85 protein-coding genes, 2 tRNA genes and 1 riboswitch (1 of these 88 only partly in view) are annotated in these 94,887 nt (G+C 51.6%); of the genes, 46 read left to right on the top strand and 41 right to left on the bottom strand.

Going from position 1 to position 94,887, the window contains the following annotated elements; genetic code table 11:
- Nucleotides 1–1,169: 1,169 nt before the first annotated feature.
- From ATL17_RS16085 to ATL17_RS16075, 3 genes are all read left to right on the top strand, one after another.
- Complete coding sequence (locus ATL17_RS16085) at nt 1,170–2,144, top strand: tripartite tricarboxylate transporter substrate binding protein (RefSeq protein ID WP_133573828.1); 975 nt, start codon at nt 1,170–1,172, stop codon at nt 2,142–2,144.
- A 129-nt stretch (nt 2,145–2,273) separates the two neighbouring features.
- Nucleotides 2,274–2,732, top strand: coding sequence for a tripartite tricarboxylate transporter TctB family protein (locus tag ATL17_RS16080; RefSeq protein WP_133573827.1), 459 nt, complete (start codon nt 2,274–2,276; stop codon nt 2,730–2,732).
- A 4-nt stretch (nt 2,733–2,736) separates the two neighbouring features.
- The gene (locus ATL17_RS16075; RefSeq protein WP_133573826.1) at nt 2,737–4,275 is read left to right on the top strand and encodes a tripartite tricarboxylate transporter permease; all 1,539 of its coding nucleotides are present in this window, start codon (nt 2,737–2,739) and stop codon (nt 4,273–4,275) included.
- Nucleotides 4,276–4,374: 99 nt separating this feature from the next.
- Here ATL17_RS16075 and ATL17_RS16070 read toward each other — a convergent pair whose 3' ends face one another.
- The 6 genes from ATL17_RS16070 to eutB all read right to left on the bottom strand — a co-directional run bounded on the left by ATL17_RS16070 (nt 4,375) and on the right by eutB (nt 10,445).
- A complete protein-coding gene (locus ATL17_RS16070) occupies nt 4,375–5,748 on the bottom strand; it encodes an aspartate aminotransferase family protein (RefSeq protein WP_133573825.1) in 1,374 nt (457 codons plus the stop codon).
- An 11-nt stretch (nt 5,749–5,759) separates the two neighbouring features.
- On the bottom strand, nt 5,760–7,256 hold the full coding sequence (locus tag ATL17_RS16065) for an NAD-dependent succinate-semialdehyde dehydrogenase (protein ID WP_133573824.1): 1,497 nt from the start codon (nt 7,254–7,256) through the stop codon (nt 5,760–5,762).
- A 126-nt stretch (nt 7,257–7,382) separates the two neighbouring features.
- A complete protein-coding gene (locus ATL17_RS16060; protein ID WP_208111229.1) occupies nt 7,383–7,859 on the bottom strand; it encodes an Lrp/AsnC family transcriptional regulator in 477 nt (158 codons plus the stop codon).
- 22 nt (nt 7,860–7,881) lie between these two features.
- A complete protein-coding gene (locus tag ATL17_RS16055) occupies nt 7,882–8,880 on the bottom strand; it encodes a cyclodeaminase (RefSeq protein WP_133573823.1) in 999 nt (332 codons plus the stop codon).
- 10 nt (nt 8,881–8,890) lie between these two features.
- Nucleotides 8,891–9,454: a flavodoxin family protein gene (locus ATL17_RS16050; RefSeq protein WP_133573822.1), complete on the bottom strand. Its 564-nt coding sequence runs from the start codon at nt 9,452–9,454 to the stop codon at nt 8,891–8,893.
- Nucleotides 9,441–10,445 (bottom strand): hydroxyectoine utilization dehydratase EutB, encoded by a 1,005-nt coding sequence (eutB, locus tag ATL17_RS16045; protein WP_133573821.1) that lies wholly within the window; start codon nt 10,443–10,445, stop codon nt 9,441–9,443. Before eutB ends, ATL17_RS16050 begins: the two co-directional genes overlap by 14 nt.
- Before the next feature lie 175 nt (nt 10,446–10,620).
- On the opposite strand from eutB, the gene ATL17_RS16040 reads away from it, so the two are divergent.
- From ATL17_RS16040 to ATL17_RS16025, 4 genes are all read left to right on the top strand, one after another.
- Nucleotides 10,621–11,805, top strand: coding sequence for a M24 family metallopeptidase (locus ATL17_RS16040; protein WP_133573820.1), 1,185 nt, complete (start codon nt 10,621–10,623; stop codon nt 11,803–11,805).
- Nucleotides 11,805–12,962: an acetylornithine deacetylase gene (argE, locus tag ATL17_RS16035; RefSeq protein WP_133573819.1), complete on the top strand. Its 1,158-nt coding sequence runs from the start codon at nt 11,805–11,807 to the stop codon at nt 12,960–12,962. The genes ATL17_RS16040 and argE overlap by 1 nt, the downstream gene beginning before the upstream one ends.
- Before the next feature lie 7 nt (nt 12,963–12,969).
- On the top strand, nt 12,970–13,668 hold the full coding sequence (locus ATL17_RS16030) for a GntR family transcriptional regulator (RefSeq protein WP_133573818.1): 699 nt from the start codon (nt 12,970–12,972) through the stop codon (nt 13,666–13,668).
- A 175-nt stretch (nt 13,669–13,843) separates the two neighbouring features.
- Nucleotides 13,844–14,881 (top strand): Leu/Phe/Val dehydrogenase, encoded by a 1,038-nt coding sequence (locus ATL17_RS16025; protein WP_133573817.1) that lies wholly within the window; start codon nt 13,844–13,846, stop codon nt 14,879–14,881.
- Between the two features lie 47 nt (nt 14,882–14,928).
- Here ATL17_RS16025 and mscL read toward each other — a convergent pair whose 3' ends face one another.
- Nucleotides 14,929–15,354, bottom strand: coding sequence for a large conductance mechanosensitive channel protein MscL (gene mscL, locus ATL17_RS16020; protein WP_133573816.1), 426 nt, complete (start codon nt 15,352–15,354; stop codon nt 14,929–14,931).
- A 235-nt stretch (nt 15,355–15,589) separates the two neighbouring features.
- On the opposite strand from mscL, the gene ATL17_RS16015 reads away from it, so the two are divergent.
- The 5 genes from ATL17_RS16015 (at nt 15,590) to rpoN (ending at nt 19,955) form a co-directional block, all read left to right on the top strand.
- Entirely contained in the window at nt 15,590–16,204 is a 615-nt protein-coding gene (locus ATL17_RS16015) for a ribonuclease D (RefSeq protein WP_133573815.1), read from the top strand.
- A gap of 10 nt (nt 16,205–16,214) precedes the next feature.
- Nucleotides 16,215–16,862, top strand: a complete 648-nt coding sequence (locus tag ATL17_RS16965) for a hypothetical protein (protein WP_166639073.1) — start codon at nt 16,215–16,217, stop codon at nt 16,860–16,862.
- A complete protein-coding gene (locus ATL17_RS16010) occupies nt 16,852–17,340 on the top strand; it encodes an LptA/OstA family protein (RefSeq protein WP_166639072.1) in 489 nt (162 codons plus the stop codon). The genes ATL17_RS16965 and ATL17_RS16010 overlap by 11 nt, the downstream gene beginning before the upstream one ends.
- Nucleotides 17,330–18,094, top strand: coding sequence for an LPS export ABC transporter ATP-binding protein (gene lptB, locus ATL17_RS16005; RefSeq protein WP_133573813.1), 765 nt, complete (start codon nt 17,330–17,332; stop codon nt 18,092–18,094). The genes ATL17_RS16010 and lptB overlap by 11 nt, the downstream gene beginning before the upstream one ends.
- Before the next feature lie 349 nt (nt 18,095–18,443).
- Nucleotides 18,444–19,955 carry an RNA polymerase factor sigma-54 gene (gene rpoN / locus ATL17_RS16000; RefSeq protein ID WP_133573812.1) on the top strand — a complete coding sequence of 504 codons (1,512 nt, stop codon included), beginning with the start codon at nt 18,444–18,446 and terminating at the stop codon, nt 19,953–19,955.
- A gap of 10 nt (nt 19,956–19,965) precedes the next feature.
- Here the strand turns inward: rpoN and ATL17_RS15995 are convergent, their stop codons facing one another.
- Nucleotides 19,966–20,904, bottom strand: a complete 939-nt coding sequence (locus ATL17_RS15995) for a glutaminase (protein WP_133573811.1) — start codon at nt 20,902–20,904, stop codon at nt 19,966–19,968.
- A 397-nt stretch (nt 20,905–21,301) separates the two neighbouring features.
- Here ATL17_RS15995 and hpf point away from each other — a divergent pair, with 397 nt between their 5' ends.
- Together hpf and ATL17_RS15985 are read left to right on the top strand one after the other, a co-directional pair.
- Nucleotides 21,302–21,871 carry a ribosome hibernation-promoting factor, HPF/YfiA family gene (gene hpf / locus ATL17_RS15990; protein ID WP_133573810.1) on the top strand — a complete coding sequence of 190 codons (570 nt, stop codon included), beginning with the start codon at nt 21,302–21,304 and terminating at the stop codon, nt 21,869–21,871.
- A 40-nt stretch (nt 21,872–21,911) separates the two neighbouring features.
- Nucleotides 21,912–22,379, top strand: a complete 468-nt coding sequence (locus tag ATL17_RS15985; RefSeq protein ID WP_133573809.1) for a PTS sugar transporter subunit IIA — start codon at nt 21,912–21,914, stop codon at nt 22,377–22,379.
- A gap of 85 nt (nt 22,380–22,464) precedes the next feature.
- Here ATL17_RS15985 and ATL17_RS15980 read toward each other — a convergent pair whose 3' ends face one another.
- The gene (locus ATL17_RS15980) at nt 22,465–22,731 is read right to left on the bottom strand and encodes a DUF1150 family protein (RefSeq protein WP_133573808.1); all 267 of its coding nucleotides are present in this window, start codon (nt 22,729–22,731) and stop codon (nt 22,465–22,467) included.
- Between the two features lie 44 nt (nt 22,732–22,775).
- A complete protein-coding gene (locus ATL17_RS15975) occupies nt 22,776–23,198 on the bottom strand; it encodes an Hsp20 family protein (RefSeq protein WP_133573807.1) in 423 nt (140 codons plus the stop codon).
- A gap of 219 nt (nt 23,199–23,417) precedes the next feature.
- Between ATL17_RS15975 and ATL17_RS15970 the strand changes: the two genes are divergently transcribed.
- The 6 genes from ATL17_RS15970 (at nt 23,418) to ATL17_RS15945 (ending at nt 29,713) form a co-directional block, all read left to right on the top strand.
- Nucleotides 23,418–24,263 (top strand): glycosyltransferase family 2 protein, encoded by an 846-nt coding sequence (locus ATL17_RS15970; protein WP_133573806.1) that lies wholly within the window; start codon nt 23,418–23,420, stop codon nt 24,261–24,263.
- 160 nt (nt 24,264–24,423) lie between these two features.
- A complete protein-coding gene (locus ATL17_RS15965; protein ID WP_133573805.1) occupies nt 24,424–26,019 on the top strand; it encodes an ABC transporter substrate-binding protein in 1,596 nt (531 codons plus the stop codon).
- A 64-nt stretch (nt 26,020–26,083) separates the two neighbouring features.
- The gene (locus ATL17_RS15960; protein ID WP_133573804.1) at nt 26,084–27,091 is read left to right on the top strand and encodes an ABC transporter permease subunit; all 1,008 of its coding nucleotides are present in this window, start codon (nt 26,084–26,086) and stop codon (nt 27,089–27,091) included.
- 11 nt (nt 27,092–27,102) lie between these two features.
- A complete protein-coding gene (locus ATL17_RS15955) occupies nt 27,103–28,029 on the top strand; it encodes an ABC transporter permease subunit (RefSeq protein WP_133573803.1) in 927 nt (308 codons plus the stop codon).
- A 5-nt stretch (nt 28,030–28,034) separates the two neighbouring features.
- Nucleotides 28,035–28,889 (top strand): ABC transporter ATP-binding protein, encoded by an 855-nt coding sequence (locus ATL17_RS15950; protein ID WP_133573802.1) that lies wholly within the window; start codon nt 28,035–28,037, stop codon nt 28,887–28,889.
- The gene (locus ATL17_RS15945; protein WP_133573801.1) at nt 28,886–29,713 is read left to right on the top strand and encodes a dipeptide ABC transporter ATP-binding protein; all 828 of its coding nucleotides are present in this window, start codon (nt 28,886–28,888) and stop codon (nt 29,711–29,713) included. The genes ATL17_RS15950 and ATL17_RS15945 overlap by 4 nt, the downstream gene beginning before the upstream one ends.
- A gap of 54 nt (nt 29,714–29,767) precedes the next feature.
- Here the strand turns inward: ATL17_RS15945 and ATL17_RS15940 are convergent, their stop codons facing one another.
- Complete coding sequence (locus ATL17_RS15940) at nt 29,768–31,012, bottom strand: NAD(P)/FAD-dependent oxidoreductase (RefSeq protein ID WP_166639071.1); 1,245 nt, start codon at nt 31,010–31,012, stop codon at nt 29,768–29,770.
- Nucleotides 31,013–31,101: 89 nt separating this feature from the next.
- On the opposite strand from ATL17_RS15940, the gene ATL17_RS15935 reads away from it, so the two are divergent.
- A complete protein-coding gene (locus tag ATL17_RS15935) occupies nt 31,102–32,568 on the top strand; it encodes a protein adenylyltransferase SelO (RefSeq protein ID WP_133573799.1) in 1,467 nt (488 codons plus the stop codon).
- Between the two features lie 62 nt (nt 32,569–32,630).
- Nucleotides 32,631–33,854 carry an APC family permease gene (locus ATL17_RS15930; protein WP_133573798.1) on the top strand — a complete coding sequence of 408 codons (1,224 nt, stop codon included), beginning with the start codon at nt 32,631–32,633 and terminating at the stop codon, nt 33,852–33,854.
- A gap of 39 nt (nt 33,855–33,893) precedes the next feature.
- On the opposite strand, the gene ATL17_RS15925 is transcribed toward ATL17_RS15930, so the two are convergent.
- From ATL17_RS15925 to ATL17_RS15900, 6 genes are all read right to left on the bottom strand, one after another.
- Nucleotides 33,894–35,513 carry a TRAP transporter large permease gene (locus ATL17_RS15925; RefSeq protein WP_133573797.1) on the bottom strand — a complete coding sequence of 540 codons (1,620 nt, stop codon included), beginning with the start codon at nt 35,511–35,513 and terminating at the stop codon, nt 33,894–33,896.
- Complete coding sequence (locus ATL17_RS15920; protein WP_133573796.1) at nt 35,513–36,199, bottom strand: TRAP transporter small permease; 687 nt, start codon at nt 36,197–36,199, stop codon at nt 35,513–35,515. The genes ATL17_RS15925 and ATL17_RS15920 overlap by 1 nt, the downstream gene beginning before the upstream one ends.
- A gap of 69 nt (nt 36,200–36,268) precedes the next feature.
- Nucleotides 36,269–37,264, bottom strand: coding sequence for a DctP family TRAP transporter solute-binding subunit (locus tag ATL17_RS15915; RefSeq protein ID WP_133573795.1), 996 nt, complete (start codon nt 37,262–37,264; stop codon nt 36,269–36,271).
- Nucleotides 37,265–37,452: 188 nt separating this feature from the next.
- Nucleotides 37,453–38,820, bottom strand: coding sequence for a sigma-54-dependent transcriptional regulator (locus ATL17_RS15910; protein ID WP_133573794.1), 1,368 nt, complete (start codon nt 38,818–38,820; stop codon nt 37,453–37,455).
- A gap of 2 nt (nt 38,821–38,822) precedes the next feature.
- Nucleotides 38,823–40,574, bottom strand: a complete 1,752-nt coding sequence (locus ATL17_RS15905; RefSeq protein WP_133573793.1) for a sensor histidine kinase — start codon at nt 40,572–40,574, stop codon at nt 38,823–38,825.
- Nucleotides 40,575–40,748: 174 nt separating this feature from the next.
- Nucleotides 40,749–41,237 carry an MgtC/SapB family protein gene (locus ATL17_RS15900; protein WP_166639070.1) on the bottom strand — a complete coding sequence of 163 codons (489 nt, stop codon included), beginning with the start codon at nt 41,235–41,237 and terminating at the stop codon, nt 40,749–40,751.
- Between the two features lie 172 nt (nt 41,238–41,409).
- Here ATL17_RS15900 and ATL17_RS15895 point away from each other — a divergent pair, with 172 nt between their 5' ends.
- The 4 genes from ATL17_RS15895 to ATL17_RS15880 all read left to right on the top strand — a co-directional run bounded on the left by ATL17_RS15895 (nt 41,410) and on the right by ATL17_RS15880 (nt 45,628).
- Nucleotides 41,410–42,069 (top strand): YqiJ family protein, encoded by a 660-nt coding sequence (locus ATL17_RS15895; protein WP_133573791.1) that lies wholly within the window; start codon nt 41,410–41,412, stop codon nt 42,067–42,069.
- 22 nt (nt 42,070–42,091) lie between these two features.
- Entirely contained in the window at nt 42,092–43,984 is a 1,893-nt protein-coding gene (locus tag ATL17_RS15890) for a flotillin domain-containing protein (RefSeq protein ID WP_133573790.1), read from the top strand.
- 111 nt (nt 43,985–44,095) lie between these two features.
- A complete protein-coding gene (locus ATL17_RS15885; RefSeq protein WP_133573789.1) occupies nt 44,096–44,845 on the top strand; it encodes a MauE/DoxX family redox-associated membrane protein in 750 nt (249 codons plus the stop codon).
- A 68-nt stretch (nt 44,846–44,913) separates the two neighbouring features.
- A riboswitch (yybP-ykoY riboswitch) is annotated at nt 44,914–45,002 on the top strand.
- A gap of 146 nt (nt 45,003–45,148) precedes the next feature.
- Entirely contained in the window at nt 45,149–45,628 is a 480-nt protein-coding gene (locus tag ATL17_RS15880) for a manganese efflux pump MntP (protein WP_281275903.1), read from the top strand.
- On the opposite strand, the gene ATL17_RS15875 is transcribed toward ATL17_RS15880, so the two are convergent.
- From ATL17_RS15875 to ATL17_RS15865, 3 genes are all read right to left on the bottom strand, one after another.
- Entirely contained in the window at nt 45,621–46,097 is a 477-nt protein-coding gene (locus tag ATL17_RS15875) for a GNAT family N-acetyltransferase (protein ID WP_133573787.1), read from the bottom strand. The genes ATL17_RS15880 and ATL17_RS15875 overlap by 8 nt on opposite strands.
- Before the next feature lie 80 nt (nt 46,098–46,177).
- A tRNA-Ala gene (locus ATL17_RS15870) sits at nt 46,178–46,253 on the bottom strand.
- A 102-nt stretch (nt 46,254–46,355) separates the two neighbouring features.
- On the bottom strand, nt 46,356–46,754 hold the full coding sequence (locus ATL17_RS15865) for a TIGR02300 family protein (RefSeq protein ID WP_133573786.1): 399 nt from the start codon (nt 46,752–46,754) through the stop codon (nt 46,356–46,358).
- A 178-nt stretch (nt 46,755–46,932) separates the two neighbouring features.
- Here ATL17_RS15865 and aroA point away from each other — a divergent pair, with 178 nt between their 5' ends.
- From aroA to ATL17_RS15810, 11 genes are all read left to right on the top strand, one after another.
- Nucleotides 46,933–48,285: a 3-phosphoshikimate 1-carboxyvinyltransferase gene (gene aroA / locus ATL17_RS15860; RefSeq protein WP_133573785.1), complete on the top strand. Its 1,353-nt coding sequence runs from the start codon at nt 46,933–46,935 to the stop codon at nt 48,283–48,285.
- 8 nt (nt 48,286–48,293) lie between these two features.
- A complete protein-coding gene (gene cmk, locus ATL17_RS15855) occupies nt 48,294–48,935 on the top strand; it encodes a (d)CMP kinase (RefSeq protein ID WP_133573784.1) in 642 nt (213 codons plus the stop codon).
- Between the two features lie 198 nt (nt 48,936–49,133).
- Entirely contained in the window at nt 49,134–50,831 is a 1,698-nt protein-coding gene (rpsA, locus tag ATL17_RS15850; RefSeq protein WP_133573783.1) for a 30S ribosomal protein S1, read from the top strand.
- Nucleotides 50,832–50,987: 156 nt separating this feature from the next.
- Entirely contained in the window at nt 50,988–51,941 is a 954-nt protein-coding gene (gene sppA, locus ATL17_RS15845) for a signal peptide peptidase SppA (RefSeq protein WP_166639069.1), read from the top strand.
- A gap of 69 nt (nt 51,942–52,010) precedes the next feature.
- Entirely contained in the window at nt 52,011–52,289 is a 279-nt protein-coding gene (locus tag ATL17_RS15840; protein WP_133573781.1) for an integration host factor subunit beta, read from the top strand.
- Between the two features lie 56 nt (nt 52,290–52,345).
- A complete protein-coding gene (locus ATL17_RS15835) occupies nt 52,346–52,690 on the top strand; it encodes a LapA family protein (RefSeq protein WP_133573780.1) in 345 nt (114 codons plus the stop codon).
- 39 nt (nt 52,691–52,729) lie between these two features.
- Nucleotides 52,730–53,362 carry a phosphoribosylanthranilate isomerase gene (locus tag ATL17_RS15830; protein WP_133573779.1) on the top strand — a complete coding sequence of 211 codons (633 nt, stop codon included), beginning with the start codon at nt 52,730–52,732 and terminating at the stop codon, nt 53,360–53,362.
- Nucleotides 53,363–53,394: 32 nt separating this feature from the next.
- Nucleotides 53,395–54,615, top strand: a complete 1,221-nt coding sequence (trpB, locus tag ATL17_RS15825; protein ID WP_133573778.1) for a tryptophan synthase subunit beta — start codon at nt 53,395–53,397, stop codon at nt 54,613–54,615.
- 18 nt (nt 54,616–54,633) lie between these two features.
- A complete protein-coding gene (gene trpA / locus ATL17_RS15820; protein ID WP_133573777.1) occupies nt 54,634–55,455 on the top strand; it encodes a tryptophan synthase subunit alpha in 822 nt (273 codons plus the stop codon).
- A 134-nt stretch (nt 55,456–55,589) separates the two neighbouring features.
- The gene (gene accD / locus ATL17_RS15815; protein WP_133573776.1) at nt 55,590–56,585 is read left to right on the top strand and encodes an acetyl-CoA carboxylase, carboxyltransferase subunit beta; all 996 of its coding nucleotides are present in this window, start codon (nt 55,590–55,592) and stop codon (nt 56,583–56,585) included.
- Between the two features lie 8 nt (nt 56,586–56,593).
- Complete coding sequence (locus ATL17_RS15810) at nt 56,594–57,898, top strand: bifunctional folylpolyglutamate synthase/dihydrofolate synthase (protein WP_208111228.1); 1,305 nt, start codon at nt 56,594–56,596, stop codon at nt 57,896–57,898.
- A 37-nt stretch (nt 57,899–57,935) separates the two neighbouring features.
- Here ATL17_RS15810 and trxA (ATL17_RS15805) read toward each other — a convergent pair whose 3' ends face one another.
- The 13 genes from trxA (ATL17_RS15805) to ATL17_RS15745 form a co-directional block, all read right to left on the bottom strand.
- Nucleotides 57,936–58,262 carry a thioredoxin gene (gene trxA, locus ATL17_RS15805; RefSeq protein ID WP_425462434.1) on the bottom strand — a complete coding sequence of 109 codons (327 nt, stop codon included), beginning with the start codon at nt 58,260–58,262 and terminating at the stop codon, nt 57,936–57,938.
- A 9-nt stretch (nt 58,263–58,271) separates the two neighbouring features.
- Nucleotides 58,272–58,595: a thioredoxin gene (gene trxA, locus ATL17_RS15800; RefSeq protein WP_133573775.1), complete on the bottom strand. Its 324-nt coding sequence runs from the start codon at nt 58,593–58,595 to the stop codon at nt 58,272–58,274.
- A 111-nt stretch (nt 58,596–58,706) separates the two neighbouring features.
- Entirely contained in the window at nt 58,707–62,075 is a 3,369-nt protein-coding gene (gene addA / locus ATL17_RS15795) for a double-strand break repair helicase AddA (RefSeq protein ID WP_166639068.1), read from the bottom strand.
- The gene (gene addB, locus ATL17_RS15790) at nt 62,075–65,101 is read right to left on the bottom strand and encodes a double-strand break repair protein AddB (RefSeq protein WP_133573773.1); all 3,027 of its coding nucleotides are present in this window, start codon (nt 65,099–65,101) and stop codon (nt 62,075–62,077) included. Before addB ends, addA begins: the two co-directional genes overlap by 1 nt.
- Before the next feature lie 8 nt (nt 65,102–65,109).
- On the bottom strand, nt 65,110–65,616 hold the full coding sequence (gene tsaE, locus ATL17_RS15785; RefSeq protein ID WP_133573772.1) for a tRNA (adenosine(37)-N6)-threonylcarbamoyltransferase complex ATPase subunit type 1 TsaE: 507 nt from the start codon (nt 65,614–65,616) through the stop codon (nt 65,110–65,112).
- Nucleotides 65,616–68,018 (bottom strand): sensor histidine kinase, encoded by a 2,403-nt coding sequence (locus ATL17_RS15780; protein ID WP_166639067.1) that lies wholly within the window; start codon nt 68,016–68,018, stop codon nt 65,616–65,618. Before ATL17_RS15780 ends, tsaE begins: the two co-directional genes overlap by 1 nt.
- Nucleotides 68,019–68,237: 219 nt before the next feature.
- Complete coding sequence (gene ahcY / locus ATL17_RS15775) at nt 68,238–69,641, bottom strand: adenosylhomocysteinase (RefSeq protein ID WP_133573770.1); 1,404 nt, start codon at nt 69,639–69,641, stop codon at nt 68,238–68,240.
- Nucleotides 69,642–69,732: 91 nt separating this feature from the next.
- Complete coding sequence (locus ATL17_RS15770; protein WP_133573769.1) at nt 69,733–70,242, bottom strand: DUF2937 family protein; 510 nt, start codon at nt 70,240–70,242, stop codon at nt 69,733–69,735.
- Between the two features lie 66 nt (nt 70,243–70,308).
- On the bottom strand, nt 70,309–70,629 hold the full coding sequence (locus tag ATL17_RS15765; protein ID WP_133573768.1) for an HPr family phosphocarrier protein: 321 nt from the start codon (nt 70,627–70,629) through the stop codon (nt 70,309–70,311).
- 9 nt (nt 70,630–70,638) lie between these two features.
- The gene (locus ATL17_RS15760) at nt 70,639–71,040 is read right to left on the bottom strand and encodes a PTS sugar transporter subunit IIA (RefSeq protein ID WP_133573767.1); all 402 of its coding nucleotides are present in this window, start codon (nt 71,038–71,040) and stop codon (nt 70,639–70,641) included.
- A gap of 93 nt (nt 71,041–71,133) precedes the next feature.
- Complete coding sequence (locus ATL17_RS15755; protein ID WP_133573766.1) at nt 71,134–71,601, bottom strand: HPr kinase/phosphorylase; 468 nt, start codon at nt 71,599–71,601, stop codon at nt 71,134–71,136.
- Between the two features lie 11 nt (nt 71,602–71,612).
- Nucleotides 71,613–73,421, bottom strand: coding sequence for a stimulus-sensing domain-containing protein (locus tag ATL17_RS15750; RefSeq protein ID WP_246028736.1), 1,809 nt, complete (start codon nt 73,419–73,421; stop codon nt 71,613–71,615).
- 5 nt (nt 73,422–73,426) lie between these two features.
- Nucleotides 73,427–74,143, bottom strand: a complete 717-nt coding sequence (locus ATL17_RS15745) for a response regulator transcription factor (RefSeq protein ID WP_133573765.1) — start codon at nt 74,141–74,143, stop codon at nt 73,427–73,429.
- Between the two features lie 372 nt (nt 74,144–74,515).
- On the opposite strand from ATL17_RS15745, the gene ATL17_RS15740 reads away from it, so the two are divergent.
- Nucleotides 74,516–76,108 (top strand): phosphoenolpyruvate carboxykinase, encoded by a 1,593-nt coding sequence (locus ATL17_RS15740; protein WP_133573764.1) that lies wholly within the window; start codon nt 74,516–74,518, stop codon nt 76,106–76,108.
- 126 nt (nt 76,109–76,234) lie between these two features.
- Entirely contained in the window at nt 76,235–77,026 is a 792-nt protein-coding gene (locus ATL17_RS15735) for a MerR family transcriptional regulator (RefSeq protein ID WP_133573763.1), read from the top strand.
- Between the two features lie 21 nt (nt 77,027–77,047).
- Here ATL17_RS15735 and ATL17_RS15730 read toward each other — a convergent pair whose 3' ends face one another.
- Together ATL17_RS15730 and ATL17_RS16960 are read right to left on the bottom strand one after the other, a co-directional pair.
- Nucleotides 77,048–77,797, bottom strand: a complete 750-nt coding sequence (locus ATL17_RS15730; RefSeq protein WP_133573762.1) for a GNAT family N-acetyltransferase — start codon at nt 77,795–77,797, stop codon at nt 77,048–77,050.
- Nucleotides 77,798–77,806: 9 nt separating this feature from the next.
- Complete coding sequence (locus tag ATL17_RS16960; RefSeq protein ID WP_166639066.1) at nt 77,807–78,355, bottom strand: cell wall hydrolase; 549 nt, start codon at nt 78,353–78,355, stop codon at nt 77,807–77,809.
- A gap of 264 nt (nt 78,356–78,619) precedes the next feature.
- Between ATL17_RS16960 and ATL17_RS15720 the strand changes: the two genes are divergently transcribed.
- Nucleotides 78,620–79,894, top strand: a complete 1,275-nt coding sequence (locus ATL17_RS15720) for an MFS transporter (RefSeq protein WP_133573760.1) — start codon at nt 78,620–78,622, stop codon at nt 79,892–79,894.
- Here the strand turns inward: ATL17_RS15720 and ATL17_RS15715 are convergent.
- Complete coding sequence (locus ATL17_RS15715) at nt 79,891–80,694, bottom strand: hypothetical protein (protein WP_133573759.1); 804 nt, start codon at nt 80,692–80,694, stop codon at nt 79,891–79,893. The two genes, ATL17_RS15720 and ATL17_RS15715, sit on opposite strands and share 4 nt — an antisense overlap.
- Nucleotides 80,695–80,791: 97 nt before the next feature.
- Here ATL17_RS15715 and ATL17_RS15710 point away from each other — a divergent pair, with 97 nt between their 5' ends.
- Nucleotides 80,792–81,220, top strand: coding sequence for a GNAT family N-acetyltransferase (locus ATL17_RS15710; protein WP_133573758.1), 429 nt, complete (start codon nt 80,792–80,794; stop codon nt 81,218–81,220).
- Nucleotides 81,221–81,341: 121 nt separating this feature from the next.
- Nucleotides 81,342–82,508 (top strand): serine hydrolase domain-containing protein, encoded by a 1,167-nt coding sequence (locus ATL17_RS15705; RefSeq protein ID WP_133573757.1) that lies wholly within the window; start codon nt 81,342–81,344, stop codon nt 82,506–82,508.
- A gap of 32 nt (nt 82,509–82,540) precedes the next feature.
- On the opposite strand, the gene ATL17_RS15700 is transcribed toward ATL17_RS15705, so the two are convergent.
- Together ATL17_RS15700 and polA are read right to left on the bottom strand one after the other, a co-directional pair.
- A complete protein-coding gene (locus ATL17_RS15700) occupies nt 82,541–82,747 on the bottom strand; it encodes a DUF3955 domain-containing protein (RefSeq protein ID WP_133573756.1) in 207 nt (68 codons plus the stop codon).
- Between the two features lie 74 nt (nt 82,748–82,821).
- Nucleotides 82,822–85,674, bottom strand: a complete 2,853-nt coding sequence (gene polA, locus ATL17_RS15695; RefSeq protein WP_133573755.1) for a DNA polymerase I — start codon at nt 85,672–85,674, stop codon at nt 82,822–82,824.
- Between the two features lie 223 nt (nt 85,675–85,897).
- Between polA and ATL17_RS15690 the strand changes: the two genes are divergently transcribed.
- The 4 genes from ATL17_RS15690 (at nt 85,898) to ATL17_RS15675 (ending at nt 91,373) form a co-directional block, all read left to right on the top strand.
- A tRNA-Arg gene (locus ATL17_RS15690) sits at nt 85,898–85,974 on the top strand.
- A 149-nt stretch (nt 85,975–86,123) separates the two neighbouring features.
- Nucleotides 86,124–86,618, top strand: coding sequence for an ImuA family protein (locus ATL17_RS15685; protein ID WP_208111227.1), 495 nt, complete (start codon nt 86,124–86,126; stop codon nt 86,616–86,618).
- Nucleotides 86,545–88,017 carry a Y-family DNA polymerase gene (locus ATL17_RS15680; protein WP_133573753.1) on the top strand — a complete coding sequence of 491 codons (1,473 nt, stop codon included), beginning with the start codon at nt 86,545–86,547 and terminating at the stop codon, nt 88,015–88,017. Before ATL17_RS15685 ends, ATL17_RS15680 begins: the two co-directional genes overlap by 74 nt.
- Nucleotides 88,014–91,373: an error-prone DNA polymerase gene (locus ATL17_RS15675; RefSeq protein WP_133573752.1), complete on the top strand. Its 3,360-nt coding sequence runs from the start codon at nt 88,014–88,016 to the stop codon at nt 91,371–91,373. The genes ATL17_RS15680 and ATL17_RS15675 overlap by 4 nt, the downstream gene beginning before the upstream one ends.
- A 62-nt stretch (nt 91,374–91,435) precedes the next feature.
- On the opposite strand, the gene ATL17_RS15670 is transcribed toward ATL17_RS15675, so the two are convergent.
- The 3 genes in view from ATL17_RS15670 to ATL17_RS15660 are tightly spaced (at most 15 nt apart) and all read right to left on the bottom strand, a layout consistent with a single transcriptional unit that may run on beyond the window.
- Nucleotides 91,436–93,454, bottom strand: a complete 2,019-nt coding sequence (locus tag ATL17_RS15670; protein WP_133573751.1) for an alpha-amylase family protein — start codon at nt 93,452–93,454, stop codon at nt 91,436–91,438.
- Between the two features lie 15 nt (nt 93,455–93,469).
- Nucleotides 93,470–94,576 (bottom strand): ABC transporter ATP-binding protein, encoded by a 1,107-nt coding sequence (locus ATL17_RS15665; RefSeq protein ID WP_133573750.1) that lies wholly within the window; start codon nt 94,574–94,576, stop codon nt 93,470–93,472.
- 1 nt (nt 94,577) lies between these two features.
- On the bottom strand, nt 94,578–94,887 hold the end of the coding sequence (locus tag ATL17_RS15660) for a carbohydrate ABC transporter permease (RefSeq protein ID WP_208111226.1). The gene runs 524 nt beyond the window's last position; 310 of the gene's 834 nt are visible here — the last part of the coding sequence; the start codon falls outside the window, past its right edge; its stop codon occupies nt 94,578–94,580.

Below are 94,887 nucleotides of genomic sequence, written 5' to 3'. Positions count from 1 at the left end.
CCGCACTTATCATTTGAGGATCCCTGAGGAATTCCCTGAGGTTACTTAAAGCTCCCCTTGCCGACACACTTTGAGACACCCAGCGTTTCGTTGTTTGAAGACAACAGCCAAGACTAGACGCTGGGTGTATCCCTGGGTTAATCGCTGAGATAGCTGTGCGTGTCCCCAGTGAAGACAACAAGTGTTGATGGGGATCGCTGCAGGGGAGCCTGAGATTGTTCTTTTTGCTGCTGCAATATTGGTCTTTTAAATGAGCTTTGTCTGGGGAACTCCTTATAGAGAATATACAAAGACAACTTTCCCACGAAAGAATCTGAGACCCACCTGAGACCTATCCTGCGCTTGCAACTCATGTGGTCTTGTTATTGGTCAATTGTTGGTGGCTGCAGCCACAACAACACCTAGTGCCATTCTTTGTGTCTCCCTCTTGGGTCTCTCATTGAGACATCTCAAAAGGGAATGTTGTTCATCACAACAACAATTGTCTCCAATCATTCGTCTTATTTTTCTGTCTCAAGCATAAGTGCTTATACGTATCCTTCTGGGTAGCTTCTTCTGTCTCCCCTCCGGCATCCCAGCAAGCCAAATAAATGCCCATAGAGAGTCGCTAATCGTCCCATGTGGGTATGTCTAGCTGTTGCCTTAAAGGCCTCTCAGAGAGTCCCTGAGGGGGCTTTGTGTGTCTTTTAAATGCGCTCTTGGCAGGTCCTAAAAATGTGGGATGACACAAAAGCAAAAACTGAAAAAATCTGAAGCGGTATTCGTATTAGTTAGCTTTTGTCATTTCCCCCCGGTGGGGGTGGGGTGCCCTGAGAAATCCATCCTAAACCGCGCGACAATCTCGAGGGCACCCAGCGATCTATCAAGGGGCCTTTAGGGTAGACCAAATGGTAGACCAAAAATGCCCCTTTACATCGAACTGCGTCTTGGCTAACTTATTGAAATCGTTGGATATCAGTTGTTTTGAGATGCCTGTGATGGGAAACTAACATTCTCCAGGGCACCATTTTATCTCACGACAATCTTTGTTGCCGCTGCCACCGCCGATCTGGCGGGATATGTCTGTCAAAAAAATCCACAGCTCTTAGCCGCAAGTCAGGTTCGTGTCAGTGCGCTTTGCTATGGCTCTTCTCGTATCAGTTCGTTTTGAACTTTTCGGGAGGAAAAGAATGTTCAAACATTTTAAGGCTGCGTTGGCAGCAACTGCTTTGACTTTTGGTGTAGCTGGCGCTGCGATGGCAGATGGCCACCAGAAAGTTGATGACATCCACTTTTTGATTCCTGGTGGCGCTGGTGGCGGCTGGGATGGCACGGCTCGCGGCACTGGTGAAGCTTTGACCAAGGCTGGCATTGTTGGCCAAGCCACATATGAAAATATGTCTGGCGGCGGTGGCGGTAAAGCCATTGCGCATTTGATCGAAACAAGCGATCCGGGCACTTTGATGGTCAACTCAACACCAATCGTGATCCGGTCATTGCAAGGTGTGTTCCCACAGTCCTTCCGTGACTTGACCCCAATTGCCGGCACGGTTGGTGACTTTGGCGCAATCGTTGTGCACAAAGATTCCAAATATAATGAAATGGGCGAATTGTTGGCCGATTATGCCAGCGATCCATCAGCCATTGCCATTGGCGGCGGTTCCGTTGCCGGGTCTATGGACCATTTGATTGCTGCATTGGTGATGAAAAATGCTGGCGCCAACCCAATGGATGTAAAATATATTCCATATGATGCGGGCGGCAAAGCCATGGCAGGCTTGCTTTCAGGCGAAATTGCAGCCCTCACCACAGGTTTTGGCGAAGCCATTGAACTGGCCCGTCAGGATGAAGTGCGCATTTTGTGCGTCACCTCAACTGCCCGTTTGGACAGCGCACCAGACACACCAACATGTGACGAAGCAGGCTCAACAGGCACTGAGTTCGTAAACTGGCGCGGTTTCTTTGCGGCACCTGGTTTGGATGATGAAACCAAAGCAAAATATATCGCAGCGCTTGAAGCCATGTACGACACTGAAGAGTGGGTAACTGTACGTGATCGCAATGGCTGGGTTGATATTTTCAACTCAGATGCAGACTTCGTAGCCTTCTTGGAAAAGCAGGAAGAAGAAGTAGCAGATCTTATGCGTGAGCTTGGCTTCCTATAAGCTCAATTGAAGATTGGTCGCGGCCCACGGGTCACGATTGGTCTGCGGCGAATTTCGTCTTAAATGCGCCCGCAGTTCGGGCGCATTTTTTTCACCAAAATCCTTTGGATAAGGATTGGGAGGGGTTAAATGTTTTTCACCAAACGCAGAATTGGCGGCATGTTGTTGCTGGCCTTTTGCATTGCCTACGCCATTTTGTCGCAGCGCATTCCGCTGCTGCCCTTTCAGGCAAAATCGGCATTCCACGCCCGCACCATGCCAGAAATTTTGGCTGTGATGGGCACCGCGCTTTCCATCGCCATTATTGTTCTGCCCTCACCGGCTGAATATGTGAGCACAAAGGGGCAAAACTGGCTCACCGCCTTAGCTTTCTTGGTGCTGATGTCCATTTATGGCCTCACCATTCGTCCATTCGGCTTTGTTCTGGCGTCGTCCATGTTGTTGGGCGTTGGTTATTGGCTTTTGGGTGAGCGCAAAATTTGGCTTTTGCTGGTGACTTCGGTTCCCGTTGCCATTGCATTTTGGGCGCTCATGTCCATTGGCCTTGGGGTGTTTATTGAACCATTGCCTTGGTTCTTGAGAGGGTAAAATCATGCTTGATGGTATTATGATCGGGCTATCGACAGCCCTTAATCCTTACAATTTGGTCTTTGTGGTGTGCGGCTGTTTGGTGGGCACGTTTATCGGCATGCTGCCTGGCTTGGGGCCAATGTCAGCGATCGCCTTGATGATCCCTATTGCCGCCAGTCTAGACCCATCTGCGGGCATTATCTTGATGGCAGCGGTTTATTATGGCGCCATTTTTGGCGGCTCCACCTCCTCCATTTTGATCAATGCGCCGGGCGTGGCCAGCACCGTTGCCACCTCCTTTGATGGCTACCCGATGGCAAAGCAAGGTAAAGCTGGCAAAGCCTTGGCCGTTGCAGCTTACTCATCATTTTCTGGCGGCGTGATCGGCGCGATTCTGTTGCTAATTGCTGCACCTTTCTTGGCCAAAGTGTCTTTGTCGTTCCATTCGACCGACTATTTTGCCTTGATGGTGTTGGGTCTTACTGCAGTGGCTGCCTTTGCCGGCCAAGGCAATATGCTCAAAGCCATGTTGATGACGGTTGTTGGCTTGATGCTCTCCACCGTGGGCACAGACCAAACTCAAGGCATCCAGCGGTTTACGCTTGGCATGATCGATTTGCTCGACGGTATTTCCTTCCTGCTGTTGGTAATGGCCACCTTTGCCTTGTCAGAAGCGCTGATGGCAATTTTGCGCCCCAAAGCCAGCGATGAAGACCGGAAAAAAGAGCAAGAAGCGCACAATAATCTTGGCTCCATGAAAGTGAGCAAAGAAGAAGTGAAAGAAATTGCGCCTGTTATTGGTCGCTCTTCTATTCTTGGTTTTTTGGTCGGCGTGTTGCCCGGTGCGGGTGCCACCATTGCCAGCTTCTTGGCGTATGGTACCGAACAGCGCTTGGCTGGCCCGACCAAGGGTAAGTTGTTCGGCAAGGGCTCTATTCGCGGCCTTTCCGCGCCAGAAACTGCCAACAATGCGGCGGCAACTGGTTCATTTGTGCCGTTGCTGACTTTGGGCATTCCCGGTTCAGGCACAACTGCCATCATGTTGGGCGCATTGATTGGTTATGGCATTCAGCCGGGTCCTCGGCTTTACATCGATCAACCTGCCGTTTTCTGGTCTGTGATCGTTTCAATGTGGATCGGCAACATCATCTTGTTGGTGCTGAACCTGCCTTTGATCCCATATATCGCGAAAATCTTGGCGATCCCGGCCCGCTTCTTGCTGCCGCTGATCCTGTTTTTCTCACTGATCGGGGTTTATTTCGTCAGCTTCAACACATTCGACATTCAGTTGATGATCGTGTTTGCCGTTGCGGCGGTCACTTTGCGGTTGTTGGACTTCCCGCTCGCTCCAATGATCCTTGGGTTCATTTTGGGTGGCATGATGGAAGAGAATCTGCGGCGCGCCCTTTTGATCAATAATGACAGTTGGTCATTCCTTTGGGAGCGTGAGTTGACCCTCGCCATTCTCACCATTGCTGCACTTACCTTGGTGGTGCCCATGTTGTTGCCGCTATACCAGAAATGGCGGCGCACAGCCGACCGCGCGGGCGAAGGCGGCTAAGTTCTCCCTAACTCCTCAAACTGAAAAGGGCGCCATTTCGGCGCCCTCTTTTTTGCTCACCTGTGGGTAAAAGGCGAGCGTGGGTTCGGTTTCTGGTGGTTAGGAAAAGTCCATCGCCTTCACCACATCTGCGGTTTTGGACACCACTTCGTCTGCCTCTTGCTTGGTGAGGCAGAATGGTGGTGCAAAGCCCAAAATGTCGCCTTGTGGCATGGCCCGGCCAATTACTTTTTTCTGGCCCAAAGCGCCCGCAATTTGCGGCCCAATTTTCTGGCTTGGGTCGAAGAAGGTGCGGCTGTCTTTGTCTTTCACAAATTCCACAGCACACATCATGCCTTCACCGCGGATATTGCCGACATTTGGGTGATCATCCAAAGCCGCGTGCATTTGCGCATTCAGATAATTGCCGACTTCGCCTGCATTTTGCACCAGGTTCAACTCGTCAATCAGCTTCAAGTTCGCAATGCCTGCGGCTGCGCCAATCGGGTGTGCTGAGTAAGTCCAGCCATGGCCGATGGGGCCATATTCGTCGGTGCCTTGTTCAAACACTTTCCACATTTTGTCGCCCACGATTGAGCCAGACAATGGCGCATAGGCTGACGTGAGGCCCTTCGCAATGGTGATCAGGTCAGGTTCCATTTCATAATGGTCCGACCCCATCATGGTGCCCAAGCGACCAAAGCCTGTCACCACTTCATCGGCCACCAACAAAATGTCGTGTTTCTTCAGCACTTTTTGGATCGCTGCCCAATAGCCTTTTGGGGGAGGCACAATGCCGCCTGTGCCCAAAATCGGCTCGCCGATAAAGGCCGCGATGGTGTCTGCACCTTCGCGTTCGATCAGCTCTTCCAATTTGGCGACACAATGCTCAACAAACTGCTCTTCAGTTTGGTCGAGATTGTCACGACGATAATAATAAGGTGCTTCGGTGTGCAGCACTTGGGTCAGCGGCAAGTCAAACTTTTTGTGGAATAGTTCAAGTCCTGTCAGAGAACCTGTCATCAAGCCAGAGCCGTGATAACCGCGCCAGCGTGAGATGATCTTTTTCTTTTCCGGACGCCCCAGAATATTGTTGTAGTACCAGATCAGCTTGACGTTGGTTTCGTTCGCGTCAGACCCGCCCAAGCCAAAATAGACTTTGGACATGTTTTTCGGCGCGCGGTCCAAAATCATTTTAGACAGGGTGATGGAGGCTTCTGTGCCGTGGCCAACATAGGCGTGATAATAGGCCAGCTCTTTAGCTTGGGCCGCAATAGCGTCCGCAATTTCAGGGCGGCCATAGCCTACGTTTACGCAATAAAGGCCAGCAAAGGCATCGAGCAATTTGTTGCCATCGCGATCTTCAATATGCGCACCTGAGCCGCCTGTGACGATCCGGTTGGGGCTTTCGCCCCGCGCATGCTGCGCCAAGTGGGTTGAAGGGTGGAAAAAGTTTTCCCGGTCCCATTGGTCGAGTTGATCATTTTTAAGCATATTCTCTCTCCTTACGCCCAGTCACGGCACACATATTTAATTTCTGTAAATGCCTCTAATCCTTGGCGCGCGCCTTCTCGCGCCAAGCCTGATTGTTTGTAGCCACCAAATGGAATTGGCGCGCCGGTTACCTTAGTGCGATTCACCGCCACCATGCCAAATTGCAGTGCCCGACTCATGCGGTAAATCCGTTTTGGATCTGCGGTGTGCAGATATGCGATCAAGCCATATTCAGTGTCGTTCGCCTTTTTGGTCACCGCGTGTTCATCGCTGAATTTTTGGATTGCGGCGACCGGCCCAAAGGTTTCTTCAAACATGATTTTGGCATCGTCTGGCACATCCACCAAAACGGTTGGCTCATAAAAGAGTTCCCCCATTTCATGGCCTTTGCCCCCGGTGAGCACCTTGGCGCCTTTTTCAACCGCGTCGGTGACATGTTCGATCTGTTTGTCAATCGCCTTTTGGTTCATCAATGGCCCGATCACCGGATCATCCATGCCAAAGCCAACGCTCAATTTTGCTGCAGCGGCGGCGAACTTTTTGCAAAACTCGTCATAGATGTTTTCATGTACATAGAAGCGGTTTGCGCCTAGGCAATCTTGGCCAGAGGTCGCAAATTTTGCCTTCACAGCTTCGGCCACCACATAGTCCAAATCGCAATCATCAAAGGCGATGAAGGGGGCATGCCCGCCCAGTTCCAACACCAGCTTTTTCACTGTGTCGGCGCTTTGGCGATAGAGCAAGCGGCCAATTTCGGTGGACCCGGTGAAGGACAATGCCCGCACGCGGCTATCTTTGGTCCATGGTTCCACCACTGTCGCCGCGCGACCTGTGACGATGTTCAACACGCCCGGCTCCAAGCCCGCACGCTCCGCCAGTTCTGCCAAGGCAAGAGCGGAGTATGGTGTTTCATGGGAGGGATGTGCCACCACAGTGCAGCCAGCAGCAATGGCCGCAGCGGCTTTACGGGTCAACATGGCCGATGGGAAGTTCCACGGGGTGATCATTGCCGCCACACCAATTGGCTCACGCCACAATTCCACTTCTGCATCATGCAGGTGCGAGGTGACCCCTTCGATGTTAGGGCGCTTGGTTTCTTCGGCGTAAAACTCTACGAATGATGCGGCATAATCGATTTCGCCCAGCGCTTCGGACAGTGGCTTGCCCTGCTCCAACACCATAATGCGGGCCAGATCTTCTTTATGTTCAATGATCAAATCGAACCAGCGGCGCAAGCAAGCTGCCCGGTGCTGCGGCAAGCTCATGGACCAGCTTTCGAAGGCTTTATCAGCGATCGCCACCGCTTCTGCGCTTTGCGCTGCGCTCAGGCTGGCCACTTCGCCCAACCACTCGCCATTGGCTGGGTTGGTGACAGGGATGGTGTCGCCATTGTCGGCGCCGACCCACTTGCCACCAATATAGGAAAATTGGCGCAGCAATCGACTGTCTTTGAGATAAGGCGTGATGCCTTTTAGGTCGTCATGGGTTTTCAAAAGATTTGACGGCATAGCTCAATCCTCCTTTTCATCTGACTTAGACAGTGGAGGATTAAGCGGAGAATTTGTGACTGAATTCGCTGAAATTTAGAGAGAAGTTCGCTATAATTATGCTGAAATAAAGTGAAATTTTCTGCGCTATTCTAAAAGTTGTGCAATGGGTGGTACGCCCGCCTGTTTCACAGGTTTGGTGACAAAATAAGTGAAATAACGTGCCAAGCCGATTTTGGCCTCCAGCAGCTCATCAATCAGGCGTTGATAGGAATCAATGTCCTTGGTGATCACTTGCATAAAATAATCCAAACCGCCACCAATGGCCCAACAGGCCACGATTTCATCGTAATTTTTCATGGATTGCTCAAACAGCTGAAAACTGGATGCCCGATGGTTTTCCAACTCAACCGCCACAAAGATGGTGACGCAGGGCGCAATTTTTTGCAGCGAGATTTCTGCGCGGTAGGATTGGATGACGCCCGACTTTTCCAACCGTTTCAACCGCTCCCAGCAGGGGGTGGGAGAGAGGTTGATCCGCACCGCCAGTTCTGATTTTGAGATGCGCCCCTCTTGCGACAATAGCCGCAAAATCTCAATGTCGCGCTCATCAAGCTTTATCATAATGGGTCCTGTTGGTCGGCGATTAGTCGGTTTTGATCATAGTGCCAAAATCAAGATTATGCGCCAGTTCAAATGCATGGTTGGCAATAGCCGTATCTTGCGCGCCAGTGCCGGTCAAATCGCAAATTGTGATGGAGGCATCAGTGGTGCGATTGGGTTTGGTGCCGGCGATGATTTCGCCCAGTTCAGCCGGCGTTTTATCTGTCGGCCAATTGCCTGTTTCCAGCGCGGTGCGCAATTCGCCCAATTTTTCACACTGGCTCACCCGGTCACACACATAGATGTCCGCCTGCGCCACGATCTCCGGGTCCAACTCATTTTTACCTTCTTGATCCGACCCCATGGCGGTGATGTGCAGATCGGGATGCATCCAATCGGCATCGATCAATGGTTCGCGCGATGGCGTTGTGGTGATCAGCAACTGGCTCTCCTTCACCACCTGTTCGGCACTATCCACTGCGTGCGCTTCGACATCAATTTCGTATGCAATGTCCTTGGCACAGGCTTCGGCATGATCTTTATTCCGGCCCCACACCAGTACTTTTTTGAACGGCCGCTCAAAATGTGCAGCGATGATTTGCAGACGCGCCTGCACCCCGGTGCCGATCACGCCAGCCGTTTCAACATTTTTTGGCGCCATATGACGTGCGACCACGCCGCCTGCCGCTGCGGTGCGTAAATCTGTTAGATAGCCATTGTCTAAAAACACAGCGCTGGCCATGCCGGTTTTGGCGCTCAACAACATCATAAGGCCATTCAAGCTGGGCAAGCCCAATTTGGGGTTATCAAAAAAACCGGGTGAGACCTTGATGGCAAAATGATCAAAGCCCGGAATGAAGGCGGCTTTCACATCCACTTCTGCATTTACCGCCGGCAAATCCATAGACATGATGGGCGGCATAATCACATTGCCAGAGGCGAGCGCCGCGAACGCTTTTTCCACAAGGTTATTCATCCCACGCCCTAAATGCAGGGTGGACTTCAACTCACGTTCAGTGACAATCAATATCTCGTGGGACATGAGCTTCCTCCTAAGCCGTTAGGCGCTTTGCCAATTGTTCCACCTGTTGCAAAGCAGTGGGATGGGCTAGAATGTCGTCTAGCTCCCGCACGCCACAAGCCCGCACCAAATGACGTTCATTCAAACCCAATTTATCAAGCCCGGGCCCGTATTGTTCAAGCAACGCACCATAGCGTTCCTCCCCTTCCCCTTGAGTTTGCAGCAGTACCAGATGTTTACCGCTGGGCAATTTTGATGGTTCGGGGTTGGTGAGATAATCGCTCTTCAAAAATCCGAAAAACCGATCGATTGCGCCTTTAAGCAGGCCGGACATGTTGCAAAAATAGATTGGAGTGGTGAGCACGATAATATCGGCTTGATAAATATCATCCAGCGCGGGCGAAAGCTGATCCTGATGGTCATCGACCACTTCGCCAAAAGGCAAAAACTCAAGGTCGCGCAAGGCATAATCATGCAGCACGGATTGTGCGCCAATTGCCACTTCGCAAAAGCGGTCGGCCAGTTTGTCACTATTGCCATTGGCGCGCGGGCTGCCGCGCAGCACCACAATGCTCTTTTGCTTAGGGTCGGACATATTTGGCTCCCTCAATCACATAATCGCCCAGTTGCACATTTTGGCCCGTGATGATTTGGGTGAACAAATCCATATCGAGATTGCGGCCCGTGATGATGGTGGCCAATGGGCCGTTGGGCTTAAACTTGCCCGCTAACATTGCAGCAATGCCAACCACGCATGCGCCTTCTGCCACGATGCGATCTTCATAATAAAGGCACTGCATGGCGCGATAAATTTCTTCTTCGGTGACCAAAATGGTTTGATCCAACAGATCGCGACATAGGGCAAATGAGAATTTATTGTCCATGCCGATGCCACCACCCAAACTATCCGCCAAGCTGGGCACTTCAACCACATCGACAGGATGCCCTGCTTCAATTGAGGCGGCCATGGCAGCACCGCGATCCATTGAAATGCCAATCAGCTGAATGTCGGGTTTGATCGCTTTGGCCGCCAAGGCAATGCCTGCGGCCAACCCACCACCTGATAGGGGCACCAACAATGTTTCAAGGTCTGGTCGGGCAGATAAGATTTCCAGACCGATGGTACCCTGCCCGGCAATGACGAAAGGGTCGTCAAATGGTGAGATTTCAACCAAACCTTCTTCTGCACATAAGCGACGGCTTTCGGCCATCGCCTCATCTTGGCTTTGCCCTTTAACCCACACTTCGCCACCGAGTTGTTGAATGCCTTCCACTTTGGCTTTTGGCACCAATTCAGACATGCAGATAACGGCACGCAACCCGCGCAACTTTGCAGCAAAGGCCACCCCACGCCCATGATTGCCCGTGGAACAGCAAGTTACGCCCTTTGTGCCTTCGGGCAAATTCATCACAGCATTGATGGCGCCGCGCAGCTTAAATGCGCCGATTGGCTGCATATTTTCCAGCTTCAGCAAAATGTCAGTGCCGAACTTATCGCTGAGGAAAGGCGACGGGACCAACGGAGTGTGGTCAGCTTGCCCTTTTATGGTGTTTTGCGCAGCCAAAACATCCGCTAAATCAAGCATATTCCCTCCTTTAAATTCCGTCCCAATCATCTTACTGCAGCTTATGTTGTACACATCATGCGCAACAATGGCAGAGTGTCAACGCACACAAGCCTATAAATCTTTGATTTTTTTGTTGACGGGAAAAACAAATTGAACTGATGTATACATCTTCGTGATTTGAGGGACATTGCTTATGGCGAATAAAAATCTACCCTTTTCTCAACAGGAGTATGAACGTCGACTGGAGAAGGTTCGGCGCTCCATGGAGAATTTTGAGATTGATGTGCTGTTTATCGAAGACCCATCCAATATGGGTTGGTTGACCGGCTATGATGGCTGGTCATTCTATGTGCATCAGGGTGTTTTGGTTTTTATGGATGAGGACCCCATTTGGTGGGGGCGCTTTCAAGATACCAATGGTGCGCTGCGCACTATTTGGATGGATGATAGCCGGATCACCTATTATCCGGATCATTATGTGCAATCCACGCTTTGCCACCCCATGGAAATGCTGGCGGCCATGATCCGCGATCGCGGCTTGGGCAATAAGCGCATCGGTGTAGAGTTGGAGAATTATTATTTCTCCGCCAAAGCGTATTTGACGCTTACCCATGAACTGCCCGACGCCGTTTTTGTTGATGCGACCAGCCTTGTGAACTGGCAACGGCTGGTGAAAAGCGATGACGAAATTGCCTATATGCGCAAGGCCGCCCGCATTTCAGAGAAAATCATCGATGGCATTGTGGAGCGTGTGGAACCCGGCGTGCGCAAGAGTGATATTGTAGGCCAAATCTATGCCGATGCCATTTCTGGTATTGACGATGATTGGGGGGACTATCCGGCTATCGTGCCTATGTTGCCCAGTGGCTCAGATGCTGCCGCACCCCACCTCACTTGGGATGGGCGCATTTTCGATGCGGATACGCCGACCTTCTTTGAAATTTCCGGCTGTTTCCGGCGTTACCACGCCCCGCTTTGCCGCACTGTGCATTTGGGCAAGCCACCGCAATATTTGCTGGATGCTGAAAAAGCATTGGTGGAAGGCTTGGAAGCTGGGCTGGAAGCAGCGGTGCCGGGGGCACGCGCCAAAGACATTGCCCGCGCCTTGGCCATTCCGCTTGAGCGGGCGGGCATTTACCGCGCCTCGCGCGCCGGTTATCCGATTGGCATTTCTTATCCGCCAGATTGGGGCGAGCGCACCGTTTCCATTCGGCTGGAGGATCGCACCATTTTGCAGCCGGGCATGACATTCCACTTTATGCCGGGCATTTGGGAAGATGATTGGGGCCTTGAGATCACCGAGAGCATTTTGATTAAAGATAAGGGGCCAGCGGAAACGCTGTGCAACCGCCCCCGCAAACTTTATGTGAAGGACTAATGCGCGAACGCACCGAAGAAATTTTGCGCCAACTTATCGCCTATCCGACCATCTCGGCGGATAGCAATTTGGATATGATCCATTATGCAGCAAATTTGCTGGAGGATGTTGGCGCAAAAATTGAACTGCACCATGATACCACGCACAAAAAGGCCAATTTGGTTGGGACCATTGGCCCAGACATTAGCGGTGGCATCGTTCTATCTGGCCATAGCGATGTGGTACCCGTGGCGGACCAGACATGGCAAACCGACCCTTTTGAACTGAGCAAAAGAGAGGGTCGCTATTATGGCCGTGGCACGTGCGATATGAAGGGCTTTATCGCTGCCGCGTTGGCCATGGCGCCTCAATTTGCAGCGCATGAGTTGAAACGACCGATCCATTTTGTCTTCACCTATGATGAAGAGGTGGGCTGTTTGGGGGCGCGCGATCTGGTTGAGATTTTGAAGCATCGTCCACACTTGCCCGCCGCTGCCATTGTGGGCGAACCCACCGAAATGAAAATCGTTGAGGGACACAAAGGGTGCTGCGAATATAGCGTTTATTTTGAGGGACGGGCCGGACATGGCTCCATGCCCGATGCAGGGGTGAATGCCGCGGAATATGCCACCCGCTATGTCAGCAAATTGCTGGACTTGCGCGAAGCATTAAAGGGCCGCGCACCAAAAGACAGTCCTTTTAATCCGCCTTGGACCACCATCAATGTGGGGCGGATTGAAGGGGGCACAGCCCACAATGTGATATGCAATCACGCCGAGATTGACTGGGAAATGCGCCCCATTGCGCAAGAAGATGCGGATTGGGTGAATTCGGTTTTGGCGGCGTTCTGCACGGAGGAGTTGCTGCCCGATATGCGCAAAGTCTGGCCCGATTCCAACATCACCACACGCACCATTGGCGAGGTGGTTGGCTTGACGCCCTTGCGCACCAATGAAGCCCGCGAAATTGTGATTGCACTTACAGGGGCCAATGAAAGCCATTTTGTGCCCTTTGGCACGGAAGCTGGCCTGTTTCAAGAATTGGGCATTGCTACAATTGTGTGCGGCCCCGGCTCCATTGAACAGGCGCATAAGGCCGATGAATTTTTGGCGATAGAACAGCTTGACCAATGCTTGGGCATGTTAGACAAACTTGCCCATTCAATGCGAGCAGCATAGGCCAATAATGGATCAAGAAATTCTTCTTCAGCACATCAGCAAGGAAGACAGCAATGAAAGCCCCGCCGGGCGGCGCTTTCGGCAATTGCATGAGGAGATCCGGTCGCGCATTTCTCTGCTTGATTATCCGCCCGGCATGCGCCTGAGCGAAGAGGCTTTGGCCGAAGAATTTGGCGTGAGCCGCACGCCCCTGCGTCGCGTCTTGTGGCAATTGCAGGCAGAAGGCTTGCTAAAATCAGTGCAAGGTGTGGGCACGCTTGTGACCGACATTGATATGGCGGCGCTTTATCATGTGTATCAATTGCGCATGGAGCTGTCGCCGCTTTTGGCCCGCCTGTCGCCGCGCAAAGTGACGCCAGACGACATTGCGCGGTTCGATATGCTTTATGCGAATTGCCTTGCACTGGTGGACGACCCCAGCGCGCGCGGCTATTCGATCATCAATATTGCCACCTTCCATGCGCTTGCAGATATGACCACCAATGAGCCCCTGCGCGACACCATGGAACGGCTATTTTACCAAACAGCGCGCATTTGGCTGAAGTCTTTAACCGACCAAGATGTGCGGCGAGAATGCAAAAGCCTTAGCCGCGAAATTCGAGATTATCGCGACGCAGTGCGCTTGGGCGATTTGGATGCGTTGGGGCATATTTGGCGCGCCCATACTTCTTCCAGCATGACACGCCTGCAGCAAAAGGCGACTTAGACAGCGCGCAAGCGCCATGGTCAGCTGTGCATTTTTGCCCATCAAAACACCATATGCTCGTGTATTTTTGGGCGCTTGTGTTGGAGAAAAACAGTGCGGCCCATTGACCTTTTGCGTAAAGAGGGGCCAAAACAGCTAAAAAAACCAAAAAACAAAACATCTCTGGGATAGATCAATGAAACTCACCAGCCTTGACGCGCCGGGTTATGAAAAGGTCGTTTATGCGGAGGACGAGGCCAGCGGCCTGAAATCCATTATTGCGGTGCACAGCACCAAATTGGGCCCAGCGGCAGGCGGGTGCCGCATGTTTGCCTACCCCGACATTGAAGCGGCGAAAACCGACGCGCTACGCCTCGCGCGGGGCATGACCTATAAAAATGCGGCCGCTTCGCTGCCGCTTGGTGGTGGCAAATCTGTAATCATTGCTGATCCGCACAAAGATAAAACGCCCGAATTGATGCAAGCCTTTGGCCGCTTTGTGGAAAGCTTTGACGGGATGTACACCACCGCCGAAGATGTGGGCATCAGCGTTGAGGACATTGAAGAAGCCGCCAAGTTCACCAGCTATGCAGCGGGACTAACCAAGGGTGAATATGCTTCTGGCGATCCTTCCCCCGTGACTGCACGTGGTGTGTATCTTTCTTGCATGGCCGCACTGAAACATGCATTTGGGCATGACCGTATTGAAGGCAAAACCGTTGCGTTGCAGGGTTTGGGCCATGTGGGCATGTATCTCGCCGGGCATTTGCACGAAGCAGGCGCGAGCCTTGTTGTGACCGACATTGATGCCCATGCAGTGGCGCAAGCGCGGCAAAAGTTTAGTGCCCGTTCCGTAGCACCAGATGATATTCATGATGTCGACGCCGACATTTTTGCCCCATGTGCCATGGGTGCAATTTTAAATGCCAACACCATCCCCCGCTTGAAGGCCAAGCTGGTTTGCGGCGCGGCCAACAACCAATTGGCGGATGATGCGGCGGGCGAAGCATTGTTGGAAAAAGGCATTGTTTATGCGCCGGACTATGTGGTCAATGGCGGTGGCATCATCAATGTTTCAGCCGAGATATTGAAAATCACCGATCAAAAATGGGTTGATCAAAAGGTGGAACAATTGGCGGTCACCACGGACAAGATTTTGACCAAGGCCAAGGCGCTAAACGCGTCGCCACATAAAGTGGCCGATCAATTTGTGGATGAGATTTTGGCGCAATAGCCAAATAAAAAGGGAGCCAACTGGCTCCCTTTCTTTTGAGATGCGGCTTATTTTTTAGCCAGCAAATCGCGAATTTCGGTCAACAAAGTTTCTTCCTTTGTTGGTGATGGTGGCGCAGAAGGCTTTTCTTCTTCCTTCCGGCGCAATGAGTTGATGCCCTTCACCACAAAGAACAGCACCCAAGCCACGATCAAAAACTTCACTACTGCATTGACGAACAAGCCAATATTCAATGTCGCCACGCCAAGCTCTTTCGCTTGCGCAACAGAAGCGATGGTTTCGCCGCCTGTATCAGACAACACGATAAACCAGTTTGAAAAGTCCAGGCCGCCCAGCACCAGACCGATCACCGGCATAAACACATCATCCACCAATGATGAAACGATAGCGCCAAAAGCTGCGCCAATGATCACACCGATTGCCAATTCAACCATATTACCTTTGATCGCAAAGGCCTTGAACTCTTTGAGCATTGTTTTCCCCTTATCAGCCCACAAATAAGTGCCGCATAGTGGTGATCTCTCGTCCCACCGACGACGGCCACAACTTTACTTTAAGAAACAATTAACCAAAGGCAAGTGAATTGTTTTGGGATGCCACGCATTTGAAGGCCACGGAAAAGTCGCAAAGAATTGTTCAAACAGCCTTTGCCTAAACGTGCTGGTGTGGCACAAGGGAATGAATTTTCAATAGACCAAGGCACTTTGCATGACCATTCGTTTGCATAAAGGGGATTTGCCCCACCTCAATGATTACGGAAAATCTGTTGCGATTGACACCGAAACCATGGGGCTGAACCCTATGCGTGATCGGCTGTGTGTGGTGCAGCTTTCCCCCGGCGATGGTACGGCAGATGTGGTGCAAATTGAGCAAGGCCAGACCGAAGCGCCAAATTTGCAAAAGCTTTTGGCAGACGAAAATGTGACCAAATTGTTCCATTTCGCCCGCTTCGATATTGCGGCCTTGCAAAACGCCTTTGGCACAGTGACCAAGCCCGTTTATTGCAGCAAAATCGCGTCAAAATTGGTGCGGACCTATACGGACCGCCATGGGCTGAAAGATTTGTGCCGCGAATTGATTGGCGTGGACCTTTCAAAGCAGCAACAAAGCTCTGACTGGGGATCAGATGATTTGACCAATGCACAGCTTGAATATGCGGCGAGCGATGTTTTGTATTTGCACGATTTGAAGCGGCATTTGGACCGGATGCTGAAGCGCGAAGGCCGCATGGAAATGGCACAAGCCTGTTTCGACTTTTTGCCGCACCGGGCCGAGCTGGACCTTAAAGGTTGGGCTGAAACCGACATTTTTGCGCATAGCTAAGGACTGAACGATGGCTGAGCTGACCGCCCCTTCCCACTTTGAGCAACTTTTTGCTCGTGTTGAGCGGCGGCGGCGCTTGGTCAAATTGCTGCGTTGGATTATTCCTGCTGTCGGCAGCGTCATTTTTCTTGCCCTCACGGTGCCGCTGCTGATCGACAGTTTGCTGCCCACCGCGCAATTTGAAGGCATTCGGCTGGAGCAGGACGAGCTGGTGGTCGACGCACCTCGTGCCACTGGTGTTTTGAGCGATGGCGGCACATATGAAATGACCGCCAAAAGCGCGACCACGAAGATCATCAATCAAGACATGATTGATTTGATCGACATGAAGGCAACGATGAATTTCGTTGATGGCGAAAATATTGTCGGCACGTCCGCAACGGGCACGTTTTCATTGAAAAGCAATATTTTGGCGCTCAACAGCCAAATCGATATTTTGTCGAGTCAAAATGACCAAGGTGAAATTGGCACCGGCATCGCTGATCTCGATGCCCAAATTTTTAATGGCTATGATGGTGTGGCCTTTAACTTTGCCAATGGCAGCACCTTACGCGCCGAAAATATGCATTATGATGGCGAAGGCCAATATTGGAAATTTGAGCGGGCCAGCCTTACCATTCCGCCCCAAACTGAACAGGCAAATGACGATGAGAACTAACGCGTTGTTCCGCGCCTTGGCGCTTGCATTATCCCTTTCGACATTGGGGGCAGCTAGCCAAGCCTTGGCTCAATCCAATGGCCCTGTGAACATTACGGGCGATGTGTTTGAGATTTTTGAAGCCAAGAAACAGGCTGTGTTTACAGGCAGTGTGGTGGTGACGCAGACAGACTTCACCCTTTATTCGCCCAAGGTCACCGCCTTTTACGGTGAAGGCGGCGCATCTGATTTAAAAAAGATTGATGCCGCCGGGCGGTTGACCCTGCATTTTGGCCCTAAAACCGCCAAAGCAGATTATGGCACATATGATCCCAAAACCGAGATTTTGCACCTGACGGGCAATGTGGAAGTGACCGAGGATGGTACGGTGGTAACGGGTGGTCAGTTGTTTGTAAACGTGACCGATAACAGCTCTCGCTTTGTGTCCGACCCCAATTCCAACAAGCGGGTGACGGGGACTTTTTCAAGTGGCAACTAACGCGTCCGCACAAAGCCAATCGCTTGACCCAACCGGATGGCTTGTGGCCCATTCGCTGGCCAAAAGCTATGGCAAGAAAGTTGTCATCCGCAATGTTTCTGTTGCGGTGAACCGGGGCGAGGCTGTGGGCCTTTTGGGGCCGAACGGCGCGGGCAAAACCACTGTATTTTCCATGATTATGGGCATCACGCCGCCCGATAGTGGCGAAGTGCTGTTGCATGGCAAACCGATCACCAAATTTCCACTTTTCCAGCGCGGACGGCTAGGGATGGGATATTTGCCGCAAGAGCCATCCATTTTTCGTGGTATGAGCGTGAAAAGCAATATTCTTGCCATTTTGGAAGGCCATGTGCGTGGGCGCAAAGCACAAGAAGAACGCCTTGATGAATTGCTGGAAGAGTTTTCCATCACTCATATTCGCGATTCCGATGCCTTAGCCCTTTCTGGCGGTGAACGCCGCCGCGTCGAGATTGCGCGCGCCCTGGCTGCCGATCCGCAATTTATGCTGTTGGATGAACCCTTTGCGGGCGTCGACCCCATTGCGGTGGGTGAAATTCGCCAATTGGTTGGCCAGCTCACGTCGCGTGGCATTGGTGTTTTGATCACCGACCATAATGTGCGCGAAACTTTAGGCTTGGTTGACCGCGCCTATATCATCCATGGCGGCCAAGTGATGATCCAAGGTCGCCCCGAAACCATCACCAATGACGAGCAAGCCCGTCGGGTTTATCTGGGCCAGGATTTTTCTTTGTAGTGAGTTTTTCTCACCGCCACCGGACGTACTTTTGTAGCGCTCATGCCGCGCTGGCTGGCCCCCGTCCCCGGCACCCCCGCCATTTTTTCCTGCCGCCACCGGACGCGTTGCGTCCGTCCCCGGCACCCCCGCCATTTTTTCCTGCCGCCACCGGACGCGTTGCGTCCGTCCCCGGTACCTTGGCAGTTTGGGCGTCGCACGTTAATCATACGATGGATATATTTTGGGAAATTACGACAATTGTTAAGATTGGCACGGATTTTGTATAGTGCGACTTGAATGTCTGGGCTCACCTATGGCATTTTGGCAAATGTAACTGGTTGATTTGCCCAAAGGAGCACTGATCGGCATGGCCATTGGCCCAAGATTGGACATTAGACAATCGCAGACACTTGCGCTGACCCCGCAATTGATGCAGTCGATCAAGCTGTTGCAGCTCTCGCACACTGAACTTTCGCAATTTGTTGAAGATGAATTGTTGCGCAATCCGCTGTTGGAGCGGGATGATAGTGGTGATGGCGACCCCGATGAGGGCGCGCGCGATGGCGATGCCACGCCCCGGCGGGAAGAATATGATATCGAAGTGTCCAGTCGCGCTGACAATTTAGGCAGCGCTGTTTCGGTGGCGGAGGATATGGACACAGATGTGGCCAATCTCTACCCCGAGCAGGTGGGGCAGGACAGTCTTTCCCAATCGCTCGCCTGGCCAGAAGGAAAGCACACAAGCGGCAGCCAAGATGGGGCCGATTTTGAGCAATTTGCTGCGGGCAGCAAAACCCTCAATGACCATTTGATTGAACAGATTTCGCTAATCCTCAAACATCCCGGCGACATGCTGATCGCCAGTGCGTTGATCGAAAATTTGAATGAAATGGGCTATGTGGATGCGCCTTTGGATCAGATTGCGGACCAGTTGGGCACCGAGCTTGGTCATGTCGAAGCTGTTCTTGAAGCCATTCAGGGCTGCGATCCGCTGGGCATTTTTGCGCGAGACTTGTCTGAATGTTTATCTATCCAATTGCGCGAGCGTGATCGGTTAGACCCAATGATGCAGGCCTTGCTGGCGAATTTGGATTTACTGGCAGCACACAAAATCACCGAACTGCAAAAGCTTATTGGTGCGGATGCGGAAGATTTGGGCGATATGCTTGCCGAAATTCGCCGTTTGGACCCACGCCCCGGCCGCGCATTTGAAGGCGGCAATGTGCAGGCGATTGTGCCCGACGTGTTTATCCGCCAAGGCAACAATAAAGAATGGGTGATTGAGCTGAACCAAGAGGTCCTGCCCAAAGTGTTGGTCAACCGCACCTATTTGGCCAGCGTGAGCGCCAGCGCCAAAAAGGGTGAAGACAAAACCTATTTGTCAGAATGTCTGCAAACCGCGAACTGGCTGACCAAAAGCCTTGATCAACGAGCGCAAACCATTTTGAAGGTGACCAAAGAAATTGCCCGACAACAGGACGGCTTTTTGCATCATGGCGTGTCGCACCTCAAGCCGATGACGTTGAAAATGGTCGCCGAAGAAATTGAGATGCATGAGAGCACCATTTCGCGAGTGACCAGCAATAAATATGTCAGCACGCCGCGGGGGCTTTTTGAACTGAAATATTTCTTCACCTCGGCCATCCACTCCGCCAGCGGCGCAGCAGACCATTCGGCAGAAGCGGTGAAATATCGGATCAAACAATTAATCGATGCGGAAGACCCGAAGAAAATTCTGTCTGACGACAAGATTGCCGCGATTTTAAACAAAGAGCAAAGCATGGATGTGGCGCGGCGCACCGTGGCCAAATATCGTGAAGCGATGGGCATTGCTTCTTCAGTGATGCGGCGGCGGCAAAAGCGGGAATTGGTGCGTTAAACAACGGGTTTTAAGAAAAGACCGTCCAATCCATCTGATTGGTCACATATTCCAGCATTTTTGTGCCGATATAGGAATTGCCATTGCGATCTAAGCCGGGTGACCACACGGCGATAGAAGCAATACCCGGCACAGCAGCCAAAATCATGCCGCTCACGCCCGATTTGGCGGGCAAGCCCACCCGATAGGCGAAATCGCCCGAACCATCATAATGGCCGCAGGTCAGCATGATCGCCGCAATCCGCCGCGCCCGTTTCATGGACACCATTTGCTGCCGGTTTGGCCCCAATGTGCCCGCGAACGCCAGAAAGCGGCCAGCGCGGGAGAGCTGAGCACAATCCATGGTGAGGGCACATTGATTGTAATAAACGCCCAGCGTGTGTTCGACCGGATTATGAAGATTGCCGCAGGAAGCCAGATAATGGGCGAGCGCGCGGTTGCGGTGACCTGTTTCTTCCTCTGAACGCGCCACTTTGCCATCAATAAAAATCTGATCGTCACCTGCAAGGCCTTGCACAAAGCGCACAATTTCACCCAAAGCTTCTTTGGGCTGATAGGTAGCCAAAATGGCGTCAGTCACTACAATCGCGCCCGCATTTACGAATGGATTGCGCGGAATGCCATTTTCATGTTCGAGCTGCAAGATCGAGTCAAAGGCAGAGCCCGATGGTTCTCGCCCCACCCGCGCCCATAAATTGTCGCCTAACGTGCCCAAACATAAAGCCAGGGTAAACACTTTTGAAATGGATTGAATGGTGTTGGGTTGCTGCCAATCGCCAGCGCCAATGGTTTCGCCATTGTCCAAGGTGATGGCGATGCCAGCCTTTTGTGGATCGGCCTTTGCCAGTTCGGGAATATATTGCGCAACTTTGCCCCGCTCTTCAGATTGATGCGCCAAGTGTATGGCGTCGTCCAACACGGTTTGCAGCTTTTTCAGATTTTGCGTCATATGGCTCCCTTTATTGTGCAACTTCAACAAATTAATGCTGGAACCACAACCCAGAAAGATGAGTTTTATCCCCTTGCAAGCACGATTTTTGAACACCACATAATCTAATGGATACGCAAGAAAGCCTTTGCCGGAAGGGCATGAAGATGTCAGAAATTTTGAAAGGAAATTTGGCGAACCAATCGGCCACAATTAACGGCATTTGCACGCAACGCACCAAATCAATATGGAGCGAATGTTAGTGCCTTTTTTCATCATTTGGAAGGGCTTGAGAGGCGATAATCCGTATTAGAGGTGATTGCATCGCACCGCGAAGCGGCGTTAAAATAATTGACAGAGGTCAATTCACCTCGGCGAAAACGCCCTTAATATAAGCAATAGAGAAAGGGGTATATATATGAGCCTACGTGTTTCTGGAAAAAATATGGATGTTGGCGATTCACTTCGCACAAAAGCGCATGACCATTTGGAGTCTGCGATCACCAAATATTTTGATGGTGGTTATGATGGTCATCTCACCCTTGAACATGAAGGTACCCGCTTCAATGCGGACGTGGTCGTTCACCTAGACACCGGCGTTGTTTTGCAAGCCGGGGCCGACGCTGGCGATGCCGTTTCTGCCTTTGAAGATGCTGCAGGGCATATTGAAAAGCGGTTGCGCCGCTATAAGCGCAAACTAAAGAATCACCGTCGTAATGCACAGACGGACAAGTTCAAAGCACAATCCTATATTCTTGCCTCACCTGAAAAAGAAGAGGAAGTTGAAGAAGACTTCAATCCGGCCATTATTGCGGAAACAACTGATAATCTTCACACAATGAGCGTTGGTGAAGCCGTTATGGAGCTGGATTTGGCGCAAAGCGACGTAATTGTTTTTAGACATGCTGGACATGGCGGCGTTAATGTGGTTTACCGTCGCGCTGATGGGAATGTTGGCTGGGTGGACCCAGCCCTTGAGAACAAGTAAGCGCTTGTCCCCTTCGTTGATCACAATGAAAGGCGCATAAATGGAAATCGCACAGATTCTGGCGAGCAAGGCCATCTTGCCTTGCGCGAAAGTCACGTGCAAACGCCAGCTTTTGCAGCTTGCTGCGGAGCAGGCCAGTGAGTTGGTGGGCATTGATGCCCACCAGATTTTTGAAACGCTGCAAGAACGTGAACAATTAGGCTCCACCGGTTTGGGCGAAGGCATTGCCATTCCACATGGCAAGCTGAAGGGCCTCGACGGTGTGCACTGCATTCTTATTCGGCTCGAGCATGGTATCGAGTTTGATGCGGTAGACGATAAGCCTGTTGATTTGGCTTTTGTGCTGTTGGCCCCACAAGGGTCAGGCGCGGACCATTTGAAAGCACTGTCGCGCATTGCTCGTTTGACCCGTACACCGGGCCTGATGGAGCGCTTGCGCCAGTTGAGCAGCACCAGTGATATTCATGAGTTTTTGACCCGCGAAGCGGAAGAAACAAACGCCGCATAAATATCTGCAGCGAACTGAACATTAAAAAAGCACATTCACAGGGAGGGACGTGAATGTGCTTTTTCTTTTCGGGGATTGGAAAATTCTAGTGGCGCAACGCCATATCCATGCCCGCTTCGTCTAGCCAATTGGCCAGTGACCGTTTGTCATCTGTGACCAAAAGCGGCGTGCCGTCGGCGCCAAAAAGGGCCTCAAACACTTGCGCCTCAGGCGCATTTTTCGCTTCTGGCAAAAATGCTTTCAATTCTTTGCCGGTCAAACGACGACGATAGACAATGTCCTCTCCGCCAAGTGCCAAGAATTCTTCAACGCTAAAGGGTGCGTTGGTCGGTGTTTTTTCGATATGTGCCATAAGACACCTCCTCAAAACGCATTACTATTTAGATACGCAGCCCGCTACTCAGCGGTTTTAATTTCGATGCGCCGTGCCACTTTTTCGACATTTGGGCGCACCAAAGCGATGTTCAAAAGACCATCTTTCAGCGCTGCACCTTCAACGCGCATGCCGTCTGCCAGCAAGAAGCTGCGTTGGAATTGGCGTGCGGCAATGCCACGGTGCAGAAATTCGCGGTTGGGGTCATCCTGCTGGCGGCCCCGAATGAGGAGTTGATTATCTTCCAGCGTGATTTCCAGCTCGTCTTGGGTGAAACCCGCAACGGCGACAGAGATGTGGAACTGTTCAGCCCCATCCTCATCGGAAATACGCTCAATATTATATGGGGGATATCCATCAGCCGCCTTTGCCAAGCGATCTAGGCGTTGCTCAATTTCATCAAAACCGAGCAGGAAGGGCGACGAGAAAAAAGACATTCTGGACATATTCATCCTTTCGCTTGCAGGCCGAACTTCGCGCCCGCATCTGTTCTTTTAAAGCAACATAGTTGGCCAAACCCAAAATGGCATTTGGCACCAGCTTGGTTTAAATATGGGCGTGACAATGTTTGAATTCAAGAGCGGCAAATAGAATTGACCCGAACAGCGTCGTTTCGCGTATAATCCATCTCATCATTGATTTGCCGTGCTTCAGCGAGTTGCTTTATGTCTCCCCTCATCTCCATTGTTATGCCCGCTTATCGCTGCGCCAACACACTGGCAGAAAGCGTGCAAAGCGCTATGGCGCAAACCTATGACAATTGGGAGCTGGTGATCAGCATTGATGATGGCGAGGATTATGCTGCGCTTTTGGCGGAGCATGATCTTACTGATAACCGTATCCGCTTTGTAAATACCGGGGGCATTGGTACTGGATCTTCCAATGCGCGCAATGTGGGCGTTGCTGCTGCGCGATCTAATTATATCGCAGTGTTAGATGCGGACGATCTTTTCACCGCAGATAAGCTGGAAATCGTCGTTCCTTATCTGAAGGAACATCCCCTTATCTCTACGGGACTACAAGTGACCGACAGCAAATTGGCACCATTGCGGCAAATCGGCGTGACCCAGGATCATCGTATTTTGCCTGCCGGGCGCTATAAATGGACGAATTTGTCCATGGACAGCATGATCCTTTATGACCGCGAACGTTTGCCCATTGAGTATGACAAAGACCAGCCTTGTTTGGTGGATTTGGATTTAATCCTCAAAGCCTTTTGCCACACCGATTATTGCTATCATATCGGCCAGCCGTTACACCTTTATCGCAAGCAAGCGATCTCCATCAGCAACGGCCCGGAAGCAACGGATAAGTTTGCCAAAATAAAGCGCATGCTGATCAAGCGTATCGAATCAAAATACTATGAATTTGCTGATTTTGAGAAAAGTGCGGCTGGATTTCTGCAATTTTTACAAACCTCTCTCGCCACTGAATTGCAGTTTACGCAACAATCTCATGACAATCCCGGCTTATTGTTTGAAGACTTGTTGGAATCAAGGTTAAGTCCTTGATCATTCAGACAAGATTCAGAGAAGAATTTACAAAAAGTAAGTCCCGTCAGACAATTTCAGCAAAATTTTTTTGATTTGCTGTTGCAACTCAAAGAAAAACCGTCTTTTCTCTCCTCTGCATGCACTAACTGCGTGCAATGATATTGGAGGGAACATTATCATGAAAAAATTCGGAAAGTTGCTGGCAGCAACAGCCCTTATGGGGTTGATGGCTGGTAGCGCTTACGCAAAAACACTAGTATACTGCTCTGAGGGTTCACCAGAAGGTTTTGACGTTGCACCATATACTGCTGGTACAACATTTGACGCGTCTTCTAAGCCGCTTTACAACCGCTTGGTTGAATTTAAGCGCGGTACTTCACAAGTACAGCCTGGTTTGGCTGAAAGCTGGGAAGTGTCTGAAGATGGTCTTGAGTACACTTTCAACTTGCGTAAAGGCGTGAAGTTCCACACAACGAGCTTCTTTACACCTACACGTGACTTTAACGCTGATGACGTGTTGTTCTCATTCAACCGTCAGCGTTTGGCTGACCACGCATGGTATGAATATGTACCAGGCATCTCATGGGAATACTTTAACGGTATGTCCATGCCAGACTTGATCAAGGACATTGAGAAAGTTGACGACTACACAGTTAAGTTTGTGTTGAACCGTCCTGAAGCACCAATGATTGCAAACCTTGCAATGGACTTTGCTTCAATTCTTTCTGCTGAATATGCTCAGCAACTTGAAGAAGCTGGTACAAAAGAATTGTTGAACCAAGAGCCTGTTGGCACTGGTCCATTCCAATTCGTTGCTTACCAAAAAGACGCTGTGATCCGCTATGCTGCACACGCAGACTACTGGAACGGCAAACAGCCTATCGATGACCTTGTGTTCGCGATTACAACAGACGCTGCTGTTCGCGCACAAAAGTTGAAGGCTGGTGAGTGTCACGTGGCACCATATCCAAACCCTGCTGACATTGAGAGCCTTGCCGCTGACGAAAATCTCGTCATGATGGAACAAGAAGGCCTGAACGTTGGCTACTTGGCCTACAACACTCAGATTGCACCATTTGACAATGCAAAAGTTCGTAAAGCATTGAACATGGCAATCAACAAGCAAGCTATCTTGGACGCCGTGTTCCAAGGTGCTGGCCAAGCTGCTAAGAATCCAATTCCACCTACCATGTGGTCTTACAACAACGCGATCGAAGACGATCCATATGATCCAGAAGCTGCTAAAGCTATGCTTGAAGCAGAAGGCGTTTCAGATCTTTCTATGGAAATCTGGGCGATGCCTGTTCAGCGTCCTTACAACCCGAACGCACGTCGGATGGCTGAAGTTATTCAGGCTGACTTTGCGAAAATCGGTGTAGACGTTCAGATCGTTTCTTATGAGTGGGGCGAATATTTGGCTCGCTCATCTGAGTTGGACCGTAAAGGTGCTGTGTTGCTTGGTTGGACAGGCGACAATGGTGACCCTGACAACTTCCTAGCGGTTCTTTTGGGCTGTGACGGCGTTGGTGGTTCAAACCGTGCTCAGTGGTGTAACGACGAGTTCCAAGCTTTGATTGAAGAAGCGAAGGTAACTTCAGACCAAGCAGAACGCACAAAGCTTTATGAAGAAGCGCAAGTTGTGTTCAAGCGTGAAGCACCATGGGCAACGATCGCACACTCAGTTGTATTCATGCCAATGTCTAAGAAAGTCCAAGGCTATGTCATGGACCCATTGGGCGGCCACTGGTTCGACGGTGTTGATCTTGCCGAGTAAGGCATAAAGGAAAAGGTTGATTGCAGGCGCCCCTTTGTGGCGCCTGCTTTCTTTTTATACGAACATGCTGAAATTTCTGCTCAACAAATTGGTACTTATTGTACCGACCTTTATCGGCATCACGATCGTAGCTTTTGGCTTTGTACGCGTGCTGCCGGGGGATCCGATTCTTTCCCTTGCGGGGGAACGAGGCGTCGATCCAGAACGCTATCAACAATTGCTGGTTCAGTTTGGTTTTGACCGCCCCATTTGGGAACAATATTTCACCTATGTGGTGGGCTTGTTCCAAGGTGATTTTGGCACGTCAATTGCGACCAAGCGTCCAGTGTTGAACGAGTTCATGGCGCTTTTTCCTGCAACGGTTGAACTGGCCACTTGTGCCATTATCTTTGCCACTTTGATTGGCATTCCAGCTGGCATCATCTCCGCCGTTAAACGCGGATCATGGTTCGACCAACTGACCATGGGCACTGCCCTTGCTGGTTATTCCATGCCGATCTTTTGGTGGGGCCTTTTGCTCATCATTCTGTTTTCCGGCACATTGGGGTGGACGCCTGTTTCAGGCCGCATCTCGCTTCTTTACTTCTTCCCGCAGGTCACCGGCTTTATGCTGATTGACAGTTTGCTTTCAGGTCAGGCGGGTGCTTTCCGGTCGGCGGTGTTGCATTTGATTTTGCCCACCATCGTTTTGGGTACCATTCCATTGGCGGTGATCGCACGGCAAACACGCTCTGCCATGTTGGAAGTTTTGGGTGAAGACTATGTGCGGACTGCGCGGGCTAAAGGCTTGGAGCAAGTTCAAGTGGTTGGCGTGCATGCATTGCGCAACGCACTTATTCCGGTGATCACCACCATCGGCTTGCAAGTTGGCGTGCTGCTTGGCGGTGCTATTTTGACCGAAACCATCTTCTCTTGGCCGGGTATTGGCAAGTGGATGCTGGATAGTATTTCACGGCGTGACTACCCATCCGTTCAAGGTGGGCTGGTTTTGATCGCGTTGATCGTCATGATGGTCAATCTTACGGTTGACGTGCTTTATGGCCTGATCAACCCACGCATTCGGCATCAGTAAGGAGAAGCGAAATGACTGATCCTACGTTGAAAAATATCGACCAAGATGTCGTTAAAGAAGAAGCCCGCAAAGCGCGTTGGTCTGTGCTCAATGAATTTTGGCACTATTTTAGCGCCAACAAAGGGGCCGTGATTGGCCTTTGCATTGTCGGCTTTATGATCTTGATGGCGGTTTTGGCGCCAGTGATCGCACCACATGATCCAAACTTGCAAAATCGGGATGCGTTTTTGACGCCACCTGTTTGGCAGGACGGTGGCAGCTGGACCTTTATTTTGGGCACCGATGCGGTGGGTCGTGATATTCTTTCACGCCTGATGCATGGTGCGCGGTTCTCGCTGTTTATTGGTGTGGTTGTTGTGACCATCTCTCTGATTGGTGGCATTATGATCGGCCTGATTGCGGGTTATTTCCGCGGCTGGGTTGATACACTGATCATGCGGGTGATGGACATCATCCTTGCCTTCCCTTCATTGCTGTTGGCCTTGGTGCTTGTAGCGATTTTGGGACCAGGCTTGGTGAATGCCATGATTGCGATTGCCATTGTGTTGCAGCCACACTTCGCGCGGTTGACCCGTGCGGCTGTGATGTCTGAATCCAACCGGGAATATGTGACCAGCGCTAAAGTGGCTGGTGCCGGGCATTTGCGCTTGATGTTTAAAACCATCTTGCCAAACTGTTTGGCCCCGCTGATCGTTCAAGCCACCTTGTCCTTCTCTACCGCTATTTTGGATGCGGCGGCGTTGGGCTTTTTGGGCATGGGCGCTCAACCCCCTACCCCTGAATGGGGCACCATGTTGGCGGAAGCACGTGAATTTGTGTTGCGCGCATGGTGGGTTGTCACCTTCCCAGGTCTTGCCATTCTGGTCACCGTTTTGGCGATCAATCTGGTGGGCGATGGATTGCGCGATGCGCTTGACCCGAAACTCAAGCGGAGCTGATCATTATGACCAATGTACTTCATATTGAAAATTTGACAGTGACGTTTGACACCGCTGACGGCCCGTTTAAGGCCGTTGATGGGGTGAACTTTAAGGTCGATCAAAATGACATTCTCGCCATTGTGGGCGAGAGTGGCTCTGGCAAATCTGTGTCAATGTTGGCTGTGATGGGTCTTTTGCCCAAAACCGCAACCATCACCGCAGATAAGATTGAATTTGAAGGGCGTGACATTAGCAATCTGAGTGATCGGGACCGTCGCCATATTATTGGCAAAGACATTTCCATGATCTTTCAGGAGCCAATTGCCAGCCTCAACCCCTGTTTCACAGTGGGCTTTCAAATTCATGAAATGTTGCGCACGCACACCAAGCTGAACAAAAAAGAGCGGGCAGCACGCGCGCTTGAATTGTTCAATCTGGTGGGCATTCCAGACCCGGAAAAGAAGCTGAAAAGTTTCCCACACCAATTGTCTGGGGGCCAGTGCCAACGGGTGATGATTGCTATGGCCATTTCATGTGATCCAAAGCTTTTGATCGCTGACGAGCCAACAACAGCGCTTGATGTGACCATTCAAAAACAGATCCTTGATTTGCTTTTGGATATTCAGGCCAAAACCAATATGGCGCTCATCATGATCACTCATGATATGGGCGTTGTGGCGGAAACGGCACATCGGGTTGTGGTGCAATATAAGGGCCAGCAAATGGAAGAAGCCAATGTGCTTGATCTGTTTGAGAACCCGCAAAATGCCTACACCAAAGCGTTGCTTTCAGCCTTGCCAGAACGTGCGGAAGGCGATCGCCTGCCTACCGTTTCTGACTTTGCTGAAACATTTGCAAAAGAGGAGGCAAGTCAATGAGCGAAGCTGTGATTAAAGCCACTGACATTTGCCGCGATTATGTCACCAAAGGCACCATGTTCAAAAAAGGCGATGTGGTGCGTGCCCTTAAAGGCGTCAGCTTTGAGCTGAAAAAAGGGGAAACCCTTGCGCTGGTGGGTGAAAGTGGCTGTGGCAAATCAACATTGGCCCGCATTTTAACGCTGATTGATGCGCAAACATCTGGTGATTTGGAAATTGATGGTCAAAAGATCGACATCAGCAAAAACTCACCAACCAGCGCGATGCGCCAGCATGTGCAAATCGTATTTCAAAACCCTTATGGCTCGCTAAACCCGCGCCAGAAGGTTGGCGAAATTCTTGAGGAGCCCTTGGTCATCAACACCGATATGCCCGCCAAAGAGCGGCGCGAATTGGCGATGGCTATGCTGCTCAAAGTGGGGCTGGATGCCGTGCATTATGGCCGCTATCCGCACATGTTCTCTGGCGGTCAACGCCAGCGGATTGCGATTGCGCGTGCCTTGATGTTGCGGCCAGATATTTTGGTTCTTGATGAGCCAGTATCTGCCCTCGATTTGTCCGTTCAAGCGCAAATCTTGAACCTGTTGGCGGATTTGCAGGACGAGTTCAATCTCTCCTACATCTTTATTTCCCACGATTTGTCTGTGGTGAAATATATCGCTGACCGGGTGATGGTGATGTATTTTGGTGAAATTGTTGAGCAAAATACGCGGGATGAAATCTTCAATAACCCGCAGCACGACTATACCAAAACTTTGTTGGCCGCCACGCCGCGCGCCAGCATCGACTCCATCAAAAAACGCTTGGGTGTGGACGCCGCATAGGTGGCCATTACATCATTAAGTTTGAAAGGGCGCTGCATTCGTACAGCGCCCTTTTTATTTGACTTCGCTTAAAATTTGCCGCGCCACGCGATCAGCGCTGCCTGCGCTGAGCACCCAGCCATACATGCCATGACCAGTGTTGATGTACGCATTTTTCTGCGTCAAACGGCCTATAACTGGCAGGCTGTTTGGTGTGAGTGGCCTGAAGCCCATCCAAGGGGATAGGTCACCTTCATCCAGCGCCACCAATGGAAAGCGCTCAAACAATTTTGCTTTAAACGTATTGAGGCGTCTTGCAGAGATGCCGCGTTGGTGGGGCACAAAATCAGCATAACCCGCATAGCGGATGCGATCGCCCAAACGTGTGACCACTGCCTTGTTTTCACTGTCCGTGATGGCCAAATCTGGCACGGCCTTGCCCATGGGGAGCGACAAGCTATAGCCAGCCATGGGGGCCAAGGGTAAGCTTTTACCCAGACGCGCACAAAGATCGACCGATTGCAGCCCGGCGCAAATGACAAAGGCATCCGCTTCGACGCGACCTTGGTCTGTGATGAGGTAGCGCATTTCTTGTTGGTCCATCACTACATCAAGCACTTTATGGTTGGGCAAAAACTCGCCGCTATTGGTTTCAATCAGATGGCGAAGCGCGGCGCGGGCGAATTTGCGTGCATCACCAACTGCATCGCCGGGGCTATATATGCCGCCTTTACAGCGGCCTTGAAACTGAATGAAGGTTGGCTCTTTGCGCACTACGCCTTCATGATCCAACACTTCAATCTCAGCACCCAGCTTCTTTTTCTGATCCGCCCACAATTGTGCGGCGGTGAAATTGGCGTTGGGTCCCAACAGGGTCACTTTGCCTGAAGTGCGATAGTCGAAATCGAAATCATAAGTGTCGAGCCACTCTTGAAACACGGCTTTTGAGGCAAGGCTTAATCGCAGATTGGCGAGGCTGTTTTTTTCAAACTGGCTGGTGCGAGCCTCGTTTAAAAAACGCAGTGCCCATGTAAAGTAGTCCTTCACCCATAGAGGGCTCAATTTGCCGCTGGGAGATTGTCCAGTGAGGATTTTGGGCATTAGCCCCATCAAGGCGGGTGAAGCCACTGCATCAACCGAGGTGAAGCTCAATTGCGCGGCATTTTGTGCGCTGGTCGCTGTGGCAGCATCGGGTGCCGCATCGATGATGATGGGATATGCACCCAGCTCTTTGAGCCGCAATGCGGTGGTGACCCCAACAATGCCCGCGCCAATGATAGCGACCTTTGGACCTGTTTGCGCAAATTGCTCCTGAGCCACGATTGGCCATCCTTTGGTAAAACTGCTAATAATCGCCACAAAAGTGCGCGATATTGCACGAAAATTCAAATCATTGTTGAACGGTTTTTATGGATATCCCCACCGCCCCTTTAGGCCAAAGCTTTGCCGCCCTGCCCAATCTGTTTTATGCGCCTGTTGCGCCCACCCCCGTGGCTGCACCAGCTTGGATTGGCTTTAACAGTAAATTGGCAAACGCGCTGAACTTGCACGAGGCATTTTGGCGTAGCGAAGAGGGCATGGCCATTTTATCCGGCAACAAAACCTCCCCGCACAGCCAACCAGTTGCCATGGCTTATGCCGGGCACCAGTTTGGCAATTGGGTGCCACAATTGGGAGATGGCCGGGCTCACATTTTGGGCGATGTGACCGGGCCAGACGGCCAAATTTATGATGTGCAGCTGAAAGGATCAGGGCCGACGCCCTTCTCCCGCAACGGCGATGGCCGGGCAGCGCTTGGGCCAGTTTTACGCGAATATGTGATGAGCGAAGCCATGCACTCTTTGGGCGCGCCCACCACTAGGGCACTGGCCGCCATCTCAACCGGCGAGCGAGTGCAACGGGAAACGGGGTTGCCCGGCGCGATTTTGACCCGCCTTGGCGCCAGCTTTGTGCGTGTTGGCACCTTCCAATATTTCATGGCGCGCGGCCAGCATGAGGCGCTTGCTCAATTGGCTGACTTTGTGATTGAGCGACACTACCCTGAATTGCGCGATGCTGAGCATAAATATGTCAAATTGCTGGAAGCGATTATTGCGCGGCAGGCTAAATTGATCGCCAAATGGCAATTGATCGGCTTTATCCATGGGGTGATGAATACGGACAATATGGCCGTTTCAGGCGAGACCATTGATTATGGTCCCTGCGCCTTTATGGATCATTATCATCCTGAAACTGTTTTTAGCTCGATTGATGAATTTGGCCGCTATGCCTATCACAATCAACCACGGATCGCCCGTTGGAATTTGGGTGTGCTTGCCCAGTGCTTTTTGCCGATTTTGCATGACAATGAAGATGCCGCTGTGCAGCTGGCACAAGATGCAATCAATGAATTTGCGCCGCAATATGACGATGCTTTTCAACGTGGCCTATGCGCCAAGATTGGATTGCCTTTCTCCGATGAGAATATGGCGATTGCTGTTGCGTTTTTGGATCTATTGCAAAAACACAATCTCGATTTCACCAATAGTTTCCGCGCTTTGGTTGATCTTGACCCAGCCGAGATTGAAACAAATGCCGAAAAGTTCGAAGGCGCTGGCTGGCGTGATTGGATGAGCAAATGGACCGCAGCGCATGCGGATGAAACCACTTTGCTTGCGGACCGACAGGAAATGATGCGACGCTCAAATCCACGCTTTATCCCCCGCAATCATTTGATGGAACGGATGATTGAAGAGGCGATGGAAGGAGATTTGAGCCTGTTCAACACGCTCAACAAAGTCTACCAGCACCCGTTTGACGATCAGCCAGAGTTTGAACAGTTTACTGCGCCGCCAAAAGATGAAGAGCGGGTGCTTCGCACTTTTTGCGGCACCTAATCTAGATCAATTGCATTGCCGTCGCTTTAGGATAGGCTTTGCCGCATGAATGGAGGGCGTTCATGCGGAAACCAGAAAATAGCCAAGTTAAATTAAAGCGAACCCTGTCTCTGCCCATGCTGGTTTTTTACGGCGTCGGCGTGACCATTGGGGCAGGTATCTTCGCCCTTATTGGCGAAATCGTTGGCCTTGCGGGCCAGCAGGCGCCGCTTGCCTTTTTACTGGCGGGCATAATTGCAGCAGCCACGGGCCTAAGCTATGCGAAGCTCTCCTCGGTTTATCCCCGTGCAGGGGGCGAGGCCGTTTTTGTGAATATTGGCATTGGTCCTTTTTGGGGACGCGTGGTTGGCTTGGGTGTAACCGCTACAGCGATTATTTCAAGTGCAGTTGTTGCGCTTGCTTTTGCCGGATATTTCCAACAATTGCTGGCGCTGCCCACCCCGCTGATCACCAGCGTCATCATCCTCGCCTTGGCAGGCATTGCCTGGTTTGGCGTACGCGAGAGTGTCATTTTCGCGGCCATCATCACGCTGCTGGAGATCGGCACATTGGTGGTGATCGGCTTTTTGGGTGTGCCCAATTTAAATGATGTTTCTTTTCTGGCGGAAAGCCTGAACCCCCTTGCCGAGCACGCGGATATGATGGCCGTGAGCACCGCGGCTATGATCGCGTTTTTTGCCTTTGTCGGCTTTGAAGATATCGAAAACATGGCCGAGGAAACCAAAGACCCGCACAAGACTGTGCCGCGGGCCATCCTGATCACGCTGGGTCTTACTGTGATCGTTTATATGTTGGTGGCGCTGGTGGCAGTGAGCAGCATGGACCAAGCTGCATTGGCGTCAAGCAAAGCCCCGTTGGCAGATTTGTTCTCCGCCCTTACAGGCCAGAGCGGGGCCCCCATCGCGGTGATTGCCACCATTGCCATGGTGAACGGCATTTTGGTGCAAATCATCATGGCCTCTCGTGTGCTTTATGGCATGGCCAACGAAGGGCTGGTGCCGAGTATTTTTGGCAAATTGGATGTACAGCGGCAAACGCCACTCTTTTCCACCTGGTTTGTGGCGGGCCTTACCATTGTGCTGGCAGTTAGTTTTCCGCTGGTGCATTTGGCACAGGCCACGAGTGCCATCATCTTGTTCGTCTTTAGCTTGGTGAACTTTTCGCTGTGGCAGATCGCCCGTCGCAAAGATGCACCTGCAGCATTGCGCAATTGGCAATGGCTTGGCCTGTTTGGGGCGCTGATTTCGGCAGGATTATTGCTGAGTGAAGCAGTGAAATTTCTATAGGTGATCCGCCGAGCCCCCAAAGGCCCGGCGGATTAAGATTTATCGCGTGATGATTTCCGGCCCCATCATCGCATAGGGGAGCAGCGTTGATAGTTGGGGGGTGTAGGTGACGATCACCAAGAAGATCAACAACACAGCTACAAAAGGTGCGGCCGCTTTCACCACTTGGATAAGGCTCATGCCCGTTATGCCCGAGGTCACAAACAGGTTGAGGCCAATGGGCGGTGTGATCATGCCGATTTCCATATTCACCACCATGATGATGCCCAAATGGATGGGGTCAACGCCCAATTCCATAGCGATGGGGAACACCACAGGTGCAACGATCAGCAATAGGCCTGATGGCTCCATAAACTGGCCACCGATCAACAGCAAAATATTGACGGCAATCAGGAAGGTGAACCAGTTAAAGCCCGCATCCAGCATCACATTGGTGATGGATTGTGGAATGCGCTCAGAGGTCAACACATGGGCAAAGAGCAGCGCGTTGACGATGATGAACATCAACATCAAAGTAGTGCGCGATGCTTCAACCATCACCCGGCGCGTATCATTATGCACCAAGGCGGGGAAGAAACGGGTGAGCACCAACACAAGGTTTTTGCCCCAAATCGGCAAGCCCCGCACAATTAGCATTGGCACGCGGGCAATGCTGGTTTTTGGGTCGCGCCACATGCTGTAGGCGATCATGACCGCTACAGACAAGGCGATGCCTGCCCAGAACCGTGCTTCTAGGCTGATCTCACTATCACGTCCCACCACGAAGTAAGACAGGGCCATCCACACAAAGAACACGCCCAAGGCATATACGGTGGCGGAAAACCCGACGCGCGCTTCAATCGGCGCATCTGCGGGCACCCATGTGATGCCAGCCAATGGGCCCATATCGCGATAAACAAAAATTGCAATGAGGAACGCATAAACGGCCGCAACAGCCGCAGCTTCAGTTGGGGTGAACACCCCACCATAAATACCGCCAATAATGATCACGATCAGGAACAAGCCCCAACCTGCTTCTTTACCGCCTTGCAAAATCTCGCCAAAGCCGCGCCAAGGTTCCGCTGGCAGCTTTTTGATGCGCGCGACCACATAGATGGCCAACATCAACATGCCACCCGCCAGAAGACCCGGCAAAACGCCTGCCAAGAACATGCGCCCCACGGACACTTGTGTGGCGGCTGAATAGACCACCATCACGATGGAGGGTGGGATCAGGATGCCCAATGTGCCCGCATTGGCAATGATGCCTGCTGCGAATTCTTTCGAATAACCCACCTGCATCATGCCCGCGATGGCAATGGTACCGATGGCCACAACAGTCGCTGGAGACGAGCCGGACAGAGCTGCGAACATCATACAGGCCAGCACAGAAGCCATGGCGAGGCCGCCACGGAAATGGCCAACAGAGGCGATTGCGAAGCGAATGATCCGCTTGGCCACGCCGCCAGTGGACATAAAGCTTGCAGCCAAGATGAAGAACGGAATGGCCAAAAGCGTATAGTTTTGCGACGCGGTGAACAATTGCAGCGCCACGGAGGAAATAGAGTCGGTGGAGAAGAACGCGATCACCAACACCGACGCAAGGCCTAGGGAGACGGCCACGGGCACGCCAAGCAACAGCAGGACGAGCACCATAGTGAACAAAATTGCAGAGACCATTAGTTTGCCTCCTTCAATGCATCTTTATTTTCAGCCACCAAATCTTCAGCTTCATGGCCCGCAATCATCAGATCGCGCTCGCCTTTGAAAATTTGCACAAATGCTTCAATGGACCGGAAGGCCAAAAGGGCAAGTGAGATTGGCAAGATGAGATAAGCCACCCAGCGCTGCACGCGCTCTGGCCAACCAAACTGATCAACCATGAAGGTTGGATATTTCAAATCTTCCAACCCCAATTGCAGCTGGAACATTTTCGACCAATAGGTCATGGCCCCGCCTTTGCCATTGGCACCGAAAATGCCAAGCCAATCTGCATTGAGCAGAATGATGGCATAAAGTGCCGTGCAGGCTGCGCCAAACAAGGCGGCGATGCGCAGGCCGCGTTTTGGCAACATGCGCACAAAAGCGTCGACCCCGAGGTGGCTACCCATTTTGACGCCATAGCTCATGCCGATCAAAATCATCCACGCAAACAGGATACGGGTGAGTTGAAGCGCGCCGCCAAAGCCGGAGTTAAATCCATAGCGCAGCACCACCTGCACGAAAGACACCAAAGTGATTGCCGCCAATAAGAGCGCCAAAATATTTTCTTCTAAATTGCTGATTACTTCTGGGTATTTGCGTTCCGCCAAAAATATGGCGGCGATAAGCACAGCAATAATGCCATATAGCCAATATGCGGCCATAGCCCCCTCCTTTGCCCCGTCAAAGCAAAAACCGCGCCCCATAGTTGGGACGCGGCCTAGATTTATGGATTATTGACCAGCAGCTACGGCTGCATCGATCACGTCTTGACCGATATCGTCTTTAAATTGATCCCAAACAGGCTTCATTACATCCACCCATTCTTGACGTTGCTCAGGTGTCAGCGTGCGCACAACACCGCCAGCCGCAATCATTTTTTGCTTGGCATCTTCGTTCACCGCTGTCGCTTGCGCATTGGCTGCCACAACTTCTTCATTGAAGATGGTGAGGAATTGCTCGCGCACTTCTGGATCAAGGCTGTCCAACCATTCTTTTGAGGTTACTGCCAAATAGGTCAGCAATTGGTGGTTGGTTTCGGTCACGCCATCTTGCACTTCGAAGAATTTCTCAGCGTAGATGTTTGACCAAGTGTTTTCTTGGCCGTCCACAACACCCGTTTGCAGCGCACCATACACTTCTTTAAAGGCCAATTTCTGTGCAGATGCACCCATCGCTTCGATCATGGCCACAGCCACGTCAGATGTTTGCACGCGGAACTTCATGCCTTCCGCATCGCTTGGCACCATCAATGGTTTCTTGGCAGAGAAGTGCTTCAAACCATTATAGATATAGCCAAGGCCCACATAGCCTTTGTCGTCGATGGCGTTGAGCAAATCTTTGCCCACTTCACCTTGGGTGAAATTGTTCACTGCATCCATGTCTGGAAACAGGAATGGCAAATCGAACACACGATATTTTTTGGTGAAGCTTTCAAACTTTGACAAAGATGGCGCTGCAATTTGCACATCGCCCAACAACAAAGCTTCCATCACTTTATCGTCGTCAAACAATGTCGAGCTTGGGAACACTTCCATACAGGCAGTGCCGTTCATTTCTTCATTGATGCGCTTGGCGATGGCTTCAGCAGCCTCACCTTTTGGGTGGCCAGTAGCGGCTGTCACGTGGCTGAATTTGATGACAATTTCGCCAGGGTCACAAGCAGCGAAAGCAGGTGTGGCGAACAAAGCTGCGCTGATGACCGCGCCAGCTGCGAATTTCTTAAGCATATAATCCTCCCAAGGATATTCTAGATGCGGCCCCTCTGACCGCTCACCCCTACATTGCAAGAGCCGTGCCAAAACTCGAGGAAGCTATTTTATAATTATATTTCAATTACTTGCTCAAAATTCAATATGCGTATTCGCCTATATATGTGTGAAGTTCCACACACAAAAATCAGCCGATGTGTAGATTTCTACACATCGCTTTCCAAGTGATCTGTCTCCAACCCATATTTTTTCATTTTGTCGTAGAGGGTTTTGCGGGAGATGCCCAATGCCTCATATGTTGGCTTTAATGCGCCCTTGTTGCGGGTGATTTCCGTGGCAATGACTGACTTTTCAAACCGCGCGACCTGATCACTAAGGTGATAGGCAGGTGTTTCATTTTCTGACGAGGGCAAATCTTCGCCCACGCCCAGCCCCATGCCGAGCACAAACCGATCGGCACAATTGCGCAATTCGCGCACATTACCAGGCCAGTTATGGGCATGAAGGGCAGCGACCACGTCTGGCGTGACTTCGGGAATTTCTTTGCGGAAACGCGCCCGTGCCTGCCGCGCCAAGCGATAGAACAGCATTAAAATATCTTCTTGCCGTTCTCGCAGCGGCAGCAAGTTGATGCTGGCAACATTGAGCCTGAAATAGAGATCCTGCCGGAACTTGCCCTTTGTGCTTGCCTCCGCCAAATCTGCTTTGGAGGCCGCTACGATGCGAATATCCAAGGGGATGGTTTTGTTGGACCCAAGGCGCTCTACCCCCCTAGTTTCAACCACCCGCAACAATTTGACTTGAAGATCAAGGGGCATGCTTTCGATTTCATCCAAGAACAATGTGCCGCCATTGGCATATTCAATTTTGCCGATCCGCTTTTGCGTCGCTCCGGTGAAGGCACCTGCCTCATGGCCAAACAATTCGCTTTCGATAATCTCGCTGGGCAACGCCCCGCAGTTCACGGCCACATAAGGATTATCTTTGCGGTTGGAATGTTCGTGAAGCGCGCGGGCGACCATATCTTTGCCGGCGCCGGTTTCGCCATTGACCATCACATCAATATCGGCGGCACCGAGCATTTTGACCTGCTGTCGGATTTGCACCATATGGTCGGAACGGCCAATCAGTGTTTCATCGAGTAAATCCTCGCTTTCGATCTCTTCCCGCAACACCCGGTTTTCCAAAACCAGACGGCGCTTTTCCACCGCGCGATTGATCACAAGTGTGAGTTGGCTGGTGGGGAATGGCTTTTCGATAAAGTCATAAGCCCCATCGCGCATCGCGGCCACAGCCATGGCCACATCGCCATGCCCAGTGATGTAGATTAGGGGTAAGGCAGGATCGATTTCGATCAGCTTTTTCAAAAATTCAGGCCCAGACATTTCAGGCATGCGCACATCGCACACCACCACGCCAAACATTTGGGAATGAAGCTGCGGCACTGCATCTGCCGCGCGGGCATAGCTTTTGACATCAAACCCATCCAACTCCAACGCTTGTTCCAGCGCGTGGCGCAAATCCTCATCATCATCGATCAGCAAAATTTGCGGGGTTTGCGAAATGTTTTGCATGTTCAGCCCTGTTCTTTTTCGTCATGATGGCGCGGCAATTTCACATAAAAAGCGGCTCCGCCCAGCGCGCTGGCGCCAACATCAATTTCACCACCAAAATCGTGCACAATGTTATAGGCAATGGAAAGCCCTAAGCCGAGCCCTTCGCTCACCTCTTTTTGTGAAACGAAGGGATCAAAGATACTGTTCTTTTCCTCTTCGCTGACACCATGGCCGCTGTCTTCCACCCGCAACACCACCTGCTTTTCATCATAATCAACGCCAAGGGTGACCGCATTTTTAGCACTGCCTGCAGCTGCGTCGATGGCATTGGACAATAGGTTCACCACCACTTGGGAAAGGCGCAAACTGCCACCTTTCACCAACACTTTTTCGATGGGCAATGTGAAATCCAAGTCGACTTTTTTTGCTTTTGCGTGCGGATCGACCAGAATGATGGCCTCCTGCATCAAGGGGCCAATTTCAACTGCTCGCAATTGCGTTCCGGGCTTACGGGCAAAACTCTTCAATGTTTTTGAAAGCTTGGCCATGCGGTCGGTCATTTTGGTGATGCGTTCTAAATTCTCGTCCACCCGCTTGCCATGGCCACGATCTAAGAAAGCTCGTGCGTTGTCAGCATAGGCCCGAATGGCGGCAATGGGCTGATTATATTCATGGGATAAAGCGGCAGACATTTGCCCGATTGAGGCCAGCTTGGCGGACTGGGTCAATTCTTGCTGGGCTTGGCGCAGCGCTTCTTCGGTTTGAATACGCTCATCATATTCGCGCTTTAGCTCTGCTGTGCGCTCGCTGACGCGCTTTTCCAGCTCCAGAGCCACCGCATGTTCTTGCGCAAACCGAAGCCGCGCAATATGCCATCGTTGCAACAGCAAGAACAACATGCCAGCGACAATGATGGCTGCGAGAATGGTGATGAGCTGGAACTGGTTGCGCGCATTCGCAACAGGGGCAAAACGTTCCATCACATTGAGGTGCCAATCATAAAGTGGGAGATATACAGATCGGGCCAGATAGGGAACTGGCTGGCCGCTGCCCCGATCCAGCATAAATTCCGTGAGTTGATTGGGATAAGTTTTCACCATATCCGTTTGCAAGGCCGTCGCCAATTGGTTGCCCACCACAAAGCTTCCGTCTGGCCGGGTCACGAAAACAGGTTCGTCGATCAGCGCCCAAGCGGTGCCCAAAGTTTGCAAATCCACATAAATGGTGACCGTGCCGATTGTTTCGCCCAAGCGGTGCACGCGAGACGAAAAAGCATAGGCAATTTGATCATCGCCAGAGGTGAGAGTTTTTCTGCCCAAGCGCCCTTCCAGCGCAGCGCTTTGCAACTCCTCTGGGATTGTTTCTGGCGCAAATTGTTCAGATTGAAATTGTGCAAAAACCTTACCTTGCCGATCTGCCAATTGGATGTTGGCTGCACCGGAAAGGCCCGCCAATTTGTTCAACAGCGCCCGCGCCTGTTGGTCTTGCACTCCCGCTTCGCGCGCCACAAACAGCAAAGCAATATCGGGCTCCCGCGCCACGATGCCGGTGAGCAGGCGAAATTTGTCGAAAAGTCCGTTGATGGCTTCCTGCTGAAGCGCGAAAACTTGCTCCACTTCTCTGCCCACTTCTGTGCGGGCGCGATTTTCAACAATCGGCAACCCCACCGCCAGAATGGTGAGCGCCGTCAAGGCAACGGCCACAAACAGGGTGGCAAGCTGGGCAGGAAAAGATTGTGACAATGAAGCCAAAACGCGACGAAAAAACTGCATGATGCAGTTTTGCGTTCAATGGCTTAAAGCGTCAAGCGCAATGGCATGTGTTTGGCACACACCATTGCGCACAAGGCAAGCTAAAGCGCCTTCGACTTGATGTTAATGCGTTTCAAGATATGGGCCAGTGACGCATTTGATGGCCGAACGATGAAGGGTTTCATTTCATCTACCTCAATATTTGTCGCTTTGATTGAAAAGGGGTTTACGCAAAATGCCAAACACAACCAGAATGATCACCAAAACAGCAAAGGCCAGAAGCGCCAAGCCATAAAGGCCAAAGCCAAGCATGAGGCCGATGGCACCGGAGCTCCAAATGCTGGCGCCGGTTGCTGTGCCGATAATCCGGTGTTCGCTCCCGTTTGAGCTTTTCAAAATTGCACCAGCCCCCAAGAAGCCGATGCCGGTGAGCACACCTTCAACAATACGCAATAGGTCCATTTTCGTATCGGGGTAGGCTTCTTTGTAATAATGGACAAATTCCTGCCCCATAATGGCGAGTAGACATGTGGTGGCGGCCACAATCATATAGACGCGAAAATCAACAGGCTTGTTTTTGATGTCACGGTCCAAGCCGAGACAAAAGCCAAATGCCATTGCAAGTGCTACGCGTGCCATCGCATCTGGCCAACCAACAGTTTGAAAATCTAATAGCGGTCCCATAAATCCCATCATTTGTTGCGGTTTATCGCGCTCGGCGATGCAAAATGAACGCTCAAATTTTGAAAAAGTTCCCAAACCGTTAATTTCATGCGCGATTTGGCGCTGGATGTCTGGACTCTCAGCGGAAAAGCTGCTCAATAAACAGCACGTTTAATTTATTTATTTGATTATTATGTTTGAATTTATTTTCTCGGCGGCCAATGTGCCGTTTGGTGTCGCGTTGGCGATTGTGTTTTTCATTGCATTGCTGGAAGGCGTGGGCGCTCTGTTTGGGGCGGGCCTTAGTCAATTTGTCGACAGCATGTTGCCCGACATGGATTTGAACGTTGATATTGAAGGGCCTGACGTAAGCAGCCCCGGAATATTCGCGGAATTTTTAAGTTGGCTCCGCTTTGGCCAAGTCCCCTTCATCATCTTGCTGATTGTGATTTTGACGCTGTTTGGCCTGACTGGTTTTGCCCTGCAGGGCCTTGCCGCAGATTTTGTGGGCGCCCCCCTGCCCGCATGGCTGGCTGCTCCGATTGCGGGGCTGGCCAGCCTCCCCCTTATTCGCGGGTGCACCGGTATTTTGCAGCGCATTTTGCCGCGTGAAGAAACCGATGCTGTGGCCCGGTCTGAACTGGTGGGTCAACATGGGGTGATCACCTTGGGGCGGGCAGAAGCTGGCTCGCCTGCTCAAGCGCGCATTCGCGACGCACTGGGCAACAGCCATTATGTGATGGTGGAGCCTCATGAGGGGGAGACCGCCCTTGAGCAGGGCGACCAAATTACACTTTTGCGGCAAAACGAAACCCGTTTTGTGGCGATGAAAAATCAAACTGACATTTCATAATTAAATATATTGGGGAGGAACCATGAGTTCATCTGTGCTGCAAATATTGGTCTTTGCAGGGATCATTTTGGTGGGCCTATTGACCATAGGCATCATCGTGTCGCGGCTTTATCAGCGCGCGTCTAAAGAAATCTCATTTGTCCGTACCGGTTTTGGCGGGCAGAAAATCATCTTAAATGGCGGCGCATTGGTGCTGCCAGTGCTACACGAAATCATTGCGGTCAACATGAACACGTTGCGCCTGCTTGTGCGTCGGGCGGACGATCAGGCTTTGATCACCAAAGACCGGATGCGGGTAGATGTGGTCGCCGAGTTCTATGTGCGGGTGCAACCTTCAGCCGATTCAATTGCCAATGCGGCGCAAACATTGGGGTCGCGCACCATGCGCCCTGATGAATTGAAAGACTTGGTCGAGGGTAAATTCGTGGATGCGTTGCGGTCTGTTGCCTCAGAAATGAGCATGGAAGAATTACATGAGCAACGGGTGAACTTTGTGCAGAAGGTGCAGCAAGTTGTGTCCGAAGATTTGCTGAAAAACGGCTTGGAGTTGGAAAGTGTTTCCCTCACCGGACTTGACCAAACCAGCATGGAATATTTCAACCCCAACAATGCGTTTGACGCTGAGGGCCTGACCCGGCTTACGCAGGAAATTGAATCCCGCAAGAAAATCCGCAACGACATTGAACAGGATACGGCAGTTCAAATTCAGAATAAGAATTTGGAAGCGGCGAAGTTGAAGTTCGATTTGTCGAAAGAAGAAGAATATGCCCGCCTGCACCAAGAGCGGGAAGTTGAAGTGCGTCGCGCCCAGCAAGCTGCAGAAATTGCGGTAGAGCAATCAGAAAAGCGCAAAGATGCGGAACGCGCACGGATTGAAGCAGAGCAGCAAATTCGCCAGTCTGAAATCACCTCAGAACGGGCCGTAGAAGAAGAGCGCATTGCCAAAGAGCGGGTAATTGAAACGCAGGATATTGAGAAGCAAAAGACCGTGCGCATTGCCTCTCAGGATCGTGAAATTGCCATTGCTGAAAAATCGAAGGAAGAGAGCCTTTCGCGAGCCACTGCTGATGAAGCGCGGGCCAAAGCGGTTGAGGCGGAAGAAAAAGTTATCTCCGCGCGTGAACGTGAGATTGCTGAGCGGAAGAAGCAAATTGAGTTGATTGAAGCCGCGAAAGAAGCTGAACGCGATGCGATTAGCCTGAAGGTTGTGGCCGAAGCGCAAAAAGTAGCGGCTGCGGACAATGCAGAAGCGGTGCGCGAGCAAGCGCGCGGTGAAGCGGACCGCGTGACCATCAGCGCGGATGCGGATGCGCAGGCTGAAAAGACACGTGCAGCAGCAGCGGAAATCCGTTATGCGGTTGAGGCATCTGGTAACAAGGCTTTGAATGAAGCGGCGAACCTGCTGTCCAACGACCAAGTGGCGATGAAAATTAAGCTCTCGCTCATTGAAAATCTCGAAAAGATTATTCGTGAGAGTGCCAAGCCCATGGAGAACATTGAGGGCATCAAGATCATCCAAGTTGATGGTTTGAGCAGCGCCCCGGCAAGTGCCGCCGCAAATGGCCACGCCAATGGCGCCAGCAATGGCAATTTGGCCGACCAAGTGGTGAACAGTGCCTTGCGCTATCGCGCCCAAGCGCCATTGCTGGACAGCTTGTTGAAAGAAGTTGGCCTGAACGGGCACGACATTAACGGGCTGACCAATGCAGTTGATGAACTGATGAACAAGCCAGCAGCAACATCGACGCCAGGGGATGAAGAGGACGAGGTGACGGCTGACGACATCGCACAGGCGGTGATTGCAGATTCTCGCCGCGAGGCACCTGCGAACGGACAAGCCAAAGCTTCCTCGCCGCCTAAAGCGACAAAGCAGCCCTCCGGAGAGCCGAGTGGCGATGCAACACCCGGTGCTTAAAACCGGATAAGCAAATTAAACTTTGGGGCGCTTCGGCGCCCCTTTCTTTTGGAACTCCACCGCAAGGCATTCGTTAAGCTTTTAGACTTCACGCGCTTAGGAGGTTTTGCCATGGATGCTCAAACACATCAAAAGGCCATACTTTATCGCATGGTAACAGATGACCATATCTGCCCGTTCGGCATTAAATCCAAGCATTTGCTGGAAAAGCACGGCTATGAGGTGGAGGATCATCATTTAAAAAATCGCGAGGAAACTGACGCGTTTAAAGATGAGCATCAGGTGGAGACCACGCCGCAAACATTTATTGCTGGTGAACGCATTGGGGGGCTTGATGATCTGCATGATTATTTGGATGCTCCTACCATGAAGCAGGAAGGCACCACCTACCAACCGGTCATTGCCGTGTTTGCCACCAGTTTTTTGATGGCGCTGGCGATTGCTTTTACGGCACAGAGCTTTTCATTTATCCGGATATTTGAACTGTTTATCGCCACCAGCATGGTGGTGTTGGCGATCTTGAAACTGCGCGACCTGTTCAGCTTCACCAACCAGTTTGTGACCTACGATCTGGCAGCACGTCGATTTGTGCCCTATGGCTATTTCTATCCGTTCGCAGAGGCGGGCGCGGGCCTTTTGATGGTCGCCGGAGCTCTTATTTGGCTGGCCGCACCAATGGCCTTGCTGATTGGTACGATTGGTGCCATTTCAGTGTTCAAGGCTGTTTATATCGATAAGCGCGAATTGAAATGTGCTTGCGTGGGTGGCGACAGCAATGTGCCGCTGGGCGCGGTTTCACTCACAGAAAATCTGATGATGGTGGGCATGGCCATTTGGATGGTGTTCAGCCGCTTGCTTTAGTGTTTGGCAAAAATCTATTTGGAGAAAATCAGGCCGATAGCTTGTGTTTTGAGCCGAACTCGCCTATGTCCCCTGTCATTGGGGAGTAGCCTCCTTTTATGGGATTCAGTCAACATGCTTGCGCTCATCGCATGGCTGGATCGACGCTTCGGCGTTTGGCGAGACCAATATTGTCTATGTGCAGTTGCCTTAGGCTAATATTGTGTAGATCGCGAAAGGCCCTTTTCCATGTTGTCCAACAGTTTGATCGCTTTCAGCATGTCTGCTGACGCATTTGCTGCGTCCTTAAGCAAAGGGGCTGCCATGGGTCGCCCTCGTCTGTTAGAAGCGCTGCGCATTGGCTTGATTTTCGGCCTTGTGGAAATGATCACCCCCATTATCGGCTGGTCGTTGGGCAATTTGGCCCATAGCATGATCACATCAATTGATCATTGGGTGGCGTTTGGCTTGCTCGGCCTTATTGGCGCGAAAATGATCTATGAAGCGCTGCATGAAAAGCCGGCACCGCAGCAGGATTATCATCGCGTTGGTGTGTTGTTGCTCACAGCCATTGGCACCAGCATTGACGCGATGGCGGTTGGTGCAACATTGGCGTTTCTTGAGGTCAATATCGTCCTGATGGCGCTATTGATTGGCGGCGCAACTTTTGTGATGGCCACCATCGGCACCATGACCGGGCAATTGGTTGGCGCGAAGGCAGGGCGGATCGCCGAGATTATCGGTGGCTTGATCCTTATACTGATCGGCACCCACATTCTGATCGACCATTTGGGCGTTATTTAAGCGCCAAGCGCATAAATACGCTTTCCGGGTCCTCGCGATAATCTCCAAACGGGCCGCAATAGGCAAAGCCAAATTTTTCATACATGGCCCTAGCCGCGGCAGAAGCCTCTCTGCTGCCTGTCTCCAAATAGATCTCATCTATCTTTTGAGCGCGCGCCAATTCTAAAATGTGATTGATCAGTTTTGTGCCGATGCCGTGGCCACGCCCGCTGGCCAACACATGCATGGATTTCACCTCGGCTGCCTCTGTGCCGAACGGCTTGAACCCCGCCATGCCCACACATTCATCGTCCAGCCATGCGGTCACAAGTTGCATATTGTCGGCAGCCAATTCGTCAATGCCCAGCTCGTGATTGCTTTCCGCCGGATAATGCGCCGCGCCATAAGCATGATGTGCCTCGACCAGTTGGCGAAGCTGAGGATCGTTAAAATCGGCAGGGCGAAGTTCAATTTGGGCAGGTTTAGACATGGCGCGAATCCGGGCGAATAAACAATAGGCGTAAGCCTAGCGCAGGATGCATCATCAACCAATAATTTATGAAGAAAAATTGGTGGAGCCTAGCGGGATCGAACCGCTGACCTCTTCGCTGCCAGCGAAGCGCTCTCCCAGCTGAGCTAAGGCCCCAATCCAGAGCCGCAACATGATTTGCGGCTCGATTTGTTGGCGCAAATTAGTCAACTCGTGCGCGAGTTGCAAGACCGAAAATTGCGCCAACACAAAAAAATTTTAATCGTCGTCTTTTTCAATTGGAACGTCGATGCCGATATTGTCGTCATCATCGTCATCTTCCAAGAAAACGTCGTTGTCGTCATTGTTGATGTCGTCATCATCATCTTCCAAATCTACGTCTGGGAGATTTTTGATGTCCTCATCATCACCATCATCGTCAGCATCTTCAAGCGAAACAATTTCAGCACCTGCTGCTGCAGCGGCGCTATCTGTTTCAACTTCTTCTACGCTATCGAAATCTTCTTCAACTTCAGCCTCAGCCGCTTTGGCACGGGCCATTTCAGTTACAAATTGCGCACCACATTTAGGGCACAAAATAGGATCGCGATTAAGATCGTAAAATTTGGTGGCGCAGCTTAGGCACTGGCGCTTGGTTCCGCGGTCGGTCTTGGCCACTTCAATCACCTCTTTTAAGTTTAATACAATATTGGCTGGTTGGGTTAGAAGCTAGAACACAATCTGTCAAATGAAAATGGCACTTTTTTGCGTCATTTGCTGTGATCACATTGTCAAATTCATAAAAGCCGTGCTAGGTGTGGCCTTGCGTACCGTTAACTCCAGATAGAATTTATACATGTCACATTCTCGATCTGCCCCGATCCCATTGGCCTCAATGCGATCTCAAGGGCTTACGGGCGCTATCGCCATGCCTGGCGATAAGTCCATTTCTCACCGCGCACTGATGTTTGGCGCAATGGCCTCTGGCGAAACCATCATTTCTGGCCTTTTGGAAGGCGAAGATGTGTTAGCAACGGGCCGCGCCATGGCACAATTGGGCGCAAAAATTGAAAAAAAAGGCGACCATTGGCACGTTGAAGGCGTGGGCGTTGGCAATTTTAAAGAGCCAAGCGAACCCTTAGACTTTGGCAACGCCGGCACCGGCGTGCGCTTGGCCATGGGCCTTGTGGGCACTTATCTGTTCGTGTCACGCTATGAAGGCGATGCCTCCCTTTCCGCTCGTCCGATGAACCGGGTGCTCAACCCTTTGCGCGAAATTGGCGTTGAAGTGGTTGAGGAACAGCCGGGCGGGAAATTGCCGATTGCGCTTAAAGGCCCGGCAAACCCTGCGCCCATTCATTACAAAACGCCAATGGCGTCCGCGCAAGTTAAGTCTGCCATTATGTTGGCTGGCCTGATCATCCCGGGCACCACCACGGTGATTGAAGAGGTGCATACCCGCGATCACACGGAAAAAATGCTCAAAGGCTTTGGCGCAAAGGTTGATGTGTCCACCGATGCAAACGGTGTACGCACCATTCAGGTGGAAGGTTTGCCAGATTTGCAGGGCCAAGAAGTTTTGGTACCGGGCGATCCAAGCTCAGCTGCCTTCCCGATGGTGGCAGCATTGTTGGTGCCGGGGTCAGACATCATCATTGAAAATGTGCTGATGAACCCCACCCGGACAGGTTTGATTACCACCTTATTGGAAATGGGTGCCGACATTGAATTGACCAATGAGCGTCAATCTGGCGGTGAGGACATTGCTGATATTCGGGTGAAATATTCACAATTGAAAGGCGTGACCGTTCCGGCAGACCGCGCTGCATCCATGATTGATGAATATCCAATCTTGGCCGTGGCCGCCTCGTTTGCGCAAGGGGCAACCCATATGCCGGGCATTGATGAATTGCGGGTAAAGGAAAGCGATCGCCTTTCAGCAGTGGCCAATGGGCTGAAAGCCAATGGCGTTGACTGCATTGAAGGCGAAGACTTTTTGACCGTTCAGGGCATGGGCGACAAGGTGCCGGGTGGCGGCACCGTTGAGACCCATCTGGACCATCGCATCGCGATGTGCTTTTTGGTGATGGGCTTTGCCGCGCAAAACCCGGTTAAAATTGACGATAGCGCCATGATCGCCACAAGCTTTCCAAGCTTTGTGCCGGATATGACCCGGCTTGGCGCTCAATTTGATCGGCCTAACCAGTAGGAACGAAGATGATCATCGCGATTGACGGCCCCGCAGCTTCAGGCAAAGGCACCATATCTAAAAAGCTGGCGCAGCATTTTGCCCTGCCGCATATGGATACCGGCCTTTTATATCGAGCTGTGGGCTACGCCATGCGCGATGATCTTGACCGGCCTGATTGGGAAAAGTTGGCCATTGAAAAAGCCCAATCTTTGGAGCTGAGCCATTATCATGAGGACGACCTGACCACAGCGGAAGCCGGGGTGGCTGCATCCAAGGTGGCGCGTGTGCCGGAAGTGCGCACCGCTCTAAGGGAGGTGCAAATTGCCTTTGCGCAGCAAGAAGACGGCGCCATTTTGGACGGGCGCGATATTGGCACCCGCATTTGCCCGGATGCAGATGTGAAACTCTACATCACGGCAGACGCGGAGACACGCGCGGAGCGCCGCACCAAACAGCTGAATGCTCGCGGCGTTGATGTAACTTTTGATGAAATTTTGGCGCAAATTGAAAAACGCGATGCGGATGACAAAGATAATCCGGCAGGCGCCTTTTATGTTGCGCCCGATGCCCACTTGCTAGATACGACAAAATTGTCTATAGAAGCCGCATTCCAAGCGGCTTTAGAGCTTGTGAATGATGTTTTGGCTCAAGAGAAAAGCACCTCATAATCAAGGGCTTTAAATCCAACTTTTGATCCGGGCATTTTTTGCACAGCTTGCTTTTGGACATTGGCCAATAAACATCGCTTAGAATAATCGCATGAAAAACAAAGGTAAAACCCTTGTGCCGGGAGCGAAAGCTCCGGGTTTTGTTTTTGATTTTTATGCGCGTTTCAACAACAAAACGGCACATTGATCGGAGTATCCATGACAGAAACTGCTGTCGCTCATGAAGATTTTGAAAAGCTTCTGTTTGAAAGCTTTGAAGTCAACGAACCTTCTGAAGGTCACGTTGTAAAAGGCAAAATTGTTGCCATCGAAAAAGACCTTGCTGTTATTGACGTAGGTCTGAAAACTGAAGGCCGCGTGCCTTTGAAAGAATTCGGCGCTGCAGGCCGCGACGGCACATTGCAGGTTGGTTCTGAAGTTGAAGTTTATGTTGATCGCGTTGAAAACGCGATGGGCGAAGCTGTTCTGAGCCGTGAAAAAGCACGTCGCGAAGAAAGCTGGGTTCGCCTTGAAGGGCTCTTCAACAAAAATGAACGTGTTGAAGGCATCATCTTTAATCAGGTTAAAGGTGGTTTCACCGTTGATCTGGATGGCGCGACCGCATTTTTGCCACGCAGCCAAGTTGATATCCGCCCAATCCGTGACATTGCTCCATTGATGAATGTGGCGCAGCCTTTCCAAATCTTGAAGATGGATAAGCGCCGCGGCAACATCGTTGTGTCTCGTCGTGCGGTTCTTGAAGAGAGCCGTGCAGAGCAGCGCTCTGAAATTGTTGGCAAGTTGGAAGAAGGCCAAGTGGTTGAGGGTGTTGTTAAAAACATCACTGACTATGGTGCATTCGTTGACTTGGGCGGCATTGATGGCTTGTTGCACGTGACAGACATTGCATGGCGTCGTGTGAACCACCCATCAGAAGTGCTTTCGATTGGTGAGACCATTAAGGTTCAAATCATTCGCGTGAACATGGATTCACACCGCATTTCATTGGGCATGAAGCAGCTTGAAGCTGATCCATGGGAAACAATCGATCAGAAATACCCATTGAACAGCCGCTTCACTGGCCGCATCACCAACATCACCGATTACGGTGCGTTTGTTGAGTTGGAGCCAGGCATTGAAGGCTTGATCCACGTTTCAGAAATGAGCTGGACCAAGAAAAATGTACACCCAGGCAAGATCGTTTCTACCTCTCAGGAAGTAGAAGTGAAAATCTTGGAAGTGGATCCAGAAAAGCGTCGTATTTCTCTTGGCCTCAAGCAGTGCCTCGACAATCCTTGGGAAGCTTTCGCAGCTAAATTCCCACAGGGTACAGAAGTTGAAGGCGAAGTTAAGAACAAAACTGAATTTGGTTTGTTCATTGGCTTGGAAGACGATGTGGACGGCATGGTTCACTTGTCAGACCTCGACTGGAACCGTCAGGGCGAAGAAGCTTTGGAAGACTATAACCGTGGTGACATGGTGAAAGCAGTTGTTCTGGATGTTGATGTGGACAAAGAGCGCGTTTCTTTGGGCATTAAGCAACTTTCAGGCGACCCATTTGCTGAAGCAACAGACGGCATGCGTAAAGGTTCAATCGTAACCTGCACCGTGACCCAAGTTAACGATGGTGGCATTGAAGTTCAGCTTGCTGATGGCGACATGACTGCGTTCATCAAGCGTTCTGACTTGAGCCGCGACCGTTCAGAGCAGCGCCCAGAGCGTTTTGCTGTTGGCGACAAAGTGGATGCACGTATCGTTCAGTTCGACAAGAAGACACGTCGCTTGACACTTTCAATCAAGGCTTTGGAAATTGCCGAAGAAAAAGAAGCTGTTGCACAGTATGGTTCAACAGATTCTGGCGCCTCTTTGGGCGACATTCTTGGCGCAGCCTTGAAGCAGAACAATTCAGACGACTAAGCGATTTCGCTAAGTTGACTTTGAATTGCCCGCCCGGCACCTGCTGGGCGGGCTTTTTTGTGCCCTTTTGCAGCAGCACGTACTCGGATTGCACCTTGCATTGCAGCCCCCACTTGCCTTAGGACAGAAGAAACAAATTTTTTCAGGATGTTGCCAGTGACCACTCCTTCCGAATTTGAGCAAATCGATCAAATGATGAGCAAACGCGCCCTCAAACGGTCGCGCCGCTTGTGGCGGTTTTTGGCCTTTGCTGCGATTGCAATTGCTGTGATCGCGATTTTGGGTCGCTCTTTGGGTGGATTTTCTACCCCATCTGCAACAGATGGGCCGCACATCGCCCGCATCGTGATTGATGGCGTGATCACCTCTGATCCGCAACGTCGGCATGTGCTGCATGATTTGGCGACAGATGAGAATGTAACTGGTGTTATTGTCCAGATTAACAGCCCCGGCGGCACCACTGCTGGCGGCGAAGAGCTTTATGATGGCTTGCGCGCCATCGCGGAGAACAAGCCTGTTGCGGCGGTGATTAACGAGCTTGGCGCATCTGCCGCTTATATGACCGCAATTGGCACCGATAAGATTTATGCGCGTCGCCTATCTATCGTTGGTTCAATCGGCGTTTTGATTCAGCATATGGATGCCTCCAAGCTGTTGGACACGATCGGCATTGATTATGACAAGGTGGCCACCGGCCCCTTGAAGGCCGAACCTGATATTGATGAGCCAATGTCACCTTTGGTCCGGCAATCTTATCAACAGCTTGTGGATGATTCATTTGAATGGTTCGTCGACATTGTTGCGGAACGTCGCGGGCTGGATCGCGCAGAAGTTTTGCGCCTTTCTGATGGTCGCATTATGACGGGCCGCATGGCGCTGGAAAGCCAGCTGATCGACGAAATTGGCGATGAAATCACCGCTCAAGCATGGATGGAAAGCGAAGGCTTAGCCGCAGATCAGAAGGTGCTGACCTATTATCCATTCCCAGAAGAACCATGGCAAAATATCGGAAATTGGATCGGCACAAAGATTGGTTCAGTTTTTGTTAACCGTTTGAATAACACGCAAGTGCTTGACGGTTTGGTTTCGGTTTGGCAACCTATAGAGTAGCTTTTGGCCCTGAAATCGCCAAAAATATGATTTTAATTCAGGGCATTAGCGCACTCGGGGAGGCCCAAATTGATTAAATCAGAACTCATTCAGAAACTTGCAGATGAAAATCCGCACCTGTTTCAGCGAGATATTGAGAATATTGTAAATACAATCATTGACGAAATCGGCGACGCATTGGCCAGTGGTGGCCGCGCTGAACTTCGTGGCTTTGGCGCATTTTCAGTCAAAAACCGACCTGCGCGCGTTGGTCGCAACCCACGCACCGGGGAAAAGGTTGAAGTTGAGGAAAAATATGTGCCTCAATTCAAAGCGGGTAAAGAGATCCGCGAGCGATTGAACAAATAATATATGAACGTGCTTAAATAAGGTGCGTTTAACTGAATAAGGGGCATCGCACCATTATGCTAAAGCGTGTTGTGACGTGGTTTTTTCTCATTCCACTCGCTTTGCTGTTTGCCTTTTTCGCACTGGCAAATCGGCAAGAAATCATGTTGGGGGTAGACCCCATCTCACCCGGCTCGCCTTTTATTGGCCCGTTTCCGGTGCCGCTTTTCATTGTGATTTATGGCGCCTTATTGCTTGGCATCATTTTGGGGGGCGTTGGGGCCTATTTCGGGCAACATAAAAAACGTGCGGAGCTGCGCGCGCTGCGCAAAGAGCATCAAAAGCTGAAGCAGCAAATGGATGCGCAAGAACCTGCACATCGCCAAGATGATGGTTTGGCCCTGCTCGATGATCGGGTATAAGCTACAGCGATAAATCTGCAATAAGTTGAGCAAAGCACCATGCCCCTACTGATCAAGATATGCGGCCTTAAATCGGCTGAGCTGGTTGACACTGCCATTGAGGCTGGTGCCGATTTGATTGGCTTTGTGCATTTTGCCAAAAGCCCGCGCCATTTGGACTTGTCTGATATTGGCCGCCTGATCAAGCATGTGAATGGCCGCGCCCAAACAACGATCCTCACGGTAAATCCGGACGAAGATTTGCTGGAGCATTTGCTAGCGCTTGATCCTGATTATATTCAGCTTCACGGGCAAGAAACCGTTGAGCGCGTCGACCATATCAAAAATATGGGTGCGCGGGTGATTAAGGCATTGCCCATTGGTGATCGGGAAGATTTGGATGCCGTGCCGCTTTATGCCGCGCATGCGGATTTGCTGATTTTGGACGCCAAGCCCCCGGCAGATGCCGCTCATCCTGGTGGAAATGGCGAAGTATTTGACTGGACGCTTTTGAAAGCGCTTGACCCTAGCCTAAAGTTCATGCTTTCCGGTGGGCTGACAATTGATAATGTCGAGCAAGCAATTCGCGATGTGCAGCCTTTTGGCCTTGATCTATCCTCTGGGGTGGAAGTGCGCAAAGGCGAAAAAGATGCAGGCTTGATCAAAGAATTTATGCGCCGTGCACGCGATTAGAGACGCGCACGACGGCAAGGGAGAAGAAACCTATGACATCTACCGCAAATAGTTTGCGCCAAGGGCCTGATGAAACTGGCCGATTTGGCCTGTTTGGCGGACGTTTTGTTGCAGAAACTTTGATGCCGCTGATCCTTGATTTGGACGAAGCTTATAAGGCCGCTAAGGCAGATCCTAGTTTTCAAGAAGAGTTGGATTATCTCAACAAGCATTATATTGGCCGTCCTTCGCCGCTTTATTATGCAGAGCGTTTGACGGAGCATCTTGGTGGCGCAAAGATTTATTTCAAGCGCGATGAGTTGAACCACACTGGCTCCCACAAAATCAACAACTGCATTGGGCAAATTCTTTTGGCCAAACGCATGGGCAAGCCACGGATTATCGCGGAAACTGGCGCTGGCCAGCATGGCGTGGCCACCGCGACGGTTTGTGCACGGTTTGGTTTTCCATGTGTTGTTTATATGGGTGCAAAGGATGTGGAGCGGCAAGCGCCAAACGTGTTCCGCATGAAGCTATTGGGCGCGGAAATTATTCCGGTGACCGCTGGTCAAGGCACATTGAAAGATTCCATGAATGAAGCCCTGCGCGACTGGGTGACCAATGTGGATGACACTTATTATTTGATCGGCACTGCTGCAGGTCCACATCCGTTCCCGCAAATGGTGCGCGATTTCCAATCGGTGATTGGCCGCGAAACCAAAGAGCAGATGATGGAGGCGGAAGGCCGCTTGCCGGATATGTTGATTGCTGCTGTTGGCGGCGGCTCAAACGCCATTGGCCTGTTCCACCCCTTCCTTGATGACCCAGAAGTCAAAATTGTTGGCGTTGAGGCTGGCGGCAAAGGGCTAGATGGCGACGAGCATTGCGCATCACTCACTGCAGGCAAGCCAGGCGTATTGCACGGCAACCGCACTTATTTGCTGCAAAATTATGATGGGCAGATTGACGAAGGGGCCTCCATTTCGGCAGGCCTTGATTATCCGGGTATTGGCCCAGAGCACGCCTATTTGCGTGACACTGGCCGGGTTGAATATGTGCCGATTATGGATGATGAGGCGCTTGAAGCGTTCCAGCTTTTGACTCGCCTTGAAGGCATTATTCCAGCGCTTGAGCCAAGCCATGCTTTGGCTGAAGTTGTGAAGCGCGCCCCTAAAATGGATAAAGACCAGATCATCGTGATGAATTTGTGCGGCCGGGGTGACAAAGATGTGTTCACCGCTGCCAAGCATCTTGGCGTTGATTTGCAGCAATAATCGCAAAGGATTGAAGATATGACCCAGCGTATGGATGACGCCTTTGCGGCTACGCGTGCTGAAAATCGCCCTGCCCTCGTGACCTTTGTTATGGCCGGCGACCCAAATTTTGACACCGCAAAAGAGATTGTTTTGGGTTTGCCCGATGCAGGTGCGGATGTGATTGAATTGGGCATGCCTTTTTCTGACCCTATGGCCGATGGCCCTGCCATTCAGGCGGCGGGGCAGCGGGCGCTTAAGAGCGGCCAAGACATGAAAAAGACGCTCGAGCTTGTGCGGTTGTTTCGCGAAAAGAACAGCACCACACCAATCGTTTTGATGGGCTATTATAACCCTATCTATATTTATGGTGTTGATCAGTTCTTGACCGACGCTTTAGAGGCAGGCGTTGATGGTTTGATCGTGGTGGATTTGCCACCGGAAGAAGATGACGAGCTGTGTATTCCAGCCTTGAAGCAAGGGCTCAACTTTATCCGTTTGGCCACGCCAACAACTGACGATAAGCGCTTGCCACAGGTTTTGGCCAACACGTCTGGCTTTGTTTATTACGTGTCCATGACCGGGATTACGGGTTCTGCCCTGTCTAACCCCGTTAATATTGGTGCGGCGGTGAAGCGGTTGAGCGAGCACACAGATTTGCCGATTTGCGTGGGCTTTGGCATTAAAACCGCAGACGATGCAAAGCGCATTGGCGCGGATGCTGATGGCGTTGTTGTGGGCACTGTTTTGGTGAAAGCCGTGGAAGATGGCGTTACCGCTAACGAAAGCAGCGCCCAAATTGCCGACCGGGTGCACACCATTGTGCGTGATCTGGCAGCAGGCTGCCGCGCATCGCGCTAACGTGGCTCTCGCATTTTTGCCCTAAACGGGATATAATAAGGATAGAGTTGGCGGGTTAAAACCATGACTCGCCAAGCTTTAAATGATCGCTTATAAGGCGACAGAAATTTTATGCAGGAAGGCGAAGAGGTCTCATGAACTGGATTAATTCCGTTGTTCGTCCGAAAATTCGTTCATTTTTGAACAAGCGTGAAACCCCCGATAATTTGTGGGTGAAATGTCCGCAAAGCGGCGAAATGGTTTTTTACCGCGACCTTGAAGCCAACCAGTGGGTGGTGCCAAATTCTGGCTTCCACATGAAAATCAAAGCTCGGGATCGGCTGAAATCCTTTTTGGATGATGGCAAGTTCAACGAGATTGAAACGCCAGATGTGCCTGTTGATCCGCTGAAGTTCCGCGACAGCAAAAAATATACTGACCGCCTGCGCGACAGCCGCGCCAAGACCGACATGAAAGATGCGGTTGTGGTGGCGACAGGTAAATTGCTTGGCCGTGACGTGACCGTGGGCATTCAAGATTTTGACTTTATGGGTGGCTCTTTGGGCATGGCTGCTGGTTCTGCCATTGTTAAAGGCGCTGAAACCGCGGTTAAAAATAAAACGCCATACATCTTGTTCACCGCCTCAGGCGGTGCTCGGATGCAGGAAGGCATGCTCTCGCTGATGCAAATGCCGCGCACAACTGTGGCGCTGCAACGGCTTAAAGAAGCAGGCTTGCCTTATATTGTGGTGTTGACCAACCCAACCACTGGCGGGGTTACCGCATCTTACGCCATGTTGGGCGACGTGCAGATCGCTGAACCTGATGCCTTGATCGGTTTTGCTGGTCAACGTGTGATTGAGCAAACCATTCGCGAAAAGCTGCCACAAGGCTTCCAGCGGTCAGAATATCTTTATGACCACGGCATGGTGGATATGGTGGTGCATCGCCACGATTTGCGCCCTACCATTGGCCGTTTGATCGGCATTTTCCTGAAGTCTGAGCTTAATGAGATTGAAACCAGCACAGCGAAGCGCAAAAGCGTTCGCGATGCGGTTGCAGAAAGCGAAGGCGAGGAAGCCAAGAAGAATGAAGGCCCAGCTGAAGGCGATTTGCATATTGAGCAACCGCCTGTGGCGCATGCTGAATAGTCGGCTTCGTGACCGAAACAGACAAGATTATCGAGCGCCTGATGGCGCTCCATCCCAAAAAGATGGACCTTTCCTTGGGGCGCATTGAGCGCCTTTTGGACGAGGTGGGCAACCCGCATGATCGGCTGCCGCCGGTTATTCATGTGGCGGGCACCAATGGCAAAGGGTCGACCATTGCCTTTATGCGCGCCATTTTGGAAGCGATGGGCAAGCGGGTTCATGTGTACATCTCCCCTCATCTCTCTCGTTTTAATGAGCGATTTCGCTTAGCCGGTGAACTGGTTAGCGATGAGCGCCTTAATGAAACGATGGAACGCCTTGAGCGCATCAATGATGGCAAGCAGATCACCTTTTTCGAGCTGACCACGGTTGTTGCGTTCGATCTATTTACCCAAGTTGAAGCGGATGTTGTGTTGTTAGAAACCGGACTTGGCGGGCGTCTGGACAGCACCAATGTGGTCAAACAGCCATTTGGTACGGTGATTACCCCCATTTCCATCGACCATGTTCAGTTTTTGGGCGACACGATTGAAAAGATCGCTTTTGAAAAAGCGGGCATCATGAAAAAGGGCGCGAAAGCCGTTTTTTCTCGCCAAATGCATGATGCGTTGGGCGTTTTGGAACAACGTGCCATGGAATTGGGCATCAATCCGTTTATCGGTGGGCAAGATTTTGATGGCTATGGCGAGAATGGACGTTTTGTTTATCAAGACACAGATGGGCTAGAAGATTTGCCTTTGCCTGCCTTGCGCGGCCATCATCAATTAAGCAATGCTGCCACCGCCATTGCGGCTTTGCGCCATTTTGGCTTGAACCCAAGCTCTGAGGCCTTGGCAGAGGGAATGCGCGCGGTCACATGGCCAGCACGCTTTTCACCGCTCAAGGGTGAGCTGAATCAATATTTGCCGCCCGATAGCGAACTCTGGTTAGATGGTGGGCATAATGTGGATGGTGCGCAAGTTTTGGCGCAAGGGCTTGGTGATCTCAATGAAAAGAGTTCTCGGCCTTTGACCCTGGTTTTGGGCATGCTGGCCAATAAGGATATTCGCGGCTATCTCGCCGCCTTTGATGGGCTAGCGCATCGCATCATCACCGTGCCTGTGCCGGGCGATGATTTGGCCACCAATGCCGGGTCCACGCCGGAAAGCCTTGCCCAAACTGCGGGTGAACTGGGCTTCAACGCCACACCAACTCAAAATATTGTAGATGCGCTCAAAGAAGTGAGTCGCGATGGACCCCAGCGCGTTGTGATCTGTGGTTCGCTTTATCTTGCGGGCGATGTGCTTTTGCAAAATAAAACGCCGCCCCAATAATTGGCGCGGCGCTTAAATTTAGATTTTGATGCCCTGATTAGGCAGAAACGCCTTCAAGCCATTTGGTCAGCCCGACTTTTGAAAGAGTCGCGCCCACTTTCATGTCAACCACCTCACCTTTATCAAAGATCAAATAGGTGGGCATGTTGCGCACGCCAAATTGGCTGACGGTAGACGGGTTATCGGCTGCATTGAGCTTCACCAACTTCACCCGCCCATCAAACTCATCTGCCGCTTGTTCTAAAAGCGGGTCCATGGCCTTGCAGGGCGCACACCATTCGGCCCAAAAATCAACGAGCACAGGCACGTCGCTTTCAAGCACTTCGGTGGAAAAGTTCGTATCGTCTACCGCATTCAGCATCATAAAGCCTTACTAAGCTGCGTGGCTTTCGAGCCACTTCACCAAGCCTGCTTTTGGCTCGCCGGCACCGATTTTCATGTCAGCGGCAGCGCCATCTTTAAACAGGATCATGGTTGGAATAGAGCGGATGCCATATTGTGCGGCGATATTTGGATTTTCGTCCACATTCACCTTCACAATTTTCACTTTGCCGTCCATTTCAGATGAGATCTCTTCCAAAACAGGTGCGATGGCCTTACATGGGCCACACCACTCCGCCCAAAAGTCAACCAAAACAGGCACTTGAGCGTTTAGAACTTCATCAGAAAATTGAGCTTCGTTTACTTGGGTGGTCATAACCAGTTCCCCTTTCATTTTTCGTTGGCATGAATGTAAGAAGAGTCGGATAAAGATTCAAGCAGATCACGGCGCAGTGATGAAAATTGGGTAAGCGCTGAAAATCTTTTCTCAGATCAGCATAAATTGCGCATTTTCCGTCCACAAAATCGCGGTTTTCAAGGTGCGATTTGGGTCGTTTTCTTGCATAGCACGTGCGTATAGCTGCAATTGCTGCCGATATTTTGCATTCAGTTGCGCCGCATTTTCCGGCACGGCCTGGTCGGACTTGAAGTCGACAATCAAAATCTCATTATCGGTGACAACCAGTCGATCTATGCGTCCGGTTATCCGCGCGGGTGCGCCATCAACGTCGATGTTCGCGGCGATGGCCACTTCGGCACGGCTATTGGCATCAAACAGAAAGGCAAGCTCTTCCGAGTCCAAAATGGTGAGGGCCTTATCTATGATTTCCGCATGCAGATGGGGCGCCACAGGCAGAATCAAGGGCAAAGCAATATCGGCTTGCGCGCGACGTTCTGCACCGGAATATTGCGGCAAATATTGCAAAAGTGCATGCAATGCATTGCCCCGCGCCATCGCCAATTTGGGCGGCAGGCCCAGCGGTTGTCCTTCTGCGCTTGGCATAGTTGCCAGTTCTTCATCTGCTTTGGATGGTTCCAAGATGTTCCGCTTCACAGGTGGCAACACTGGCGCAACCATCTCGGCTGGCATGGCTGTTTCATCGCGTTCGAGTTTAATTGGCGTTGTAGGCTGGTTGATCACCGCCCCGTTGGGATAGACCAGCCCCTCCTCGCGCAGATCGCTGTGAGGCTCCAAGGTGCCATAGGCCATATCGTACCAGCTTGCCGGACCGCTGGCAGATTTCTTCTCCACTCCTGTGAGGTAAAGTTCATCCTCTGCGCGGGTCAGCGCCACATAGAGCTTGCGGCGATATTCTTCGACCTCCTTGTCCATACGTGCGGTTTTGAGCCCCACGGCGGCTTCGGGCAGATTGGTCGACCCGCCAATATTCCACGCCAAAAAGCTTTTGTGCGGCAGCTCTGCGTCTACGTGCAAAAATACATCCGAGCTGACGGATTTTGGCGTTTCGGTTGCATCGAGGCAGATCACGATAGGCGCCTCGAGCCCCTTCGCGCCATGCACTGTCATGACCCGAATATTGTCCTTCACCTCGCTAAGTTCGCGTTTCACTTCGGCGGGCGACGCGCGCATTTTGGTGAGAAAGCCAATCAGGCTCGACTGATCCTGCCGCTCATGCGCCAGCGCCATCGTCATGAATTCGCCGATCACATCGTCAATTTCCGGCCCCAGCCGCGCGTGAAATTTTTGCAGCCCCTTATGCGTGTATAGAATGAAGGCGAAAAACTCATAGGGACGGTCCACATCCAAGTGGGTGCGCCATTCGCGCAGCAGCGCATAAGGTTTTTCCGACCATTTATGGGTTTTGGCGAAGTTTCGCAAATGCGCCCAGAGCGGCCCTTTGGGGCGATCATGACAGAGCTCAAACAGCTGCTCTTCGCTGATGTCGAAAAGTGGTGAGCGCAATAAGGTGGCCAAGCCTAGATCGTCGGCCGGATTGACCATCACATCGCCGAGCACCAGCAAGTCCTTCACCGCGATATGGTCATTCACCACCAGCTTGTCTTCACCCAAATTGGGCAAGTTGCGCTGCTTCAGCGCTTTGATCATTTCTTTGAACAGCCGACCCCGCGTTTGCACCAAAATCATAATATCGTCCGGTTTGACCGCCCGCTCGTGCCCTGAAAGCAAACGTCCCTTGGTCAGCCACTGATCGATGGTTTTCGCCACCTGCTGCGCCAACTTGGTTTCCGGGCGTTGTTCATGCCGCGCCGCTTCAATTGGATATTCGTCGCTCGGCTCTGGCTTATCTGCCAGCGGTTCTTTTGGCCAAAGGGTCACAAAGCCCTGATTTGTGGTGCGGGCAGCACGGTGCGCGGGGGCAGCAGCCACGCCGGACAGACCTTTATGGTTTGCTTGCGGCTCAAACACCAGATCAACGGCGTTCAAAATCGGGCTTTGGGTCCGGAATGAGGTTTGCAGCGGCACATCATGCCAGACCTGCTCCGCTTCCCGCGCACGGCGGGCAAAGCGGCGGCCCATTTCGCCAAACAGGCGCGGCTCGGCGCCCTGAAAGCTATAGATCGATTGTTTCTCATCGCCCACGGCAAACAGCGTCCGATGCTTTTGCACCGCGCCTTCACCCGCAAAAAACTCTTTGGCAATGGCCTCGATAATATCCCATTGCTCCGGGTTCGTGTCCTGGCTTTCATCCACCAGAATATGGGTGATGCCGGCATCAAGCTTATAGGCCACCCAAGGGCCATAGGCCTCGTTGGCAAACAGACGTTTCAGGGCCAAAATCAGATCGTCAAAATCCAATTGCGCCTTGGCTTTTTTGCCTGCCTCATAAGCCGCCATAACAGCTTCGGCCAATGCCAGCAGCAGTTTGGAATTGTCGAGCAGGCGCGCCAGTTTAAGCTGTTCAAACAGATCGGCCAGCCGATTGGCTTCCTCCTCGATTTGCCCGGCCAAAGCCGCGTCTTTTTTCGCAATGCCCGCCGCACCCTTTTTGGGCGTGCCTTTTTGGGTCAAAAGGGCGCCAAAGGCCTGCGCCATGCTCGGCTGTGATGGGTCGGTTCCCATCAGCCCGTCGGCAATGGTTTTCGCCAAACCCTCATTGCGCAGATGCAGGCCAACACCATGATATTCCGATTGTGGCAGGATGGCTTGATTCAGCACCTTGTCGGTAATCTGGGCTTCGCTCAGATCTGAAGGCACCTTGAGAAATTCAGCCAGATTTTCAATCGCACGGTCTTTATAGACCAAAAGCGTTTTCAGCTTTGCGCCTTCGGCCAATAAACGGTCCAACGCCGCTTCGATTTGCGCATCACTGGCGCGGGCAAATAACGTGTCCAGCAGTGGCATCATCTGCTTGGCGTTGCCTCGGCCAGCCAACACACGCTCACGCGCGTCCTGCATCATTTGCGCCCGGTCAGCATCCTCGATCACTTCAAAATCAAACGGCACCCCCGCTTCCAAAGGAAAACGGTGCAGCACGGATTCGGCGAAGGCGTGGATGGTGTTGATTTTCAACCCACCCGGCGTTTCCAGGGCGAAGGCGAAAAGCTGTTTAGCCCGGCGCAATTTGTCATCTGTGGGGCGCTGGCCGGTAAGATCGAGCAATTCGCTCACCAGCGCATCATCATCCATCAGGGCCCACTCGCCCAATTTGTCAGTGACACGGGCGCGCATCTCAGCGGCGGCGGCTTTGGTGTAGGTCAGGCACAAAATTTCATCTGGCGCGACACCATCCAGCAACAGGCGCAGCACCCGGCGCGACAGCACAAAGGTTTTGCCCGACCCCGCATTCGCCGCCACCCAGGCATGGGCAGTGGGGCTGGCAGCGCGTTTTTGGGCGTCGATGGTTTCGGGGGCGATGTGCAAATCTTGCCGCATTATTCGTCCTCCCCTTCCGGCGCCCATTCTTTGGCCCGCGCCAAATGGTCGTAGTCGCCTTCAAAGCGCTGTTCGGGCTTCGGGTTCAATTGCGCCACCATGGCCACATCATCGCGCAGCAGCATCAATTCAGCAAAACGGGAGAACCGCTCCCAATATTGATCTACCCATTCATCTGCTTCCTGCTTGGATGGGAAATTGGTGAGCGATAAAGTATCTGGACCGTGGGCCAGCTTGATATAGCGGAATGCCGCGCTGTCGGCACGCTCCAACCCTTCAAAGCCGCCCTGCCGTGCAATCAGGCCCGCCATGGGTAATTGCGGTGCCATGAAGTTTTCCATATCCTTTTTGGCGGGCACGCCCCCGGTTTTGAAATCAACAATTTCCACCTTGCCTGCTTCGGTCTGGTCCACCCGGTCGGCGCGGCCATGCAGGGTGAATGGCACGCCCGCAATCTCCAAACTGGCCTGGCCGCGTATTTCGGCATTGCGCACGGCAATGTGGAGATTTTGCGTGGTTTCATGGGCCAGAAAGGCGGCAGCGATGGCGTCAAACCGTTTGAGCCAAATGTCTCTTCGGTCCGCCACATCGGCAAGCCGTTCATAGGCTTTTCGTGCCAGCGCCATCAATTGATCATGGGCGTCCGGTGCAGCACAATCATGGCCCTCAGCAATAAAATCGCCCAGCACCTCGTGGATCAAATTGCCTCGCTCTGCAAAGTCTGGTGGCGCGCCCAACGGGTCGAGAGGCTTAAGCCGCATCACATGTTTGGCATAGATCGCGTAGGGATCGCGCAGCAGTGTTTCAATTTCCGTGATCGAGAGACGGCGCGGGCGCAGGTCTGCGGGTGGCGTGGGCGTTGGGCGTTCCGCTGGCGACACCTGTTTCACCGCATCAATTTGCGTAGTCCAGGCTTTGATGTGCGCCGTGCGGTCGGTGAGTGCTTTTTCACACGCCTTGCCGACAAAGGCCAAGAGGCGCTTCAGAAAGCGTGACGGATCAGCAGGAGACGTGCCGCGCCGTTGCGCATAGCTGAGCACCACTTGCGGGGCGTTCAGCGCCAACAAAAAGTCATGGGCGGCCAAGCCGACTTTGCGTTCTGGCGGCTCCAGCCCCACAGCCAATTTCATGCCGCGCGACATCCAAGGGCCGGGGTCGGCATCTTCGGGCCACACGCCTTCGTTCAACCCCGCCAGAATAATCAGATCGACGCTTTGCAAGCGGGCTTCCACCCGCCCCCAAATTTGTACATCGTGCCGCGCCTGTTCGAGCGGACGCACTGACACCGGGCTCATAAGCAAGGCCATAGCGGAAACAAATTGGGTGCTGTCGATCTGGCTCAGTTCAATACTGCCCGCTGCGAGTTCCGCCAGCCAGTCGCTGAGCTGGTCAAACCCATGCGGGTGATGCGGTTTGTCCTGATCGTCATGGATCACTTTGTCCACGATAGCGGGCATGGCGCGGGCGATGTTTAAGAGGCTAGGCCTGCCGCTGGCAAAGGCCTCAATCAGCGGCGCCAGCATTTTCTCCATATCGTCAAACAAGGCGATCAGCGCCGTCGCTTCGTCTTCATTTAAAGGGCGCTGACGGGGTTCTGGCTTTTCAAAAGCCGCTTTCACCTCTTTGCACAATCCTGTCACGCCCGGCTTGCCGCGCATGCCGCGCAAGATCGAAAGGTCCAGCACTTCGCGCAATGCTGAAATCTTGCTCCGGGCACGGCCAAAGCAGACGGAAGAATGCAGCAACAGCCCGACCAGATCGATGGCGCTAAATTCGCTCTGCACCAATTGCAGCAACTGCCGCACCAAGCGCCCCGCCGGGCTTTGATTGAGCGGCACGCCCGCGCTGTCATCAACGGAAATATCAAACCGGTGCAGCTCAGCAATGATTTGCCGCGCCTGATCCCGATCTGGGGCGATGATGCCCACGGACTTACTGTTGGCCAACGCCTCACGGGTGGCCAAGGCAATGGCGCGGCTTTCCATGGCTTCATTGGGCATGGCCAAGAGCGATATTTGATCCGTGGCGGTTTCTAATTGGCCGCTCAGCTTTTCGCGCTGCGCGTGCCATTGGGCTGTGTTTTCAGCGGTCGCAAGGGCTTGATGCAATATCTCGGCGCGGCCTTGTTGTGCTGGTGCGAGTTCCTGTACATCGGCGGGACCGGCACTCAGGCGGCGCAACAGCAGCGCCATGCCATATTGCGGATGGGCATGGGCCTTATTGTTTGGCTCAAGCAAAAAGCTGAAATCCTCAACGCTCATTGTCGTGTCAAATCCGGGCAACACCAGCGCACCATTTGGCAACGCACTGATCTCTTTCAGAAAGCGCGCGTTGGCAGGCACTGACCCGGTGGAGCCCGCTGCAATCACTGGCTTATCGCCAAAACGCATTTTCAGCGTTTGCTGCGCCAGCGCAAACTTTTCCCGCCGCACCATCGCAACTTCCTGTAAGCCGCGCTCTTCCAGATAAAGCGGCCAATTGTCGGTAACGATTTTGATAAAGTTCAGACTTTGCTGCCAGTTCTCGGCCAGTTCTTCTGGCACCAATTGGCTCAACTGATGGTAGTCAATTTCTTCGGTGAGAAAGTCATCCAACAATTGCCCAAGCGATTGCGCCATGGCGAGAATTTCGGCGGCGCTTGGTGGCGAGGCAAAACCCACTTGCTGCGCCTGCTCTGCCGTGTGCGCCCAGCCCTCAATCAAGCGCGCGAGAAACAGGGTGCGTTCTGTTTTTGAAACCGGGTTGGTGGCGGTCAGATCTGGCTCGGCGAAGAAAGCGTTTTCCACCTCGTCGCTTTCGCCAAGGGTGTAAATATTCGGCAGCAATGCAGCGCCATCCAACCGCTCTAAAAAGATATCGATCAGCGCTAGGCGTGCCCGCTTAGTAGGCAAGTAAATCGTGATATCGGACAGCCAGAACGGCCCTTCGCGCGGCCAGTCTGGCGCGAGGGTTCCGTCCAATATGCGTGAGGCCAGCACCTTCAAAAAAGGGGCGTCTGGCGCGATGGAATAAAGCGAGCGCCGCATCGTTGCCTTTAAATCAGTTTGATGCCGCTATCTGAGCCGGATTCGAGCAGTTGGGCAAGGGCTTCCAGCCGATTTGCATCACCAGAAATATGCAATGTGCGACCTTCTGGCATTTCGGAAATCAAATGTAGGGAGAGGTTAAATGGCGCACGCGCTGTCAACTCTGGCAAGCGCTCCGGCCACTCGATCAAAAGAATTGCCTGGTCATCATCGAACAAGCCCAATTCATCCGCCTCACTTTCGTCGCTCAAGCGATAAAGATCGGCATGCAGATAGGATTGATTGTTCAGTTGGTAATTCTGCACCAGCGAGAAGGTTGGGCTTGGCACTTCCAATTCTGAATCATCCGCTGCATGGCGCAGCAAAGATCTCGCAAGAAAGCTTTTGCCTGCGCCCAAATCGCCTGTGAGCGTGACGATGTCACCGGGTTGCAATTGTGCATGTAGCATTTGCGCAAACGCCATTGTGGCGTGCTCACTCACTAAGATGATTGATAGCTGGTCAGCTTGGCCCATTATTCAGCGGCGCCTTTGGCCACCTGTTCGGCGGGCAAGTTGACGGTGACTTTGGTGCCACGCGGTTGCAAACGCTCAATGGCGACGGTGCCGCCATGCATATGGACGAATGTTTTCACGATGGAAAGGCCCAAACCGGCGCCGCGCTGGCGACCTTCCACGGCCTTGCCTTCAAACCGATCAAACACGGAGGCAATGATGTCATCAGGGATGCCGACGCCCTCGTCTTCCACCACAAAGAGAATGCGGCCGCCGCGTTCAAACACATCCAAGCGCACCTGAGCGCCTGGGTCGGAATATCGCACCGCGTTGGAAAGAAGATTGTAGAGCACCTGCACAATGCGTGTGCCGTCCGCTACAAAGGTTGGCAAATTGTCATCAATCGAGATTTCAAGATTGATCGGCACTTCATTGCTGCCCACCTGCAGCGCGGCCAACACACCTTTGCGTGCTTTTTCCACTAAGGCATGCACGTCCAACACATCGGTTTGTAGCTCGGCAATGCCTGCGTCGATGGTGGTCAGGTCCAAAATATTATCGATCAGCAATCCAAGCGAGCTTGACGACGCGCGAATGAAATTGGTGTAATCTTTTTGCTTATCGTTCAAAGGTCCAGCTGCCTCGCTGGCCAACAAATCGGCAAAGCCAATAATATTGGTCAGTGGTGAGCGGAACTCGTATGAGATGTTTTGAACAAAAGCATCTTTAAGCTTATCAGCTGTTTCCAACGCTTCGTTACGTTCTTTCAGCACCTTCTCAAAGGATGCGCCTTCGGTCACGTCCACAAAGGTCACCAGCGTCTGGCTATCGGGCAGGCGCACAATGGCGTAGTCAATCAAGCGATTATCGGAGCGGACAATGCGGCCTTTTTTGTCGTGGCGCTCTGCATCAAGATCCAGAATGTCAACTTTAAGCTCGCTCCAAATGCGATCCCCATCTTCTGGCAGCGTTTCCGCGCTGATGGCGGCGATATCGGCAATGTGGGTTTGCTTGTTCAGCTTGTTCATTGGCAGCTTCCAGATGCGAGAAAGCTGCGCATTATGCAATTTTAATCGGCCATCAGTGCCAAACACGGCCACTGCTTCTGACAACGCGTTCAGGGTTTCGTCTTGCACATGAATGAGCGCGTTATAGCGGCTTTCGAGCGCCAATTGCTCAGTCACATTGTGATAAACATAAATCACGCCGCGTTCGTGCGGCGCAGGTGACGCAATCACATTCAGCACTTGGCCGCTTGGCAAATGCCACATGGTCTCGCGCGTTTTCTTAAGGCCGTATGCCTCCAGATGTTGCGCACGCCATTTTTTATAATCTGGCTCCATGGGCAATTTACCCTGGGTGCGCAAGCGATCCAAAATCGCCTTTTCACTTGGCTGAGTTTCCAGCCAGGCCACATCCATTTCCCAAAATTCGCCAAATGCCTTATTGAAATGGGTGAGCTGCCCCGCGCCGTCGAACACAGCAACCGGTGTGCGCAATTCATTGATGGCCGCGGTTAGGAAGCTGGCTTTGGGGTCGTTTTTGTCTTCGTTCGAGGCGAGGCCCTGCACCGCATAGCCAGCGGTGCCATCGGCCAGTTTGAACATGGTGACGTCTAACACGCCAAAATCATCATGCTCTTCGGTCACTGAAAGGGGACCACCATCTAACGGATCAAGACGACGATGTCGGGCAAGCGTTTCTTCATCGAAGAGTTCTGGAATCGGCTGTTCCGGATCAAGCCCTGCCCCGCCCAAAGCCATTTTCAAATAGGCTTCGTTGACCTTGACCAACTGCCCCTGAAAATTGCGTACCCATGCTGGGTGGTTGAACTTATCAATCAGCGCCGCATAGGTTTCAATGGTGGGCACATTATTGCGCGTTTCGGCCAACACATAGGGCTCATCCACTTCCGCTTCACGCGGCGAGATGCGGATAAGCGGCTTGCCTGCGACCACGCGGCCAGAGATGCGGTAGTCACGGTCACCCAATCCGGGGGCTCGATATTCGAATTCACGCCCTTGCGCTTGCAGCTCATCTAGCTTGAATGAAACTTCAATTGCCGCCTTTGCGTCCAACCAGCTTTTGAAATCCAAAATATCATCGATGCGCTGGCAGGTTGGGATGGTGGCTTGGATGGGGCCGATGGAATCGGCACGGCCTTCATCGCCCCGCCAAATCAACGTCACTTCGCGCATGCCATGCAAAATTGCACCTTTTTCGTCCAGCGCAGCGCTCATTTCGGCAAGCTGGCGCTGGGTTTTCACCCGCAAAAGTTCGGCTTTGCGGTGTTGGCGAAGGGCCATATAGGTGGCCACACCACCACACAGCAATGCGCCCATGGCAACGGCCAATGGGGTGGTGGCAACAAGCTGTTCGGTAGATATATTTGTTTGAGCGAGGGCTGGTTTTGCGGCCAACATAGCAAGAGTTGCGCAACCTAGTTTAGCGACTCCTCTATCAATCCGGAATTTGACCGGCCCCATGTTTTGCCCCTTAAAAATTAATCAAATCGCTGCCCGCTCAACGAATCACTTCACCATACCGCTTCGGCGAATCGCGCAACAAGAGTCAAAATGCGTTTTGGGCAAAAAAAAGGGGCGTTTTGCACGCCCCTTTGGATAAATGTCTGCAAATGAATCTCAATAGCGATATTGCTCAGATTTGAACGGTCCATTTTGCTCAACACCGATGTAATCGGCTTGCTCTTTTGAGAGCTTGGTCAGCTTGGCGCCCAATTTCTCCAAATGCAGTGCAGCAACTTTTTCGTCCAAGTGTTTTGGCAGCACATAAACTTTGTTTTCGTACTTTTCGCCATGGGCGAACAGTTCGATTTGCGCCAAGGTCTGGTTGGCGAAAGACGCACTCATCACAAAGCTTGGATGACCTGTGGCGTTGCCCAGATTCACCAAGCGGCCTTGCGACAAGAGGATCATGCGGTTGCCTTGCGGGAACTCGATCATGTCCACTTGAGGCTTGATGTTGGTCCATTTTTGGTTGCGCAGTGCAGAAACCTGAATTTCATTGTCGAAGTGACCAATGTTGGCCACGATTGCCATATCTTTCAGGCGGCGCATATGATCAAGGGTCAAAATGTCTTTGTTGCCTGTGGCGGTAACCACAATGTCTGCACGCTCAATGTCGTCTTCGAGGGTTACCACTTCATAGCCGTCCATCGCTGCTTGCAAGGCGCAGATCGGGTCTACTTCGGTGACCATCACGCGGGCGCCGGCACCACGCAGAGAAGCGGCGGACCCTTTGCCCACATCGCCATAACCACAAACAATGGCCACTTTGCCTGCCATCATCACGTCTGTGCCGCGGCGGATCGCATCCACCAAGCTTTCGCGACAACCATATTTGTTGTCGAACTTAGATTTGGTCACGCTGTCGTTCACATTGATTGCTGGGAATGGCAATTCGCCTTTTTCCTGCAATTGATACAAACGGATCACACCGGTGGTTGTTTCCTCAGAAACACCTTTGATGCTGTCGCGTACACGTGAATAGAAGCTAGAATCTTTCGCCAACCGTTTTTTGATCGTGGCAAAAAACACTTCTTCTTCTTCGTTAGATGGGTTTTCCAAGAATGATGGATCTTGTTCGGCTTTCGCGCCGTTGAGCACCAACATGGTGGCGTCGCCGCCATCATCCAAAATCATGTTGGCCATTTCGCCATTGTCGAATTCGAACAAGCGGTCAGCAAAGTCCCAATATTCTTCCAAAGTTTCGCCTTTGTGGGCAAACACTGGAATGCCTGCAGCGGCAATCGCCGCGGCGGCGTGATCTTGGGTTGAATAAATGTTGCAAGATGCCCAGCGCACTTCTGCACCCAGAGCCACCAATGTTTCGATCAACACAGCTGTTTGGATGGTCATGTGCAAAGAGCCTGCAATGCGCGCGCCCTTCAACGGTTGGGATGCGGCAAATTCTTGGCGGATGGCCATAAGGCCCGGCATTTCCACCTCGGCCATTTCAATTTCTTTGCGGCCATAATCTGCCAAGCTGAGGTCTTTTACAGCATATTCTTGGGTCAACGCGCTCATTCACGGGTCTCCTTAAAATCAGTTTGCCCGTGTTATAGCGGTCAAAGGTTGACCATTCAATAAAGATATAAAGATTTATTTATATGCCTGATTAGCTGCTGATGCGCACGCGGTTACGACGCCGAAATGGAAGGCGCGCCACTGTCCAGCCGCAAAGGGCAGCGAACCAAGCCGCCACGCCACCTAGAAACGCGAACAGGCCGCCTTCAGGATTTAGCGGCACCGAAACATCATATTGCGCCCAAGTGGCTTGCGCCAATTCAGGATCAAAATATTGCACAAAGCCCATCGCCTGTTCAGCGATGTTAGCATTTTGCAAGGTTTCTTGGTGGGTTGTCAGTTTATCAAAGCGCGTGAAAATCTGGCGCATAGAACTGCCTTGCTTGACCAAAAATTCGTCGCTTGCCCGATCATAAGTTTCCAGCGCTTGCTGGCGGGTGAGATTTTGCTCTGCAGCATCTTCATCAAAACGGGTAATGATGGTGCGCAATTCTTCAATTGCTCCATCCAAACGCTGTTCATATTGGCTGGTGAATCCTGGGAACTGCGCCCCAACAATGCCGCCAATGGCAAAAAACATGATAAAGACGATGCCGCGCATGGTCCCTCCAAAAGCTGTTCACTCGCATATTGGCATGGGCGCGGCCAAAATCAATGTTTGATCAATTTAAGACGCGTCTTCTTGGCCCGCTTCTGTGTCTTCATCGAAGCCATTTTCAACCAATTGCACCAATGCATCCAGTGCTTCGCGCGCCTGCGGGCCTTTGGTTTTCACCAAGATGGTCGAACCCGGCCCTGCCGCCAACAACATCAGGCCCATAATGGATGAACCGCCCACCGTTTGCCCATCGCGGGTAACGGTTATATCGGCATCAAAACATTCAGAAGTGCGGGCAAAGCGCGCAGACGCACGGGCATGGAGCCCGCGCCGATTGCAGATGCGCAAAAGTTGCCCGAAGGATTTTTCTGGATGCGATGAATTAGGCATGAGGCTCGTTTAAACGCCCCCAAGCACATCATTGGCTACGTTGATATATTTGCGGCCCGCTTCTTGCGCTTCATGCACTGCGGTGTTCATATCCAGCTCAGGGCGCACCCGTGCCAGTTTCACTAGCATGGGCAAGTTTACCCCGGCGATCACTTCAACTTCGCGGTTTTCCATCACGGAAATGGCTAGATTGGAGGGCGTGCCCCCAAACATGTCGGTGAGAATCACCACACCTTGGCCGCTATCCACGTCATGCACTGCAGTTAGAATATCTTGGCGGCGTACTTCCATATCGTCGTCCGGCCCAATGCAAACAGCCGCACATTGTTCCTGCGGCCCAACCACATGTTCCAGCGCAGCCTTAAACTCATCTGCCAATGCCCCATGGGTCACAAGCACCATACCGATCATATTATTTGCCCCTTGATCACGCCGCAGCGCACAATTTACTCACCGCTAAAGTTTAACGGCAATCCGCCCTGACACCAAATGCTTTTTGTGCCGTTATGTGCTGGTCTTCTTGATCTTGCGCAAGGCTTCCAGCACCAAAAGGCGCTGATGCACCGAATCGATCAAGCTGCGCGAAGGCACCGGCACACAGTGTAATTTCACCCCGAGCAGTTCGGTTTCAAACTCCTCATTTTCGGGCATCCGATCCATTTCTGCTGAGATATCGACGATCAATTGAATGGCGTGCCGCTCGATCACCGGGCGATCCACAATGCCAAAGCCGCGCAATTCGATCTGCCCCTTAATTTGTTCAGGCGCTGTGGCGATCAGTTCGCCATCAATCGCTTCCACCAAAATTCTATCGTCGGAAATCAAGCCCGATTCTTTGCCGCGCGATTCCGCTCGGTCCATCAAATCGAACGATAATAGTGATTTGCCCGCGCCGCTTTCGCCGCGAATGAGAATGCCAATTCCGTCGTAAACAATGCCAGTTGCAAAAATGTTTTCAGCTTCGTCCGCCATAAAGTCCCCTCCTATTCAGCGCGAGGTAGTCTAACAATAAATTCTGCGCCTGACCTATCGTTGCGGTTATGGGCGTTAATTTCCCCTAAATGCGCTTCAACGATCTGCTTTGAAATTGATAGGCCCAACCCAGAATGGTCGCCAAATTTCTCGCCTTCTGGTCGGTCAGTATAAAAACGTTGGAACACTTTGTTGGTGTCGCCACGAATGCCGCGACCTTCGTCGCGTACGCGCAATTCAACCCAGCGCCCATCCACTTCCAGCTGCACCGTTACTTCGCTGTTTTCAGGCGAAAAGGATACGGCATTGTCGATCAAATTGGTCACCACTTGGGCAAGGCGTGAATCGTGACCGATAATTTCAGCCGTCTCGTCGCCAATATTATTTTCAAGCGCGATGCTAACTTTGCGTTTTGCCGCATTGTCTTCCTGAATCGACACAATGGTTTCGGTCAGGCTGAGCAGGTTGACGCGATCAGCGGTTTCACGCGCCAGCTCCGCATCCAACCGCGAGGCATTTGAAATATCTGAAATCAACCGGTCCAAACGACGCACATCATGTTGAATGATACCAGCAAGCCGGGCACGGTCTTCTTCCTTTTTGGCCAAGGGCAAGGTTTCAACAGCGCTGCGCAATGAGGTGAGCGGGTTTTTCAATTCGTGCGCCACATCTGCAGCAAAACTTTCGATCGCTTCAATCCGATTATATAGCGCGTTGGTCATATCGCGTAGCGAGCCAGATAAGAGGCCAATTTCGTCTGGGCGCTGGGTGAAATCAGGAATTTCTTCCCGGTCTTTGATGGAACGGCGCACCCGTTGCGCGGCCGCAGACAAGCGGCGCATGGGGCCGGCGATGGTGCTGGCGAGCAACAGAGACACCAATGTGGTGATGGTTGCCGCAATCACGAATATGCGCACCACATTCCACCGTTCTTTTTCAACAATGGTATCAATAGTGCCGGGTTGAGTGGACAACAGCAAAACGCCCACATTGGCGCGCAAACGCTTCACAGGCACGGCGACGGACACGACCAACCTGTCGGTTGAATCTACGCGCACAATAGAAGCGGCGGCGCCCGACATGGCAGAGGCAACTTCAGGATATTTGGTGCCTTCGGTGGAGCCATATTCCTGATAGCGCGGAAATTCTCGCGCGGCCAACATACGGAAAAGGCGGTTGACCCATTCGATCAAAAAGAAATTCTCGCGCGGGGCCGATTGTGGCGTGGTGCCCAGCACTTCGCCTTGGATATAGAGGTCTTCACTATCCAAAATCATCAGTCCATTACGGTCATAGATCCGCGCCCGCGTGCCAGTTGGCGTGATCAAGTTGCGCAGCAATGGCGCAACCCGCTCGGGATTGATGGGAAATTCAAGGCTGGGGTCGAAAAAGCTAAGCGTGGAGAGCGGCGCATCGCCTTGCAATTGTAAAAACTTGTCGGGGTCGAGGGTGATCACGTCACTATCGACCGTGGCCGATGCCGCAATGGCGCCAGCGATGATTTCACCTTGCACCCGCAAACTGTCCACTTGCGCATTGATCAGGCCAGACCGCCATTGAGTTTGGTTGATAATCGCGCCCACAAGCGCCGCCAGCGCCACCACATTGAGAATTACAATGCGGCGGGTGAGTGACGAAAAGATTGTGAAAGAAAGCCAGCGCCGCGCAGCGCGATAGCTCAGCACCAGCGGATTGGCTTTTTTGGGCGGGGTTCCGCTTGGACGTGTGTCAAGATCATCCATCGATGCAGAGGTGGCGGGCTCTGCCCTCTCCTGCATCTCGTCATCTTGATCATGGTGTGCTGATTTTTCCAGCGTCAAAAAGCCTATTGCTCCTTAAAGCGATACCCGACCCCGTAAAGGGTTTCGATCATATCAAACTCTTTGTCAACAACGCGGAATTTCTTGCGCAAGCGTTTGATATGGCTGTCGATGGTCCGGTCGTCCACATAAACCTGATCATCATAGGCTGCGTCCATCAAGCTGTCACGGCTTTTGACCACGCCTGGCCGTTGCGCCAATGCAAATAGGATCAAAAATTCGGTCACCGTTAGGGTCACATTTTTGCCGTCCCATGTGCAGGTGTGGCGCTCCTGATCCATGGCCAAGCGGCCACGTTCAATCACTGACTTGCCTTGCGGTTGGTCGCCACTGCCGCCTGTGCTTTGCGCATCGCCACGGGCTTGTGCACGGCGCAAAATGGCTTTCACGCGCTCCACCAGCAAGCGCTGAGAAAATGGCTTGGTGATAAAATCGTCCGCGCCCATTTTCAGGCCAAACAATTCATCAATCTCATCATCTTTTGAGGTGAGAAAAATCACTGGCAGGTCTGATTTTTGCCGCAGACGACGCAACAATTCCATGCCATCCATGCGCGGCATCTTAATGTCCAAAATCGCCAGATCAGGCATGTCAGATGTCAAACCTTCAAGGCCAGATGCGCCATCTGTATATGTATTGACGCGATAGCCTTCGGCTTCCAATGTCATTGAGACTGACGCCAGAATATTTTGGTCGTCATCAACCAGTGCGATTTTTGGCATAAATCATCCCTTTCGTTCGGCTTGATGAAACATAACATGAGCGGCTGCGCATTGTTCCATTTTTTAAACCGAATTTTTCAATTCTGCTCGCCTCTTAGCTCACAAAATGCGCACAAATTGTGTCCGTTGCAAGGTTTCGCGAATTTATTGTAATGCAATCTTTACAATCAGATTGTGGTTAATGACGACCAGTCTAGCTAAGCCATTATAATTTTTATACTTTTTCGAAAATATCCAATCTTAGACGAAGGTATTAAGACCTATCTCTAAATGCAATCGCACCACCTAATCTGTAGGTTGAGGGCAGGAACTGGGCCATGAGCAGCAAAAATTTGTCCCAGCGAATTTTCAACAATCACATGGAATAGAGCGATGAGCACCATCACGCGGGCCGACGTAAACTCAAAAATCAAGTCTTTGGCGGCCAATCTCTCGTTTAATGACAAAGCGCCAAAATTGGTTGAAAAAGCCCTTGCGCGCAATGAAGTTGAGTTGAGTGCAGATGGCGCGGTTGTGGCCACAACCGGCCAACACACTGGGCGCTCTGCAAATGATAAGTTTATTGTTGATGATGCGCTGACCCACGACACTGTGTGGTGGGACAATGCGAAAGCGATGACCCCAGAAAAGTTTGACCTGTTGCTTGCAGACATGTTGGACAGCGCTGAGGGCAAAGATTTGTTCGTGCAGCAACTTTATGCCGGTGCTGACGTGAGCCAGCAATTGAATGTTGAAGTGTTCACTGAAAATGCGTGGCACGCTTTGTTCATCCGCAATTTGCTGATCCGTCCGGCGCTAAACGCATTGAGCGACTTTGATGCCAATGTCACCATTGTGCACATGCCGTCATTCAAGGCAGACCCTGCACGCCACGGCACTCGCTCAGAAACAGTGATCGCGCTCGATTTCACCCGCAACATGGTGGTGATCGGCGGCACCTTCTATGCTGGCGAGATCAAAAAATCTGTGTTTTCCTTGTTCAACTTCCACGCGCCACAAAATGGCGTGTTGCCGATGCACTGTTCTGCCAATATTGGCGAAGCAGGCGACACCGCTTTGTTCTTCGGCCTTTCCGGCACTGGCAAAACCACGCTTTCAACCGACCCAAATCGCGTGTTGATCGGTGATGACGAGCATGGCTGGACTGCTGATGGCGTGTTCAACCTTGAAGGCGGCTGCTATGCCAAAACCATCAATCTGTCGCGTCAGGCTGAGCCTGAGATTTTCGCGGCGACTGAACGTTTCGGCACCGTTTTAGAAAATGTGATTTTGGACGAAGAAACATTAAAGCCTGACTTTAATGACGGTTCTTTGACTGAAAACACCCGCGCAGCCTATCCGCTGACCGCCCTCGAAAATGTGTCACGCACTGGCATTGGTCCAGTACCAAAAACAGTGATGTTGCTCACTGCTGATGCGTTTGGCGTATTGCCTCCAATCGCACGGTTGACACCTGAGCAAGCAATTTATCACTTCTTGTCTGGCTATACTGCAAAAGTGGCAGGCACAGAGCGTGGTGTGACTGAGCCGCAAGCGACTTTCTCTGCTTGCTTTGGCGCTCCATTCATGTCGCTGCACCCAAGCGTTTACGGCAAGATGCTGAAAAAGCAGATTCGCGATAGCTTGGCAGAATGCTGGTTGCTCAACACAGGCTGGACCGGTGGTGCCTATGGCACAGGCAATCGTATCTCCATTAAAGATACACGTACGCTGCTTTCAGCTGCTTTGTCTGGCGAGTTGGTGAATGCAGAAATGCGCGTTGATCCAATCTTCGGCTTTGAAGTGCCAGTTGCTGTTGATGGTGTGGATGCACAATTGCTCACACCACGCGCCACTTGGGAAGATGCTTCAGCCTATGATGCGCAAGCGGCTAAACTGGTTAAATTGTTTGAAGAGAACTTCAAGAAATTCGGTGCAAGCGCCATCGAACTTGCTGATGCGGGGCCAAAACTGGCTGCCGCCTAAGCATCACTATTATTTCATCCTCCTTTTTTTGTGGCTCCTTCGGGAGCCACTTTTTTTATGCCCAAGGCTTGACCCTAACGCGGCGTCAGCCCCTATTTGGGTTGTCAGCGGAAAGGCAGGACGACAGTGAAAACTTATTTGATCAAACAAGTGGCAGAGATGGCAGGCGTCACCGTGCGCACCTTGCATCATTATGATCAGATTGGGCTGCTGGAGCCTGCCTATGTTGGCGAGAATGGCTATCGCTATTACACGCGAGACGAATTGTTGCGTTTGCAGCAAATCATGTTTTTTCGCGAAATGGATATGCCGTTAAAGGAAATCCAGCACGTGATGGCTGGCGCGGATTTTGATCGGCTGCAGCATATGAGGCAGCATCGCGACAAGTTGGCGCAAAATGTGGATCGTCAGCAAACCTTACTGACGGTGATTGACCGCTCAATCGCTGAGTTGAACGGAGAAATCAAAATGAGCAACGAAGAATTATACAAAGGCTTTTCGCCCGAAAAGCAAAAAGCCTATCAGGATGAATTGGTGGCCAAACATGGCGGCCAGATGCGCGATGAAGTTGAAAAATCAAATCGCAAATATGATCAAGCCGTGCAAGACCACACAGGCGGCGAGGATGGGCTTGTGAAAGAGCGTATGGCACAGCTGCAACAGATCGAAGGCGATTTGATTTTGATGATGCAGGCGGGCAAAGGGCCCGGCGACGATGAGGTGCTTGACCTGATCGCGCTGCATCATAAATGGGTTGGCCAATGGTGGGACAAACAACCGGACGCCAATAGCTATGCGGGATTGGCGGATATGTACAAATATACGCCAGATTTTGTGACCCGTTATGAACGATTGGCAGATGGCTTTACCGACTTTTTGGTCGCCGCCATAAAATCGTTCGCCATCAAACGGCTTTAATATAAGGGCGCATATGCGCTCTTATTTCGTGCGATAATGATAACGATACAGTTCGGTTGAAAAGCCTAGTTTTGCATAAAGGTTGGTGGCGGGCTCATTTTCGGCCACCACTTGCAGCGCTGCCTCTGCGCACCCTTGCACCCGTGCCCATGCGAGCAAACTTCCCACCACCTTGGCGGCAAGGCCTTGGCGTCGATAGTTCGGGTTGGTCGCCACTGCTTCAATGATCGCAAGGCCATTCACCAGCACAACATAGGCAATCGCACCCACTTGCCCATCAATTATAGCCTCGCCATATGCAATTGGTGGCGCAACTTTACTCAGCATTTCGCTAAACACTTGGCGCTGATGGTCATCTTCTTCGGCAAGAGAAAAGTAAAAATTCAGCCAGCTTTCAGGTGTCTTTTCTGTTGAGATTTCAACATCTGAAGCTTGTGTGAAATGCGACACGTCTGACGCATAAAGAGTGATGGTTTCAGCCTCGCGGGCATAGCCCTTGGCGGCAAGCACGTCATCCAGCTCAGCGCCGATTTCAGGCATACGGAAGCAAGAGCGCATTTGAAAATGCTCGAAGAATTGCTCAGCCTGCGTGATAAAATCTTCGCCCTGAGCACGCTGACCGTTCAAAGGGTTAAAAGAGTTGGCACGGCGCGAGCGGTTTGAGCCGCTATAGCGGAAAACATAACCGCCAATATTTTGCGCATGCAAGGACGGCCAAGCCAATTGGCAAGCCTCTTCAACCCGCCAACATAATGCTTGGTCTGTATGCATTTTTTGCCCTTATAGTGGGGTATAGAAAATGTGGGCGCCGATCTTCTTCACGGGCTGATAGGATGTGGCCCAGCTCGGTGAAACGCGTGCTGCGTGATAAAACAACGCGGTTGTGGGCAATGCGTCCAGCGGGTCACGCTGTTGGAAGCGTTTGAAAGCCGTGTTGGCAATCAAGCCAGCCTTCACCCAGCTTTCACGAACGATACGATTGCCCTTGCCGCCATTGTCGGATTTGCCATCGCAGGCGAATGAGAATTGACAGCCATGCATGCGGTGCGAGTTTTGGAATACTACGCCGCAAATGCTGTCAGGATATTTTGGGTGCTCAACTCGATTGAGAATCACTTGGGCCACAGCCCATTGGCCATCTTCTGGCTCGCCGCGTGCTTCATGATAGATCGCCTGAGTCAGGCAAATCTTTTCCTGCGCGGCGATCGCAAGTTTTTCATCAGTCGGTTGGAATTTGGTTTGGGCATATTTTGCCAACAGCTCGGGAGTGAGCGGGTTGACCGCCTGCTGTGAGGCAGCAGGCCATGCGGCAAGGAGCAAAAACGCCACAGCCAACCCGTATCGCAAAATAGATTTTGCCACCCTTAACAACCCCATTTCCCCGTGCGCTCGAAAGCATGTTTGGACGTTAGCCATTCTTTTAGCGGAAATCGAGCGGTTTGTTAAGTAATGGTTAACCGTAAAAATTTGCAATTTATTCATAAATAGGATCAACTGTTTTGGTCCAACCACATTATCTTTCTTCAGACATATGGCGACCTGACCTGTTGCGGGTTCAGATTTGTTTGCGAGAAAAGGCAGAAAGTGATTCAAATGTCTCTTATCTCTCCCAGCCCGCCGCTGCGGGACCTTAATCGACGGCAAGTGCAATGGATCGGCGCTGGCTTTATGATGACCTTCGCCTCCATGGGCGGTCAGACGATTTTTATCGCTCAATTCAACACTGAGATTCGCAGTTTCTTTAATCTGACCGATGGTCAATTCGGTCAGCTTTATATGCTCGCCACCTTGGCCAGCGCGATTTTGATTTCCATTGTCGGCAATCTGGCTGACCGGATTGGTCCGCGCCTTTTGGGCATTATCTGTTTGGTTGGCCTTGCAGTGATGACCCTGATTATGTCGCAAGTTGGTAATTTGGTGGTGCTGGTGTTTGCACTGTTTGGCTTGCGCTTTTTTGGGCAAGGCATGTTGCCCCATGTGGCGCAAACGGCCATGGCACGCTGGTTCAATCGCTTTCGCGGGCGGGCGCTGGCCTTCTCGCAAATGGGCTACACGCTTGGCGAAGCCATTTTGCCTTTCTCCGTCACAGTGGGAATTTTGGCGATCGGATGGCGTAATGTTTGGATTGCTGCAGCCGCGATTCTGATTGTCGTCTTTATCCCGATCATCACCTTCCTGCTGCGCGACCCACCGGATGGCAAACGGGCGAAAGCGCGTGGTGAGGTGAACCCCGATGGGGAAGAAGAAGGCAAAGTGACGGGCGAATTTTGGACCCGTGCCAATGTGCTTAAAGACCCGCTTTTTTATCTGCTGGTGTTTGGCGCGATGACCTTGCCTGCCTTGGCCACGATTTACTTCTTCCATCAAGCGCATTTGGTGGAGATTAAAGGTTGGTCGGTGCTGACCTACACCGCATGGCTGCCGCTTATGTCAGCCACCAATGTGACCATGGCGTTGGTCACAGGCTTTTTGGTGGACCGGTTTGGCGCGTTCCGGCTTTTGCCCTTCTTTTTGGTGCCGATGGGCATTGCCAGCTTGGTGATGGCCAGCTTTAACGCCCAATGGGCCATCCCCCTATTCTTCATCTTTGTCGCCTTTTCTGGCGGCATGGCCCCTTCTGTCGCTGGGGCCTTGTGGGCGGAGATTTATGGCACAGCCCATATTGGCGGCATCCGGGCCTTGGCCATTGCGGGCATGGTGTTTGCCTCTGCTGCCGGGCCAGGTATTTCCGGCATGTTGATCGACGCCAATATCAATCTGGCGCAGCAAAGCTGGGGCAATGCCATTTATTGTTTTGCCATTTCAGCGCTGTATCTGGCACTGCAGCCCAAGCTCGCCGCACGGCGGGCTGAGCTAGCCGCCAGCTAACAACCTTTAAAATGATCGGTGAGGAAGGCATGCCAGCCTTTCTCGCCGGCTTTTTGGGTCGACAATAGATCCAGCTTAAAATTTTCGTAGCCCAAATGGTTTGGCATATTGAGCTTTGCAAATTCCAAATGGCCGTAAAGCGGGTTAAAGATCAACTCGCCAACCTGCTCTTCGTTACCAGCAAAATTCAAAACAAAACGATGGGATGCTGCCGTGTAGCTTTCATCACGCTGCGCCTCGATGGTGCCCAAGTCCGTCAACGGCTGCTCCAAACTTGGATCAGCCAATAATAACGGCAAGCCAAATGAGAAATCTGCTTTTGGGTCTTTGGCAAATTGGTGGGCAATGGTGAGGCTGGCAAAATCAAAATCATAGAGATGCCACGGCGTATGCGCGATTTTTGTGGACTTTTCGATCACCGGCATGTTGGGCAAGTCAACCCGAATTGAAAGCTCTTTAGCCATCTCATCATAAGTGAGAAAGGCGAAATCCATATGCTCTGCATCGGGCAATAGCCGCGCACCTGTGATGGTTGAAGCAACCCCGGTTTCCGGGTCCATCTTCGCATGGACAAAGGCGGCATTGGTGCATTTTTCCTGCGCCTTATACACCTCAACTTCGCCCCGCGCCGCGTAATAGACCGCAATATGTTCAGGCAAGCTGCCATCATGATTTGAACGCTCATAATGGTAGATGGTGCCTACCTGGTTCATCTCGGCTTGCGCCACATTAGGCATCAATATGGCGGCGCAAATGCTCGCCAGCATAACTGTCTTTTTCGTGAATTGATTTCCGCGCATGGGGTCCCCGCCTCCGGATTGCATGAAGTTGGTCAGATATGGGGGTGATTGAATGGGTTTCAAGTTTGCGCAATGCTGTAGATAGCAGGAGGCAACAATGGGCATAGATATTCACATCATCAATCACGCCAACATGAACCTATTGGATGCAGTGGCGCCTGATGTTTTTGACGCCCCAATTCACCCTCAATATCTGGACGCATTTTGCGCGCAGGACGGGCATTTTATGGCTGTTGCCGAATTGGACCATCTGGTGGTTGGCCAAATCCGCGCCATTTTGCATTTCAGCCCTGATGAACCGCCCGTGCTTTACATTGATAATTTGGGTGTTGCGCCCACCCAAAAGCGCAAGGGCATCGCCACATCATTGTTCGACGCAACCCTCAAATGGGGGCAAGCCCATGGCGCACAAAGCTATTGGGTTGCAACCGAGTTGGACAATGATGAAGCCAACGGCTTTTACCGCAGCCAAGCGCTGCAGGGGAGCCAGATGATTTATTATGAAGGCACATTTCCTGCCGACTAGCACATCTAACGCACGCCAGAATTAAATTAAAGTATTATTTTAATTTTTTATCTTTTAAATTTCACTTGAACAAATTTTGTTTGCACTTATTTCTAAGCCTCCATCATCAAAGGAGTGCGAAATGATTAGGTGGATCATGGCAGGCATGCTGCTGAGCAGCAGTTTGACCCCTGCATGGGCGGATGACGAGTTTTCGGCCCTGAAATCTGAATTTGAGAACATGCTGGTGGCGCAAGAGATCCCCGGTGCCGCGATGGCATTGGTGGGGCCTGAAGGCGCAATTGGCAAACTGTGCTTCGGCTATGCCGATTTAGAAGCTGCGCAAAAAGTAACTGGCGAAACAGCCTTCACCCTTGGCTCAACGTCCAAAATGCTGATTGGCGTAAGCATGATGCAAGCCGCTGCGCGCGGTGAGTTGCAAATCGATCAAAAGATCGCTGATTATGTGAACTTCAATATTGGGGCACCAAACGGAGAAAACATGACTTTTGCCGATTTGGCCCAGCATCGCGCCGGGATAAATGACCGGGAGTCGTTTTACTATTCCACCAACACTTATCATCAAGATGAAGATCACCCGATGCCGCTTGATGTTTATTTGGCGGACTATCTCAGCCCGAACGGCACTCAATTTGATGCGGCAGCCAACTTTGTACAGCCTGGCCAATATCATTACAGCAATATTGGCTCATCCCTTGCTGCCTATGCCGTATCACAAGCGACAAAGATGCCCTATGACCAATTGACAGAAGAACGCGTGTTTAATCCGCTGGGCATGAAAAATACCCATTGGCATTTAGGCGACTTTAAAGATGGTGAGTTGGCCCGCCCCTATTATGATGCGCCCCTGGCCGGTTTCAATCCCAACCGTCCTTACAGCTTGGCCAGTTGGCCAGATGGTGGCTTGCGGTCTTCCATTTCAGATTTTTCCGCGTTTTTGGGCATGATGATCAATGAAGGTAGCTTCAACGGCGAAACCATTTTGGACGCCGAGCATTTTCAGCAGCTATATGCAGGCCTGAATGTGGGCGATGAAAAAGGCTATGGGCTATTTTTAGAGAAGTTTCGCCTGAAAGGGCCATTGCCCGAGCGCACAACCTTTTGGGGTCACACAGGTGGCGACCCCGGCGCGGTGACGTTCGCGATTTACAATCGCGATTGGAAACGCGGGGTCGTGTTGTTGCTCAATGGCGAACCCGAAGAAGATATGGTGAATGAGTTTTTCGCCGCGAGCTTCTATCTATTCGGCCTTGAGGACACGCTTAAAACTGCCAGCAATTGCGACTAAATCTACCGCCCGGGCTGCACCATCAGCTCGGGCTATTTTTTGAGCATTTGACGGGCGCCGAGGCCAACAAAGCTGACAATGGCCAATGCGATCAAAATAAAAGTAAGCGGCAAGAAAAAGCTTTCTTGCACAACGTTGTTTTCATCCAGTCGACCACCGTAAAGCACCGCTTCAGCCACATAAGATGCAACGGCTAGGCCGAGCAGGACCAAAGGTGCGAGAATGTATGATTTTGTCATGGTTTCGTTCCACTTTGAGGGGCGTGTGCAAATTTTGCTATGCCCTCAAAGTGGCAATTCGGTGGCGTTAGACGTTAGTGCGCGTCATTCCAATTGTCGGCGGCGCGTGCATCCACTTCGAGCGGCACGCTGAGTTGAACGGCGGGTTGTGGCGCATCGCACATGACTTTTTGGATCAGCGGGATCGCTTCATTCGCCGCTTCTTCAGGCACTTCAAAAATCAATTCATCGTGCACCTGCAGCAGCATATCTGCCGGCACAGAGCTTTCCTGCAACACCGCTTCCATGCGGATCATCGCCCGGCGAATAATGTCAGCCGCGGTACCTTGGATCGGGGCGTTAATTGCCGCACGTTCATAAAAGGCGCGGTGCCCTTGGTTTTTGGTGTTGATCTCTGGGAAGAAGGCTTTGCGCCCAAACAGCGTTTCCACATAGCCCTTATCATGCGCGAACTTTTTCATCTCATTCATATAGTCTTGAATGCCGGGGAACCGCTCAAAATAGGTTTTGATATAGTCGCTGGCTTCTGAGCGCGAGATGCCAAGCTGGTTCGCCAAGCCAAAGGCGGAAATGCCATAAATGATGCCAAAATTAATGGCCTTGGCTTGCCGTCGCACCATCGGGTCCATGCCCTCAATCGGCACATTGAACATTTCTGAGGCGGTCATTGCGTGAATGTCCAACCCGTCGGAAAAGGCATTTTTCAGCGCGTCAATGTCCGCAATATGGGCGAGCACCCGCAATTCGATTTGGCTATAGTCAGCCGAGATTAGCTTCTTGCCTTTTTCAGCCACAAAGGCCGTACGGATTTTGCGTCCATCTTCTGAGCGCACCGGAATGTTCTGCAAATTCGGATCAGAAGAGGATAGTCGCCCGGTGGCCACCGCCGCTTGCGCGTAAGATGTGTGCACCCGGCCCGTATGCGGGTTGATATATTCTGGCAGCGCATCTGTGTAAGTTGATTTCAATTTAGACAGGCCGCGCCAATCCAACACTTTTTGTGCCAAATCATTGCCTTCTGCCGCCAAATCTTCCAGCACGCCAGCCCCGGTTTGCCATGCGCCAGTTTTGGTTTTTTTGCCGCCCGGCAATTCCATTTTGCCAAACAAAATATCACCCAATTGCTTGGGCGAACCGACATTGAATTTCTCGCCCGCCAATTCGTGCGCTTCTGCTTCCAGCGCTGCTGCGCGTTGAGCAAACTCGCCAGACAATTGGCTTAAAATTTGCCGATTGACGTGAATGCCGCGCCCTTCCATCCGCGCCAAAACGGGCACCAGTGGCCGTTCAATAGTTTCGTACAGAGTTGTGCCTTTTTCCGCCACCACGCGCTGTTTCAGCACATGCCAAAGGCGCAATGTGATGTCCGCATCTTCCGCCGCATATTTGGCTGCGGCTTCAATCTCCAGCAAATCAAAGGTCTTTTGTTTTTTGCCGGTGCCTGCCAAATCGGTGAACTTGATTGGGGTATGGCCCAGCCATTTTTCAGACAATGCGTCCATACCATTATTGCGCGCGCCATCTGTGACATAGGACATCAACATGGTGTCATCTATGGGCGACATTTCAATGCCATAGCGCATCAACATGCCCATATCATATTTCATATTTTGCCCGATTTTGAGGATTGAACGCGCCTCCAAAACGGGCTTTAGCGCACTCAACACATCAGCCAATGGCAGCTGGTCTGGCGCCATGCCGCCACCCAACAAATCGCCTTCGCCAGATTTGTGTTGCAGCGGGATATAGCACCCCTCGCCCATCTCCACCGCAAGACAAATGCCCACCAAATCCGCTTGCTGATTATCAAGGCCTGTAGTTTCGGTGTCGATCGCCACATGACCTTTGTCCCAAATGGCATCCACCCATTTTTGCAGCGCGTCGGGCGTACGGACAATCTCATATTTATCATGGTCCACCGGAATGGCCTGCACTTCTGCCAAGCGTTTTTCGAACAAGCCTTGTGGGGTGTGCTCGCCAGAAGGTACGCTTGCGGCAGCTTCCACTTCACTTTCATCCGCCGCCAGGCTTTCATCCGCTTCAATTTCTTCTGCGTCTGCATCAAGGGCAGCCGCCACCCGTTTTGTGATGGTAGTGAATTCCATCGCCTTCAGGAAGGGGATCACATCGCTGGCGTTGATGGGTTGGCGTGTCAAATCGTCCAGCGGTACGTCCACCGGCACATCTTCTTTCAATCGCACCAAATCGCGCGACACACGCGCTTGATCCGCAAATTCGATCAAATTTTCGCGGCGCTTATTCTGTTTAATTTCGCCTGCACGCGCCAATAGCGTATCCAAATCGCCATATTCTTCGATCAATTGCGCCGCGGTTTTAATGCCAATGCCCGGCACGCCAGGCACATTATCCACGCTATCGCCTGCCAGCGATTGAATATCCACCACCTTGTCTGGGCCGCAGCCAAATTTCTCGCGCACCTCATCAAAGCTGATCCATTTGTTTTTCATGGTGTCGAGCATGGTGATCTTGTCAGACACCAATTGCATCAAATCCTTATCGCTCGACACAATCGTCACCCGCATGCCTTTGGCTTCGGCCTGGCGCGCATAAGTGGCAATCAAATCATCCGCTTCAAAACCTTCCTGCTCCACTGAGGCAATGCCAAATGCCCGCGTTGCATCCCGTGTCAACGGAAATTGCGGCACAAGATCTTCGGGTGCCGGCGGCCGATGCGCTTTGTAATCAGGATAAAAATCATTGCGGAAGCTTTTGCCGGAATGGTCGAAAATTACCGCCATATGGGTGGGGTTTTCTTCGCCTTCAAAGTCCAACGTCAACTTATAAAGCATATTGCAAAAGCCGGACACAGCGCCAACAGGCAACCCATCTGACTTGCGTGCCAGCGGTGGCAAGGCGTGGTAAGCGCGAAAAATATAAGTGGAGCCATCGACCAGCAAGAGATGCATTTTGTTTCCTTCAAACCATAGAAGCGATGTGGGATTCGCCCATCAGGCGCTCATGTTACCTGCCCCCCCGGCCCATTCAACCCGAAATTTCAAATGGTGAAGCGCAATCGCCAAATTTATCCCAAAATGGGTGAAATTGAGCATTGTCACGAGCCAAGGCTTGGTTTAAGTTCCCGGCACATTCGCGCCGTGGCAAATACTGCCCACCCAAAGGCGCACCGGCGCACCCGTAGCTCAGCTGGATAGAGCGCTGCCCTCCGAAGGCAGAGGCCACACGTTCGAATCGTGTCGGGTGCACCAATTCCCCAAAACCGTATTTTCTTTTCATATTCAAATTTTGTTGTTATTTTGTTCTCATGAATAGACAGCGATCATTTAAGTGTTTCTTTCCACTTTTGACTGGCCGTGCCCATGAGGTTTGCGGTCCGTCGCGCTATGGTTTTGCAGCGATGATGGCGGGTCAGCTGGATGGTCCCATATTATGGGCGCGTAGTCGCTGGCAATCCGAACAACTCCATCCACTTGGCCTTACTCCCTTTTATGATCCAGCACGCGCTATTATGGTGAAGTGTAAAGATCAAACAGAAATTTTGGGCACTGCCGAGGACGCGTTGCGGTCGGGGGCAGTGAGTTTCATTGTGGCTGAACTGCCCGAACCATTGGATTTTCGTCAAGGAAGGCGGTTACAGCTTGCCGCAAAGGATGGAAACATTCCTGGATTATTTATGGTTCAAAATGATGCAGGTAATAATGCAGCTCATACCAGATGGCATTGCGAACCTATATACGACTCTTCAGACTCGACTCTTCAGCGCTGGTCGCTTATAAAGAACAAAACAGGAACATTGAAGAGTTGGGAGGTGCGCTGGCATGCAAAATCGCGTCGTGTCATTGTGGTTTCCGAAGCTAGCGAGCAACCGCGTTTTACGCCAAAGACCAGTTAATGCTCCGTTTGCTCTTGTTTATCACGAGCAAAATGCGGACCGTCTTTATTGTTTAAATAAAGAGGCGACTGCACACGGGCTTTATGCAGAAATGAGCTATTCAGATGCGCGCGCTTTTTACCCTAAATTGATCAGTGAAGTTGCGGATCCACTGGCCGATCAACGGTTTTTATACGCTCTAGCAAGATGGTTACGGCAGTATTCTCCTTGGGTTGGAGTGGATGGCCGTGATGGCTTACTGCTGGACATAGCTGGTTGCGCCCATTTATTTGGTGGTGAGCAGAACATACTTGACCAAATGCGTGCACGTCTTGCACGCGCAGGCCTTGAGTTACATATCGGCATTGCTGACACAATTGGCGCAGCTTGGGCGATTAGTCATTATGCTTCAAAAGATATGATTGCGCCGCCCGAACAAACAATAAAAGCCATTGGCGACCTTCCGATTGCGAGCTTACGCTTAAGCGAAAAAGATGTGGTAAGTTTAAGACGATTAGGCGTCAATACCATTGAGCAAATGCTAGCATTGCCTCGCAAAACCATCACCCATCGCTTTGCCCCTGATGTCCTTGAACGACTTGACCAGACGTTGGGCTGGCAAGCTGAAAAGATTAAGCCCCTAGGCGATCCGCCGCACTTTGGCGTTCGGATGAGCTTTCCTGATCCCATTGGTCTACAAAGTGACGTGATGGCAGCTCTAGATAGATTGCTTGAGCAACTCACCAAAAAACTAAAACGGTTTGAATATGGCGCACGACATCTACGTTTGATTATTCGAAAAGTGGATCAAGCAAGTGAAAATGCAGACTTAAAACTCGCTAGACCTATGCGTGACGCTGCCCGCCTGCTCAAGCTTTTTGAGCGTAGTGTAGAAAAGCTTGATGCAGGTTATGGTATTGACCAAATACACCTCAAGGCTATTGATGTTGAAGCGCTTCCCGTTGAGCAAATTGGCACGCGCACGGTAAAAAATGATGAAGCCTTAGATGACTTAATCACGCGCATTGGCAGTCGTATCGGCATCGAAAACATTGTGCGATTTCAACCTCAATCCAGCCATGCGCCAGAGCGTTGCTATTCTATTACACCTGCGGCCTGGTCGCGGCCGGTCCATGAGTGGCCTAAAACACCGCCGCGTCCACTAAGCTTTTTCACCCCTGAACCTATTGAGGGTACGAGCCAATTCCCCCCATCTAATTTTCGCTGGCGACGCATGATGTTTGCAGTCGAAAAGTCCATCGGCCCTGAACGAATTGCACCAGAGTGGTGGGTTCAAGATGATAATTGGCGCAAAGGACTTCGAGATTATTGGCGGGTTGAAACACAGCAGGGGCGGCGTCTTTGGTTGTTCTATACTCCACAAAATCCAGCTTGGTTTGTGCAAGGAGAATTTGCATGAATTATGTGCCCATTCTACCCGCTCAAACCGTGCATGATTATGCTGAATTATGCATCACCACCAATTTTACCTTTCTAGAAGGCGCCTCCCATCCTGAAGAATTGGTCGCCCGTGCAATCGAACTTGAGCTACCAGCGTTAGCCATCACAGATAAAAACTCCTTGGCCGGGGTCGTACGTGCGTTTTCTGCCCTGAAAGAATATGAGCGAGTAAATAAGGAAGCCATTTCTATTCGATCTCAAAAACAAGTGGATTCCAGCTCTCGCCAAGACATGGGTGTGCATCACGATATTGATTGTCCTCAACCGACGCGACTCCCCAAACTGATTGTGGGTGCAAGGCTGGTGCTTCAAAACAGTCCGATCGATTGGATAGCCCTACCGCAGGATCGACCTGCTTATGCACGACTAACGCGATTGCTGACGAAGGGCAAAAGGCGCGCGGAAAAAGGCAAATGCGTCTTAAGGCTGCAAGATATTTTAGATCATTGCGCGGGCATGGTGTTGATTGGTCTTCCACAAAAAAAGCTTATGGATAAGCACGTCATCCAACATCTACACAAAACAAGCGAGACATTTCCCGGCGATGTTTTTTTGGGAGCTGTGCCCAAATATGATGGAGATGATCAAGCTTATTTTGATCAATGTGCTCGTTTAGCCCATCGATTGGCCACGCCTATGGTGGCTGTTGGAGACGTGCTGATGCACCGTGCTAGTCGGCGACAAATGGCAGATATTTTAACCTGCATGCGAGAACATATTACCATTGATGAAATCGGACGAAAGGCACAGCCAAATGGCGAGCGACGCTTGAAAGGTGCCTCAGATATGGAGCGGTTATTTTATAGGCATCCTAGTGCCATGCGTCGCACATTAGACATAGCCGCAAAATGCAATTTTCAGCTGGATGAACTCTCGTACAATTATCCGAATGAGGCCAGCCATGTTGAAAGTGCACAAGATCGGCTAGAACGATTAACCTATGAAGGTTTAAAACGACGTTGCCCAAATGGTGTACCTCAACGTTATTTAGATCTGGCCGATAAAGAATTGAAATTGGTCGGCGAATTGAAGTATGCCGCCTACTTTCTCACCGTGCATGACATTGTACAATTTGCCCGCTCCAAAGATATTTTATGTCAAGGGCGTGGGTCTGCGGCCAATTCCATTCTGTGTTACGCCCTTGGTATTACAGATGTAACGCCAGACATGATCACCATGGTATTTGAGCGATTTGTATCCCGCCACCGACAAGAACCGCCGGATATTGATGTGGACTTTGAGCATGAACGGCGTGAAGAAGTCATCCAACATATTTACGACAAATATGGCCGACATCGTGCTGGATTATGCGCCACAGTTATCCATTTTCGCTCCCGCAGTGCCATCCGCGAGGTTGGCAAGGTTATGGGCCTGTCACAAGATGTGACCGCCGCTTTATCAGGCCAGATTTGGGGGTGGTCGAATGGCGGGGCTGACACAAAGCGTATGCAAGAATTGGGGCTTGATCTCAATGATCGTCGGCTTAAACAAACGGTCCGGCTGATCGGCGAAATTATCGGCTTTCCCCGACATCTTTCGCAACATGTGGGCGGCTTTGTCATCACACAAGATAGGCTGGACGAGCTTTGTCCCATTGAAAATGCGGCGATGGATGATCGCACCATTATTGAATGGGACAAGGACGACATTGATACCCTGCGTATCTTGAAGGTGGATGTGTTGAGCTTGGGGATGCTCACCTGCATTCGTAAAGCCTTCCAATTGATTGAACATCACCATCATACTCCTCTCAATCTGGCGACAGTGCCGCAGGAGGATGATGACACTTACGATATGTTGTGCGCAGCAGATGCGATTGGGGTGTTTCAGGTGGAAAGTCGCGCGCAGATGAACTTTTTGCCGCGCATGCAACCCCGCACTTTTTATGATCTGGTGATTGAGGTGGCGATTGTCCGGCCCGGCCCAATTCAAGGGGGAATGGTCCACCCTTATATCAATCGTCGGCAAGGGAAAGAGCAGGTCACCTTCCCTTCAAAAGAGCTTGAAGGCGTGTTGGGGAAAACCCTGGGTGTGCCGCTATTTCAAGAACAAGCAATGCAGATCGCTGTTGTTGCTGCAGGCTTTAGCGCGGAGGAAGCGGATCGGTTGCGCCGTTCATTGGCAACGTTTCGGCGCATGGGCACCATCAGCACTTTTCGAGATCGCTTTATTGGCGGCATGCTTGAGCGTGGCTACACACAAGATTTTGCTGAACGATGCTTTTCTCAAATTGAAGGCTTTGGTGAATATGGCTTCCCTGAAAGCCATGCTGCGGCCTTTGCCATGTTGGCCTATGTGTCTGCTTGGCTAAAGAAACATTATCCTGCCGTTTTTGCTTGTGCATTGCTTAATGCGCAACCAATGGGTTTTTATGCTCCCGCCCAAATTGTACGCGATGCGCGTGAGCATCGTGTGGATGTACGTCCCGTGTGCATCAACCATAGTGAGTGGGATAATAAATTGGAGCGATGTGCTAATGGGGAATTAGCATTGCGGTTGGGTTTTCGCCAAATCAAAGGCTTTCGTGAGGAGGATGCAGACTGGTTAGTGGCTGCGCGGGGCAATGGCTACCCTGACCCCGAAAGTGTGTGGCTTCGGGCGGGCATCAGCCCTAGTGCTTTAGAACGTCTGGCCGAAGCTGATGCTTTCTTGTCCATTGGGCTTAATCGCCGGAATGCCTTGTGGAAGGTTAAATCCATTCGCAGCAAAAAACCACTTCCGCTTTTCAATAATCCCATTGATGGGGAAGCCATTTTTGAACCCGATGTGACCTTGCCTAAAATGCATTTGGGCGAAGAGGTGGTGGAAGATTATATTTCTACCCGCCTATCTCTCAAAGCGCATCCTTTGGAGCTGTTGCGGCCTGATATGCCCGACATTGTTCCACATGCTGCCTTACCAACCATTGGTCAAAAACGAGTTTCGGTTTGTGGCTTAGTGATCACAAGGCAGCGACCAGGCACCGCGTCTGGCGTTATCTTTCTCACATTGGAAGATGAAACAGGGGTCTCAAACATTGTTGTCTGGCCCAAAATCTATGAGCGTTATCGACGCATTGTGATGAGCGGGCGATTGCTGAAAGTCACTGGCACTTTGCAGCGCGAAGGTATTGTGGTGCATCTAATCGCTCAAAAAATTGAAGATATGTCTTATGAACTGACCAAACTTGGACATCCGCAGGAAGACATTTTGGGTGAAACCTTACCTCAAGCAGATGATGTTGCACGACGCTTCAATAAAGCCAAGCCGATTGCGCGGGCTCATCATCCACGCGACCAAGCCAAAAAGCTATTCCCAAGTAGAGACTTTCATTAAAAATGGCGGGTGCAGCCAGAAAGCTGCCCCGCCACAAGTGGCCAGAAGCCCAGTTGAAGAGATTAGTAGCTCACGGCTACCATCTGATGCCCTTGGATTTTATCTACGGTGAATTTAACTTCACCGGTGGCCTGCTCAAACGCCACATCTTTATTTTCGGGCACCAATTTCACTGCGGAAACAGGTTTTTCCGTTTTCAGCACCACATCAATTTGGCGCAGTTCTGGCAGATCTTGGATGATCTCCACTGGCTGGCCATTGAAGGTGCCGCGCAATTGTGGGGTGGCGTAAAGCAAATGCACAATGTCGCGGTTTTCTGCAACTTGCGTGCGCAATGTCACCCGGCCGCCCACCGGCAGACTGGTGCGAAGTTTGCGCTGATTACCCAACAGCAAATCCACCAAATTGCCCAACACTTTGCGGTGCACAACCGCACCGGCCTTAAAGTAAATGGAGAACATGGGGTAAGGTAGATACGCCACGCGATTATGCACAACGCCGGCGGCAAATTCGCTCGGCTCTGTGTGGTAAGGCGTGTTCATATGGCCGTTAAAATGCTTGTGGCAACGGTCGAAATAGGGGTCAAACATTTGCCCTAGGCTTTCGCCCTTTGTCACTTTCAAGCTATAGCCCGTTTGCCCCAACAACACAGGATCATGCACAAAATCTGCTGCAATGTTTTTGGCATAATCAGCATAGGCATTTTCATATTGCGCTGGCCCCGCAATCTCCCCACCAAAGTCAAACAATGGCTTGTGGGTTGTTGCGTCCACACCGGATTGGCCAGTGAGCAGCAGGCTGCCGCCCTGATCCACAAAGGCTTGTAGTTTTTGCTGCAGTTCAGCGCCAATTTCTGCTTCATCTGGCACAATGATCAAACGGTAGTTTGAAAATTCTGCTTCCACATCGATGAAGTCGAACAATTGATGTTCTTCAAGCAACAGCCGCGACGCGCCTTCATCGGCGATATTGTTCACCGAGGCAGGTTCCCATGTGGGAATATCAGGGGTGTTGATGGCCCGCACAGACAGAACCGCGATTTCAGCCACGTTCTTTGTACCCACGCACCAAGGCTCTTTTTCTTCCACTTCCTGATAGGCTTTGCCGATAATATCGTAAGTGGTTTGGGTGATCTCGCCGCTTGGGTGCAAATGGTCGCCAATAGAGCAACGTGCGCCATGGGCCAGCATAAAGCCACACTCATATTGCAAAGCAGTTGGGTGTTTAAACGCACCAAACTCGCCCCAAGTGGTGTGGAATTTGCCGGTCATGCCCAAATAATCCGCACCAATGGTTTCCGCATATTTGGCGCCGATCGGGAAGTGCTCATAGCCCCAGCCACCTGTGGGCAATGATTCAATTTCCAGATTTTCATTGAAATCCAAAATCGAACGATCACCAAGGGTCAGGTTGCCGTGATTGTGCACCACAGGCATATCGGCCCGTGCCACTTTGGCGGCCGCTGTGGTGCGGCGCATATATTCAGCCTTCACATGGGCAGCATGGGCCAAGCGATCTTCTTCCTTGGTCCAATCCAAGCCCATTTCTTTCATCTGCTTAAGGGCAGATGGGCTGCAGGACGGATATTGGTGGGCGATATCCAAAAAGATGCCATCGCAATCGGAGAAAAGCGTGGCCACTTCCTGAATTTGTGCTTCCAAAAAGTCCATAAAGGGCGTGGAGAAATCCAACAGGCCCCAGCGCACTTTTTCCTGTGTGCCCAAATTGCCGCCCGCAAACAAAAACTTACCATCCGGGGTGATCACCCGCCATTCAGGATGTTCGCGACAGCTCAATTCGTCCCACGCGCAGGTGATATAGATCGGCACGCGAATGCCTTCAGCTTTCAACGCATCATATTGCGCGCGCAGCAGATCGAAATTGAGGCTTGGGTGGCGTTGGCCCACTTTGCCGTCATAATAGTTCCAGCCATGGTGGCAGCGCGCAAACAGGGTAACGGAGTTCACATGGGCGCGTTTGAAGGCGCTGGCGAACGCTTTGCCGTCGAATTTTTGCCCGACTTCAGGGATGGCTTCGCTGGTGTGGAAGTCCAGATGGACTTGCCGAAATGCATTACTCATAAAGAATCCTAAAAACTATTTGCTCGCGCCATAAACACGCTGAACAGGAAGCGATTTACCGTTTTCATCAAACAGGTGCAGCTTGGTCTCGTCTGGTGAAATGGTGATGGCTTCACCCGGCTCAAACTGGTGCTGTCCCGGCTGCACAAGGGTCACCTGATGATCTTGCGGCAACTCCACAAACATCACGGTTTCACTGCCCAATTGTTCAGCATGCACCACAGCACCTTTGATGCCATTTTCATCGCGTTTCCAGCCATCTGCCCGCACGCCCAAGGTAAGCTTGTCGCCAATATTGACGTTCAAATCCGCGCCTGCTTTCAGCTGTGCTTCCACATTGGTGCCCAACACTGAAAATGCCACTTTGTCTGCCTGCTGGGCTTTCACCAAGGCTGGCATAAAGTTCATTTTCGGTGTGCCCAAAAAGCCGGCTACAAACTGGTTGATCGGCTCGTTATACAGCTCAAGCGGTGAGCCAATTTGCTCAATATATCCATCGCGCATCACCACAATTTTGTCGGCCATGGTCATGGCTTCCACTTGGTCATGGGTCACATAGATGGAAATTGCTTTTTGCTGACGGTGCAGCTTGATCACTTCAAGGCGCATATGGGCGCGCAAATCCGCATCCAAGTTCGACAATGGTTCATCGAACAGGAATACTTTTGGATCGCGCACAATCGCCCGGCCAATGGCCACGCGTTGGCGTTGTCCGCCTGAAAGATCTGCGGGGCGACGCTCCAAATAGGGCTCAAGCTTGAGCACTTTTGCCGCCGCGTCCACTTTGGCTTTGATCTCGTCTTTCGGCACCCCGGCCATGCGCAAGGCAAAGCCCATATTTTGCGCCACACTCATATGCGGATAAAGCGCATAATTTTGGAACACCATGGCCACACCGCGTTGGTCTGGCTCTAGATCGTTGATTGGTTGACCATCAATTGAAATGGTGCCGGATGTGATGTCTTCCAGCCCTGCAATGGTGCGCAAAAAGGTTGATTTGCCACAGCCAGATGGGCCAACAAACACCACAAATTCATTGCCAGACACATCAAGGCTTAGGCCGTGAAGGGCTTCAAGCTTTCCATAGTGCTTGACGAGGGATTTAATCTCTAATTTTGACATTTTATTTTCCCATACCTGCCATGGATTTCACGAAATATTTTTGGAACAGCATGAAGATGATCAGCAAAGGCAAAGAGCCCATGGTGATCGCCGCCAACATGCCCGGCCAATCGGTTGCGTATTGATCGCGGAACCGCACCAAGCCCAATGGCAAGGTTTGCACTTCACGCGAAGTCATCACGATCGTGGCGAGCAAAAATTCGTTCCAAACGGAAACCAAGTTGAAAATCGCGACCGAAACCAAGATCGGCTTTGAGAGGGGCAAAACCACATACCAAAGACGACGCCAGGGACCACACCCGTCCAGCTTG

The sequence above is a fragment of the Maritalea mobilis genome (assembly GCF_004363175.1).
Lineage (GTDB): Bacteria > Pseudomonadota > Alphaproteobacteria > Rhizobiales > Devosiaceae > Maritalea > Maritalea mobilis.
The sequence above is the reverse complement of the archived record's forward strand: the minus strand, read 5'-3'. Positions and strand labels throughout refer to the sequence as shown.

Excerpts from the sequence above, each read along its gene's own strand:
- ATL17_RS16085 (WP_133573828.1), top strand. The coding sequence starts at position 1,170 with ATGTTCAAACATTTTAAGGCTGCGTTGGCAGCAACTGCTTTGACTTTT.
- ATL17_RS16080 (WP_133573827.1), top strand. The coding sequence starts at position 2,274 with ATGTTTTTCACCAAACGCAGAATTGGCGGCATGTTGTTGCTGGCCTTT.
- ATL17_RS16075 (WP_133573826.1), top strand. The coding sequence starts at position 2,737 with ATGCTTGATGGTATTATGATCGGGCTATCGACAGCCCTTAATCCTTAC.
- ATL17_RS16070 (WP_133573825.1), bottom strand. The coding sequence starts at position 5,748 with ATGCTTAAAAATGATCAACTCGACCAATGGGACCGGGAAAACTTTTTC.
- ATL17_RS16065 (WP_133573824.1), bottom strand. The coding sequence starts at position 7,256 with ATGCCGTCAAATCTTTTGAAAACCCATGACGACCTAAAAGGCATCACG.
- ATL17_RS16060 (WP_208111229.1), bottom strand. The coding sequence starts at position 7,859 with ATGATAAAGCTTGATGAGCGCGACATTGAGATTTTGCGGCTATTGTCG.
- ATL17_RS16055 (WP_133573823.1), bottom strand. The coding sequence starts at position 8,880 with ATGTCCCACGAGATATTGATTGTCACTGAACGTGAGTTGAAGTCCACC.
- ATL17_RS16050 (WP_133573822.1), bottom strand. The coding sequence starts at position 9,454 with ATGTCCGACCCTAAGCAAAAGAGCATTGTGGTGCTGCGCGGCAGCCCG.
- eutB (WP_133573821.1), bottom strand. The coding sequence starts at position 10,445 with ATGCTTGATTTAGCGGATGTTTTGGCTGCGCAAAACACCATAAAAGGG.
- ATL17_RS16040 (WP_133573820.1), top strand. The coding sequence starts at position 10,621 with ATGGCGAATAAAAATCTACCCTTTTCTCAACAGGAGTATGAACGTCGA.
- argE (WP_133573819.1), top strand. The coding sequence starts at position 11,805 with ATGCGCGAACGCACCGAAGAAATTTTGCGCCAACTTATCGCCTATCCG.
- ATL17_RS16030 (WP_133573818.1), top strand. The coding sequence starts at position 12,970 with ATGGATCAAGAAATTCTTCTTCAGCACATCAGCAAGGAAGACAGCAAT.
- ATL17_RS16025 (WP_133573817.1), top strand. The coding sequence starts at position 13,844 with ATGAAACTCACCAGCCTTGACGCGCCGGGTTATGAAAAGGTCGTTTAT.
- mscL (WP_133573816.1), bottom strand. The coding sequence starts at position 15,354 with ATGCTCAAAGAGTTCAAGGCCTTTGCGATCAAAGGTAATATGGTTGAA.
- ATL17_RS16015 (WP_133573815.1), top strand. The coding sequence starts at position 15,590 with ATGACCATTCGTTTGCATAAAGGGGATTTGCCCCACCTCAATGATTAC.
- ATL17_RS16965 (WP_166639073.1), top strand. The coding sequence starts at position 16,215 with ATGGCTGAGCTGACCGCCCCTTCCCACTTTGAGCAACTTTTTGCTCGT.
- ATL17_RS16010 (WP_166639072.1), top strand. The coding sequence starts at position 16,852 with ATGAGAACTAACGCGTTGTTCCGCGCCTTGGCGCTTGCATTATCCCTT.
- rpoN (WP_133573812.1), top strand. The coding sequence starts at position 18,444 with ATGGCCATTGGCCCAAGATTGGACATTAGACAATCGCAGACACTTGCG.
- ATL17_RS15995 (WP_133573811.1), bottom strand. The coding sequence starts at position 20,904 with ATGACGCAAAATCTGAAAAAGCTGCAAACCGTGTTGGACGACGCCATA.
- hpf (WP_133573810.1), top strand. The coding sequence starts at position 21,302 with ATGAGCCTACGTGTTTCTGGAAAAAATATGGATGTTGGCGATTCACTT.
- ATL17_RS15985 (WP_133573809.1), top strand. The coding sequence starts at position 21,912 with ATGGAAATCGCACAGATTCTGGCGAGCAAGGCCATCTTGCCTTGCGCG.
- ATL17_RS15980 (WP_133573808.1), bottom strand. The coding sequence starts at position 22,731 with ATGGCACATATCGAAAAAACACCGACCAACGCACCCTTTAGCGTTGAA.
- ATL17_RS15975 (WP_133573807.1), bottom strand. The coding sequence starts at position 23,198 with ATGTCCAGAATGTCTTTTTTCTCGTCGCCCTTCCTGCTCGGTTTTGAT.
- ATL17_RS15970 (WP_133573806.1), top strand. The coding sequence starts at position 23,418 with ATGTCTCCCCTCATCTCCATTGTTATGCCCGCTTATCGCTGCGCCAAC.
- ATL17_RS15965 (WP_133573805.1), top strand. The coding sequence starts at position 24,424 with ATGAAAAAATTCGGAAAGTTGCTGGCAGCAACAGCCCTTATGGGGTTG.
- ATL17_RS15960 (WP_133573804.1), top strand. The coding sequence starts at position 26,084 with ATGCTGAAATTTCTGCTCAACAAATTGGTACTTATTGTACCGACCTTT.
- ATL17_RS15955 (WP_133573803.1), top strand. The coding sequence starts at position 27,103 with ATGACTGATCCTACGTTGAAAAATATCGACCAAGATGTCGTTAAAGAA.
- ATL17_RS15950 (WP_133573802.1), top strand. The coding sequence starts at position 28,035 with ATGACCAATGTACTTCATATTGAAAATTTGACAGTGACGTTTGACACC.
- ATL17_RS15945 (WP_133573801.1), top strand. The coding sequence starts at position 28,886 with ATGAGCGAAGCTGTGATTAAAGCCACTGACATTTGCCGCGATTATGTC.
- ATL17_RS15935 (WP_133573799.1), top strand. The coding sequence starts at position 31,102 with ATGGATATCCCCACCGCCCCTTTAGGCCAAAGCTTTGCCGCCCTGCCC.
- ATL17_RS15930 (WP_133573798.1), top strand. The coding sequence starts at position 32,631 with ATGCGGAAACCAGAAAATAGCCAAGTTAAATTAAAGCGAACCCTGTCT.
- ATL17_RS15925 (WP_133573797.1), bottom strand. The coding sequence starts at position 35,513 with ATGGTCTCTGCAATTTTGTTCACTATGGTGCTCGTCCTGCTGTTGCTT.
- ATL17_RS15920 (WP_133573796.1), bottom strand. The coding sequence starts at position 36,199 with ATGGCCGCATATTGGCTATATGGCATTATTGCTGTGCTTATCGCCGCC.
- ATL17_RS15915 (WP_133573795.1), bottom strand. The coding sequence starts at position 37,264 with ATGCTTAAGAAATTCGCAGCTGGCGCGGTCATCAGCGCAGCTTTGTTC.
- ATL17_RS15910 (WP_133573794.1), bottom strand. The coding sequence starts at position 38,820 with ATGCAAAACATTTCGCAAACCCCGCAAATTTTGCTGATCGATGATGAT.
- ATL17_RS15905 (WP_133573793.1), bottom strand. The coding sequence starts at position 40,574 with ATGCAGTTTTTTCGTCGCGTTTTGGCTTCATTGTCACAATCTTTTCCT.
- ATL17_RS15900 (WP_166639070.1), bottom strand. The coding sequence starts at position 41,237 with ATGGGACCGCTATTAGATTTTCAAACTGTTGGTTGGCCAGATGCGATG.
- ATL17_RS15895 (WP_133573791.1), top strand. The coding sequence starts at position 41,410 with ATGTTTGAATTTATTTTCTCGGCGGCCAATGTGCCGTTTGGTGTCGCG.
- ATL17_RS15890 (WP_133573790.1), top strand. The coding sequence starts at position 42,092 with ATGAGTTCATCTGTGCTGCAAATATTGGTCTTTGCAGGGATCATTTTG.
- ATL17_RS15885 (WP_133573789.1), top strand. The coding sequence starts at position 44,096 with ATGGATGCTCAAACACATCAAAAGGCCATACTTTATCGCATGGTAACA.
- ATL17_RS15880 (WP_281275903.1), top strand. The coding sequence starts at position 45,149 with ATGGGTCGCCCTCGTCTGTTAGAAGCGCTGCGCATTGGCTTGATTTTC.
- ATL17_RS15875 (WP_133573787.1), bottom strand. The coding sequence starts at position 46,097 with ATGTCTAAACCTGCCCAAATTGAACTTCGCCCTGCCGATTTTAACGAT.
- aroA (WP_133573785.1), top strand. The coding sequence starts at position 46,933 with ATGTCACATTCTCGATCTGCCCCGATCCCATTGGCCTCAATGCGATCT.
- cmk (WP_133573784.1), top strand. The coding sequence starts at position 48,294 with ATGATCATCGCGATTGACGGCCCCGCAGCTTCAGGCAAAGGCACCATA.
- rpsA (WP_133573783.1), top strand. The coding sequence starts at position 49,134 with ATGACAGAAACTGCTGTCGCTCATGAAGATTTTGAAAAGCTTCTGTTT.
- ATL17_RS15835 (WP_133573780.1), top strand. The coding sequence starts at position 52,346 with ATGCTAAAGCGTGTTGTGACGTGGTTTTTTCTCATTCCACTCGCTTTG.
- ATL17_RS15830 (WP_133573779.1), top strand. The coding sequence starts at position 52,730 with ATGCCCCTACTGATCAAGATATGCGGCCTTAAATCGGCTGAGCTGGTT.
- trpB (WP_133573778.1), top strand. The coding sequence starts at position 53,395 with ATGACATCTACCGCAAATAGTTTGCGCCAAGGGCCTGATGAAACTGGC.
- trpA (WP_133573777.1), top strand. The coding sequence starts at position 54,634 with ATGACCCAGCGTATGGATGACGCCTTTGCGGCTACGCGTGCTGAAAAT.
- accD (WP_133573776.1), top strand. The coding sequence starts at position 55,590 with ATGAACTGGATTAATTCCGTTGTTCGTCCGAAAATTCGTTCATTTTTG.
- trxA (WP_425462434.1), bottom strand. The coding sequence starts at position 58,262 with ATGATGCTGAATGCGGTAGACGATACGAACTTTTCCACCGAAGTGCTT.
- trxA (WP_133573775.1), bottom strand. The coding sequence starts at position 58,595 with ATGACCACCCAAGTAAACGAAGCTCAATTTTCTGATGAAGTTCTAAAC.
- addA (WP_166639068.1), bottom strand. The coding sequence starts at position 62,075 with ATGCGGCAAGATTTGCACATCGCCCCCGAAACCATCGACGCCCAAAAA.
- addB (WP_133573773.1), bottom strand. The coding sequence starts at position 65,101 with ATGCGGCGCTCGCTTTATTCCATCGCGCCAGACGCCCCTTTTTTGAAG.
- tsaE (WP_133573772.1), bottom strand. The coding sequence starts at position 65,616 with ATGGGCCAAGCTGACCAGCTATCAATCATCTTAGTGAGTGAGCACGCC.
- ATL17_RS15780 (WP_166639067.1), bottom strand. The coding sequence starts at position 68,018 with ATGTTGGCCGCAAAACCAGCCCTCGCTCAAACAAATATATCTACCGAA.
- ahcY (WP_133573770.1), bottom strand. The coding sequence starts at position 69,641 with ATGAGCGCGTTGACCCAAGAATATGCTGTAAAAGACCTCAGCTTGGCA.
- ATL17_RS15770 (WP_133573769.1), bottom strand. The coding sequence starts at position 70,242 with ATGCGCGGCATCGTCTTTATCATGTTTTTTGCCATTGGCGGCATTGTT.
- ATL17_RS15765 (WP_133573768.1), bottom strand. The coding sequence starts at position 70,629 with ATGCCTAATTCATCGCATCCAGAAAAATCCTTCGGGCAACTTTTGCGC.
- ATL17_RS15760 (WP_133573767.1), bottom strand. The coding sequence starts at position 71,040 with ATGATCGGTATGGTGCTTGTGACCCATGGGGCATTGGCAGATGAGTTT.
- ATL17_RS15755 (WP_133573766.1), bottom strand. The coding sequence starts at position 71,601 with ATGGCGGACGAAGCTGAAAACATTTTTGCAACTGGCATTGTTTACGAC.
- ATL17_RS15745 (WP_133573765.1), bottom strand. The coding sequence starts at position 74,143 with ATGCCAAAAATCGCACTGGTTGATGACGACCAAAATATTCTGGCGTCA.
- ATL17_RS15740 (WP_133573764.1), top strand. The coding sequence starts at position 74,516 with ATGAGCACCATCACGCGGGCCGACGTAAACTCAAAAATCAAGTCTTTG.
- ATL17_RS15730 (WP_133573762.1), bottom strand. The coding sequence starts at position 77,797 with ATGCATACAGACCAAGCATTATGTTGGCGGGTTGAAGAGGCTTGCCAA.
- ATL17_RS15720 (WP_133573760.1), top strand. The coding sequence starts at position 78,620 with ATGTCTCTTATCTCTCCCAGCCCGCCGCTGCGGGACCTTAATCGACGG.
- ATL17_RS15715 (WP_133573759.1), bottom strand. The coding sequence starts at position 80,694 with ATGCGCGGAAATCAATTCACGAAAAAGACAGTTATGCTGGCGAGCATT.
- ATL17_RS15710 (WP_133573758.1), top strand. The coding sequence starts at position 80,792 with ATGGGCATAGATATTCACATCATCAATCACGCCAACATGAACCTATTG.
- ATL17_RS15705 (WP_133573757.1), top strand. The coding sequence starts at position 81,342 with ATGATTAGGTGGATCATGGCAGGCATGCTGCTGAGCAGCAGTTTGACC.
- ATL17_RS15700 (WP_133573756.1), bottom strand. The coding sequence starts at position 82,747 with ATGACAAAATCATACATTCTCGCACCTTTGGTCCTGCTCGGCCTAGCC.
- polA (WP_133573755.1), bottom strand. The coding sequence starts at position 85,674 with ATGCATCTCTTGCTGGTCGATGGCTCCACTTATATTTTTCGCGCTTAC.
- ATL17_RS15685 (WP_208111227.1), top strand. The coding sequence starts at position 86,124 with ATGATGGCGGGTCAGCTGGATGGTCCCATATTATGGGCGCGTAGTCGC.
- ATL17_RS15680 (WP_133573753.1), top strand. The coding sequence starts at position 86,545 with ATGCAAAATCGCGTCGTGTCATTGTGGTTTCCGAAGCTAGCGAGCAAC.
- ATL17_RS15675 (WP_133573752.1), top strand. The coding sequence starts at position 88,014 with ATGAATTATGTGCCCATTCTACCCGCTCAAACCGTGCATGATTATGCT.
- ATL17_RS15670 (WP_133573751.1), bottom strand. The coding sequence starts at position 93,454 with ATGAGTAATGCATTTCGGCAAGTCCATCTGGACTTCCACACCAGCGAA.
- ATL17_RS15665 (WP_133573750.1), bottom strand. The coding sequence starts at position 94,576 with ATGTCAAAATTAGAGATTAAATCCCTCGTCAAGCACTATGGAAAGCTT.